The following is a 112,577-nucleotide window of genomic DNA, read 5'->3' as shown; positions in this document are numbered from 1 at the left end:
CCCCAGCCCGCCGACCGCGCCCTGGACGAGGGGACGACGGACGCGCCCGTCGAGGCGGGGCTCACCTACGACGCCAAAGGCATCGCGGACCGGGTGGAACGGGCCCTGCGCAGAACCGCCGCCACCGGAACGAAGAAGCCGTCATGATCACGCCCCGGGCCACCCCCCACCGGTACCGCGCCGCCGCCCTCGCCGCCGGCGCCTGCCTCGCGCTCCTGCTGCCCGCCGCCCCCGCCCACGCGGACGTCATCCGGGACCGCCAGTGGGAGCTGGCCGCCATGCACACCCCGCAGGCGTGGCGGACCACCAAGGGCAAGGGCATCACCGTCGCCGTGCTCGACACCGGCGTCGACGCCACCCACCCCGACCTCGCGGGGCAGGTCCTCCCCGGCAAGGACCTCGTCGGCTTCGGGGCCGGCCGCGGCAGCCGCGACTGGGCCCGGCACGGCACCGCCATGGCCGGGATCATCGCGGGCCACGGACACGGACCCGGCCGCGGGGACGGCGTCCTCGGCATCGCCCCCGAGGCCAAGGTCCTGCCGGTCCGGGTGATCCTGGAGTCCACCGACCCGGCGCGCAAGAAGGCGCGCGAGTCACGCGGCGGCGCGCTCGCCGAGGGTATCCGCTGGGCCGCCGACCACGGCGCCGACGTCATCAACCTCTCCCTCGGCGACGACAGCGCCTCCGCGCACCCCGAGCCCTCCGAGGACGCCGCCGTCCAGTACGCCCTCTCCCGGGGCTCCGTCGTCGTCGCCTCCGCGGGCAACGGCGGCGAGCAGGGCGACCACGTCTCCTACCCGGCCGCCTACCCGGGCGTCATCGCCGTCGCCGCCGTCGACCGCTACGGCACGCACGCCGCCTTCTCCACCCGCCGCTGGTACGCCACCGTCTCCGCCCCCGGCGTGGACGTGGTGATAGCGGATCCGGACCGCAAGTACTACGAGGGCTGGGGCACCAGCGCGGCCTCCGCCTTCGTCTCCGGCGCCGTCGCCCTGGTCCGCTCGGCCCACCCCGGCCTCTCCCCGGCCCAGATCAAGACGCTCCTCACGGACACCGCCCGCAACGCGCCCCGGGGCGGCCGCGACGACGCCCGCGGCTACGGCAGCGTCGACCCGGCCGCGGCCCTCGCTGGGGCGGCGCGCCTCCGGCCGGAGGCGCGCGCGAACACGGCGCCCGGCCGCGCCCGCGCCTACTTCGGCACCGGCCCCGACAAGGAGAAGAAGAGCGGCCACCGCGCCGACTGGCTCGCCGCCCTCGCGGCCGCCGCCGGGGCCCTGCTGCTCGCCGCGTCCTTCACCCTGTGGCGCGGCAGCCGCACGACCGCCCGGACCTGAACCGGCCCCGGCCTGGTGCCGAGGCGGCGGCGGGCCCCGGTTAGGCTCGTGCCGTGGCGCTCAAGAACATCCCGGACCCCGGTTTCTCCGACGACGACGGCACCGCCGACCCCGAACTCGCGGCGGCGCTCGCGGCCTGGGCTCAGGACAGGGACAGCGCGGCGGCCCGCTCGCGCGTGCTGGCCGCGCTCAAGGGCGCCCGGCTGCTCGTCCCCGTCGTCGCCGTGCTCGGTGAGGTGGAGACGGACGAGAACGGCCTGCGCCGCGAGAAGACCAGCGACATGGCGGTGCCCACGCTCACCGCCGGCGACCGCAAGGCGCTGCCCGCCTTCACCTCGCTCGCCTCGCTGGCGCTGTGGGACCCCGAGGCCAGGCCCGTCGCCGTCCCCCTGCACCAGGCGCTCCAGGCCGCCGCCCACGAGCGCGCCGACACGGTCGTGCTCGACCTGGCGGGACCCGTGGCGTACGAACTGACGGGCGGCGCGCTGCTCGCCCTGGCGGAGGGGCGCACCAGCGCGGACCCGCTCGACGACCCGGCGGTCGTCGAGGCCGTGCGCACGGCCGTCGCCGCCGAGCCCGCCGTGCTCCGCGCCCACCTCGGCCCCGGCACCGCCGACGGCACGCTCGCCCTGGTCCTCGCCGAGGACGCGGCGCCCGCGGACGCCGCGCGCCGGGTCGCCGGGCTGCTCGCCGCCGACGAGGTGCTCCGCGCCCGCCTGGTGCGCGGCCTCGACCTCGCCCTGCTCCCGGCCGCCGCCCCGCAGCCCAACGAGCCGCTGTTCACGCGCTGAGCGTCGCCCGCACACAAAAGGAGCGCCCCCGGTTCTCCGGGGACGCTCCCTTCCGTACGGACGTGAGGGGCCGGGGACTAGCCGTAGACCGGGCCCGTGTACTTCTCGCCCGGGCCCTGGCCCGGCTCGTCCGGGACGAGCGAGGCCTCGCGGAAGGCGAGCTGGAGCGACTTCAGGCCGTCGCGCAGCGGGGCGGCGTGGAAGGAGCTGATCTCGGTGGTGCTGGCGTCCAGCAGACCGGCCAGCGCGTGCACGAGCTTGCGGGCCTCGTCCAGGTCCTTGTGCTCGTCGCCCTCCTCCGTCAGGCCGAGCTTCACCGCGGCGGCGCTCATCAGGTTCACGGCGACCGTGACGATCACCTCGACGGCCGGGACCTCGGCGATGTCGCGGGTCATGGTGTCGAAGTCGGTGGTCTCGGGGGACTGGGGGGAGGTCTCACTCATGCCCCACACGATAGGCGCTGCGGCGGTGTGCGCACGATTGGCCCCTGTGCCGGTGTCCTGCTAACCTGGTGTAACGACCGGCCAGGCACTCCCATGTGCCCGGCCCACAAGTGGAGGCTCCGATCTCCCACCCGACCACCCTCCGGGGCGGCGGGTCATCCGGTCAGACGGTAGCCATCGTTCCGTACGGACGATGGAGCCGTCCGATGTGCGCCCCGCGGTTGACCGCGGCGGTGCTCCGGTAGTTCATGGAGCCCCGCCTGTGTCCCGTCCGGGGCATTTTTCATGTGCCGAGATGGTTGGTCCCGAGTGAAAGTACGCGCTTGTCTGCCAGGCAGGCGTGTGGTGCTACCGAGGAGGATCCATCAGCGCCGAGCCCCGCATCAACGACCGGATTCGCGTTCCCGAAGTGCGTCTGGTCGGTCCCAGCGGCGAGCAGGTCGGGATTGTTCCGCTTGCCAAGGCCCTGGAGCTCGCACAGGAGTACGACCTGGACCTGGTCGAGGTCGCGGCGACCGCCCGTCCGCCCGTGTGCAAGCTCATGGACTACGGGAAGTTCAAGTACGAGTCGGCCATGAAGGCCCGTGAGGCGCGCAAGAACCAGGCGCACACGGTCATCAAGGAGATGAAGCTCCGGCCGAAGATCGACCCGCACGACTATGACACCAAGAAGGGTCACGTCGTCCGGTTCCTCAAGCAGGGCGACAAGGTCAAGATCACGATCATGTTCCGTGGTCGCGAGCAGTCCCGGCCGGAGCTCGGCTACCGACTGCTGCAGCGTCTCGCGGAGGACGTCCAGGACCTCGGCTTCGTCGAGTCGAGTCCGAAGCAGGACGGCCGAAACATGATCATGGTGCTCGGTCCGCACAAGAAGAAGACCGAGGCGATGGCCGAAGCCCGCGAGGCGCAGGCCGCCCGCAAGGCGGAGCGCCAGGGCCACCCGGCCGACGGCGAGGACTCCCCCGAGGAGCCCGTCGCCGAGGCGCCGGCCGAGGAACCCGCCGAGGCCTGATCCCGGGCAGCCCGCCCAGGACTACCGATACACATGACGCTCCCGCGCGCCGGTCTCCGGACCGGCTGGGAGCGCCACTGACGAGGAGATAACGGCGCTATGCCGAAGAACAAGTCGCACAGCGGTGCCAGCAAGCGCTTCAAGATCACCGGCTCCGGCAAGGTGCTCCGTGAGCGTGCCGGCAAGCGCCACCTGCTCGAGCACAAGTCGTCCAAGCTGACGCGTCGCCTCACCGGCAACGCCGAGATGGCCCCGGGCGACGCCAAGAAGATCAAGAAGCTTCTCGGCAAGTGACGTTTCTCCGCCCCCGGTGACCGGGGGCGGAACGTCAAGACCGGGACCTATTCGAATTCGGGCCGTGTGATCACCGACCACGGCCCCGCTACAAGGAGTTAACAAGTGGCACGCGTCAAGCGGGCAGTCAACGCCCACAAGAAGCGCCGGGCGATCCTCGAGGCGGCCTCCGGCTACCGCGGTCAGCGTTCGCGCCTGTACCGCAAGGCCAAGGAGCAGGTCACCCACTCGCTGGTCTACAACTACAACGACCGCAAGAAGCGCAAGGGCGACTTCCGTCAGCTGTGGATCCAGCGCATCAACGCCGCTGCCCGCCAGAACGGCATGACGTACAACCGCCTCATCCAGGGTCTGAAGGCCGCCAACATCGAGGTGGACCGCAAGATCCTGGCCGAGCTCGCGGTCAACGACGCCAACGCGTTCGCCGCGCTCGTCGAGGTCGCGCAGAAGGCGCTTCCGAGCGACGTCAACGCCCCGAAGGCCGCGTAAGCGCCTGACGGCTCGTTGAGCCGGACCGGACCCGCAGGCCATCGGCCTGCGGGTCCGGTGCGTTGAGACCCGGACCCCTGTTCGTCCGCAGGCGGTCTGTGGCTGGTCGCGCAGTTCCCCGCGCCCCTTGAATGCCCCTGCGCGGCAATCCCCTGGGCGCGCCGCAGGGGCGCATCCCAGGGGCGCGGGGAACTGCGCGAGCAACCACCCACCACCCGCAGACAAAGACCGGGCCCAGGCCCCCGCCCCCTCGTAGAGAGAACCCCGCGACCAGATGCCCACGCCCGAGCTGATCTCCCCCCGCTCCCCCCGTGTCGCCGCCGCCAAGCGGCTCGCGCGGCGTAACTTCCGGGGGAAGGAGCGGCGGTTCATCGCCGAGGGACCGCAGGCCGTGCGGGAGGCCGTGGAGCACCGCAGCGGCGGTGAGGCGACGCTGACCGAGCTGTTCACCACCGTCGAGGCGGCCGAGCGGTACGCGGACATCGTGGCCGCCGCCCGCGACGCCGGGGCCCGGGTGCACTACGCCGACGACGAGGTGCTCGCCGAGGTCTCCCAGACCGTCACCCCGCAGGGCCTGGTCGGTGTCTGCCGCTTCCTGGACTCGCCCTTCGAGGACATCCTCGCCGCGCGCCCCAAGCTCGTCGCCGTCCTCGCGCACGTCCGCGACCCCGGCAACGCCGGCACCGTACTGCGCTGCGCGGACGCCGCCGGCGCCGACGCGGTCGTCCTCACCGACGCCTCCGTGGACCTGTACAACCCCAAGTCGGTCCGCGCCTCGGTCGGTTCGCTCTTCCATCTGCCGGTCGCCGTCGGCGTACCCGTGGAGCAGGCCGTACGCGGGCTGCGGGACGCCGGTGTGCGCATCCTCGCCGCCGACGGCGCGGGCGAGGACGACCTCGACGACGAGCTCGACGCGGGCACCATGGGCGGCCCCACCGCCTGGATCTTCGGCAACGAGGCCTGGGGCCTGCCCGAGGAGACCCGCGCGCTCGCGGACGCCGTGGTGCGCGTCCCGATCCACGGCCGGGCCGAGAGCCTCAACCTGGCGACCGCCGCCGCGGTGTGCCTGTACGCCTCGGCGCGGGCCCAGCGCACCCGCACTCCTCGCTGAGGGGGTCCGCACCGTCACCTCCAGCTAGTAGTGTGACGGGCTCGGGCGCCCACTGTGTGCTTCGGAGAGGTGGGATACGGGGATGGCTGTCGGCGTGAGGACCATCGGCGAGAACGCCCTGGTACGCCCTGCTGCCCAAGGAGCCCCGGGGATAGACCCCGAGGACCTGCCCGACGGTCTCGTCGTCGCCGACGAGAAGGGCCGGGTCGTCTGCTTCAACACGGCCGCCGCCCGGATCACCGCGGTCTCCCCGCGCGACGCGCTCGGCCTGGAGCTGGAGCGCGCGCTGCCGCTGGAGGACCTCAAGGGCCGCCGCTGGTGGCAGCTGACCGATCCGTACGGCGGACTCGCCATCCGCGTCGGCCAGCCCGAGCGCAACCTGCTGCTGCCCGGCGGCCGCGAGGTGCTCGTCTCCGCGCGGTACGTGCGCGAGCACCCCACCGGCCCGGTGCGCCAGGTGGTGGTGAGCCTGCGCTCGACCGAGGCGCGCAGACGCACCGAGCGCTCGCACGCCGAGCTGATCGCCACCGTGGCCCATGAGCTGCGCTCGCCGCTGACCTCCGTCAAGGGGTTCACCGCGACGCTGCTCGCGAAGTGGGAGCGGTTCACCGACGACCAGAAGCGGCTGATGCTGGAGACCGTCGACGCCGACGCCAACCGCGTCACCCGGCTGATCGCCGAGCTTCTCGACATCTCCCGGATCGACTCCGGCCGGCTGGAGGTGCGCCGCCAGCCCGTGGACATAGCGGCCGCCGTCGGCCGGCACATCCAGGCCCATGTGGCCTCCGGCCAGGTCCCCGACCGCTTCCTGGTGCGCATCCAGCGTCCGCTGCCCGATCTGTGGGCCGATCCCGACAAGATCGACCAGGTCCTGGGCAACCTGCTGGAAAACGCGGTGCGCCACGGCGAGGGAACCGTCACCATCGAGGTGGCACCCGCGCCCGTCCGTATCGACGAGCACGACGAGAAGGGAACGGCCGTCACCGTGAGCGACGAAGGCCCCGGCATCCCCGAGGAGTCGATGGGCCGCGTCTTCACCCGCTTCTGGCGGGGCAGCAAACGCGGTGGCACCGGCCTCGGGCTCTACATCGTCAAGGGCATCGTGGAGGCCCACGGCGGCACCATCGCGGTGGGCCGCGGCTCCGGCGGCGGCGCCGAGTTCCGCTTTATCCTGCCCGTCGGCGCCCCGGCCTACCTCCAGTAGGGACCGCCGGGCCGCCCACGGGCGCATCCGCACGCACCCACCCCGTTAGACTCGACCTTTGGCGCGTTCGTGTCCGTGCTGTCGCGCGGCCCAGTCGCGGTCGCGGTGGCGGGACCCCCAGCCCGGGGGCACCTCCCAGCGTCAGCTGGGGGACAATCGGAAGTACGGGAAGAGATGTCAGCACCCAATAAGTCGTACGACCCTGTTGAGGTCGAGGCGCTGAAACCGGAAGAGATCGAGCGCATGCGGGACGAGGCGCTCGCCGCCTTCGCCGCGGCCGGTGATCTCGACGCCCTCGCACACGCGAAGACCGCGCACGCCGGTGGCACCTCGCCCCTGTCGCTCGCCAACCGTGAGATCGGCGCCCTGCCGCCGCAGGCCAAGGCCGCGGCCGGCAAGCTCGTGGGCATGGCCCGCGGCGCCGTGAACAAGGCCCTGGCCGCCCGCCAGGCCGAGCTGGAGGCCGAGCGCGACGCGCGCGTCCTGGTCGAGGAGGCGGTGGACGTCTCGTTGCCGTACGACCGTGTACCGGCCGGCGCCCGCCACCCCCTGACCACGCTCTCCGAGCGCATCGAGGACATCTTCGTGGCCATGGGCTACGAGGTCGCCGAGGGCCCGCAGGTCGAGGCCGAGTGGTTCAACTTCGACGCGCTCAACATCGGCCCGGACCACCCGGCCCGCGGTGAGCAGGACACCTTCTTCGTCGAGGGCCCGGACGGCTCAGCCGACTCCGGCGTCGTGCTGCGCACGCACACTTCCCCGGTGCAGATCCGCTCGCTGATCGACCGCGAGCCGCCGGTCTACGTGATCTGCCCCGGCCGGGTCTTCCGCACGGACGAGCTGGACGCCACGCACACCCCCGTCTTCAACCAGGTCGAGCTCCTCGCCGTCGACGAGGGCCTGACCATGGCGGACCTCAAGGGCACCCTGGACCACATGGTCCAGTCGCTCTTCGGCCAGGACATGAAGACCCGGCTGCGGCCGAACTTCTTCCCGTTCACCGAGCCGTCCGCCGAGATGGACATGGTCTGCTACGTCTGCCGCGGCGAGTCCGTCGGCAACCCCGACCGCCCCTGCCGCACCTGCTCCAGCGAGGGCTGGATCGAGCTCGGCGGCTGCGGCATGGTCAACCCGAAGGTGCTCACCGCCTGCGGTGTCGACCCCGGGAAGTACAGCGGCTTCGCCTTCGGCTTCGGCATCGAACGCCTGCTGATGTTCCGCCACAACGTCGAAGACATGCGAGACATGGTCGAGGGTGACGTCCGGTTCACCCGGCCGTTCGGGATGGAGATCTGATGCGGGTCCCGCTTTCTTGGCTGCGGGAGTACGTCGACCTGCCGGCGACGGAGACCGGCCGGGACGTCCAGGCCAAGCTCGTCTCCGCCGGTCTCGAGGTCGAGACCGTCGAGCAGCTCGGCGCCGGGCTCAAGGGCCCGCTGGTCGTCGGCCAGGTGCTGACCATCGAGGAGCTGGAGGGCTTCAAGAAGCCCATCCGCTTCTGCACGGTCGACGTCGGCACGGCCAACGGCACCGGTGAGCCGCAGGAGATCGTCTGCGGCGCGCGCAACTTCCAGGTCGGCGACAAGGTCGTCGTGGTGCTGCCCGGCGCCGTGCTGCCCGGCGACTTCGCCATCGCCGCGCGCCAGACGTACGGCAAGACCTCGCACGGCATGATCTGCTCCGGCGACGAGCTGGGCATGGGCGACGACGGCAGCGGTGGCATCATCGTCCTGCCGCCCGAGCACGAGGCCGGCACCGACGCCATCGAGCTCCTGGAGCTCGTCGACGAGGTCCTGGACATCGCCGTCACCGCCAACCGCGGCGACTGCCTGTCGCTGCGCGGCGTGGCCCGCGAGACCGCCATCGCCTACGGCCTGCCGCTGCGTGACCCGGCGCTCCTCGACGTGCCCGCGCCCAACTCGTACGGCTACCCGGTGAAGATCGCCGACCCGATCGGCTGCGACCGCTTCACCGCGCGCACCGTCGTCGGCCTCGACCCCGAGGCGCGCTCCCCGATCTGGCTCCAGCGCCGGCTCCAGAAGGCCGGGATGCGCCCCATCTCGCTCGCCGTCGACGTCACGAACTACGTGATGATCGAGCTGGGCCAGCCGCTGCACGCCTACGACCGCACCCTGGTCGACGGGCCGATCGGCGTCCGCCGCGCCGAGCCCGGCGAGGTGCTCACCACCCTCGACGGCGCCAAGCGCAAGCTGGACGCCGCCGACCTGGTCATCACCGACAACCGGGGTCCCATCGGCCTCGCCGGTGTGATGGGCGGCGCCAACACCGAGATCGCGGACTCGGTCACCGATCCCGAGACCGGACAGGTCCGGGGCACCACCGAGGTGGTCATCGAGGCCGCGCACTTCGACCCGGTCGCCATCGCGCGCACCGCGCGCCGCCACAAGCTGTCCTCGGAGGCCTCCAAGCGCTTCGAGCGCGGCGTCGACCCGCAGGCCGCCTCCGCGGCCGCCCAGCGGACCGTCGACCTGCTGGTGCTGCTCGCGGGCGGCACCGCCGAGGCCGGCGTCACCGAGGTCCTCGCGCCCTCCGCGCCGCGCACCGTCTCCCTGCCCGCCGACCACCCGGACCGGGTGGCGGGCGTGGAGTACGGCCGCGAGACCGTCGTGCGCCGCCTCCAGGAGATCGGCTGCGACGTCTACGGGCAGGACGAACTCGTCGTCACCGTGCCCTCGTGGCGCCCCGACCTCACCGAGCCGAACGACCTCGCCGAGGAGGTCATCCGGCTGGAGGGGTACGAGAACCTGCCCTCGACCCTGCCGAAGCCGCCCGCCGGCCGCGGTCTCACCGAGCGCCAGCGGCTGCACCGCCGGGCGGGCCGCGCGCTCGCCGGCGCCGGCTACGTGGAGGCTCCGAACTACCCGTTCGTCTCCGAGCAGGTCTTCGACCAGCTCGGCCTGGAGGCGGACGACCCCGCCCGCCGCGTCGTGAAGCTGGTCAACCCGCTCAACGACGAGGAGCCGGCGCTGCGCACCACGCTGCTGCCGGGGCTCCTCACCGCGCTGCGCCGCAACGCCGGCCGCGGCGGGCACGACCTGGCGCTCTTCGAGACGGGTCTGGTGTTCCAGCCCGCCGAGCGGCAGGGCGTCGCCGTCCGGCTTCCCGTCGACCGCCGCCCCACCGACGAGGAGATCGCCGCGCTCGACGCCGTGCTGCCCGCGCAGCCCCGGCACGCGGCCGTGGTCCTCGCCGGGGCGCGCGAGCAGGCCGGCTGGTGGGGCAGGGGCCGTCCGGCGGACTGGGCCGACGCGGTCGAGGCCGCCCGGACCCTGGCCCGCGAGGCCGGCGCGGAGCTCATCGTCCAGCAGGGCCAGTACGGGCCGTGGCACCCGGGCCGCTGTGCCGAGCTGTCCGTCGTCATCGACGGGGAGATCGTCGCGATCGGCCACGCGGGCGAGCTGCACCCGCGCGTGGTCAAGGCGCTGGGCCTGCCCGAGCGCACCTGCGCCATGGAGCTCGACCTGGACCTGCTGGCGAAGGCGGGGGAGGGCGCCCTGCGGGCGCCGCGGATCTCCACCTTCCCGGTGGCCACCCAGGACGTGGCGCTGGTCGTCGACACCGAGGTCCCCTCGGCGGTCGTCGAGTACTTCCTGCGCGGCGGCGCCGGTGAACTCCTGGAGTCCATCCGGCTGTTCGACGTCTACACCGGTGAGCAGATCGGCGAGGGCAAGAAGTCGCTGGCGTACGCGCTGCGCTTCCGCGCCCCCGACCGCACGCTGACCGTCGAGGAGGCCACGGCGGCCCGCGACGCGGCGGTGGCCCTGGCCGCCGAGCGCACGGGAGCGGTGCTCCGCGGGGCGTGACTCCCGCACAGCAGTGAGGAAGGGCGCGTCCGGATCCCGGGCGCGCCCTTCCGGCATCCGCGCCCCTCCCCGCGCGCCGCTCTCCCGGAATCCCTCCCTTCTCACTCGTTCGGGTGAGAACGGGGAGCGATGTACGCAAACAGGGGCGGCTCCTGGACAGAATCGACCCGGCCGTGAAGGCCGGGGCAGGGGCGAGCGGCGCAGAGGCCAGGGGGGCCGACGGCATGATCCGTACCGGGAGTCGGACCGCCGCGTGCGCGCGAGCCCTCGGCACGGGGCGTGGCCTCGCGCTGGCGCTGCCCGTCCTGTGGCTGGTCCTGGTCGTCGTCTGGCAGCTGACCTGCCCGCTGGTCACCGACGACTCCCTGGGCCTGCGGATCGCCACCTGTGCCGCCTTCCTGATCGCCGTGGTCTGCCTGGTGCACGGGGTACGGCTGGGCGCGGCCCGGGAGTTGCGGCTCGTACGGGAGGTCGCGGACGCCGCCCAGCGGGTGCTGCTGCGCCCGCCGCCGCCCCGCGTGGCCGGGCTCGCGGTGGCCGCGGGCCAGCTCTGCGCGGGCCGCGGCGCGGTGGTCGGCGGCGATCTGTACGAGGTGATGGCCACGCCGTACGGGGTGCGGGTCGTCATGGGGGACGTGCGCGGCCACGGCCTGGGCGCGCTCGGCGCGGTCGCGGCGGTGCTCGGCAGCTTCCGCGAGGCCGCCCACGACGAAGCGGAGCTGGCGGGCGTGCTGCGGCGCCTGGAGCGGGCCCTGCAACGGCACCTGCGCGAGCGCGCCCGTACCGAGCACCCGGCGTCCCGCACCGGAGAGCCGGAGAGCCCGCTCGCCGAGGAGTTCGTGACCGTACTGCTCCTGGAGATCCGCGCCGACGGCCTGGTGGTCGGCCTCAACTGCGGCCACCCCTGGCCCTATCGGCTGTGCGGCGGCGCCGAGGCGCTGCTGCCCGGCGACCCGCTGCCGCCGCTCGGCTCCTTCCCCCTCCCCGCCGACCTGCCGCTGCACCACTGCACCCGGCTGCTGCCGGGGGAGGCGCTGTGCCTGCACACGGACGGCGCCGAGGATGCCCGGGACCGCGCCGGGCGGTTCTTCCGGCTGCAGGAAGTACTCGCCCGGGCGGCCCTGGACACCCCGCTCTCGCCCGCCGCGGTGGTCCACCGCGTACAGCGGGAGCTGCTGCGGCACACCGGCGGCCGGCTCGCCGACGACGTGGCGCTGATGGTGCTGCGCAACGACCGGGTGCGCGTGCCCGCGCAGCCCGCTGCCGTTCCCCCCGCGCGGGCCCGGCACTGAACCGGGCGGGCGTGCGCCGTCGGCCCTGCCGCGGAGTGACGGGCAGTTCGGCAGGACCGGCGGCGCCGGGAGCGGGCCGCCGCACTGTACGAGGGGGAGCCGGCGGCCCGGCACGCCTCTGTGGAGAGGCAGTTCAGTCAATCGGGAGCCCCACCACGGCGGCAGAGTGCGCGGCGCATAAATGCGAGCACTCCCATCACACCCCGTGTGAACGCGCCTCCTCTACGCTGGGTCCACCGAGCCAACGGAGGGCCTGATGCAGCCCAATACCCTGCTCGACGCGCTGGTCGACGAGGCGGGCATCTCGAACGCCGGGCTGGCGGCCCACGTGAACCAGGCCGGTCGCGCCCGGGGTCTCGCACTCAAATACGAACACACCGCGGTGGCCCGGTGGTTGAAGGGCCAGCGGCCGCGCGGACAGGTGCCCGACCTGATCTGCGAGGTGCTCGCGGCCCGGCTGCACCGGCCGGTCACCCTCGACGACATCGGGCTCGGCGTGCCGGGGGAACCGGCCACGGCCGTGGGTTCGCCGCTCGCCGGGTTCGTGGAGCGGGCCACCGCCCTGTGGCGCTCCGACGAGCAGCAGCGCCCGCACATACTGGGCGCGCCCGCGGTCACCGGCACCCCGGCCGTGATGCCGGTGTGGGAGTGGGAGAACCCGCCGGAGGACACCGACGTGTCCCGGCACGGGCAGACCGCGGTGGGGGAGAGCGACATCGAGATGCTGCGGGCCGCCCGCGCGCACTACGAGCTGATGTACCGCAAGGCCGGGGGCATCGCCACCCGCTCGCGCATCGTGGGCTTCCTCAACGCCGAGACCGCGCCGCTGCTGCGCGGCTGCTACACCGACGCGACCGGCCGCCAGCTGCACCGGGCGACCGGCGGACTGGTCGCGATCGCCGGGATCTGCGCGTACGACTCCAACGCCCAGGGCCTGGCGCAGCGCTACTTCCACCAGGCGCTCAGGCTGGCGAAGGCGAGCGGGGACCGGGGGCTCGGCGCGTATGTGATCGCCCTGCTGGTCAACCAGTCGCTGTTCATGCGCGACTACCGCCAGGCGGTCGCCTTCGCGGAGGCGGCGCTGCGGGCGGCGGGCCACCAGCTCACCGCGGCGCTGGCCGCGGATCTGCACGCGATGCAGGCCAAGGCGTACGCCCACCTCGGCGACGGGCGCAGCGCGCTCGACGCGATCCGCGGCGCCGAGCGGGCCGCCGAGCGCATCCGGCCGAAGAACGAACCCGCCGAGACCGGCTACGTCCAGCCGGGCCTGGTCAACGTCCAGGTGGCGGAGGCGCTGCTGCTGCTCGGCGATCTGCCGGCCGCGCGCGAGCAGGCGGGACTGGCGGCGCACGCCCCCTCGCACGACCGGGGCAGAGTGCACCGCCTGGCGGTGCTCGCGCAGATCGAGCTCCGGCAGGGCGAGGCGGACCGGGCCGTCGCGACGGCGGTCGAGATGGCCGAGCGGGCCCGGGGGATGGAGTCGCAGCGCCTTCGCGACCGGTTGCGCGTCGTACGCGAGCACCTGGTCGAGAGCGGTTGCGCCGGCGCCGAGGAAGCCGCCGAGCTGATCGACGGGGCACTGCGCGTTCCCCTGTGAGCGCGTGCCTGCTGCGATATTGCCATCCTCTTGTCGGAAGGTGGCAAAAACGTGCAGTGGACGAACCTGAGTGAGCAAACTGTCTATGAGAACCGCTGGTTCCGCGTCAATCTCGCCGATGTCGCTCTCCCGGACGGGCGGCACCTCGACCACTTCCTGATCCGGCTCCGCCCGGTCGCCGTGGCGACCGCGGTCAACGAGGCGAACGAGGTGCTGCTGCTGTGGCGGCACCGGTTCATCACCGACAGCTGGGGCTGGGAGCTGGCCGCGGGGGTCGTCGAGGACGGCGAGGACATCGCGGCCGCGGCCGCCCGGGAGATGGAGGAGGAGACGGGGTGGCGGCCGGGCCCGCTGCGCCATCTCCTCACCGTCGAGCCCGCCAACGGGCTCATCGACGCCCGCCACCACCTCTACTGGTCGGAGACGGCCGAGTACATCGGCCACCCCGAGGACGACTTCGAGTCGTCGCGGCGCGAGTGGGTCCCGCTCAAACTGGTACCCGACATGATCGCCCGCGGCGAGGTCCCGGCCGCCAACATGGCGGCCGGACTCCTGCTCCTGCACCATCTGCGGCTCGGCGACGGCTGACCGCCGCCGTCCGCCGGTGTTCACCGCCCCAGCGCCTGCCAGACGGCGACGGCCAGCGCGCCGAGGGCGGTGACCGCCGTGAGCGCGGGCAGCGGCCACCTCGTGTGCTCCAGGGACGACAGCCGCGTGCCCAGCTCGGCCAGTTCGCGTTCGCTCTGGTCGTCGCGGTGGGTGAGCAGCGTCAACTGCCCGTCGATGCGGGCCAGGCCCACTTCCAGGGAACGGCGTAACTCGAACAGTTCGTCGACGGCCATCGGTAGGCCGGGGTCGCTCGGCACGGCGAGGCTCCTTCGTCGTTGTGGCGGAATGCCATTGACTTTTCGCCAAGGAGTCAACTCGCCCTGCTCCCGGGGCGGGAGAGTGTGCGAAGAGCATATGCGTGCTCGCGCCGCACACCGGGTGTGAACGCGGCGGGCCCGGCCCTCACGCAGAGGAGCCGGGCCCGGCGTCAGCCGTCTCGCGGTGCTCAGGCGTACGTGTAGAAACCGGAGCCGGTCTTACGCCCCAGGCGTCCCGCGTCCACCATGCGCTGCAGCAGCGGAGGCGCCGCGTACAGCGGCTCCTTGAACTCGTCGTACATCGAGTCCGCCACCGAGGCGACCGTGTCCAGACCGATGAGATCGGACAGCTTGAGCGGACCCATCGGGTGGGCGCAGCCCAGCTCCATGCCGTTGTCGATGTCCTCACGGCTGGCGATGCCCGACTCGAACATCCGGATCGCGGAGAGCAGATACGGGATGAGGAGCGCGTTGACCACGAAGCCCGAGCGGTCCTGGGCGCGGATCGCGTGCTTGCCGAGGACCTTCTCCACCATGGCCTGGGCCCGGCTGAGGGTGCCCTCGGAGGTGGTGAGCGCGGGGATCAGCTCGACGAGCTTCTGCACCGGCGCCGGGTTGAAGAAGTGGATGCCGATGACCTGGTCGGGCCGCGAGGTGGCGACCGCGAGCCTCACCAGCGGGATGGAGGAGGTGTTGGAGGCCAGGATAGCGTCCGGGCGGGTGACCACCTGGTCGAGGACCTGGAAGATCTCGGTCTTGACCTGCTCGTTCTCCACCACGGCCTCGATGACCAGGTCACGGTCGGCGAACTCGCCCAGGTCGGTGGTGAAGCTCAGCCGGGCGAGCGTCGCGTCGCGCTCCTCCTCGGTGATCTTGCCGCGTTCGGCGGCCTTCGACAGGGAGTTGTGCAGCCGGGTACGGCCGATCTCCAGGGCTTCGCCGGTGGTCTCGGCGACCTTCACGTCCAGGCCGCTACGGGCGCAGACCTCGGCGATGCCGGCCCCCATCTGGCCGCAGCCCACCACTCCGACGCGTGCAATATCTGCCGTAGGGTCCGTCACTTCGTGCCTTTCGCTTCTGACAGAAAAGTCCCGGCGGGTCCCCCGTATGAGTCCGGCGCCCGACCCGGCCCCACGACGTTACTCCGCGCCTGCGTGGGATCAGGGGGTGGGGCGGGCATGCTGTGCGCAACACCGGACATTCTCGGCGACGAGGGGGGCACCAAGTGGGACGGATCACTCGGCGGGGACTGCTGGCGGCGACGCTCGCGGCCGGTACGGCGGGCGCGGTGAACGCCCTGGTCACAGCGGACGCGGCCGCCGCGCAGGGCGGGCCCGGCCCCCTCGCGGCCGCCGGTTCCGGCCGCCCCTGGCACGCGCCGCGCCCCCGGGAGTTCCGGGGGGTGTGGCTGGCGACGGTGTCCAACCTCGACTGGCCCTCGCAACCGGGTCTGCCCCCGGAGCGGCAGGAGGCCGAGCTCATCGCGCACCTGGATTGGGCCGCCGCCCTGCGGCTGAACGTGGTGGCGCTCCAGGTCCGCCCCACCGCCGACGCCCTGTGGCCCTCTCCGTACGAGCCGTGGAGCCAGTACCTCAGCGGTGTCCAGGGTCAGGACCCGGGCTGGGACCCGCTGGGCACGGCCGTCCGCGAGGCCCACCGGCGCGGCCTGGAGCTGCACGCCTGGTTCAACCCGTACCGGGTGGCCAACCACACCGACCCCTCCAGACTCGTGCCGACCCACCCCGCGCGCGTGCACCCCGACTGGGTCGTCGCCTACGGCGGGAAGCTCTACTACAACCCCGGCCTGCCGGAGGTCCGCCGCTTCGTGCAGGACGCCATGCTGGACGCGGTCGCGCGCTACGACGTGGACGCGGTGCACTGGGACGACTACTTCTATCCGTACCCGGTCGCCGGGCAGACCTTCGCGGACGACGACGCCTACGAGCGCTACGGCGCGGACTTCCCCGACCGGGCCGCCTGGCGCCGCGACAACATCGACCGGCTCGTCCGGGAGACGGCGGAGCGGATCAAGCGGATCCGGGGCCGGGTGAAGTTCGGGATCAGCCCCTTCGCGGTCTGGCGCAACGCGGCCACCGACCCGCTGGGCTCGCCCACCACGGCCGGGGTGCAGACCTATGACGACCTGCACGCCGACACCCGGAAGTGGGTGCGCGAGCACTGGATCGACTACATCTGCCCGCAGGTGTACTGGAACATCGGCTTCCAGGCCGCCGACTACGCGGCCCTGGTGCCCTGGTGGGACGCGGTCGCCCGGGGCAGCGGCACCCAGCTGATCATCGGCGAGGCCCTGTACAAGGCGGGCAACCCGGCGCAGCCGCCCGCCTGGCAGGACCCGGCCGAGCTCTCCCGTCACCTCACCCTCGCCCGGCGGTACCCCTCGGTGCGGGGCCACTGCTTCTTCTCGGGGAAGGACGTGGCGGAGGACCGCATCGGCGCGATGGCGCGCGTGGTCGCGGACCACTATCCCGGCCGGGTGCGGCCATGACCGCGCCGCCCGGCCGTCCTGGTCCCAGCCGCCCAGCCGCCCGGCCGGCCGGCCGTCTTCGTACTAGTCGTCCGTGAAGGGCCTGACGACGGTGTCGGGACCCGGGGACATTAGGGTCTCGTGCCCGTCCTCGAAGCGCACCCGGTACGGCGGTGACCCGTCGGGGCCCAGGACCTCGATGACTTCCACGCTCCGGTCGTGCTGTCCGACGGTTCTGCCGTGGACCAGCAGCCGGTCGCCCACGCTCGCTCGCATGGCCCCATTCTAGGGCGGCGGGACCGGGGCGTACCCGTGTGAACGGGCCGTGGACGGCGGCGTGTCGGCGGTTTCAGGCCGCCGCGCGCTGGGTCACGGCGATGCAGACCAGCACGCCAGCGGCGGCCAGCGGGGCGGCGGGGGAGAGGTGCTCGCCGAGCAGCAGGACCGCCCAGACCAGGGTCAGCAGCGGCTGCGCCAGCTGGAGCTGGCTGGCCCGGGGCACCCCGATGGCCGCCATGCCCCGGTACCAGACGTACAGCCCGAAGAACTGCGAGCCGGCCGCCACCCACAGCATCCCGAGGACGCCGTGCGCGCCCAGGTGGACCGGCTCGGCGGCGAGGGCCGCGGCCGAGCCGAGGACGGCGAGCGGCAGGGTGAGGATCAGCGCCCAGCCGATCACCTGCCAGCCCGGCATCTCCCGGGCGAGGCGCCCGCCCTCGGTGTACCCGGCGGCGCAGACCAGCAGGGCGGCGAAGAGGTAGAGGTCGCCGGCGGAGAGGGCGCCGCCGCTCTGCTGCACGGTGAAGGCGAGCACCACCCCGGCTCCGGCCAGCGCCGCCGCCCAGAAGGCACGGGAGGGCCGGCGGCCGGTCCGCAGCGCCGAGAGCGCGGCCGTGGTCAGGGGGAGCAGGCCGACGACGACCGCCGCGTGCGAGGTCGTGGACGTCCGCAGGGCCAGGGTGGTCAGCAGGGGGAAGCCGACGACGGTGCCGGCCGCGACCACCGCGAGCCCCGCCCAGTGCCGGCGCGCGGGCAGCGGCACCCGGCCGACCAGCAGGAAGGCGCCCGCGAGCAGACCGGCGAGCAGACTGCGGACGGCGACGAGCGACCACGGCCCGAAGCTCTCCAGCCCCCAGGCGGTGGCGGGGAAGGTGAGGGAGAAGGCGACGACGCCGAGTCCGGCGAGGAGCGCGCCGTGCCGGGCGTCGGGGGAGGGCGTCGGTACGGCGGTCACGGTCGCGGCCGGGGCCGCAGTACGAGCTGGGCGGCTCTCGACCGCTATCGTCGTGCGAGCGGTAGCGCTATCCTGTGCTGTCATGCACGAGCGTAGCAGTGTGGCCGACCTGGCGACCATCCTCAAAGACGACCTCGACCGCTACTCCGTAGGAGGAAAGCTGCCGTCGAGCAGGGCGCTCGTCGAGCAGTACCGGGTCTCGCCGGTGACCGTCTCGCGGGCGCTGGCAAGGCTCGCCGCCGAGGGCCTGGTCGTCACCCGGCCCGGCGCCGGCGTCTTCCGCGCCGAGCCCCGCACGTCCGCGACCCGCCCCGGCGACACCTCCTGGCAGGAGGTCTCGCTCAGCGCGGAGGGCGCCACCGACGCGGTGCCCCGCGCCGTCGACGCCTCCGGGGTCCTGGCCACCCTCGCCGCACCGCCGCCCGGGGTGATCGAGTTCAACGGCGGCTACCTCGCCCCCACCCTCCAGCCGGAGCGCGCGATGGCCGCCGCCCTCGCCCGCGCCGGGCGGCGCCCCGGCGCCTGGGGACGGCCGCCCACCGACGGGCTGACCGAGCTGCGCGACTGGTTCGCCCGCGAGATCGGCGGCACGGTCACCGCCGCCGAGGTACTGATCTGCGCCGGGGGTCAGTCCGCGCTCACCACGGCGCTGCGGGCACTCGCGGCGCCGGGCGCGCCGGTGCTCGTGGAGTCGCCGACCTATCCCGGCATGCTCGCGGTGGCCCGCGCCTCGGGGCTGCGGCCGGTGCCCGTCCCGGTCGACACCGACGGGGTGCGGCCCGACCTGCTCGCCGCCGCCTTCCGGGCCACCGGGGCGCGGGTCCTGGTGAGCCAGCCGCTCTTCCAGAACCCCACGGGCGCGGTGCTCGCTCCCGCCCGGCGGGCCGAAGTGCTGCGGGTGGCGCGGGAGTTCGGGGCGTTCGTCGTCGAGGACGACTTCGCGCGGCTGCTCGTCCACGCGGACGCGGGCCCGCTGCCGGCGCCGCTCGCCGCCGACGACCCCGACGGCGTGGTCGTGCACGTCCGCTCGCTCACCAAGGTGGCCTCGCCGAGCCTGCGCGTGGGCGCGCTCGCGGCCCGGGGCCCGGTCCTGGAGCGGCTGCGCGCGATCCAGGTCGTCGACAGCTTCTTCGTCCCCCGCCCGCTCCAGGAGACGGCCCTCGAACTGGTCGGCTCCCCGGCCTGGCCCCGCCATCTGCGGGCCGTCTCCCAGGAACTGGGTGAGCGCCGCCAGGCCATGGCGACCGCCCTGGCCCGCCATCTGCCCGGCCCCGCCGTGCCCCATCTGCCCTCCGGCGGCTACCACCTGTGGCTGCGGCTGCCGGACGGCACCCCCGAGGCCGCGCTGGCCGCCGCGGCCCTGCGGGCGGGCGTCGCGGTCGCCCCCGGCCGCCCCTACTTCAGCGCCGAACCCCCCGCCGCGCACCTGCGGCTGTGCTTCGCGGGCGTGGCGGGCCGGGCCGAGATCGAGGAGGGGGTACGGCGGCTGCGGACCGCCTACGACGAGGTGGGCGCCGCGACCCCTTGACCGACCGCGCGTCCGGTCGCACGATCACGGCCATGACGGTCCGGCTGACGATGGTCGCGGCGGCGCGCTGCTCGGCGCTGCCGGTCGAACGCTTCGCCGACGACCGCCCGCTCGACGGGGCGGCCCGGCACGAGGTCGCGCTCGCCGCGCCCTCCCTGGTGCCGCTGGGCGCGGCCGAGCTGCGCTACTGCTCGCCGACCACGCGCAGCCGCGCCACCGGGGAGGCCCTGGGGTACGCGCCGATGGTCCAGCCCGCGCTGCGCGACTGCGACATGGGCCGCTGGCGCGGCTACACCCTGGCCGAGGTCGCGTCCCGGGAGCCCGACGCCGTCGACGCCTGGCTCGCGGACCCGCGCGCGGCCCCGCACGGCGGCGAGCCGCTGCTCGGGTTCATCGCCCGGATAGGGGCCTGGCTGGACACCCGGCCCGCCGAGGACGGCGCGATGGTCGCGGTGGCCGAACCCGCCGTCGTGCGGGCGGCGCTGGTGTACACCCTGAACGCGCCCCCGTCGGCGTACTGGAACGTCGACGTCCGCCCCCTGTCCACGGTCACCCTGACCGGCGGCGCCCACCGCTGGCACCTGAGCCTGCTGAGCCTGGCGGGGTAGGAGCGGGCGGGGGCGGGTGAGGGTGCGGCTGCGAGTGCCCGCACGGCGCCCTGGGCCTCCGCGCCGCCCTGAGCCTCCACGGCGCCCCCGAGCCCCCGCGCCGCCGAGCTGCCCCGAGCCCCGGCGCCTGCTCCACCCGAGCGCCCGCCCCGCCCCGAGCGCCCGCGCCGCCGAGCTGCCCCGATCTCCGCTCCTGCTCCGCCCCGAGCCCCCGATCCCCCGCGCCGCCCCGAGCGCGCGCCGCCGGGCTGCCCCCAGCCCCCGCGCGCCGCCGGGCTGCCCCGAACTCCGGCCCTTGCCCCGAGTCCCCGAGCCCCGGCCCCCGCCCCACCAGAGCCCCTGCCCGGCCCCCGATCCCCCGTCCCGCTCAGCCGAGCCGTCGCACCACCCGGGCCGGGTTGCCCACGGCGAGCACCCCGCCGGGCAGGTCGCGGGTGACCACCGACCCCGCGCCCACCACGGTGTCCGCCCCGATGCTCACGCCCGGGCAGACGATCACCCCGCCGCCGAGCCACACGTTGTCCCCGATGGTCACCGGTTCGGCCTTCTCCCACCCCTGGCGGCGCCGCTCGGCGTCCAGCTCGTGCGTGGGGGTGAGGAGCTGGACGTTCGGCCCGATCTGGACGTCCCGGCCCACGGTGATCCGGCCGGTGTCCAGGAAGACCGCGCCGAAGTTCACGAACGTACCGGCGCCGATGGCGATGTTGTAGCCGAAGTCGCAGTGGAACGGCGGCCGTATCCGTACGTCCTCGCCGACCTCGCCCAGCAACGCGGCGAGCAGCCGGTGCCGTTCGGCGGGCGGGGCGCCGCCCGCCGCGTTGTAGGCGGCGCACCGCGCGATCCGGCGCTCGGTGTCGGCGGCCAGTTCGGGGTCGTCGGGCAGATACCACTCACCGGCCAGCATGCGCCGCTTGCTCTCACCCACGGGAGCCCTCCTCGTCTCGTCCACCAGGATCACCCCTGTCCACCCATGGGGCACCGTACCCGGCCCGCCGTCCCGCGCGAGGTGGGTCACACCTCCACCGGGAGGCGAGGGCGGCGGTCGCGCACGCCACCGCCTCCGCCAGAACTTCGCGCGCGGGCGCGCCCCTCGATCGGGTGACCGGGCGCCGGGCCGGGGCTCCGGGGCCTCCCCGCCGTCGTAGCGTCCTCGGGTATGACGACGAACCATCCCCGTTCCCGGCACCGAGTGTCCACACTCCTGGCCGCAGCGGTCGCGCTGACGGCCGGGGGCGTGGCGGCGCCCCTGACGCCGGCCGCTGCCGCGGCCGCCGTGAACACCTGCGTGAGCGGCACCACGTTCCACACCCCGGGAGCGGTCTCCTGCGAGCTCCCGAAAGGCGGCCTCACGGTCACGGTGACCGTCATCGGCGCGGGTGGCGGTGGAGGTGGTGGCGGCTACGGCACCGGGGGCGGTGGTGGCGGTGGTGGCGGCGGCGGGCGCATGGAGTGCCACTTCTTCGTCACGCACCCCGATGACGTGCGCCTCACCGTGGGCAGGGGCGGGCTGGTCGGGTCCCGTGGCACCAGCCCGGCACGAGGCGGTTCGGGCCACGGCGGGAAGGGCGGGGACGGCGGCGCCACCTCTGTCGTCCTCGGCGGACGCACCGAGACCATGCCCGGCGGTACCGGTGGCGGCGGCGGACTCCGCTACGTCAGTTTCGGCGGCAACACCGGCGGCGCCGGCGGCCCGAGCCCCAGCACGGGTCCGTGCGGGTACAGCCGTGGGGGCGCCGGCGTCGGCGGCACCAAGGGCCCCGGCAACGACATCGACGGAGGCAAAGGCGGTACCGGCGGAAGCTCCGCCTCCCCGGTGCCCCCCTCCTGCCGCGGCGCGGGCCGGGGCGGCGCCGGTGGCGACGCCGGCGGCAAGCGTGCGAGCGAAGGCGAGTACGGCGAAGTCGGGCACGCCGCGTGCGTCGTCGTCAGGTTCCACTGACGGCACCCGTACAACCCGACCCCGCGCCTCCGCCCGGACCCGGCCGCCGACCTTTGCATAAAACTGCATTGCTGCGTATAGTCATGCCTCGTTGACGAGGAGGCTTCGATGGCGGTACGAGCGGCAGTGGCCGGGGCGAGCGGGTACGCGGGCGGGGAACTGCTGCGGCTGCTCCTCGCGCACCCGGACGTCGAGATCGGTGCCCTGACCGGCAACACCAACGCCGGGCAGCGGCTCGGCGCGCTCCAGCCGCAGCTGCTCCCGCTGGCCGGGCGCGTCCTGGAGCCCACCACCGTCGAGGTGCTGGCGCGCGGCCACGACGTGGTCTTCCTCGCGCTGCCGCACGGCCAGTCGGCCGCCGTCGCCGAACAACTCGGCGCGGACGTCCTCGTCGTGGACATGGGCGCGGACTTCCGGCTGAGGGACGCCGCCGACTGGGAGGCGTTCTACGGCTCGCCGCACGCCGGGACCTGGCCGTACGGGCTGCCCGAACTGCCGGGCGGGCGGGCCGCGCTGGAGGGGTCCCGGCGCATCGCGGTCCCCGGCTGCTACCCGACCGCCGTGTCGCTGGCGCTCTTCCCCGCGTACCAGAGCGGCATCGCCGAGCCCGAGGCCGTGATCGTCGCGGCCTCCGGCACCTCCGGCGCGGGCAAGGCGGCCAAGCCGCACCTGCTCGGCAGCGAGGTCATGGGCTCGATGTCGCCGTACGGCGTCGGCGGCGGGCACCGGCACACCCCCGAGATGGTCCAGAACCTGAGCGCGGTGGCCGGTGAGCGCGTCACCGTCTCCTTCACGCCGACCCTCGCCCCCATGCCCCGCGGCATCCTCGCCACCTGCTCCGCCAGGGTGAAGCCGGGCGTCACCGGGGAAGCGGTACGGGCGGCGTACCGGAAGGCCTTCGCCGACGAGCCGTTCGTCCATCTGCTCCCCGAGGGGCAGTGGCCCGCCACCGCGTCCGTGTACGGCTCCAACGCCGCGCAGCTCCAGGTGGCGTACGACGAGGGCGCCCACCGGATCGTGGTGGTCGCCGCCATCGACAACCTGACCAAGGGCACCGCGGGCGCCGCGGTGCAGAGCATGAACATCGCCCTGGGGCTTGACGAGACCACGGGCCTGACGACGACAGGAGTCGCGCCGTGAGCGACGCGCGCGCGGCCACCGGTCCGCAGTCGACGACGAAAGCCGCAGCGGCGCGCCGCGCGGGCGGAGAAGCGAACGAGGAGAAGCAGTGAGCGTGACGGCAGCCAAGGGGTTCACGGCGGCGGGCATCGCCGCCGGGATCAAGGAGAACGGCAACCCGGACCTGGCCCTCGTGGTCAACCACGGGCCGCGCCGCGCCGCCGCGGGCGTCTTCACCTCCAACCGCGTCAAGGCCGCCCCCGTCCTGTGGTCCGAGCAGGTCCTCAAGGGCGGCGCGGTCACCGCGGTCGTCCTCAACTCCGGTGGCGCCAACGCCTGTACGGGCCCGCGGGGCTTCCAGGACACCCACGCCACCGCCGAGAAGGTCGCCGAGGTCCTCGACGGGCACAGCGCGGGCGAGGTCGCCGTCGCCTCCACGGGGCTCATCGGGGTGACCCTTCCCATGGACAAGCTGCTGCCCGGCATCGAGAAGGCCGCGGCCGAGCTCTCCGCGCACGGCGGCGAGAAGGCCGCCATCGCCATCAAGACCACCGACACCGTCCACAAGACGTCCGTCGTGACGAAGGACGGCTGGACGGTGGGCGGCATGGCCAAGGGCGCCGGCATGCTCGCCCCGGGCCTCGCCACCATGCTCGTCGTCCTCACCACCGACGCCGACCTGGACACCCCGGTCCTGGACCGCGCCCTGCGCGACGCCACCCGGACCACCTTCGACCGGGTCGACTCCGACGGCTGCATGTCCACCAACGACACCGTGCTGCTGCTGGCCTCCGGCGCCTCGGGAACCGCCCCGGAGTACGCGGAGTTCGCCGAGGCCGTCCGTACCGTCTGCGACGACCTCGCCCGGCAGCTCATCGGGGACGCCGAGGGCGCCAGCAAGGACATCCGCATCGAGGTCGTGAACGCGGCCGACGAGGACGACGCCGTCGAGGTCGGCCGCTCCATCGCCCGCAACAACCTCCTCAAGTGCGCCATCCACGGCGAGGACCCCAACTGGGGCCGGGTGCTCTCCGCCATCGGCACCACCAGGGCCGCCTTCGACCCGGACCGCCTCAACGTCGCCATCAACGGCGTCTGGGTCTGCAAGAACGGCTCGGTGGGCGAGGACCGCGACCTCGTCGACATGCGCTACCGGGAGGTCCGCATCACCGCCGACCTCGCCGCCGGCTCCGCCGAGCCCGTCGTCATCTGGGCCAACGACCTCACCGCCGACTACGTCCACGAGAACAGCGCGTACAGCTCATGAGTACGCGGAAGCACACCGCGCTCCCCAAGGCGCGCATCCTCATCGAGGCGCTGCCGTGGCTGACCCGCCACCACGGCAGGACCGTCGTGATCAAGTTCGGCGGCAACGCCATGGTCGACGAGGCGCTCAAGGCCGCCTTCGCCCAGGACGTCGTCTTCCTGCGGCACGCCGGGCTCAAGCCCGTCGTGGTGCACGGCGGCGGCCCCCAGATCAGCGCCCAGCTCGACCGGCACGGCCTGGTCAGCGAGTTCAAGGCGGGCCTGCGCGTCACCACGCCGGAGGCCATGGACGTCGTACGGATGGTGCTCGCCGGGCAGGTCCAGCGCGAGCTCGTCGGGCTGCTCAACCAGCACGGCCCGCTCGCCGTCGGGATGACCGGCGAGGACGCGCACACCATCACCGCCACCCAGCACCGGCCCGAGATCGACGGCGAGCTCGTCGACATCGGACGGGTCGGTGAGATCACCGCGATCGACACCGGCGCCATCGAGGCGCTGCTGGAGGACGGCCGGATCCCGGTCATCTCCTCGATCGCCCGCTCCCAGGACGACGGACATGTCTACAACGTCAATGCTGATACGGCGGCTGCGGCTCTTGCGGCTGCGCTGGGCGCCGAGACCCTGATGGTCCTGACCGACGTCGAGGGGCTGTACGAGGACTGGCCGCACAGCGACGAGGTCATCAGCAGGCTCACCGCGAGCCAGCTGGAGAGGCTGCTGCCCGACCTCTCCAGCGGCATGGTCCCCAAGATGGAGGGCTGTCTGTTCGCCGTGCGCAACGGCGTCACCACCGCGCGCGTGATCGACGGACGCGTCCCGCACTCCATCCTTCTCGAGATCTTCACCGACGAGGGCATCGGCACGATGGTCGTGCCCGACGACCAGCAGGGGGAAGCACAGTGACCGGTCAGGAGCTGGCCCAGCGCTGGCAGCGGGTCATGACGGACAACTACGGCACCCCGAGGCTGACGCTGGTGCGCGGCGCGGGCGCCACGGTGTGGGACGCGGACGGCAGCGCGTACACCGACTTCGTCGGCGGCATCGCGGTCAACGCCCTCGGCCACGGCCACCCGGCCGTCGTCGAGGCGGTCTCCCGCCAGATCGCCACCCTCGGCCATGTCTCCAACCTGTTCGCCTCCGAGCCGCCGGTGGCGCTCGCCGAGCGGCTGATCGAGCTGTCCGGACGGCCGGGCCGGGTCTTCTTCTGCAACTCCGGCGCCGAGGCCAACGAGGCCGCCTTCAAGATCGGGCGGCTGACCGGCCGCGGCCACATGGTCGCCACCGAGGGCGGCTTCCACGGCCGGACGATGGGCGCGCTCGCCCTCACCGGCCAGCCCGGCAAGCAGGAGCCCTTCCGCCCGCTGCCCGGCGACGTCACACACGTGCCGTACGGGGACGCCGAGGCGCTGCGGGCCGCGGTCACCGAGGAGACCGCGCTGGTTGTCATCGAGCCCATCCAGGGCGAGAACGGCGTGGTCGTCCCGCCCCGGGGCTATCTGCGGGCGGCCCGTGAGATCACCGCGGCCACCGGCACCCTGCTGGTCCTGGACGAGGTGCAGACCGGTATCGGCCGTACCGGCACCTGGTTCGAGTACCAGCAGCACGAGGGCGTCCTGCCCGACCTCGTCACCCTCGCCAAGGGCCTCGGCGGCGGTCTGCCCATCGGCGCCACCGTCGCCTTCGGCCCGGCCGCCGAGCTGCTGACGCCCGGTCAGCACGGCACCACCTTCGGCGGGAACCCGGTGGCGTGCGCGGCCGGACTCGCCGTTCTGGACACGCTCGCCGCCGAAGGGACCCTCGACCGTGTGAAGCTGCTGGGCGAGCGGCTGCGGGGCGGAATCGAGGCGCTGGCACACCCGCTGGTCTCCCACGTCCGTGGCGCGGGGCTGCTGCTGGGTATCGTGCTCACCGAGGCCGTCGCCGCCAAGGTGCAGCGGGCGGCCCAGGATGCCGGCTTCCTGGTCAACGCGCCCGCCCCCGATGTCGTACGGCTCATGCCGCCGCTGATCATCGGTGACGCGGAGGTGGACGCGTTCCTCCAGTCGCTGCCCGGTGTCCTCGACGCGAGTGTCAACGGGGACGGACGATCCGGAGAATGAGACGACGATGACCGACGAGGCGCAGGACCAAGAGCTCGGCGGCCCCGCCGTACCGCAGACCCGCACCGCCCGCCACCGCCGGATCGTGGACATCCTCAACCGGCAGCCGGTGCGGTCCCAGAGCCAGCTCGCCAAGCTGCTCGCGGACGACGGACTGAGCGTCACCCAGGCGACGCTCTCGCGCGACCTCGACGAGCTGGGCGCGGTGAAGATCCGCAACACCGGCGGCGAGCTGATCTACGCGGTGCCCAGCGAGGGCGGCTTCCGCACCCCCAAGGCCCCGCTCGGCGAGTCGGCCAAGGAGGAGCGGATGCGCCGGCTCTCCGCGGAGCTGCTGATCTCCGCGGAGGCCTCCGCCAACCTGGTGGTGCTGCGGACGCCGCCGGGCGCCGCCCAGTTCCTCGCCTCGGCCATCGACCAGGCCGAACTGCACGACATCCTCGGCACGATCGCGGGCGACGACACCCTGATGCTGATCAGCCGGGACCCGGCCGGCGGCCAGGCCCTGGCGGACCATCTGCTGCGCCTGGCGCAGAACGACCGCTAGGCCGTCCCCGGCGGGGGCGGTCAGTACCGCGTGATCGCGGTCGGCCCGGACGCCGTGCCGATCGCGATGTGGGGGTGCTTGGCCGGGTCGGCCCAGGCCAGGATGGCGGCCATCGCGTCCGCCGGGACCGAGACGCAACCGGCCGTCGCCCCCTTCCCGTTGACGTGCAGGAAGATCCCCGCACCCCGCCCGCGCACCGGCTGGTCGTAGTTGAACCCGACCACCAGGGCGCGGGCGTACTGCGTGGGGTAGGCGGTGATCTGCTCGGACTCGCTCGCCCGGCAGTCGGCCGGCAGGCCCTCCACCCAGCGGTTGTACGCCTGGGACGCGGTGTCCTCGCACCACCAGGACTTCGTCGTGGCACGCCGGTAGGCGAACTTCGTCCCCTGGGGCGCGGCCGTGGTGCCGAACGCGTACGGCAGGTCGTACAGGCCGGTCGGGGTGGTGTTGGTGCCCTGGGTGCGGGTGGTCCCCTCGACCAGGCCCTTGGCGCCGAACCTGGCATCGGCCCGGCCCACCGCCACCCACAGCGGCCCGCGCCGGTCCCACCAGGTCACCCGGCCGGTGGTGGAGCTGGGGGAGGGGGCCTCGGCGGTGATCAGCTGGGTGCCGCCGCCGGTGTCGGACATCCGGTTGGGCAGGTTCGGCGAGTGGAAGGGCCGGGACTCGGCCGTCGCGGCCGGGGCCGCGAGCGCGAGCAGGGCCGCGCCGAGTGCGAGAGCGGTACGCATCATGCCCGTGACCGTACGCGGCCCGGCCGTTGACGTCCTGCCGGGGGGCCGAACCGTTACCCCGGTCGCGTGGCGCGCGTTCTCCTTCTGCCTCCCCCGGTCCCTCTCCCCACCCTCGTTGACAAAACATACGGTCCACTGCATAGTTATACCCATCACCGAATGCACCGTAAGGAGAAACCCGTGACCGAGCGCGTCGTACTCGCCTACTCGGGCGGTCTGGACACCTCCGTCGCCATCGGCTGGATCGCCGAGGAGACGGGCGCCGAGGTCATCGCCGTTGCCGTGGACGTCGGCCAGGGCGGCGAGGACCTGGACGTCATCCGCAAGCGCGCGCTCGCCTGCGGTGCCGTCGAGGCCGAGGTCGCGGACGCCCGTGACGAGTTCGCCGACGAGTACTGCCTCCCGGCGATCAAGGCCAACGCCCTGTACATGGACCGCTATCCGCTGGTCTCGGCGCTCTCCCGGCCCACCATCGTCAAGCACCTGGTGGCCGCGGCCAGGAAGCACGGCGCCACCACGGTCGCCCACGGCTGCACCGGCAAGGGCAACGACCAGGTGCGGTTCGAGGCCGGGATCGCGGCCCTCGGCCCGGACCTGAAGTGCATCGCCCCGGTCCGCGACTACGCGATGACCCGGGACAAGGCGATCGCCTTCTGCGAGGCCAAGAACCTCCCCATCGCCACCACCAAGAAGTCGCCGTACTCGATCGACCAGAACGTCTTCGGGCGCGCGGTCGAGACCGGCTTCCTGGAGGACATCTGGAACGCGCCGATCGAGGACATCTACGAGTACACCTCGAACCCGGCCGAGCCCCGCGAGGCCGACGAGGTCGTCATCTCCTTCAAGGAGGGCGTCCCCGTAGCCATCGACGGCAGGCCCGTCACCGTCCTCCAGGCGATCCAGCAGCTCAACGAGCGGGCCGGCGCCCAGGGCATCGGCCGGATCGACATGGTCGAGGACCGGCTCGTCGGCATCAAGTCCCGTGAGGTGTACGAGGCGCCGGGCGCGATCGCGCTGATCACCGCCCACCAGGAGCTGGAGAACGTCACCGTCGAGCGCGAACTGGCCCGCTACAAGCGGCAGGTCGAGCAGCGCTGGGGCGAGATGGTCTACGACGGCCTGTGGTTCTCCCCGCTCAAGCGCGCCCTGGACGGCTTCATCAACGAGGCCAACCAGCACGTCACCGGCGACATCCGGATGACCCTGCACGGCGGTCGCGCGGTCGTCACCGGACGGAAGTCCGAGGAGTCGCTCTACGACTTCAACCTCGCCACCTACGACTCGGGCGACACCTTCGACCAGTCCAAGGCGCAGGGCTTCATCGAGATCTTCGGCCTCTCCTCGAAGATCGCCGCCAAGCGCGACCTGGCGTAACCGCGACGCGTTGTCCATGCCGCCTCCCCGTCTCCGCGGCGGGGAGGCGGCGGCATATCCACCCCTTGTGAGGAGCAGCAGCTGTGAGCAGCAACAACGGTGACGTCCGGCTCTGGGGCGGCCGGTTCGCCGACGGACCCGCCGAGGCGCTGGCGAAGCTGTCCGCGTCGGTCCACTTCGACTGGCGCCTCGCGCCGTACGACATCGCCGGCTCCCGCGCCCACGCGCGCGTGCTGCACAAGGCGGGCCTGCTCACGGCCGACGAGTTCCAGCGGATGCTCGCGGGCCTGGACCGGCTGGAGGCGGACGTCGCGAGCGGCTCCTTCACCGGGACCATCGCCGACGAGGACGTGCACACCGCCCTGGAGCGGGGCCTGCTGGAGCGGCTCGGCCCCGACCTCGGCGGCAAGCTGCGGGCCGGCCGCTCCCGCAACGACCAGGTCGCCACCCTCTTCCGGATGTACCTGCGCGACCACGCCCGGATCATCGGCGGTCTGGTCGCGGAGCTCCAGGACGCGCTGGTGGGCCTCGCCGAGGCGCACGCGGACGTGGCGATGCCCGGCCGCACCCACCTCCAGCACGCCCAGCCGGTCCTCTTCGCCCACCACGTCCTGGCCCATGTGCAGTCCCTGTCCCGGGACGCCGAGCGGCTGCGGCAGTGGGACGAGCGCACCGCGGTCTCGCCCTACGGCTCGGGCGCGCTCGCGGGCAGCAGCCTCGGCCTCGACCCGGAGGCGGTCGCCGCCGACCTCGGCTTCGAGCGCGGCAGCGTGGCCAACTCCATCGACGGCACGGCCTCCCGCGACTTCGTGGCGGAGTTCGCCTTCATCACCGCGATGATCGGCGTCAACCTCTCCCGGATCGCCGAGGAGGTCATCATCTGGAACACGAAGGAGTTCTCCTTCGTCACCCTGCACGACGCCTTCTCCACCGGCTCCTCGATCATGCCGCAGAAGAAGAACCCGGACATCGCGGAGCTGGCACGCGGCAAGTCCGGGCGGCTGATCGGCAATCTGACCGGGCTGATGGCGACCCTGAAGGCGCTGCCGCTCGCGTACAACCGGGACCTCCAGGAGGACAAGGAGCCGGTCTTCGACTCCTGCGACCAACTGGAGGTGCTGCTGCCCGCGTTCACCGGGATGATGGCGACCCTCACGGTCAACCGGGAGCGCATGGAGGAGCTGGCGCCCGCGGGCTTCTCGCTCGCCACCGACATCGCGGAGTGGCTGGTCAGGCAGGGCGTGCCGTTCCGGGTGGCGCACGAGGTCGCGGGGGAGTGCGTCAAGGTCTGCGAGGCGCGGGGCATCGAGCTCGACGAGCTCACGGACGCGCAGTTCGCCGAGATCTCCGAGCATCTGACGCCCGAGGTGCGGACCGTCCTGAACGTCGCGGGCGCCCTCGCCTCCCGCGACGGCCGCGGCGGCACCGCGCCCTCGGCCGTCGCCGTCCAACTCGCCGAGGTCAAGGCCGACCTGGCGGTCCAGCACGCCTGGGCCGACGCCAGGAAATGACATACCGGTACGGGGTGTGCGCGCCGCGCATGCCCCGTACGGATGGAGTGCGCCGCCGATGTCGATCAGCGGCGCCCTTTTCGTGCGACCATGGTCCCTTCGGCGGTGAGGGAGTGGGACGTGGGGGACGTGGCGGTCGGCGCGCAAGAAGGACACGGGGACGCCGAGCGGCCCCAGGGGCCCGAAGGGACGACGGCTCCCCAGGTGGCCAACCAGGCGGCTCCCCAGGTGACCCCCGAGGCGGCGCCCGACGAGACGGCCGACGCCGGCACCGGCGGCGAGCCGACCGGGCCCAAGCCCCGGCAGCGCTCCTTCTGGAAGGAGCTGCCGCTGCTCGTCGGTATCGCGCTGATCCTCGCCCTGCTGATCAAGACGTTCCTGGTGCAGGCGTTCTCGATCCCCTCGGACTCGATGCAGAACACCCTCCAGCGCGGTGACCGCGTCCTGGTGGACAAGCTGACCCCGTGGTTCGGCTCCGAGCCGGCGCGCGGCGAGGTCGTCGTCTTCCACGACCCGGGCAACTGGCTCGAGGGCGAGCCCACCCCGCAGCCCAACGCCGTCCAGAAGGTGCTGAGCTTCGTCGGGCTGATGCCGTCGGCGGAGGAGAAGGACCTGATCAAGCGGGTCGTCGCGGTCGGCGGGGACACCGTGGAGTGCAAGGGCACCGGCCCCCTCAAGGTCAACGGCAAGGCGCTGGACGAGCCGTACGTCTTCGCCGGGAACACGCCGTGCAGCGCCGACCAGGAGAGCCAGTTCAAGCTCACCGTCCCCAAGGGCCGCATCTGGGTGATGGGTGACCACCGGCAGAACTCGGCGGACTCCCGCTACCACCGGGACCAGCCGGGCGGCGGCTCGGTGCCGGTCGACAAGGTCGTGGGGCGCGCCCTCGTCGTCGCCTGGCCCGTCAACCGCTGGGACAGCCTGCCGGTGCCGAGCACCTTCGAGCAGCCGGGCATCGGCACGGCCGCCTCGGCGGCGCCCGCCGCGCTGGGCCTGCTGGGCGCGGCCCCGGTCGTGCTGCTGCGCAGGCGCCGGCGCGCGAGGCGCTGAGGCGCGTGGCCCGCTGAAGGGCCGGGCCGTCCGAGGGGACGGGCCGGCCCTTCGCCGTGCGGGCCCTAGGCCCCGACGGTCCCGTCGATCCCCTCGCGCAGGAGGTCGGCGTGGCCGTTGTGGCGCGCGTACTCCAGCAGGACGTGCACCATCACGAGCCGCAGCGAGACGTCCGTGCCCCAGCGGGGGTTGTGCGCGACCACGTCCAGCGACGCCGCCTCCCGCTCGATACGGCGGGAGTGCTCGACCTCGGCCTGCCAGCGGGTGAAGGCGTCCGCGCGGGTGGCGCCGCTCGCGTCGTAGGCCACCTGGTAGTCGTTCACGTCCGAGTAGACCAGCGTGATGTCCTCGGCGCCCACGACCCTGCGGAACCAGGTCCGCTCCACCTCGGCCATATGCCGGACGAGGCCGAGCAGCGAGAGCGTCGACGGCGGCATGGACGTGGTGCGCAGCTCCTCGTCGGTCAGGCCCTCGCACTTCATGGCGAGCGTGGCGCGGTGGTAGTCGAGGAAGCCGCGCAGCGTCTCGCGCTCGTCGGCGAGGAGAGGCGGCGCGGGGCGGTCGTCGGTCACGACGGGGTCCTTCCGTGGGCATGGGCGGGCGGGCGCGGGCAGGGCGACCGCCACGTTAGTGATCGGGAAGGCGGGGGTCGACAGGATTTCGAATGAGACGTCGATGTCTCATTCGGGTTATGGTTGTCTCATGACTGTGGACCGTGACCAGGTGCTGCGTACGGCGGCCGCCCTGCTCTCCCGCAAGGCGACCGCCACGATGGACGAGGTGGCCCGCGCCGCCGGCATCGGGCGCGCCACCCTGCACCGTCACTTCGCCGGGCGCGACGCGCTGGTCAGGGCGCTGGAGAGCTTCGGCATCGAGCAGTTCGAGGACGCCCTGGACAGGGCCCGGCTGGACGAGGGGCCCGCGCCCGAGGCGCTGCGGCGTCTGATCGCCGAGGTGGAGCCCGCCGCCGGCCTGCTCGCCTTCCTGGTCACCGAGAACCAGCTCTTCGAGGGCGACCAGATGAACGAGGGCTGGGCCCGGCTCGACGCGCGGGTCTGCGCGCTCTTCCGGCGCGGCCAGGAGCAGGGCGACTTCCGGATCGACCTGACCCCGGCGTGGCTCACCGAGGCCCTCTACGGCCTGATCGGCACCTGCGCCTGGGCGGTCCAGGTCGGCCGGGTCGCCGGCAACGACTTCCAGCACATGATCGTCGAGTTGCTGCTCGGCGGAGCGCGACGGAGCGTGGAGAAATGACCAGTACCACTTCCCGGGCCGAGTCCGTGCACGAGGCACGCCAGCCGGGCCGCTGGCTGGCCCTGGCCGTACTCGTCCTGGCGGTGCTCCTCGTCGCCGTCGACGCGACGGTGCTGGGCCTGGCCACCCCGTTCCTCAGCGAGGACCTCAAGCCCTCGGGGACGCAGCTGCTGTGGATCGGCGACGTCTACTCGTTCGTCATCGCGGGCCTGCTCGTCTCCATGGGAAGCCTTGGCGACCGCATCGGCCGCAAGCGGCTGCTGCTGTGCGGCGCGGTGGCCTTCGGCGCGGTCTCGGTCCTCAACGCCTACGCCTCCAGCCCCGAGATGATGATCGTGGCGCGGGCGCTGCTCGGTGTGGCGGGCGCGACGCTGATGCCGTCCACGCTGGCGCTGATCCGGAACATCTTCCACGACCCGCGCGAGCGCAGCCTCGCCGTCGGCATCTGGGGCGCGGCGGCCTCGGCGGGCGCCGCCGTCGGACCCGTCGTCGGCGGCTTCCTGCTGGAGAACTTCTGGTGGGGCTCGGTCTTCCTGATCAACCTGCCCGTCATGGCGGTGCTGGTGCTGGTCGGCATCAAGCTGCTGCCCGAGTCGCGCGACCCCAGCCCGGGCCCCTGGGACCTCGGGAGCGTGCTGCTGTCCCTGGTGGGCATGGTCGCGGTGGTGTACGCGGTGAAGGAGGCGGCGGTCAACGGCCTCGGCTGGGAGATCGCGGGGGCGGGCGCGGTGGGGGTGCTGGCCCTGGTCTGGTTCGTACGCCGCCAGCTCACCCTGGAGTCGCCGCTGCTGGACATGCGGCTCTTCCACCACCGGGGTTTCTCCGGCGCGGTCCTGGCCGACCTGCTGACCATCCTGGGCCTGTCCGGGCTGGTCTTCTTCCTCTCCCAATTCCTCCAACTGGTCCAGGTCCGCTCGCCGCTCCAGGCCGGGCTGATCGAACTGCCCGCGGCCGTCGGCGCGGTGGGCGCCGGGCTCGCGGCGGGTTACGTGGCGCGCCGGGCCGCGGTGCGCAGCGCGGTGGCCGGGGGACTGGCGGCGGTGGGCGCGGCGCTGGCGGCCTGTATGGCGGTCTCGGCCGACACCGGGGTCGTGGCGCTCGGCATCGCCCTGTTCGTGGGCGGTCTCGGCGCGGGGCTCGCCTTCACCGTCACCGCCGACGTCATCCTCTCCAGCGTGCCGAAGGAGCAGGCGGGGGCGGCCTCCGCGGTCTCCGAGACGGCGTACGAGCTGGGCGCGGCGCTCGGCATCGCGCTGCTCGGGTCGGTGGTGACGGGGATCTACCGGGGTTTCACGGCTCCGGCGGACCTGCCCGCGGGGGTGTCCGACGCGGCCCACGACTCGCTCGGCGGCGCGGTCGACGCGGCGGCCCGGCTCCCCGCCGAACAGGCGGCCCCCATGCTGGCCGCCGCCCGGGACGCGTTCACGGACGGCTTCCAGACGGCGGCGGCCCTGGGGAGTGCGGTGCTGTTCGCCACGGCGGTGGCGGCGTGGTTCCTGCTGCGGGGGCAGCGCCTGGAGGAGGGGTTGGAGCACCCGTAGCCCGTCCCGGACGCGGGGTCCGATCGCCTCGGCCCCTGCTCCCCCCGGCGCGGGGGTGAGGCTCGGCCCCGTGTTTGCCCAGGGGCGCGGGGAACTGCGCTCAGGCCAGGACGGCCCGCAGCCGATGGACTGCGTGAGTCCCGGCTGCGGGCCGTCTGTGGCTGGTCGCGCAGTTCCCCGCGCCCCTGAAGGCTCGGCCGCCGCGCGGCCCTCGCCCCGCGCCCCTGAAGGGCTCGACCGCGCCCCTGAAGGGCTCGGCGGCTACGCCGCCTTCGCCTTCGTGGCGTACATGTCGACGTACTCCTGGCCGGACAGCCGCATGACCTCCGCCATCACCGAGTCCGTGACGGCCCGCAGCACATAGCGGTCCCGGTCCATGCCCTCGTACCGCGAGAACTCCATCGGCTCACCGAAGCGGACCGTCACCTTGCCGGGCCGCGGCAGCCCCGCCCCGCCCGGCTGGATCTTGTCCGTGCCGATCATCGCGAACGGCACGACCGGCGCGCCGGTCATCAGCGTCAGCCGGGCGATACCGGTGCGGCCCCGGTAGAGACGGCCGTCGGGGGAGCGGGTGCCCTCCGGGTAGATGCTGAAGACCTTGCCCTCCTCCAGCACCTGGCGCCCCGTCATCAGCGCCGCGACACCGCCGTGGCCGCCGTCGCGGTTGACCGGGATCATCCCGACGCCGCTGAAGAACCACGCCATCAGGCGGCCCTTCAGACCCTTGCCCGTGACGTACTCGTCCTTGCCGATGAAGTACACCGGACGGTCCAGGCACACCGGCATGATCATCGAGTCGATGAAGGTCAGATGGTTGCCCGCGAGGATGACCGGACCGGTCCCCGGGATGTTCTCGACGCCCTCCACCTGCGGACGGAACATCAGGCGCATGATCGGTCCGAGCACTGCCTTGATGAGCGCGAGTCGGGACAACGCTTTCCTCCGGTGCCGTGGGCTGACGGGTCCGCGCGGACGAGGTCCGCGCAGGTGAGGACGATACTCGCGGGCCGCGTCTGATCGCACACCGGGTCACGGAACGGATACACGATGTTGACACGTGTTCGCGCCACGTTCCGCCCCGATTGGCCGAGGGGGCTCCCCCGATTAAGGGGGATACGCCTACGCTCGTCCCCTCCCGTTGACAGGTGCGGGACAGACAACAGGCGTGGCACACACCACTTCACAAGGAGCGTTCATGACACAGGGTGAGCGGATCGGCCCCGGGCGGCGCACCGTGCTCGGCGCGGCGGTTCTGGGCACGGCGGCCACCGGGCTGCCCCCCGCGGCCGCGAGCGCGCGGCCCCGGGGGAGCGGCGGGGAGCGCCGCCACGGCTCGTACAAGGACCTGCCGGTCCCGTACGTGATCGGCCACCGCGGCACCGCCGGATACCGTCCCGAGCACACCCTCGGCTCCTACCAGCACGCGCTGGACCTCGGCGCCCACGTGATCGAACAGGACCTGGTCCCCACCAGGGACGGGCATCTGGTCTGCCGTCACGAGAACGACATCACCGCCACGACCGATGTCGCCGACCGCCGCGAGTTCGCCGGGCGCAAGGCCACCAAGACCATCGACGGCACCGCCGTCACCGGCTGGTTCACCGAGGACTTCACCCTCGCCGAGCTGAGGACCCTGCGGGCCAAGGAGCGCCTGCCCGCCGTGCGGCAGCGCAACACGCTCTACGACGGCCGCTGGTCCGTCCCCACCTTCGAGGAGGTCCTCCAGTGGGCCGAGCGCGAGGAGCGCCGCCTCGGCCGCCGGATCTGGCTGCACACCGAGACCAAGCACCCCACGTACTTCCGCGGCATCGGCCTGCCCCTGGAGGACCGGGTCGCCCGGCTGCTGCGCCGCTACGGGCGCCACCGCGCCGACTCCCCGCAGTTCCTCCAGTCGTTCGAGCCCAGCAGTATCCAGCGGCTGAGCCGGCTGGTGGACACCCCGTCGGTGGTCCTGCTGTCCGGCACCGGCACCCGGCCGTGGGACTTCGTGGCGAGCGGCGACCCGCGCACCACCGACGACCTCGTCACGCCCGAGGGCCTGACGTGGATCGCCTCGTTCGCGCAGGGCATCGGCCCGACCCTGGACCTGATCATCCCCAAGGACAAGGCGGGCCGGCTCACCGAACCGACGACGCTGGTCGCCGACGCCCACGCGCGGGGCCTCGTCCTGCACCCGTACACGATGCGCAACGAGAGCACCTTCCTTCCCGCCGACTTCCGGCGCGGCACCGACCCCAACGCCTACGGGGACGTGTTCGGGGCCCTCAAGACCTACTTCGCCACCGGGATCGACGCGGTGTTCTCCGACAACGCGGACACGGCGCTGCTGGCCGCGGCCGACTTCCGGGGCGGGCGCCCGCCCCGCGGCTAGCACGGACGTACGAGAAGCCACGTACGGGTGACATGGGGCCGCCGTCGAAACCGCCCCCGACGGCGGCCGCGTCCCGCCCGGCATGGACCTCGTCAAAGAGCTGAGCCCGCTGCTGGCCGCCGAGGCCGCCGCGGAGGCGCCGGGTGCCGGAGTCGACCCCGCCGACCTCGAACAGGACGTCTGGGTGCGGCTCCTCGAAATCCGTCCGGCGGATCCCGTGCCCTGGGTGCGCTGGGCCGTCCGGGCGGAAGTCAGAAGGGCTCGCCGCCGGGCCCGGCGCGAGCTGCCGTTCGCCGCGGAACCGGCCACCGACCCGGAATCAGGCCCGGAACGCACGGCTTTGAGCGAGGAGCTGAGCCGTGCTCTGCGTACGGCCGTGGCCAGGACTCCGGGGAACTGCCCCCGTCTGCTGACCGCACTTCTGTCGCCCAGCGACCCCACCTACCGAGAAATCGCAGGGGAGTTGGATATCTCACAGGGGAGTCTGGGGCCGATGCGTTCCCGTTGCCTGGGATGCCTGCGCAGAATGCTCGCGGCGGAGGTTGCGGCTCCAGGCCCGCGGGGAATGGAGCGTTAGACAACCGGTGGACGGGTGAGCGGAAGGCATGCACACATGGGCATGAGCGTGACCATCTCTGCGGCGCGTGAGGGTGACTGCGAGCAGATCCTCAAGCTTCAGTACCTCTGCTACCAGAGCGAGGCGGAGCTCTACGGCGACTACTCCATCGAACCGCTCACCCAGACGCTCGACGGCCTGCGCAGCGAGCTCGGCGGAGGATACGCGCTGGTGGCGCGGCTCGGGGACGAGGTGGTCGCCTCGGTCAGAGGGAGCGTGGACGCCTCGGGCACCGGCCGGATCGGCAAGCTGATCGTGCACCCGAGGATGCAGGGGCACGGACTGGGCAGCCGGCTCCTGAGCGCCATAGAGGAGCACTTCGCCGGGCAGCTGTCGGCCAAGCGGTTCCGGCTCTTCACCGGCCACCGCAGCGAGTCCAACCTGCGCCTCTACCGCAAGCACGGCTACGCGCCGGTCTCCACCGAGACGGTCGGCCCCAAGCTGTCGGTGATCACCCTGGAGAAGGAAGCGGCCGCCCGGCAGTTCGTCGCGAGCGCCTAGGCGGTGGCGGCCGTCTCCCGGTTCCGGCGCAGCCAGAGCATGCCGAGCACCGGCAGGATCACCGGGATGAAGACGTAGCCGGCACCGTAGTCCGACCAGACCGTGGCATCGGGGAACGCGGACGGGTCCGCGAGCGTCCAGGTGCCCACGGTCAGGACGAAGACCAGCTCGGCGGCGCAGCACACCAGTGCCGTGCGCCGCAGCCGCTCGCCGCCGCGCACCAGCGAGAAGGTGATGAACCCGTACACCACGGCGGCCACCGCCGACAGGACGTACGCCAGTGGTGCCTTGCCGAAGTCCTGGACGATCTGGACGATCGAGCGGGAGGCGGCGGCGACGGTGAACACCCCGTAGAACCAGACAAGGACGCGGCCGGGTCCGCTGCCCAGCCTCCTGCGGCCGGACGCGTCCCGCTCGGCGGAACCGGTGGTCGGCTCGGCCACGGTCACCCTCCCCAGATGTCGTAGAGACGCACTTCGAGCACCGCGAGCACCACCGCGCCGGCCGAGACCGTCACCGAGCCCCACTTGGTCCGCTCGCTCAGCGACAGCAGACCGGCCGCCGGGACGGCCGCGAACGAGCCGACCAGATAGGCGATGAAGATCGCCATGCCCTGCTCGGGCCGCTCGCCGCGCCCCAGCTGCACCAGGCCGACCACCAGCTGCGCGAGGGCCAGTACGGAGACCACGGCCATGCCGATGAAGTGCCAGTCCTTGGTGGGCTGGTCCCGGTAGGCGGCGAAGCCGCACCAGGCGGCGAGGGCGAGCGCGGCGGCGGCGACCGCGACCGTCAGGGCGTCAAGCATGGGAACGAGCGTATTACGGGCCGAAGCGCCCTTCGCGCCCGCCCCGGGCGCCACCGGCCGGCCCGGACGCGCCACCGTGGCCTTGACCACAGGAGACCCGGGGGAGGAGGCGCGACGAGGGTGTCTCCGCCGTACCGCCGCCCCGGGCATCGGCCCAGGCCAGAGGGGGAGGAGCGGCTTCGGTCCGGGGGTCCGCGCCGCCTCCCGGACGCCGCGACGGCGTCCGGATGCCGGGCGATTGCTGTCCGCTATACGGACAGCCTTGATCGGGCGTTCGCTCCTTCTGCTTTACTTCACGCATGACCACGACGAGCAGCCGCACCCTTGCGACCGAGGCGATGAACGCGCCCGGTGCTCGTTGTCTGTGTCGAATGTGCGCCTTCTGAGGGCCCCCGCCTGAGCCTCGCGCCCCGAAGCGAGACCCATGAGCCATGCCCGCGCACGCCATGCCTCCCGGTTACCACCGATGTGGCTGTGACGCGTCCCGAACACGATTGCCCCGTGCCCGGCGGACACCGCGCCGCGCACTCGACAGTGACGGAAATCCTGTGATCACCACTACGGGCCTCACCAAGGTCTACCAGTCGCGCGGCCGTGAGGTCACCGCCCTGGACGGCGTAGACCTCCATGTCCGCGAGGGCGAGGTCTTCGGCGTCATCGGCCAGAGCGGCGCCGGCAAGTCCTCCCTCATCCGCTGCGTCAACCTCCTGGAGCGGCCGACCACCGGCACGGTGACCGTCGACGGCGTCGACCTCACCGCCCTCGCCGGGCGCGGCAGGCGCGCCGGCAAGGAGCTGCGCCGGGCGCGCAGCCGCATCGGCATGGTCTTCCAGCACTTCAACCTGCTCTCCGCGCGGACCGTGCAGGGCAACATCGAGCTGCCCCTGGAGATCCTCGGCGTCTCCGGCAAGGAGCGCTCCCGCAAGGCCCTGGAACTCCTCGACCTGGTCGGCCTCGCCGACAAGGCCAGGGCCTATCCCGCCCAGCTCTCCGGCGGCCAGAAGCAGCGCGTGGGCATCGCCCGGGCGCTGGCCGGCGACCCCAAGGTGCTGCTCTCCGACGAGGCGACCAGCGCCCTCGACCCGGAGACCACCCGCTCCATCCTCCAGCTGCTGCGCGACCTCAACCAGCAGCTCGGCCTCACCGTCCTGCTCATCACCCACGAGATGGACGTCGTCAAGACGGTCTGCGACTCGGCCGCGCTGATGAAGCGGGGCCGGATCGTGGAGTCCGGCACCGTCGGCGAACTCCTCGCCACCCCCGGCTCCGAGCTCGCCGCCGAGCTGTTCCCCGTCACCGGCGAGGCCACCGGCCCCGAGCGGACCGTCGTCGACGTGACCTTCCACGGCGAGGCAGCGACCCGGCCGGTCATCTCGCAGCTGTCGCGCACGTACAACGTCGACATCTCGATCCTCGGCGCCGCGATGGACACCGTCGGCGGCCGGCAGATCGGCCGGATGCGCATCGAGCTGCCCGGACGGTACGAGGAGAACGTCGTCCCGGTCGGCTTCCTGCGCGAACAGGGCCTCCAGGTCGACGTGGTCGAGCAGGCCGACGCGGTCGAGGCCGGCGAAGCGGCCGAAGCGGACATCCCGGTGCAGGCGCAGGCCGCCGCCCTGGTCAAGGAAGGTGCCAAGTGAGCTGGTCCGAGATGCAGCCCCTGCTGTCCCAGGGAACCATCGACACCCTCTACATGGTGCTCTGGTCCAGCCTGGTCACCGTCGCGGGCGGACTGCCGCTGGGTGTGCTGCTCGTCCTCACCGACAAGGGCGGGCTCCTCCAGAACCGCCCGGTGAACAAGGTCATCGGCGTGATCGTGAACATCGGCCGCTCGATGCCGTTCATCATCCTGCTGATCGCCCTGATCCCCTTCACCACCTGGGTGGTCGGCACCTTCATCGGCCCCACCGCGATGATCGTGCCGCTCGCCGTCGGCGCCATCCCCTTCTTCGCCCGGCTCGTGGAGACCGCGATCCGCGAGGTCGACCACGGCCTGGTCGAGGCCGTCCAGTCGATGGGCGGCTCCATCCCGACCATCGTGCGCAAGGTGCTGCTCCCGCAGGCCCTGCCCTCGCTGATCGCCGCGCTCACCACCACCGTGATCACCCTCGTCGGCTACTCGGCGATGGCCGGCGCGGTCGGCGGCGAGGGCCTCGGCTCCAAGGCCATCACCTACGGCTTCCAGCGCTTCGAGACCCCGTTCATGCTCGTCACCGTCGGTGTGCTCATCGCCGTCGTCACGGTGGTCCAGCTGATCGGCGACGGCGCCGTGCGCCTGCTGGCCCGCCGGGGCCGCACCACCTGACCTCCTCTCCACCAGAGCCCGCACTCCTTGTCCGGGCGACCCACCGCACCACCAGAAAGAGGCACTTTTCGTGCGTAAGAACATCAAGCTCACCGCGGCCGCCGCCGCCACCGCCGCGCTCGCCCTCGGCCTGACCGCCTGCGGCACCTCCTCGGACCCGAAGTCCTCGTCCGCCAAGGGCGCTTCGGCCGACCCGGCCCAGGCGCTCGTCGTCGCGGCCTCCCCGACCCCGCACGCCGACATCCTGGACTTCGTCAAGAAGAACCTGGCGCAGAAGGCCGGACTCAAGCTGGAGGTGAAGGAGTTCACGGACTACGTCCTGCCGAACACCGCCACCCAGCAGGGCCAGGTCGACGCCAACTTCTTCCAGCACAAGCCCTACCTCGACGACTTCAACCAGAAGAACCACACCACCATCGTGCCGGTGGTGAACGTGGAACTGGAGCCGCTCGGCCTCTACTCCAAGAAGGTCAAGTCCGCGAAGGAGATCGCCTCCGGCCAGACGGTCGCGGTGCCCAACGACACCACCAACGAGGGCCGCGCGCTCCAGCTGCTGGCGGGCAACGGCCTGATCACCCTCAAGGACGGCGTCGGCACCTCCGCCAAGCTCTCCGACATCAAGGACAGCAAGGGCCTGAAGTTCAAGGAGATCGAGGCCGCCACGCTGCCCCGCGCCCTGAACGACGTGGACGCCGCGGTCATCAACGGCAACTACGCCATCGAGGCCAAGCTCAGCCCGGCCAAGGACGCGCTCGTCCTGGAGAAGGCCGAGGGCAACCCGTACGCCAACTTCCTCGCCGTCAAGAAGGGCAACGAGGCCGACCCGCGGATCAAGAAGCTCGCCGAGCTCCTCAACTCCCCCGAGGTCAAGAAGTTCATCCAGGACAAGTACCAGGGCTCGGTCGTCCCGGCCTTCGGCGCCGTCAAGTCCTGACCCCCGCCGGTCAGTTCCGGCCACCGGCCCGGGGCCCCGCACACCGCCCGGTGTGCGGGGCCCCGGCACGCCCGCCCACCCCGCGGGCACGGCCCCGGCCATGCACATCCCCGCGCCGATGCTGCATGCTGTGCCTTTACGGCCTGACGACCGTCCCCCGGCATGGAGCGGCACATGACTACCCCGACCCCGGTGTTCCCGGACATCTCCATCAGCACCGACCGGCTGGTGCTGCGCGCCTTCGACGAGGACGACATCCCGGCGCACATCGAGATGATGAACGACGAGCACGTCATCGCCTGGACCTCCGTGCCCCACCCCTACACCGCCCGCGACGCCCTGGAGTTCGTCCGCCTGCACGCCCCCGCCGAGCGCACCTCGGGGCGCGGCATCGTCTTCGCCGTCACCGAGTTCCTCACCCAGCGCCTCGTCGGCGTCATCCACCTCCAGAACACCAACTGGCGCACCCTGGCCACCGAGGTCGGCTACGTCATCGCCCCCTGGGCGCGCGGCGAGGGCTATGCCACCGAGGCCGTGCTCGCCGCCGCGCAGTGGCTCTTCCGCGACCAGCGGTTCGAACGCATCGAGCTGCGCACCGCCGCCGACAACACCGCCTCCCAGCAGGTCGCCCAGAAGATTGGCTGCATCAGCGAGGGCGTGCTGCGCAACGCCTGGATAGCGCGTACCCAGACGGAGGACGGCGGCTGGACGGACATCCGCACCGACCTGATCGTGTGGAGTCTGCTCCCCGAGGACCTCGACGGCGTCGCCGACCAGCTCGCGGACGCCGGATACGCCTCGTTCGCCGACTGGAACTGAACCGGCCACCGCCCCCGCACGCCCCGCCCCCACCCGCCCCGCACCAGGTACCCTCACCCTGGCCGGGCCCACCGCGGCCGCCCCGACCTGCGACGACTCCAGGAGACTGACGACGATGGCCGACCGCGTCACGGTGATCGGCTGGGACGGCTCGCCGCTCACCTCGGCGGCCACGTCCGCGCTGTCCGCCGCCACCCTGGTGGCCGGCGCCGCCCACCACCTGGCGCTGCCCGAGGTGCCCCCGCGCGCCGAGCGGATCCGGCTCGGCAGCGTCGACCTCGCCGCCCGCCGGATCGCCGGCCACCGCGGCAGCGCGGTCGTCCTGGCCGACGGGGACCCCGGGTTCTTCGGCGTGGTCCGCGCCCTGCGCGCCCCCGAACACGGCCTGGAGGTCGAGGTGGTGCCCGCCGTCTCGGCCGTGGCCGCCGCCTTCGCCCGGGCCGGGATGCCCTGGGACGACGCCCAGATCGTCGTCGCCCACCCCCGCACCCTGCGCCGCGCCGTCAACGTCTGCCGGGCGCACACCAAGGTCGCCGTCCTCACCTCGCCGGGCGCCGGACCGGCCGAACTCGCCCTGCTCCTCGAAGGCGTCCACCGCACCTTCGTCATCTGCGAGGAGCTCGGCAGCGAGCGCGAACAGGTCACCGTCCTCACCTCCGACAAGGTCGCCGACCACGCCTGGCGCGACCCCAACCTGGTCATAGTGATCGGCGGCGCCCAGGGCGCGGCGCCGGGCCCCGGCTGGATCGCCGGACGCGACCTCGGCCACCCGCCGCAGGTCCGCGGCTGGGCGCTGCCCGCGCACGCGTACGGGGAGGGGCTCGGCCCCGGCGAGTCCGCCGGCCTGCGCGCCGCCCAGCTCGCCCGGCTCGGCCCGCGCACCGGCGACCTCGTCTGGGACATCGGCTGCGGCAGCGGGGCGCTGTCCGCCGAGGCCGCCCGGTTCGGGGCCGCCGTCATCGCCGTCGACGCCGACCCGGACGCCTGCGCCCGTACCGAGGCCGCGGGCCGCCGCTTCGGCGTCCAGCTCCAGGTCGTGGCGGGCCGCGCCCCGCACGTCCTGGAGTCGCTGCCCGAGCCCGACGTCGTCCGCGTCGGCGGCGGGGGAGCCCAGGTCGTCGCCGCCTGCGCCGACCGCCGCCCGGAGCGGATCGTCGCGCACGCCGCCACCCGCGACGGCGCCGAGGCGATCGACGCCGCCCTCGAAGCCGGCGGATACGACGTGGAGTGCGCCCTCCTCCAGTCCGTGGAACTGGACACGAGCGCCTGGTCGGAACGCGAACGCTCGGTCGCTTTCCTGCTCTCCGGAAGGCGCCGGGAAAGGTCCCCGTGATCTCTCCGGCGTGTCGTCCGGGGTAGGCTGGCCGACTGTTGTACCGCACCGGGCCGTTCGGCGCTACGTTCGTCAATGTCCGGAATGGGGAACCCGTTTGGGACCCTGTCGCGGTACGTCGGATCCCGGTGGAGCGCAACGTGGCGCACCCCACACGTTCCGTGGCCGAGACGGGGCGCCAGGTCGGCGATCTCCCGCGAGAATGCTGTGTGTCCGCGGGCCGTTCGCACCGCGCGGCGGGCCCGCTCGTTGTTGTCGACGGGGGCGGGGCGTGCTGTGCGGGGGCGTCCCCGGGCGCAGGCCGAAGAAGCACTACAGATGGACGAGGGGTACGCATGACTGACACCGGCCAGGTCCCGGGCGAGGGACTGCCGGAGGACGCAGGCATGGTGGAGCAGCCGGGCGTCCCCGCTCCCGGCGCGTACACCTTCCTCGACCCCTCCGACGGTTCGGCGCTCGGCGCGGACGACGACGACCTCCTGCTGATGCCCGGCGCCCAGGGCGCCTGGATCGACCCGCAGTCCGCGCCCGCCCCGCTCGCCGCCGCCGTGCCGGTGCCGTCCCCGGCGCACGCCGCCCCCGCCGCCCCGGAGCAGGCCGCCGGACCCGGCGCCCACGAGGCCGGTGGCCGCGACTCCGGCTCGGTGGATCTCGGCGCCGTCCGCACCCCGGCCGCCGCCCCGTCCACGGTGCCCCCGACCGCCCGTCGCCCGCTGCACATGGGCCCGCCGGTACCGGACGCCTCCGGCGGTGTCGTCCGGTCGCTGGCCGACCGGGGTCCGGCCGCGGGCGCCCCCGTGAACCCGGCGCCGGTGCGCACCCCCGGCCCGCCGACCACCGGCCCCGAGTACCTCGACGTGCCCCGGGAGGAGACGGCGGCCCCGGCGCCCGCGCCCCAGCTGAGCGAGCTTCCCCCGCAGGGAGCGACGCCGTGGGAGTCCGCGCCGCCGCAGGAGGCCGCCCGGGCGGCCGCCCCGCCGGCCGCCCCCGCTCCGGAGCCCCAGCCCGCCGCGCAGCCGCTCCCGCTGCCCGAGCCGGTGGCGGCCGAGCCGACGGCGTCCGAGCCCGTGGCGGCAGAGCCGGTGGCCGCCGAGTCCACGACCGCGGAGCCCGTGGTGGCCGAGCCCGCCCAGCCGCAGCCCGCGCAGCCCCAGCAGCCTCTCGCGCAGCCGGAGCCGCAGCAGCCGCAGCAGTCCCAGGCGTCCCAGGCGTCCCAGGCGTCCCAGGCGTCCCAGGACTCCCAGGCGTCCCAGGACTCCCAGGCGTCCCAGAACGGCCTGGTCAGCGGCGCAGAAACGGTCGTCCCGGAGGAGTTCGCGCCGGTCGGCGCACCCGCCCCCGCCCACGCCGCTGCCGCCGAGCAGCAGGCGCCCGCCGAGGCGGCGGCGCCGACGCCGATGCCGCAGGGCCCGCCCGCGGCGGCCGTGCAGCCGCCCGCCGACGGTCCGTTCCCGCCGGTGGAGGGCTCGGTCCCGGCCCAGCCCGTTCCCCCGGCCGAGCCGGTGGCGGCCCCGGCCGCCGAGCCCGTATCCGTACCGGAGGCCGTATCGGAGGCCGTTCCGGCACCCGCCGCGGAGCCGGTCGCCGAGCCCGTTGCCGAGGCGGCCCCCGCGTCGGCCGAGCCGGAGGCGCCCCAGCCGCAGCCCGTGCCGTCCCCCGAGCCCGAAGCCGTCCCGGCACAGTCGGCGCCCCAGCCGGTGGCCGTGCCGGTCGCCGAGCCCGTGGCGCCGGTCTCGGTGCTGCCGGAAGAGGCACCGGGGGAGGTGGCCGAGCCCGTCGCCGTGATGGCCGCGAGCGCGCCGCAGCCCCTCGCCGTCACGCCGGAGGCCACCGCGCCCTCGCCCGCGTCCGCCGCCGAGGCCCAGGGCCAGGCCCCGTCGCCGCTTCCCGAGCAGGACGCGGCGGAGCCGCGGACCGTGGCCGCCGCGGTGCCCGTCGTGCCCGTGCCCCGCGCCGAGGCCGTCCTCGAGGCGCAGCCCGAGACGGTCCCGGCCGCCCCCGAGGCGGCGGCGCGGGAGCGGGTCCCCGCCCCCGTGTTCATCGAGGACGACGAGGACGCGGCCGAGGAGCTCGTCCCGGACGCCGCGCCCGGCGCCGGGCAGGGTGAACTCCCGGCCGACGCCGTCATGGACGCCGGACCCGGCGCCCACGACGAGGACGTCCACGCCGACGCCGGCGCCCCGGCGCCCGGTTACGCGGACGCCGAGCGCGAGGCCGTGCTGCGGGTGATGCGCGAGCGCCGCGACATCCGCAACGGCTTCCGCGGCGACCCGATCCCGCACGAGGTGCTGCTGCGCGTCCTGGAGGCCGCGCACACCGCCCCGAGCGTGGGCCACTCGCAGCCCTGGGACTTCGTGGTCATCCGGTCCGCCGAGACCCGCCGCACCATGCACGAGCTCGCCCAGCGCCAGCGCGACGCGTACGCGAAGTCGCTGCCCAAGGGCCGGGCCAAGCAGTTCAAGGAACTGAAGATCGAGGCCATCCTCGACACCCCGGTGAACATCGTGGTCACCGCCGACCCCACCCGCGGCGGCAGGCACACCCTGGGCCGCTACACCCAGCCGCAGATGGCCCCGTACTCCTCGGCGCTCGCCGTCGAGAACCTGTGGCTCGCCGCCCGCGCCGAAGGGCTGGGCGTCGGCTGGGTCTCGTTCTTCGACGAGCGCGAGATGGTCCGCGCGCTGGGCCTGCCGGAGCACCTGGAGGTCGTCGCCTACCTGTGCGTGGGGTACGTGGACGAGTTCCCGGAGGAGCCCGAGCTGATGCAGGCGGGCTGGTCCAAGCGGCGCCCGCTGTCCTGGGTGGTCCACGAGGAGACGTACGGCCGCCGCGCGCTGCCCGGCGAGGACCCGCACGACCTGCTCCAGGAGACCGTCGCCGGGATCCGCCCGCTGGACGCCAAGGCGCTCGGCGAGGCGTGGGAGCGGCAGAAGCGGATGACCAAGCCGGCCGGTGCGCTCGGCATGCTGGAGATCATCTCCGCGCAGCTCAGCGGGCTGTCCCGCAAGTGCCCGCCGCCGATCCCGGAGCCCGCGGCCGTCGCCATCTTCGCGGGCGACCACGGGGTGCACGCCCAGGGCGTGACCCCCTGGCCGCAGGAGGTCACCGGCCAGATGGTCGCCAACTTCCTGGGCGGCGGCGCGGTCTGCAACGCGTTCGCCAACCAGGTCGGCGCCGAGGTCTGCGTCATCGACGTCGGCGTGGCCGGCGAACTCCCCGCCACCCCGGGGCTGCTGCCCCGCAAGGTGCGCCCCGGCACCGGTGACATGACCACCGGGCCCGCCATGACCCGCGAGGAGGTCGTCGCGGCCGTCGAGGTGGGCATCGAGACCGCCCGCGACCTGGTGGCGGCGGGCAACAAGGCGCTGCTGACGGGTGAGATGGGCATCGCCAACACCACCGTGTCGGCCGCCCTGATCTCCCTCTACACGGGCGTCGACCCGGCCGAGGTCACCGGCCGCGGCACCGGCATCAACGACGAGACGCACGCCCGCAAGGTCGATGTGGTCCGCCGCGCCCTGGAGCTGCACAGCCCCGACCCCGCCGACCCGATCGGCGTCCTCGCCGGGATCGGCGGCCTGGAGCACGCGGCCATGGTCGGCTTCATCCTCGGCGGCGCCTCGCTGCGTACGCCGGTGATCCTGGACGGGGTGAGCGCGGGCGCCGCGGCGCTGGTGGCCCGGGCCATCGCGCCGGAGTCCCTGGCGGCGTGCATCGCGGGTCACCGCAGCGCCGAGCCCGGCCATGTGGCGGCCCTGAACAAGCTGGGCCTGCGTCCGCTCGTCGACCTGGACCTGCGTCTGGGCGAAGGCACCGGCGCGCTGCTGGCCCTGCCGCTGGTCCAGAGCGCGGCGCGGGCGATGCACGAGGTCGCGACCTTCGACTCGGCCGGAGTCACCGAGAAGTAGCCACGGTCGTACCCGGTGTGCCCGCCCGTCCCGCAGTGCGGAACGGGCGGGCACACCGGGCGACGGTCCGCAGACAATGGGGTCCGGGGCGACGCCCCGGCCTTCGACGATGCCCGCCGACGCCGCACCAGGAGCCACCCGTCATGGCAGAACACCCCGCGTACCCCGTAGGCCTGCGCCTCACCGGCCGCCGCGTCGTCGTCGTCGGCGGCGGTCAGGTCGCCCAGCGCCGCCTCCCCGCCCTGATCGCGGCCGGTGCCGACGTCGTCCTGGTCTCCCCGGGCGCCACCCCCTCCGTGGAGGCCATGGCGGACACCGGCGAGATCACCTGGCACCGCCGCGGCTACCAGGACGGCGACCTCGCTGACGCCTGGTACGCCCTGGTCGCCAGCAGCGACGCCGAGGCCAACCGGCGCGCCTCCGCCGAGGCCGAGCACCGCCGCGTCTGGTGCGTGCGCTCCGACGACGCCACCCAGGCCACCGCCTGGACCCCGGCCACCGGCCGCACCGAGGGCGTCACCGTCGCCGTGCTCACCGGCGGCGCCCCCGACCCCCGCCGCACCGCCGCCGTCCGCGACGCGGTGGTGGAGGGGCTGCGCGACGGCACCCTGGTCGCCCCGCACCACCGCGACCGGACCCCGGGCGTCGCCCTCGTCGGCGGCGGCCCCGGCGACCCCGACCTGATCACCGTGCGCGGCCGCCGGCTGCTCGCCGAGGCCGATGTGGTCATCGCCGACCGGCTCGGTCCGCGCGACCTGCTCGACGAACTCCCGCCGCACGTCGAGGTGATCGACGCGGCGAAGATCCCGTACGGCCGGTTCATGGCCCAGGAGGCCATCAACAACGCGCTGATCGAGCACGCCAAGGCGGGCAAGGCCGTCGTCCGGCTCAAGGGCGGCGACCCGTACGTCTTCGGCCGCGGCATGGAGGAGCTGCACGCGCTCGCCGAGGCGGGCATCGCCTGCACGGTCGTCCCCGGCATCTCCAGCTCGATCTCGGTGCCGGGCGCGGCCGGGATCCCGGTCACCCACCGGGGCGTGGCGCATGAGTTCACGGTGGTCAGCGGCCATGTGGCGCCCGACGACCCGCGCTCGCTCGTCGACTGGGAGGCGCTCGCCCGGCTGACCGGCACGCTGGTGATCCTCATGGGCGTCGACAAGATCGGCGCGATCGCCCGGACGCTGATCGCCCACGGCAAGAGCCCCGAGACGCCCGTGGCCCTCGTCCAGGAGGGCACCACCGCCGCCCAGCGCCGCGTCGACGCGACGCTGGCCACCGTGGGGGAGACTGTGACCACGCGGGACGTACGGCCGCCGGCCGTCATCGTGATCGGTGACGTGGTCGCCGTGGGTCCCGCGCTCCCGACCATGTAACCGGCGGTAACGGATCTCGGTCCGCGCCGTTGGCACCACACCCAGGACAAGGCAGTATCACCCTGTGGCTGATCTCATCACCATCGACGACCCCGACGACCCGCGCCTGCGCGACTACACGGGCCTGACCGACGTCGAGCTGCGGCGCAGGCGCGAGCCCGCCGAGGGCCTGTTCATCGCCGAGGGCGAGAAGGTCATCAGACGGGCCAAGGACGCCGGTTACGAGATGCGGTCCATGCTGCTCTCCGCCAAGTGGGTCGACGTCATGCGCGACGTCATCGACGAGCTTCCCGCGCCCGTCTACGCGGTCAGCCCCGACCTCGCCGAGCGTGTCACCGGCTACCACGTGCACCGCGGCGCCCTCGCCTCGATGCAGCGCAAGCCGCTGCCGGCGGCCGAGGAGATCCTCGCCACCAGCCGCCGGGTCGCCGTGATGGAAGCCGTCAACGACCACACCAACATCGGCGCGATCTTCCGCAGCGCCGCCGCCCTCGGCATGGACGCCGTCCTGCTCTCCCCGGACTGCGCCGACCCGCTCTACCGCCGCTCGGTGAAGGTCTCCATGGGCGCCGTCTTCTCCGTCCCGTACGCGCGCCTGGAGTCCTGGCCCAAGAGCCTGGCGACGGTACGGGAGGCGGGCTTCCGGCTGCTCGCCCTCACCCCGGACGAGAAGGCCTCCGCCATCGACGAGGCCGCGCCCCACCGGCTCGACAAGGTGGCCCTGATGCTGGGCGCCGAGGGTGACGGGCTCTCCACCCAGGCCCTGGTCGCCGCCGACGAATGGGTCCGCATCCCGATGGCCCACGGCGTCGACTCGCTCAACGTGGGCGCGGCGGCCGCCGTCGCCTTCTACGCGGTGGCGACGGGCCGCCCCGCGTAGGGCCCCGCCTACAACTGCTGCGCCGCCGCGATCCCCAGCGCCACGATCAGCGTGACCACGAAGAACACGATCAGCCGCTGGCGCAGCAGCCGCGGGTTGGCCGGGCGCAGCCGGCCCGTGCCGGTCCGGGAGCCCGGACGCGTGCCGGGACGGCCGCCCGTGCCGTTGGTGCCGTTCGTCCGGCTGCCGGAGCGGCCCGCGCCCCGGGGCGCGGGCGGGCGCGTGCCGCCGGTGCGCGGCGCGGAGCCGCGCGGAGCGCGCTCCGGCCGGCCCGCGCCGGTACCCCGGCCGCTCTCCGTGTAGCGCTGGGTGCGCTCGTCGTGCTCGTACCGCTCGGTGCGCTCGTTCAGACGGCCGGTGGCGCGCTCCGCCTCGGAGCGGTCGCGCTGGGCGGGCGGGCGCGCGTCCAGCGAGCCGCCCTGCGCCTCCCGCGCCGCGATCTCCTTGAGCCGCATCGAGAGCTGGAGCGTGCTGGGCCGCTCCTCGGGGTCCTTGGCCAGACAGGCCCGCACCAGCGGCGCCAGCGCGTCCGGCACCCCGTGCAGCTGCGGCTCCTCGTGCACCACCCGGTAGAGCATGACCTCCGAACTGCCGTGCCCGAAGGGCGAGTCGCCCATCGCCGCGTACGCCAGCGTCGCGCCCAGCGAGAAGACGTCCGTGGCGGGCGTGACCGCCGCGCCGCGCACCTGCTCGGGCGCGAGGAAGCCGGGCGAGCCCACCGCCGTGCCGACGTGCGTCAGCGTGGAGGCGCCGGTCGCCCAGGCGATGCCGAAGTCGATGATCCTGGGGCCCTTGGGGGAGAGCAGGATGTTGGAGGGTTTCAGGTCCCGGTGCACCACCCCGGCCTCGTGCACCGCCACCAGGCCCTCGGAGAGCGCGGCGCCGATCGCGGCGGCCTCGGCCGCGGCCAGCGGGCCCTCCTCGGCGACCTTGTCGTGCAGTGAGGGGCCCGGTACGTACTGCGTCGCGAACCAGGGGCGCTCCGCCTCCAGGTCGGCCGCGACGAGGCGGGCCGTGCAGCCGCCGCGGATGCGCCGGGCAGCCGACACCTCGCGCGCGAAGCGCGAGCGGAACTCCTGGTCCTCGGCGAGGTCGGGACGGATCACCTTCAGCGCGACCCGCTGGCCGCGCCGGTCGGAGCCGAGGTAGACGACACCCATGCCACCCGCGCCCAGGCGCCGGTGGAGCCGGAACGAGCCGACGACACGCGGGTCCTCGCGCCGGAGCCGCATCATCGCCATGTTCATCCCCGCTGCCCGGTCCTGTTGACGTGGCACAGCTTACGTACCCCCGGGCCGGTGTGCTCATAGGCCGCGCCCTCACGCCCCGATCGATTGTCAGTGCCCGGTGGGAAACTTGAAGAGTGGTCAGCAGCCGCCCGTGCCGGGCGCGCTGACGCGAGCGCGATCTCAACGGTCCGTCGCAGAAGGGGGATTGGTTCGGTGAAGGGTGACCGCGTGGAGATAGTCGTGGACGCGGGTGACACGACTCGGACGTACGAAGTGGTGGCAAGCCGGGCGGGTCGCCGGGTGGAGACGGCGGTCCGCAGGGGGGTGGTGGAAGTGAGCGAAGTCACCCGTAGCGGAACCGTGGTGCGCACCGCGCGCTTCATGGCCAACCGGGTCCTGGCCCTGGTCGAGCAGCCGGTCCCCCGGGAGGACGCGTCGGAGGACCGGGCCCGTCCCCTCCGGGAAGACCCCAAGTCCTAGACCCCCGTCTCCACCCAGGGGAGTACGGGAGTGGGGACCCACTCATCCCCTGGGAGGCCCGGCAATCGGTACGAGGGCATGACGACCGGCGCCCGCCGTTTCCCTAATGTTGAGGTCAAGCGGCGGGCGTAGCACTCGTCCCCCGAGGTCAGACGCCCGCCGCTCTCCATACGAACAGGAGAGGGACCATGGCGGACACGGCAACGCGGACGGTTTTCCGCACGCGAGGACGCAGGGCTTACGCCGCGGCGTTCGGCGCCCGCCGGTCCGGTCCGCGCCACCCCCTGGTGGCGACGGCCATGGCCCTTCCCCTGGCGGCCCTGCTGACAGTCGTCTTCGGCGGCTGGGAAGCGGTGGTCACACAAGCGTCGTCCGTGGGCGTGATGCTGGGGCGCTGAGCGGCGCCCCGGACCCGGTAGAGCGGACCGGGTCGGGGACATCCGGCCATTTCAGCCCCGTGGGGACGGGGGTGCGGCGGACGGCAGTAAAAAGGCGTTGCCCGGACGGCTGGGGAGCCGTCCGGGCAACGCCTTTTGCATGCCCGGTGGTGGGGCGGCGGGCCGTCCGTGGCCGGTCGCGCCCACGCGGCGAAGCCGCACATGTCACAGGCCCGCGCCCCCTCCGGGGCGAGCTGCCGCGCCGGACGTCCGGCTACCGGGTCCCAGGAGGGTCCTCCCGGCCGGCGCGGGCCGAGCCGTACGCTGGGGGACCCATGTCTCCCTCACTCGTCGCCACCCTGGCCGAGGCCGCCCGCACGGCGGCCCACCGCCCGCCCCGCCACCCGTGCGGTGCGTGCGCGGCGGCCGGCCGGGAGCCGGGGGACGGGCTCCGCGCCCCGGGTGCCGAGGTCCTCGCGGACCGGCCGGACGGGACCGTCGTGCGGCACGGCCGCGTCGTGGCCAAGGCGCATGCCCCTGACACGGACCGTGCCGCGCTCGACGTCCGCCTGGCCGTCGCCGCCCACCCCCTCCTGCACGGCGTACTGCTGGCACCCCTGACGCACGCCCCGGTCGGGGCTTTTGTCCCGTCCGGCCCCAGCGCCCCGAGGAGCGCGGGGAACCGCGCGTCCGGCCTCCACCGGCCCGCGGAGGACCGCGCGGCCCTGCCGTCCCGCCCCGTCACCCTCTGGCCCCACGGCGCCCCCGTGGACCCCACCGACCCCGACAGCGCCCCCTGGGCCGAGGCCGGGCGGCTGCTGGCACGCCTGCACCGGGTGCCGACGGACGCGCTGCCCGGGCCGCTGCCCGCCATGCGGGGGCCCCTCAAGGCTGCCCGGGCCGTGGCGCGGATGCGGGCCGCCGGGGTCCGGGGCGCGGCGGGGGAGGCCGTGCTGCGGGCCTGGGACCAACTCCCCGCATGGGTCCGGGCCGAGCTCCCGCGTCCCGGCCCGGCCGAGGACACCGCCCGGCTCTGCCACGGCGACCTCCACCTCGGCCAGCTCGTGCGCCACCCCGCCGGCACCGGCGACTGGCTGCTCATCGACGTGGACGACCTGGGACTGGGCGCACCGGCCTGGGACTTGGCCCGCCCCGCCGCCTGGTACGCGGCGGGCCTGCTCGACCCCGCCGACTGGTCCCGCTTCCTCGCCGCGTACCGGGAGGCGGGCGGCCCCGCCGTGCCCCCGGACGGCGACCCGTGGCCCCAACTCGACGTGCCTGCCCGCGCCCTGACCGTACAGACGGCGGCCCTGGCCCTCGCCAAGTGCGCCGGTGAGCGCCGTGCGCCGGACGAGGCGGAGCTGGCCGTCGTCGAGAGCTGTACCCGAATCGCAGCACTCCCGCCCGGGCTGCCGTGACGGGGGTCCACGTAGGGTGCTGCTTGCCCATCGGAAGTAACGGCGAGGAGTTGAGCCGGTCATGCAGTGTCCCAAGTGCCACGCGCCCATGCACACGTACAACCGCAACGGTGTCCAGATCGAGCAGTGCAGCGGTTGCCGGGGGATCTTCCTCGACTACGGGGAGCTGGAGTCGCTGACCCAGTTGGAGGCGCAGTGGGTGCAGCAGGCCCCGCCCGCCCCGCAGGCCTACCCCGCGCCCCCGGCCCCACAGGGCTACCCGGCCCAGGCCCCGCACGCCCCCGCCTGGGGCGCCCCGCAGCACGGCGGCCACGGTGGTCACTACGGCCACAAGCGCCACAAGGGCTTCGGCCACATGCTCTTCTCGTCCTGACCCGCCCTCGGCGGAACGACGAAGCCCCCGGCCTTCGAGAAGGCCGGGGGCTCCGGGCTGTGCGCGATACTGGGATTGAACCAGTGACCTCTTCCGTGTCAGGGAAGCGCTCTCCCGCTGAGCTAATCGCGCGGGATCGGTCGAAACCATACAGGACGGCTGCGAACCGGGTCGTACTGCGTGCTGCGTGCGCGATACTGGGATTGAACCAGTGACCTCTTCCGTGTCAGGGAAGCGCTCTCCCGCTGAGCTAATCGCGCGGGTACGGATCTTCGAGAAGATCCAGTGGACGATACTGGGATTGAACCAGTGACCTCTTCCGTGTCAGGGAAGCGCTCTCCCGCTGAGCTAATCGTCCTTGGAGGTGGAGACGGGATTTGAACCCGTGTAGACGGCTTTGCAGGCCGTTGCCTCGCCTCTCGGCCACTCCACCAGGAGTGAGAGCGGGGGTTCGGGAAGATCCCCCACATCGAGCGGACGACGAGATTCGAACTCGCGACCCTCACCTTGGCAAGGTGATGCTCTACCAACTGAGCCACGTCCGCTTGTCGGTTCCGTTCCGCTTGCGCGTCCCGGCGACGTGTTGAACTCTAGCGGATTCCCGGGCCAGTACAAAAACGCGTTTGTGCAGCGTGCTGCGGTGTGCCCGCCCCGGCCCCGCCGTCCGAGCCGTCCCGCACCCGCCGCCCGGCCCGCCCCGCGCCCGGTGTCGTCCCAGGTCCGCGCCCGGTCCGGGGCGGCCGCGCGGCGGCGCCCCTAGACTCGCAACCGTGCATGACCTCGCTCCTCTGGCCCGTTTCGGCGGGCTCCTCGCCACCGATCTCCGCGATGTGACCGCCGACCCGGAGGCGCTGGACTCCTCCGGCTTCTGGGCGGTCGCGGCCGACTTCGAGGGCCGGCTCGTCTGTGCCCGCTTCGCGGACGTCCGGGCCGCCCCCGTGCCCGCCCCGGTCCCGGGCGCCTGGCGCGGGCCCGCCGCCGGTGACTGGACGTCCTCGCTCGACCGCGCCGCGTACACCGCGGGCGTGCGCAGGATCCGCGAGCACATCGCGGCCGGCGAGGTCTACCAGGCCAACCTCTGCCGCGTTCTGAGCGCGCCGCTGCCCGACCCGGCCCGCGCCGACGTCGACGCGCTCACCGCGCTGCTCGCCCGGGGCAACCCGGCCCCGTACGCGGGAACGATCCGGCTGCCGGCGCACGGCGTGGAGATCGCCACCGCCTCGCCCGAGCTCTTCCTGCGGCGTACGGAACGGGTCGTCGAGTCCGGGCCCATCAAGGGGACCGGCCGCACGGCCGAGGACCTCCTGGAGAAGGACCACGCCGAGAACGTGATGATCGTCGACCTGGTCCGCAACGACCTGGGCCGGGTCTGCGCCACCGGCTCGGTGACCGTCCCCGAGCTCTGCGCGGTCGAGCCGCATCCGGGCCTGGTCCACCTCGTCTCGACCGTCCGCGGCGAGCTGCGCGAGGGAGCGGGCTGGCGGGAGCTCCTGGACGCCGCCTTCCCGCCCGGGTCGGTCACCGGCGCGCCCAAGTCCAGCGCGCTGCGGATCATCGAGGCGCTGGAGACCGCCCCGCGCGGGCCCTACTGCGGCGGCATCGGCTGGGTCGACGCCGACCGGCGCCGCGGCGAGCTCGCCGTGGGCATACGCACCTTCTGGATCGACCGTCCGCACGGCGTCCTGCGCTTCGGCACCGGCGCGGGCATCACCTGGGGCTCGGACCCCGAGCGCGAGTGGGCGGAGACCGAGCTGAAGGCGGAGCGGCTCCTCGCGGTAGCGTCGGGCGCCCGTACGCCGAGTGGAAGGACCGCGTAGATGCAGATATGGGTGAACGGCGGACTGCGGGACGCCGACGCCGCACAGGTGTCCGTCCTGGACCACGGGATGACCGTGGGCGACGGCGTCTTCGAGACGGTGAAGGCGCGGGAGGGCACGCTGTTCGCGCTGACCCGCCATCTCGCCCGGCTGACCCGTTCGGCCCGGGGCCTCGGGCTGCCCGACCCCGACCCGGACGAGGTGCGCCGCGCCTGCGCCGCCGTCCTCGCGGCCAACCCGGTCGCGCTCGGCCGGCTGCGGATCACCTACACCGGCGGTCTCTCGCCGCTCGGCTCCGACCGCGGCGACGCGGGCCCCACCCTGGTGGTGGCCCTCGGCGAGAGCACCCGGCGCCCCGACACCACCGCCGTGATCACCGTCCCCTGGACGCGCAACGAGCGCGGTGCCGTCGCCGGCCTGAAGACCACCTCGTACGCCGAGAACGTCGTCGCGCTGGCCCGTGCCCATGAGCGGGGCGCCAGTGAGGCCCTCTTCGGCAACACCGTCGGCGCGCTCTGCGAGGGGACCGGCTCCAACGTCTTCGTCGTCCTCGACGGGCAGCTGCACACCCCGCCGCTCGCCTCCGGCTGCCTCGCCGGGATCACCCGCGAGCTGGTCGTGGAGTGGACCGGCGCCCAGGAGACCGAGCTGCCCCTGGCGGTGCTGGAGAGCGCCGAGGAGGTCTTCCTGACCTCCACGCTCCGGGACGTCCAGGCCGTGCACCGCGTCGACGGCCGCGAGCTGACCGGCGCGCCGGGCCCGGTGACCGCCAAGGCGATGCGCGTCTTCGACGAGCGGGCCGCCTCCGACCTCGACCCGTAACGGCCCCCGGGAGCCCGCATCCCGGCAAATCCGGTGACGGACGGGCGGCCCGGCAGGTACAACGGCCTTGATGACCACCACCATCCGGCCGACCGGGCCGCTCCAGCAGGGCGCCGACGGCGCCGCCTTCCGTCGTTACGACGTCTGCGTCAACAGCAGACGCGTCGGCACGATCACCCTCGCCACCGACCCCGCGTTCGGCCCCGCCATGGGAGTGATCCGGGGGCTGCGCGTCGAGGAGCCCGACCGGGGCCGCGGCCGGGGCACCGTCGCGCTGCTCGCCGCCGAGGAGGTGCTGCGGGGCTGGGGCTGCACCCAGGTGCGCGCGGCGGTGCCCGCGGACGCCGTGGCCGCCCTGCGGCTGGCCGACGCGCTCGGCTACACCGAACGCAGCCGGGTCATGGCCAAGCGGCTGCCCGCCGAGCCGCCCGCGCTGCCCGCCTCGGTCGCGGGGCGGCCGATGACCGAGGCCGAGTTCACCGTCTGGCACCACGACGAGCAGGAGAACTACGCCCGGAGCTGGATCGCCCGGGGCGTCCCCGCCGACCAGGCCCGCGCGAAGGCCGAGGCCGACCACCGCGCACTGCTCCCCGAGGGCCTGGCGACGCCCGGCACCCATCTGGAGGTGCTGGTGAGCGACGGCGCCGTGGTCGGGCACGTCTGGGTGGCCCGGCGGCGGCCGGACGAGGAGCCGGGCGCGTACGTGTACGACGTGGCCGTCGCCGAGGAGCACCGGGGCCGGGGCCACGGCCGGTCCCTGATGCTGCTGGCCGAGCGGGCGGCGCTGGCCGACGGGATGTCCACAGTGGCCCTGCACGTCTTCACCGACAACATCCCGGCCCTGCGGCTCTACGAGTCGCTGGGGTACGAGCCGGTCGAGTACAACCGGGCGAAGGCGCTGATCTGAACCCCGCGCGGGCAGGGGGAACCGCGTGTCCTGCCCGGCACGGGCCGCGGCCGGACGAACCCCGCGTCGCCCGGGGGAGCGCTACGCGCCCAGCAGCCGGTCCGCGATCTCCTGGACGCGGGCGCGCAGGCCCTCCTGGCTCTTGCCGCCGTCCAGGCGCTCGCCGTCGATGACGTACGTGGGGGTGCCGGTGACGCCGATCGCCTTGCCCTCCGCCTGGTCGGCGTCGACGATCAGCAGGTGCCGGCCGTCGATGAGCGCGGTGTCGAACTCCTCGGCGTCCAGGCCCAGTTCCCGCGCGGTGTCGAGCAGAACGCGCTCGCCCCGCTCGCCGAGCTCCCCGGTACGGGCGAGCACCGCCTCCACGTACGGCCAGCCCCGGCCCTGCTCGAACGCCTCCTCGGCGGCCTGGGCGGCGGCGTAGGCGTGCTTGTGCTTCTCCAGCGGGAAGTGCCGCAGCCGGATGTCGAGCCGGTCGCCGTACTGGTCCCGCAGGGCGCGGACGTCGTCGAGGGCGGCGTGGCAGTCGGGGCACTGGAGCTCGCACCACACGTCGAGGACGACGGGGGCGGAGCCGGTTTCGGGGGTGGTCTCGCTCATGGGACCAGTCTTCCAGCCCGGCCCGAGGGGCCCCAACCGGGACCTGGGGAGGATCCGCCCCCCGAGATCTCCCTGATGTCCCGGCCCACCGTGGCCCGGACGGGCCGCGGCGGTGCAGGATGGAAGGGCCACACCCCCCATGTCTGGAGGAACCGGATGCTTGCCGAGACCGTCTGCTCCGCCGCGTCCGCCGCCGGACTGGGCATCGCCGCCGTCACGGCGTACCGCAAGCGCTTCCTGGCGGCCACCCGGATCGCCGCCTACGCGCTGGTGCCCGTGGCCCTGGTCATGACGGGCGTCGTGGGGTGGGTGTCCGACATCGTCTTCAAGCCGACCGTCTGGGCGGGCTTCGGCCTGCTCGGCATCGCCTGGCTGCTCTTCTCCGCCACCCGGTTCGTGGAGCGCCGCTCCGAGGGCGGCACCCGCAAGGAGCGCAGGGCGGCCGCGGCGGCGCAAGGAGAGGCGGTCGCCCCGACCGCCTCCGCGCCCTCCCTGGGCGCCGGACGCGGGTCCGCGCCCCGGCCCGCCCCCAAGGCGAAGGGCGCCTCGGGCGGGGACGACTTCAGCGACATCGAGGCGATCCTGAAGAAGCACGGGATCTGAGCCCGGCGGGCCGCCCGCCCCGCGCGGAATCTGAAACCCCGTCGGAATCTGACGCTCCGTAATGTGCCGTGAGCGGGCCCGGTCGCGGAATTCCCATGGTCGCTCATTCCCTTATACGGAATTTCAGTTGGACTGAATTCCGGCCAGGCGCCGGGAGCGCTCCCATGAACGATGCGAGGGCGTTTTCCGGGCCCTGCCGGGCCCGGCCGGCAATTGCCCGCCCGTGCGGGCGCGACGCGGGCGCCACGCCGACGAGGGCGATCCCGGACCGGGCGGCGCTGGAACACTTGCCCGTCAACATCGAAGTAACTCCCTCTCCGAGTGGGCGTGTTGGCGCACGGCGGTGCCGCCGCTGGTCCATCATCACCCCGAGATGCTGGACACTTCCCCGGGGCACGTCCCCGCGCCGCCCGAAGACCCGCGCCCCGCGACCCTGGCCGACGAGCCGCGCGGCTGCCTCTTCGCCCTTTCGCAGCCACCCCTGATGATCTTCCTCGGGGTAATCGGCTTTCTGCTGCTCATGGCGGCCGTGCACGACCTGTACCTCTTGTGACCGGCCGTGCGGAAGGGCGCCCGGGATCAGCCCGCGGCTTCCTTGCGCCGGGCCCGGTAGGCGGCGACGTGCAGCCGGTTCCCGCAGGTGCGGCTGTCGCAGTAGCGGCGAGAGCGGTTGCGCGAGAGGTCCACGAAGGCCCGCCCGCAGTCCGGCGCCTCGCACCGGCGCAGCCGCTCCTGCTCGCCGGTGACCACGATGAACGCCAGCGCCATCCCGCCGTCGGCGGCCAGGTGGTCGGCGATCGAGGCGCCGGGCGCGAAGTAGTGCACATGCCAGTCGTAGCCGTCGTGGTCGGTCAGCTGGGGGGTGGTGCCCGCCTCGGCCACGATCTCGTTGACCAGGCCGGCGGCCGCCCGGGCGTCCGGCGCCTCGAAGACGGCCGAGAACCGGTCGCGCACGGTCCGTACACCGGAGAGGTCCCGCGCGGTCAGGCTGTCCACGCCGCTGACGTCGTGCTCCCGCGCGAAGTCGTACAGCGCCTCGATGTCGGCGAGCCGGTCGGGCTCCTCGCCCTCCGGCGCGGTGTTCACCAGATCGACCACGATGTCGAGGGCGATCCGGGTGTCGTGAGGGATCAGCACGATTCGCTCCCTGGCCTGCTGCGGGCCGGTGCCCGCCGATGCTGGCCGACTCTACTGGCTTCCGCGCGCGGCGCACCGGCGCCCGTCCCGCGAGGGTGCTCGCGGGACGGGCGCCGGTGCGATGCCTAGGAGGGGGGCGTGCCTATGCGGGTGTCCGTGCGCCGTCTCCCCGAGTCGGACGGCGCCGTGCGGCTCTCGGGCTGGCTCAGTTCTCCGCCAGGATGTGCGAGAGCTCCGTGTCGAGATCGAAGTGACGGTGCTCGGTGCCCGGTGGCACCGCGGCGTCGGTCCGCTTCAGGAACGACTCCAGCGCCCGCGCCGGGGCTTCGAGCAGGGCTTCTCCTTCCGGGGAGCTGAGGGCGATGCAGACGACGCCCTGACCGTGGCTGCGCGACGGCCAGACTCTGACGTCTCCGGTACCGGTGGGCCGGTGCAGGCCCTCGGCGAGGAGGTCGCGGGCGAACACCCACTCGACGGTCTCCTCGGCTCCGGTGTGGAAGGTGGCGTGCACGGCGTAGGGATCGGCCGTGTCATACCGCAGGCCCGCCGGTACAGGCAGTGAGGACTCGCTCGACACAACGAGGCGCAGGTGCAGCTCGCAGCTGACCGTGGTGTTCATAAGCGCCAGGGCCTTTCGCTCAGTGTGCGCTCGGGGATTCGCACGTCGGCGAAATCGACATGCCACCTACGGTGCCGTTGTAAACCCCTCTGGCCGTTTTGCGGGTGTTCAGGTAGCTCGTACGGCGGAGTATTACTTTGGGTTATGCGGCCATTCTGGTGAGCATCCGCGTCGGGTAGGTTGGAGCGCATGAATACGGGGAGTGACGAGCAGGCCGGGGCGCCGGACGCGGCGCTGGGATCGCGGGCACCGGCCTTCATCAAGGCGTCCAGGACGCTCCACCTGAGCTGGCAGGTCGGCGTCTTCGTGGTGGGTCTCGCGGTGGTCGTGGCGGGCGTCATCATGCTTCCGCTCCCGGGGCCCGGCTGGCTGGTGATCTTCGGCGGCATGGCGATCTGGGCGACCGAGTTCGTCTGGGCCCAGCTGGTGCTGCGCTGGACCAAGCGGAAGGTCACCGAGGCCGCGCAGCGCGCCCTCGATCCCAAGGTGCGGCGGCGGAACATCATCCTGACGACGGTGGCTCTGGTGATCATGGCGGTGCTCGCCGGGATCTACCTCTGGAAGTTCGGCCTCGTCATGCCGTGGAAGATCAACGACTGACCGGCGGACCCCGCCACCCTGGTCAAACGCCCCGCTGACATGCGGTAATGTTTGCGGTGCGCCCGGGCGATTAGCTCAGTGGGAGAGCGCTTCGTTCACACCGAAGAGGTCACTGGTTCGAACCCAGTATCGCCCACCCGGACCGAAGGCCCGGAGATCCACCACGGATCTCCGGGCCTTCGGCGTTCGGGGAACGCGCCACCCGGGACCGGTGTACTTTCCGCTCCCCGGCGCAGACTTCCCTCATGAGGCCGACGACCGCGCGATGGAGCCACTACCGGTTCCGCAGCGTCTGGCACCTGCCCGCCCCGCCCGCCGCCGTCTTCGCGGTCCTGGCCCGCCCCGAGGAGTACCCCCGCTGGTGGCCGCAGGTCCGCGAGGTCGTCGCCGACGGCGGTGACGGCCGCGCGGGCAGCGTCAGGTTCCGCTCGCTCCTGCCGTACGACCTGGTCGTCACCGCCCGCGAGTCGCGCCGCGACGAGGCGGACGGTGTCCTGGAGACCGCCATGAGCGGCGACCTGGACGGCTGGGCCCGCTGGACGCTCGGCGCGCTGGGCGGCGGCACGCGCGCGCTGTACGAGCAGGAGGTCGAGGTGCGCAAGCCGCTGATGCGGCGCCTCGCGCTTCCCGGGCGGCCCGTCTTCGTCGCCAACCACGCCCTGATGATGCGCTCGGGACGGCGGGGGCTGACCGCCCTGCTGAACGGAGTTTGAACCCGGGCCGTCCGGGCCTGTATGGTTCAGTCCGTTCCCGGGCGATTAGCTCAGTGGGAGAGCGCTTCGTTCACACCGAAGAGGTCACTGGTTCGAACCCAGTATCGCCCACCGGGAGAAGGCCGGTCCGTCATCGACGGACCGGCCTTCTGCTTTGTCCCGCCCAGGCCGCCGTCCGGACGGCGGCGCTCAGGCCGCGGCCGGAAGCTCCGGGCGCACCGGCCACGCCGGATCGACCGCCTCCGGCGTCCCGTTGCGGGTGAACCACGCCTGCAAGCCCCGCGCCTGGGCCGCGTGCCAGCCCGTCTGGAGCGTGTGGATCTCCGCCGGCGTCAGCCGTTCGAGCCGCGCCGCGAACCGCCGGCCCACCGCCCGTACGACCTCCAGCGCGGCCAGCGCGTCCGCCGCCGCCTCATGGGCGCCCTCCAGTGCCACCCCGTAGTGCTCGCACAGATCGGAGAGCGTGCGCCGGCCCTTGCGGTACCGGTCCAGATGCTTGTCCAGGACCCGCGGGTCGAGCACCCGCAGCGGCGCGCCGTCCAGATAGCGCGCCAGCGACGAGGCGCGGTGCCGCCTCAACTCCCTATCCAGCAGCGTCAGATCGAACGGCGCGTTCATCACCACCAGCGGGCGGCCCGCCGCGCACTCCTCGGCCAGCGCCCTGGCCACCTCGTCCATCACCGGCGCGGGCCACCGCCCGTTCAGCTGGAGGTGCTCGTCGGTGAGCCCGTGCACGGCGGTCGCGGCGGCCGGCACCGGTATGCCCGGATTCACCAGCCAGCGCGTCGACCGCGGGCGCGAACCCGGGCCGTCCTGCACCACCAGCGCGGCCGAGACCAGCCGGTCCCGCTCGACGTCCACCCCCGTCGTCTCGGTGTCGAAAGCGGCCAGGGGGCCTTCATACCAGCACGTCATGGTTCAACTCCCTTTGCGCCCTTGGCAGATGGCGTGCGTCCCCTGCCCGATCCGGTGATACCCGGGCCGTTTGCGGCGTACGCCCATCGGCAACAACACAGGTGACGGGCCCGCGAGTTGACGGAAGGCGTACGACGGCCATGGCGATCGCGCAGCCCGAGCCGAGCGGGCTCCTGTCCGGGCCGACCGGACCGCCGCGCGGCTCACTCGCCACCACCGCCTGCATGGAGACCCTCCAGGTGGGCTATCTCCACGCCGTGGCGGCAGCCGCCGGCTGCTCGCTCTCACAGCCCTTTCCGGACAACGGGATCGACTGGCACGTGAGCCACAGCGCCCCCGGCCACACCGTCGACGACGAAGTCACGATCAAGGTGCAGCTCAAGTCCACGTACCAGATCCCCCCGCACCCCCCGGGCGGGGCCTTCTCCTTCACCCTCGACAACGAGCACCTGGTGAAGCTGGCCCGCACCCCCGTCTCGGTGCACAAGATCCTGGTCGTGATGCTCGTGCCCAGGAGTCGGGACGAGTGGCTGCGCGCGGGCCACGACCGGCTCGCGCTGCGGCACTGCTGCTACTGGACCAACCTGGCCGGCCACGCGGTGACCGGACGGCGCAGGACCACGGTGCGGATACCGACCTCGCGGATCTTCGACGATCGCGCGCTCTGCGAGATCATGACCCGGGTCGGGGTGGGAGGGAGGCCCTGATGCGTCTGTCGAGCGGGGAGCCGGGCGGGCCCGGGGCGGTGGAACCCGTCCCGGCACAGGTGGACCCGGCCGTGCTGGGCGTGCTGCTGCGCCGCCACGGCTGGCAACGGCGCGGCGGGGCGGCGGGACGGTACGCGCGCTGGACCCCTCCCGCGGGCGCCGGACCGGGGACGAGCCTGCTGGTGCCCGAGAGCCGCGCGTACCCCGACAGCGAGGACCTGATCGGCGAGGCGCTCACCGCGCTGGCCCGCTCGGCCGAGCCCTCCGCGCGCGAGGTGCTGGTCTCCCTCGCCGTCCCCAGCGACGAGGTCCGCTGGTGGCGCGGCGCCCCGCCCGGCCCCTCCGGCGCCACTCCTTGGGCCGAGCAGGAGCGGCTGCGCGGCGCCGCCCACCGCATGCTCCTGGCCGCGGCGCTCGCCGTGCGCGGCCGCGCCGGGTACTACGGCGCCCGCCACCGGCGGCAGGCGCTCGCCGCCCTGGAGCGCGTCCTGGTGGCCCAGGCGCCCGGCGGACGGCTCACCGCGTTCGTCCCCGTGGAACAGGCCCGCCCGGTCGTGGTGCGGCTCTACGAGGCGCTGTACGCGGTCCGCGAGGCCGTCGACTACCGCCGGACCACCGGCGGCCTTGAGGCCTTCGACACGGCCGTCGCCGCCGGGGCCAGCCGCGAGCTGACCGAGGCGGTCGTCGCCCTGGTCGCGGGCTCGGAGGGCGTCCGCGTGGCCCTGGAGTGGGCCCCGGCGGCGGGCGTCCCGGCCGGCTGCGCGCCGCGTCCCGAACCCGTCGAGTTCTCGCCCGGCGACCTGCCCGCCCTGCGCGAGGCCGGGGTGCGCTACCTCCGGGACGAGCCCGCGCTGCCGGTCCGGGTCACCGGCGCGGTGGTCCGGCTGCGGCGCTCGGGGCCGCGCGGACCGGGGACCGTACGGCTGCGGGTGCTGGCGGGCGCGGAGATCCCGTACGTACGGATGGAGCTGGACGAGGAGGCCTACCGGATCGCCGGCCACGCCCACCTCGTCGGGCTGCCCATCCGGGTGGCGGGCCGGCTGGAGAGCCGGGGCGGCTTCCGCCGGCTCGCCGGGGCGACCGGCGTGGCCCCGGTCCAGGTGGACGACGCCGAGCGGGACCGGCTGATGAAGTCGATCCAGGGGACCATGGAGAGCGTGGCCTTCTTCGAGGAGGCGTGCGCGGGGGAGGAGTGAGGGGGCGCGGGGCAGCGGGAACTGTTTCGCGGGGGAGGCCACCGGCTCGGTAGGATTCCCTCGCGTACGCGGTACGAGCGTGCGTACCCCTTCAGTCAGGAGAGACCGGTGTCAGACGTCCGTGTGATCATCCATCGCGATTCCGAGCGGGAAGAGCGCGTGGTGACGACGGGCACTACGGCTGCCGAGCTCTTCGCCGGTGAGCGCACCATCGTGGCGGCCCGCGTGGCCGGTGAGCTGAAGGACCTCGCCCACGTGGTGAAGGACGGCGAGGAGGTCGAGCCCGTCGAGATCTCCTCCGAGGACGGCCTCAACATCCTGCGCCACTCCACCGCCCATGTGATGGCCCAGGCCGTCCAGGAGCTCTTCCCCGAGGCCAAGCTGGGCATCGGCCCGCCGGTCCGGGACGGCTTCTACTACGACTTCGACGTCGAGCGGCCCTTCACCCCCGAGGACCTGAAGGCCATCGAGAAGAAGATGCAGGAGATCCAGAAGCGGGGGCAGCGCTTCTCGCGCCGCGTCGTCACCGACGAGGCCGCCCGCGAGGAGCTCGCGGACGAGCCCTACAAGCTGGAGCTCATCGGCATCAAGGGCTCGGCCTCCTCCGACGACGGCGCGGACGTCGAGGTGGGCGGCGGCGAGCTGACCATCTACGACAACCTGGACGCCAAGACCGGCGAGCTGTGCTGGAAGGACCTCTGCCGCGGTCCGCACCTGCCGACCACCCGGAACATCCCGGCGTTCAAGCTGATGCGCAACGCCGCCGCGTACTGGCGCGGCAGCGAGAAGAACCCGATGCTCCAGCGCATCTACGGCACCGCGTGGCCGTCCAAGGACGAGCTGAAGGCGCACCTCGACTTCCTCGCCGAGGCCGAGAAGCGCGACCACCGCAAGCTCGGCGCCGAGCTCGACCTGTTCTCCATCCCGGAGCAGATCGGCTCCGGCCTCGCCGTCTTCCACCCCAAGGGCGGCATCATCCGCCGGGTCATGGAGGACTACAGCCGCAAGCGGCACGAGGAGGAGGGCTACGAGTTCGTCTACACCCCCCACGCGACCAAGGGGAAGCTCTTCGAGCAGTCGGGCCACCTGGACTGGTACGCCGACGGCATGTACCCGCCCATGCAGCTCGACGAGGGCGTGGACTACTACCTCAAGCCCATGAACTGCCCGATGCACAACCTGATCTTCGACGCGCGGGGCCGGTCCTACCGTGAGCTGCCGCTGCGCCTGTTCGAGTTCGGGACGGTGTACCGGTACGAGAAGTCGGGCGTCGTGCACGGCCTGACCCGGGCCCGCGGCTTCACCCAGGACGACGCGCACATCTACTGCACCAGGGAGCAGATGGCGGAGGAGCTCGACAAGACGCTCACCTTCGTCCTGAACCTGCTGCGCGACTACGGTCTGACCGACTTCTACCTGGAGCTGTCCACCAAGGACCCGGAGAAGTTCGTCGGCTCGGACGAGGTCTGGGAGGAGGCCACCGAGACCCTGCGGCAGGTCGCCGAGAAGCAGGGCCTCCCGCTGGTCCCGGACCCGGGCGGCGCCGCGTTCTACGGCCCGAAGATCTCCGTGCAGTGCAAGGACGCCATCGGCCGCACCTGGCAGATGTCGACCGTGCAGCTCGACTTCAACCTGCCGGAGCGCTTCGACCTGGAGTACACCGGTCCGGACGGGTCCAAGCAGCGCCCGGTCATGATCCACCGCGCGCTGTTCGGCTCGATCGAGCGCTTCTTCGCGGTGCTCCTGGAGCACTACGCGGGCGTCATGCCGCCGTGGCTGGCCCCGGTCCAGGCGGTCGGCATCCCGATCGGCGACGCCCACATCCCGTACCTCCAGGAGTTCGCGGCCGCGGCGAAGAAGAAGGGCCTGCGGGTCGAGGTGGACGCGTCCTCGGACCGGATGCAGAAGAAGATCCGCAACCACCAGAAGGCCAAGGTCCCGTTCATGGTCATCGCGGGTGACGAGGACATGGCCGCCGGCGCCGTCTCGTTCCGCTACCGCGACGGCTCGCAGGAGAACGGCATCCCGGTCGACGAGGCCATCGCCAAGCTGCTGAAGGTCGTCGAGGAGCGGGCGCAGGTCTGACGCGCCCCACCAGCTCGACGCGGCCCCCGGGAAGCCCCGCTCCCCGGGGGCCGCTCCTCGTCGCCGACCGCGAAGTCATATGCTGCACAGCATGACGAGTGAGCCGGAGCAGCAGATCGGAGTGGGGGTCCAGGACGCCTTCCAGCGCCTGTGGACGCCCCACCGGATGGCGTACATCCAGGGCGAGAACAAGCCGACCGGCCCGGACGCCGGCGACGGCTGCCCCTTCTGCTCGATCCCGGCCAAGTCGGACGAGGACGGGCTCGTGGTGGCCCGGGGCGAGCACGTGTACGCGGTGCTGAACCTCTACCCGTACAACGGCGGCCACCTCATGGTCGTGCCCTACCGGCACGTCGCCGACTACACCGGTCTGGACGCCGCCGAGACCCTGGAACTCGCCGAGCTCACCAAGCAGGCCATGACGGCGCTGCGGACCGCCTCCGGGGCGCACGGCTTCAACATCGGCATGAACCAGGGCTCGGTCGCGGGCGCCGGTATCGCCGCGCATCTGCACCAGCACATCGTGCCCCGCTGGGGCGGCGACACCAACTTCATGCCGGTCGTCGGCCACACCAAGATCCTGCCCCAACTCCTGGGCGACACCCGCGAGATGCTCGCGCGGGCGTGGCCCAGGAGCTGACGCTCAGGCGTCGTACAGGTCGGCCTTGCGCGGCGCCGGGTCCTGCACCATGCCGCTCAGGACCATCGAGCGGTTGGTGAAGCGCTCGGTGTCCACGCCGTTCTCGTCCAGCACCTTCATCGCGGCGGCGTGCACCACGCGCAGGACCGGGGTGGCCGCCCGCATCGCGTCGTCGGCCATGAAGCGGTGGCGCCAGGGCTTGTCGGCCCAGGCGTGCCGCAGACCGAACGGCTCGGGCAGCACGAGCTTGCCCCCGAGGTGGTCCAGGAGCGGCGGGTACCAGGTGAGCGGGGCGCGGGCGGCGAGGCGGACGACCTCGCGCGGCTCGACCAGCGGAAGCTGTATCTCCTTCTTCTCCCAGAACTTGAACGTCTTGTCGACCGACTTGGTCTTGGGGCTGGGCTTGGTGGTGAACAGGGCGTGCACCGGGCCCAGCGCGTGGCCGGTGACCTCGATGCGCAGGGTCTCGTGGAGCACGGTCACGGTGATCATCATGGTGATCACCAGCTGGCCGTCCCAGAGGGTGAACTGCACGCCCAGGTAGTGGCGGTTGCCGCTGGAGAACTGCTGCTCGTTGCAGATCCGCTGGACCTCGTGCTGGCGGACCTGGAAGCTGTCGACGTCCTGGCCGGTGGGCCGGGCGACCTCCTTGGCGTTCTCGCCGACGGGGGAGACCACCCAGTTGGTGACCGAGGGCCGGGGGAAGCCGCCGGTGTGCAGCGGGCCGCGTTCGAGGAGCTGGAGGCGGTCCTGGATGGACTTGATGACGTCCCAGCTGCGGAAGCCGTGGATCTCCTTGCCGGGCTCCTTGGAGACGAGCTCCTCGGCCAGCTGCCAGCTGCCCCAGCGGGTGCCCATGCCGAGTATGCCCTTGGGCCCGGCGTAGAAGACGGCGTTGCTCTGCTGTTCGGCGGTGAGCTTGGCCAGGCTCTGGCGCAGCCTTTCGGCGGCGGTCTCGTGGGGGTTCTTCGGTACGGCCTCGGGGATCTTGGCGCCGACGCCGCCCCCGGAGAGCAGGCCGTTCCAGCGGGCCCGCAGGTCCCTGGCGGTGGCCTCGCAGATCTGCTTGGCCCAGAACCAGCCGAGGACGGGCATGACCAGCATGGCGCGCAGGTAGATCGCCAGGAAGCCGCCGAAGGGCAGCTTGACCAGGGCGATCACCGCGAGCACGCCGAAGGCCAGCAGGAGCAGGTTGCCGAGGGCGCCGACGCGGCGGTCCTTGGCGCCGGCGAGGGTGCGGCGCAGTTGGAAGAGGCCGAGCCAGAGCAGCAGCCCGGGCAGGAAGAGCACCCCGAAGACAGCGGTGACCAGGGTGAGCCTGGTGTCGCGCTCCTTGCGGATGCGGATCGCGGCGAGGCAGTGCTCGACGACGGTCTGGGGCTCGGTGCCGAAGGACTGGATGAGCGCCTTGCGGGTGGCGCCGAGCATGCGGGACTGCACGGCGCGGGAGAAGGCCTCACCGAGGTTGGGTTCGAAGAGCGAGAGCCGGGGCTTGGTGACGACCGACTCGTGCCACTCGTTGTTGGCCTTGAGGATGTCGGTGACCGGGCTGTCGCGGTAGGCGGCCGAGGCGAGTGCCTGGGTCGCCGCCGTCTGGCCCGCCGCACCCTGGAGCGGGACCTGGGCCCCGGGTGAGAAGTCGAATGGTTGGTCCGCCACTGCCGCCCCCATCGCCGCACATCGTCGCTGTGCGGCCTCTTCCCGACTGCCGTTCCCCGCACACCTGCTGAGCAGGGACCCAGCGTATCGGGGTCCGCGCCCCAGCGACACGGGACGTCGGAATGCCGTCCACCGCAAGGGGGTTGGGCGGACGGCGCTTCCGACGAGCCGTCAGTTTCCGTGTCTAACCGGTCTTTTCCATCGATTCCCGGATCTTCTCCGTCAGTTGCGGCGGCATCGGCTCGTGCCGGGCGTACGCGCGGTCGAACCGGCCGGTGCCGTGCGAGACGGAGCGCAGGTCGATCGCGTACCGCCCGATCTCGATCTCCGGCACCTCGGCCCGTACCAGGGTGCGCCCCGGGCCCGCCTGCTCGGTGCCGACGACGCGGCCCCGGCGCCCGGACAGATCGCTCATGACCGGGCCGACGTAGTCGTCGGGCACCAGGACCTGGAGCTCGGCGACGGGTTCCAGCAGATGGACGCGGGCGCCGGCGGCCGCCTCGCGCAGGGCGAGCGCCCCGGCGGTCTGGAAGGCGGCGTCGGAGGAGTCCACCGAGTGGGCCTTGCCGTCCAGCAGCGTGATCCGTACGTCGACGAGCGGGTAGCCGGCGGCCACGCCCCTGGCCGCCTGGGCGCGTACGCCCTTCTCGACGGACGGGATGAACTGGCGCGGCACGGCCCCGCCCACCACCTTGTCGACGAACTCGATGCCGGAACCGGGCGGCAGCGGCGCTACCTCGATCTCGCAGATCGCGTACTGGCCGTGGCCGCCGGACTGCTTGACGTGGCGCCCGCGCCCGGTGACGGTGTCGCCGAAGGTCTCGCGCAGGGAGACCTTGTGCGGGACGACGTCGACCTGGACGCCGTAGCGGCTGCGCAGCCGCTCCAGGGCCACGTCCCGGTGGGCCTCGCCCAGGCACCACAGGACCAGCTGGTGGGTGTGCGGGTTCTGCTCCAGGCGCATGGTCGGGTCCTCGGCGACGAGCCGGGAGAGCCCCTGCGAGAGCTTGTCCTCGTCGGCCTTGCTGTGGGCCTGGATGGCGAGGGGGAGCAGCGGGTCGGGCATGTCCCAGGGCGCCATGAGCAGCGGGTCGTCCTTGTCCGAGAGGGTGTCCCCGGTCTCGGCGCGGGTCAGCTTGGCCACGCACGCGATGTCCCCCGCGATGCAGGAGGCCAGGGTGCGCTGCTGCTTGCCGAAGGGGGAGGAGAGGGCACCGATCCGCTCGTCGAGATCGTGGTCCTCGTGGCCCCGGTCGGTCATCCCGTGCCCGGAGACATGGACGGTCTCGTCGGGGTGGAGGGTGCCGGAGAAGACCCGGACCAGGCTGACGCGGCCGACGTACGGGTCGGACGAGGTCTTGATCACCTCGGCGACCAGCGGGCCGTCGGGAGCGCAGACCGGGGTGGGGCGCGCGGCGCCCTCCGGGGTGGTGACCTCGGGCGCCGTGCGCTCCAGCGGGGTCGGGAAGCCGCCGGTGATCAGCTCCAGGAGCTCCACGGTGCCGATGCCCTGGCGGGCGCCGCCGGCGGCGGGCGCGGCGGCGAGGACGGGGTGGAAGGTGCCGCGCGCGACCGCCCGCTCCAGGTCGTCGACCAGCGTCTTGACGTCGATCTCCGCGCCACCGAGATAGCGGTCCATGAGGGTCTCGTCCTCGCTCTCGGCGATGATCCCCTCGATCAGCCGGTTGCGGGCCTCCTCGATGAGCGGGAGGTGCTCGGGACCGGGCTCGGCCTCCTTGCGCTCGCCGGAGGCGTAGTCGTACACACGCTGCGAGAGGAGCCCGATCAGGCCGGTGACCGGCGCGTGGCCGTCCGGTCCCTCGGGTCCGTGCAGCGGCAGGTAGAGCGGCAGTACGGCGTCGGGGTCGTCGCCGCCGAAGGCCTCGGCGCACACCCGGGTCATCTCGGTGAAGTCGGCGCGGGCCGCCTCCAGGTGGGTGACCACGATCGCCCGGGGCATGCCCACGGCCGCGCACTCGTCCCACACCATGCGGGTGGCGCCGTCCACGCCGTCCGAGGCGGAGACGACGAAGAGGGCCGCGTCCGCCGCTCGCAGACCGGCCCTGAGTTCTCCGACGAAGTCGGCGTATCCCGGGGTGTCCAGGATATTGATCTTGCAGCCGCCCCATTCCACCGGGACCAGCGAGAGCTGGACCGAGCGCTGCTGCCGGTGTTCGATCTCGTCGTAGTCGGAGACGGTCCCGCCGTCCTCGACCCGGCCCGCGCGGTTGACGGCCCCGGCCGTCAGCGCGAGCGCTTCCACCAATGTCGTCTTCCCGGATCCGCTGTGGCCGACCAGCACCACGTTCCGTACGGATGAGGGGTGGTCGGCCGTAGCTGCCCTGCCGGCGGCTCCGGGATGTGCACTCGCCTTGTCGCCCATGCCGTTCCTCCCGTATGGCTTTTCGTGTCTTGCACGGTGAGGTGGTGAGAGGGCGCGGCCGCGCGGATTCCTCCCCCGGCCCCGGCCAGGGAGAACCCCGGCGAGGGCGGCTTCGCGTGCCCGCGGTCTTTCCAGCGTTCCACTCCCGTCACGGTGCGTCCATACGTCGTACGGGAACGCGGGCGGTGAGGGTGCGCGGCGGTGGAGGTGCGCGGGCCTGGCTACGATGGGCCAGCCGGTGGCCAGCAGGGCCGCGCGGCCACACCGACCGTCGGGAAGGCCATGCTGAACAAGTACGCGCGTGCATTCTTCACGCGTGTCCTCACGCCGTTCGCCGCGTTTCTGCTCCGCCGGGGGGTGAGCCCCGACGCCGTCACCCTGCTGGGCACGGCCGGAGTGATGGCGGGGGCGCTGGTCTTCTTCCCCCGCGGGGAGCTCTTCTGGGGCACGATCGTCATCACCCTGTTCGTCTTCTCCGACCTGGTCGACGGCAACATGGCCCGCCAGGCGGGGATCTCCAGCCGCTGGGGCGCGTTCCTCGACTCCACGCTGGACCGCGTCGCGGACGGGGCGATCTTCGGCGGCTTCGCCCTCTGGTACGCGGGCCGCGGTGACGACAACGTGCTGTGCGCGGTCGCGATCTTCTGCCTGGCCAGCGGCCAGGTCGTCTCGTACACCAAGGCGCGCGGCGAGTCGATCGGGCTGCCGGTCGCCGTCAACGGCCTGATCGAGCGGGCCGAACGCCTGGTCATCTCGCTGGTCGCGGCGGGCCTCGCGGGACTGCACAAATTCGGGGTGCCGGGCATCCAGGTCCTGCTGCCGATCGCGCTGTGGATCGTGGCCGTGGGCAGTCTGGTCACGCTCATCCAGCGGGTGGTGACGGTGCGCCGCGAGGCCGCGGAGGCCGACGCCGCCGCCGCGAGCGAGGCCGCCTGATGCGGGAACGGCTGACGGACACGCTCTACGGACTGGGCTGGGCCACCGTCAAGAAGCTCCCCGAGCCGGTGGCCACGGGCCTGGGCCGGCGGATCGCGGACACGGTGTGGAAGCGGCGCGGCAAGAGCGTGCTGCGGCTGGAGTCCAACCTCGCGCGCGTGGTGCCCGACGCCTCCCCGCAGCGCCTGGCCGAGCTGTCGCGGGCCGGAATGCGCTCCTACATGCGGTACTGGATGGAGTCCTTCCGGCTGCCGGCCTGGAGCAAGGACCGGATGAAGACCGGTTTCGAGCCCCGCGACCTGCACCACCTCACCGACGGCCTCGCCGCCGGGCGGGGCGTGGTCCTGGCGCTGCCGCACATGGGCAACTACGACCTGGCGGGCGCCTGGGTCACCACCAAGCTCCGGACGCCGTTCACCACGGTCGCCGAGCGGCTCAAGCCCGAGACGCTCTACGACCGGTTCGTCGCCTACCGCGAGAGCCTCGGCATGGAGGTCCTGCCGCACACCGGCGGCGCGGCCTTCGGCACGCTGGCCAGGCGGCTGCGGGCGGGCGGCCTGGTCTGCCTGGTCGCGGACCGCGATCTGTCCGCCTCCGGCGTCGAGGTGAAGTTCTTCGGGGAGGCGGCGCGGATGCCCGCAGGGCCCGCGATGCTGGCCCAGCAGACGGGCGCGCTGCTGCTGCCCGTGACGCTCTGGTACGACGGCTCGCCCGTCATGCGGGGCAGGGTGCATCCGCCGATCGACGTGCCCGAGACGGGCACGCGCGCGGAGAAGACCTCCGTGATGACCCAGGCGCTGGCCGACGCCTTCGCCACCGGAATCGCCGAACACCCGGAGGACTGGCACATGCTGCAGCGGCTGTGGCTCGCCGACCTTGAGGAGCGCCGGGCGTGAGGATCGGCATCGTCTGCCCGTACTCCTGGGACGTACCGGGCGGCGTCCAGTTCCACATCAGGGACCTGGCCGAGCATCTGATCCGGCTCGGCCACGAGGTCTCCGTCCTCGCCCCCGCCGACGACGAGACGCCGCTGCCGCCGTACGTGGTCTCGGCGGGCCGGGCGGTCCCGGTCCCGTACAACGGCTCGGTGGCCCGGCTGAACTTCGGGTTCCTGTCCGCGGCCCGGGTGCGGCGGTGGCTGCACGAGGGCACGTTCGACGTCATCCACATCCACGAGCCCGCCTCGCCCTCGCTGGGCCTGCTGAGCTGCTGGGCGGCGCAGGGCCCGATCGTGGCGACCTTCCACACCTCCAACCCGCGCTCGCGGGCGATGATCGCGGCGTACCCCATCCTCCAGCCCGCCCTGGAGAAGATCAGCGCGCGGATCGCGGTGAGCGAGTACGCGCGGCGCACGCTGGTCGAGCACCTCGGCGGCGACGCGGTCGTCATCCCCAACGGCGTGGACGTCGACTTCTTCGCCAAGGCCGAGCCCCGGCCCGAGTGGCAGGGCGACACCCTCGGCTTCATAGGCCGCATCGACGAGCCAAGAAAGGGCCTGCCAGTCCTGATCAGGGCGCTGCCGAGGATCCTCGCGGAACGTCCGCGCACCCGGCTGCTGGTCGCGGGGCGCGGCGACGAGCAGGAGGCGGTGGCGTCCCTGCCGGCGGAACTGCGCTCGCGCGTGGAGTTCCTGGGCATGGTCAGCGACGAGGACAAGGCGCGCTTTCTGAGCAGTGTCGACGTGTACGTGGCGCCCAACACCGGCGGCGAGAGCTTCGGCATCATCCTCGTCGAGGCGCTCTCCGCCGGGGCGGCGGTGCTGGCGAGCGACCTGGACGCGTTCGCGCAGGTCCTGGACCAGGGCAGCGCGGGCGAACTGTTCGCCAACGAGGACGCGGACGCCCTGGCGACCTCGGCCCTGCGCCTCCTGGCCGACCCGGCCCGCCGGGCCGAACTCAGCGCCCGGGGCTCGGCGCATGTGCGGCGCTTCGACTGGTCGACGGTCGGGGCGGACATCCTGGCGGTGTACGAGACGGTGACGGACGGGGCGGCGTCGGTGGCGGCGGACGAACGCCCGGGGTTCATGGCGCGCTTCGGCCTGGCCCGCGACTGACCGAGGGGCCGGGGCCGCATCCCCCGACGGCTACGCCCCCCCGAGCGGGGCCTGCGGCCCCGGCACCCCGCCCTTCGTCTGCGGACCGCGCTGGGGCACCCGCGCAGTTCCCCGCGCCCCTGGGCACCTCGGGGGCGCCGCCTGCGGCCTCCGCACCCCCTCCCCGGGCTCCGCCCCAGGGCTTCTCGTCCGTCTGCGGACCGTGCTGGGGCACCCGCGCAGTTCCCCGCGCCCCTGGGCATCTGGGGTACGGCCCGTGCGTGATCGGCCCCGCACCTGGGGGCGCCCAGGGATACGGGCATCGCGCTCCCGACCCCGCGTGCGCGGGCACCCCCAGGGGCGCGGGGAACTGCGCGGTCAGCCCGGCACGGTCCGCAGACGAACAAGGGGCTCGGGGCGGAGCCCGGGGGCGGGCTTTGCGTCACCAACCCCGCGTGCGCGGGCACCCCCAGGGGCGCGGGGAACTGCGCGACCAGCCCGGCACGGTCCGCAGACGAAGGGCGCGGGGTGCGGGGGCCGCAGGCCCCGTCCGGGGGGACGGGGGCGTAGCCCCGGGAAGCCACCCCAGCCCTGCCCAGCCCTGCCCAGCCCCTCCCACCCCGGTGGGTTCGGGGAAGGGGCCGGGCAGGGGCCCGGTAGCCTTGCCGCCCGTGACCGTAACCCTCATCTGGATCGCCGTGGCCCTCGTGGCCACCGGCCTCTACCTCAGCTGGACCGCCGGTCGCCTCGACCGCCTGCACGCCCGTATCGACGCCGCCCGCGCCGCCCTCGACGCCCAGCTGCTGCGCCGCGCCTCGGTCACCCAGGAACTGGCCACCTCCGGCGTCCTGGACCCGGCAGCCTCCATCGTGCTGTACGAGGCCGCCCACGCGGCCCGCCAGGCCGAGGAGGAGCAGCGGGAGGTCGCCGAGAGCGAGCTGAGCCAGGCGCTGCGGGCCGTCTTCGGCGAGCCCGCCCAGGTCGACGCGGTCCGCGAGGCCCCCGGCGGGGTGGAGGCGGCGGAGGAGCTGGCCCAGGCCGTACGCCGCGTCCCCATGGCCCGCCGCTTCCACAACGACGCCGTACGCGCCGCCCGCGCCCTGCGCAGGCACCGCAAGGTCCGCTGGTTCCGGCTGGCCGGCCACGCCCCGTTCCCGCTGGCGTTCGAGATGGACGACGAGCCCCCGGCCGCGCTCGCGGACCGCCCGGGCTCGTAGCCGTACCCGGGACACCGTGGCCGCGAGCGCGACTGCGGCCCGGCACCGACCGCGGCCCGGCACCGACCGCGACCGGCCCGCGCCCCTCCCCCCACCAGGCCAAAACGATCCACCGCCTCCCCATTGGCCCTTGCAGTGGACTGGTCCGGCGGGCGACCCTCTGGGGCAGTAGGAAACCCCCTTCTCCACCCCAGCGAGGTCCCGTGTCCAGCACCCTCCCCACCACCGCCCAGAACCCCGAGACCGGCACCGCGCGCGTGAAGCGCGGCATGGCCGAGCAGCTCAAGGGCGGTGTGATCATGGACGTGGTCAACGCCGAGCAGGCGAAGATCGCCGAGGACGCGGGCGCCGTGGCTGTCATGGCCCTGGAGCGGGTCCCGGCCGACATCCGCAAGGACGGCGGCGTCGCCCGGATGTCCGACCCCAACATGATCGAGGAGATCATCGAGGCGGTCTCCATCCCGGTCATGGCCAAGTCGCGCATCGGCCACTTCGTCGAGGCCCAGGTCCTGCAGTCCCTCGGCGTCGACTACATCGACGAGTCCGAGGTCCTCACCCCGGCCGACGAGGTCAACCACTCCGACAAGTGGGCCTTCACCACCCCCTTCGTCTGTGGCGCCACCAACCTGGGCGAGGCCCTGCGCCGTATCGCCGAGGGCGCGGCCATGATCCGCTCCAAGGGCGAGGCCGGCACCGGCAACGTCGTCGAGGCCGTCCGCCACCTGCGCCAGATCAAGAACGAGATCGCCCGCCTGCGCGGCTTCGACAACAACGAGCTGTTCGCCGCCGCCAAGGACCTGCGCGCCCCGTACGAGCTGGTCAAGGAGGTCGCCGAGCTCGGCAAGCTCCCGGTCGTGCTGTTCTCCGCCGGTGGCGTCGCCACCCCGGCCGACGCCGCGCTGATGCGCCAGCTGGGCGCCGAGGGCGTCTTCGTCGGCTCCGGCATCTTCAAGTCGGGCGACCCGGCCAAGCGCGCCGCCGCCATCGTGAAGGCCACCACCTTCTACGACGACCCGAAGATCATCGCGGACGCCTCCCGCAACCTGGGCGAGGCCATGGTCGGCATCAACTGCGACACCCTCCCCGAGGCCGAGCGCTACGCCAACCGCGGCTGGTAAGGCACAGGTACCGAAGGACATGAGCAACACACCCGTCATTGGCGTCCTGGCCCTCCAGGGCGACGTACGGGAGCACCTGATCGCCCTGGCCTCGGCGGACGCCGTGGCCAGGCCGGTCCGGCGCCCCGAGGAGCTCGCCGAGGTGGACGGCCTCGTCATCCCCGGCGGCGAGTCCACCACCATCTCCAAGCTCGCGGTCCTGTTCGGACTGATGGAGCCGCTGCGCGCGCGCGTGGCCGACGGCATGCCCGTCTACGGCACCTGCGCCGGCCTGATCATGCTCGCCGACAAGATCCTCGACCCGCGCTCGGGCCAGGAGACGATCGGCGGCATCGACATGATCGTGCGCCGCAACGCCTTCGGGCGGCAGAACGAGTCCTTCGAGGCCACCGTCGAGGTCACCGGAGTCGGCCCCGTCGAGGGCGTCTTCATCCGGGCACCCTGGGTGGAGTCGGTGGGCGCGCGGGCCGAGGTCCTCGCCGAGCACGGCGGCCATATCGTCGCGGTCCGCCAGGGCAGCGCCCTCGCCACGTCGTTCCACCCCGAACTCACCGGCGACCACCGGATGCACGCCCTCTTCGTGGACATGGTGCGCGCCGCCCGGTGACCGGCTCCCGGTAGGATCTCTGGCGAACGACGCAGAATTGGTTACGCGAAGGAGACAGGCAGATGTCCGGCCACTCTAAATGGGCTACGACGAAGCACAAGAAGGCCGTGATCGACGCCAAGCGCGGCAAACTCTTCGCGAAGCTGATCAAGAACATCGAGGTCGCGGCCCGCACCGGGGGCGCCGACATCGACGGCAACCCGACCCTCTTCGACGCCGTGCAGAAGGCGAAGAAGCAGTCGGTGCCCAACAAGAACATCGACTCCGCGCTCAAGCGCGGCGCCGGTCTCGAGGCGGGCGGCGCCGACTACGAGACGATCATGTACGAGGGCTACGGTCCCAACGGTGTCGCGGTGCTCATCGAGTGCCTCACCGACAACCGCAACCGGGCCGCCTCCGACGTGCGCGTCGCCATGACCCGCAACGGCGGCTCGATGGCCGACCCGGGCTCCGTGTCGTACCTCTTCAACCGCAAGGGCGTCGTCGTCCTGCCCAAGGGCGAGCTCACCGAGGACGACGTCCTGGGCGCCGTCCTGGACGCGGGCGCCGAGGAGGTCAACGACCTCGGCGACTCCTTCGAGATCATCTCCGAGGCCACCGACCTGGTCGCGGTGCGCACCGCGCTCCAGGAGAACGGCATCGACTACGACTCGGCCGAGGCCAACTTCGTCCCGACCATGCAGGTCGAGCTGGACGAGGAGGGCGCGCGCAAGATCTTCAAGCTGATCGACGCGCTGGAGGACAGCGACGACGTGCAGAACGTCTTCGCCAACTTCGACGTCTCCGACGAGGTCATGGAGAAGGTCGACGCGTGACGCCGTAGTACGCGGGCGATTTCCGTAGCGCGCGGGCGTTTTCCGGCGGGCCGGTGGGACACATCCCACCGGCCCGCCGCCGTTGTCAGTGGCAGCGGATAGCCTGGCAGCAAGTCAAAGATCACCGAGGGGAGGGCGCGTGCGGGTACTGGGCGTGGACCCGGGGCTGACCCGGTGCGGCGTCGGTGTCGTCGAGGGCGTGGCGGGCCGCCCGCTGGCGATGCTCGGCGTCGGGGTGGTCCGCACGCCCGCCGACGCGGAGCTCGGCCACCGCCTGGTCGCCATCGAGCAGGGCATCGAGCGGTGGCTGGATGAGCACCGGCCCGAATTCGTCGCCGTGGAGCGGGTGTTCAGCCAGCACAACGTCCGGACGGTGATGGGCACCGCCCAGGCCAGCGCCGTCGCCATGCTCTGCGCCTCCCGGCGCGGCATCCCCGTCGCCCTGCACACCCCCAGCGAGGTCAAGGCCGCCGTCACCGGCAGCGGCCGGGCCGACAAGGCCCAGGTCGGGGCGATGGTGACCCGCCTGTTGAGGCTGGACTCCCCGCCCAAGCCGGCCGACGCGGCGGACGCGCTGGCCCTCGCCATCTGCCACATCTGGCGCGCCCCCGCCGTCAACCGCCTGCAACAGGCGCACGAGCAGGCCCGCCGTGCCCACCTCTCCGTAAAGAAGGTCCCGCGATGATCGCCTTCGTCAGCGGCCCGGTCGCCGCCCTCGCCCCCGACGCCGCGGTGGTCGAGGTCGGCGGCGTCGGCATGGCCCTGCAGTGCACGCCCAACACCCTGGCCACCCTGCGCGTCGGCCAACAGGCCAAGCTCGCCACGTCGTTGGTCGTCCGCGAGGACTCACTGACGCTGTACGGCTTCGCGGACGACGACGAGAAGCAGGTCTTCGAGCTGCTCCAGACCGCCAACGGAGTGGGCCCCCGCCTCGCCCAGGCGGTCCTGTCGGTGCACACCCCGGACGCGCTGCGCCGGGCCTTCGCCTCCGGCGACGAGAAGGCGCTGACCGCCGTGCCCGGCATCGGCAAGAAAGGCGCCCAGAAGCTCCTCATCGAGCTGAAGGACCGGCTCGGCGCGCCCGTCGGCAGTGCCCCGGCCGTCGGCGCCCCCGTCACGGCGGGCTGGCGCGACCAGCTGCACGCCGCCCTGATCGGCCTCGGGTACGCCACCCGCGAGGCCGACGAGGCGGTCTCCGCCGTCGCCCCCCAGGCGGAGGCAGCCGGGCCGCCGAACATCGGGGCGCTCCTGAAGGCCGCGCTCCAGACCCTCAACCGCGCGCGCTGACCGGCCCGGCCCGGCCCGTCCGACCCCCACCCTGCCCGACGCCTCCCGACCCGACGAGAGAACCGCACTGATGAACTGGGACGACACCGGATCCGAAGCCGACACCACCGACCCGAGGCTGGTCGACTCGGTGGCCGACGGCGAGGACCAGGCCGTCGAGGCCGCCCTGCGCCCCAAGGACCTGGAGGAGTTCGTCGGCCAGGAGAAGGTCCGCGAACAGCTCGACCTGGTGCTGCGGGCCGCCCGAGCGCGCGGCGCCACCGCCGACCACGTGCTGCTCTCCGGCGCCCCCGGCCTCGGCAAGACCACCCTCTCGATGATCATCGCGGCCGAGATGGGCGCCCCCATCCGCATCACCAGCGGCCCGGCCATCCAGCACGCGGGCGACCTCGCCGCGATCCTCTCCTCCCTCCAGGAGGGCGAGGTCCTCTTCCTCGACGAGATCCACCGGATGTCCCGGCCCGCCGAGGAGATGCTCTACATGGCGATGGAGGACTTCCGCGTCGACGTGATCGTCGGCAAGGGCCCCGGCGCCACCGCCATCCCGCTGGAGCTGCCCCCCTTCACCCTGGTCGGCGCCACCACCCGCGCGGGACTGCTGCCGCCCCCGCTGCGCGACCGCTTCGGCTTCACCGGGCACATGGAGTTCTACGAGCCGGCCGAGCTGGAGCGCGTGATCCACCGCTCGGCCCGGCTGCTCGACGTGGAGATCGACCCGGCGGGCGCGGCCGAGATCGCCGGCCGCTCGCGCGGCACGCCCCGTATCGCCAACCGCCTGCTGCGCCGCGTCAGGGACTACGCGCAGGTCAAGGCCGACGGCGTGATCACCCGCGAGATCGCCGCGGCGGCCCTGGGGGTGTACGAGGTGGACGGCCGCGGCCTTGACCGCCTCGACCGGGCGGTGCTCCAGGCCCTGCTGAAACTGTTCGGCGGCGGCCCGGTCGGCCTGTCCACGCTGGCGGTCGCGGTGGGGGAGGAGCGCGAGACCGTCGAGGAGGTGGCCGAGCCCTTCCTCGTACGGGAAGGGCTGCTGGCGCGCACCCCGCGCGGGCGCGTGGCCACCCCCGCGGCCTGGGCCCACCTGGGCCTGGTGCCACCCCAGCAGGGCCAGGGGGGCGGCACGGGAAGCGGACAACAGGGGCTCTTCGGGCCGTGACGGCGCGGGTGGGTGCACGGGGAGGAACCCGGGTGGGATGCTGGGCGTTGTTCCAGCTGTGCGGACTCGCTTAGACTCCGCCGATGCCGCCCTCGTATTTGCCGGTCGGCATACCCACCCCCAGATCAGGCCGCACTCCTTGCGCGGTCGTGCGAAGGAAGTTCGTCCCGTGAATCCCGTGACCCTTCTCCCCTTCATCATCCTCATCGGGGCCATGTTCCTCATGACCCGCTCCGCGAAGAGGAAGCAGCAGCAGGCCGCCGCCATGCGGAACGACATCCAGCCCGGCACCGGCGTCCGCACCATCGGTGGCATGTACGCCACCGTGAAGGAGATCGGCGACGACACGGTCCATCTGGAGGTGGCGCCGGGCGTCCACGCCGTCTACGCGAAGAACGCGATCGGCGCGGTCCTCTCCGACGAGGAGTACAACCGCATCGTGCACGGCGAGACGGAAGAGGTCTCCGACCTCCCGGCCGTGCCCGACGACGCCTCGTCGCTGACCGGGACCGCCGAGCACCCGGCCGCCGAGGCCGACGCGGCCGAGGCCGCCCCGGCGGACAAGATCGACCTGGGCAAGAAGGACGAGGCGGACGACGCCGCCGCGCCCAAGGACGGCAAGGCAGACGGCGGGTCGGACGCGAAGTAGCCGCTCTCGGTGACCGGCGGGCGCCCTCGCGCGCCCGCCGGTCCCGCCGAGGGTGACGACTTCCACGGGGGACGTCCCCACAACACTTCGTGGCCGCCCGGGCGCACACCCGGCGCGGGCGGTTGGACAGGGAGAAACGACAAGGTGGCAGCACCGAAGAAGGGCCGAAGGCCGGCGGGGGCCCAGGGCAGGCCGGGGCGCACCCTGGTCCTGTTCCTGATCGCCATGGTGGCCCTCGCGGGCGGCATGTTCGCCTCCGGGCACAACACGCCCCGCCTGGGCATCGACCTCGCCGGCGGTACGAGCATCACGCTCAAGGCGAAGGCCGAGCCCGGCCAGGAAAAGGCGATCAACAAGAAAAACATGGACACCGCGGTCTCGATCATGAACCGCCGTGTCAACGGTCTGGGTGTCTCCGAGGCCGAGGTCCAGACCCAGGGCGATCGCAACATCATCGTCAACATCCCCAAGGGGACGAACTCGGAGCAGGCCCGTCAGCAGGTCGGCACCACCGCCAAGCTGTACTTCCGGCCCGTCCTGACGGTCGCCGCCGGCACCCCCGCCAAGCCCCAGCCCAGCGGCTCGCCGAGCCCCTCGGCCAGCAAGGGCGCGGACAAGGCCGACAAGAACGCCGACAAGAACGGCGACAAGAACAAGCCGTCCTCGACGCCGTCGGCCAAGCCGAGCGCGAAGTCGACGCCGCAGGGCCGCGCCCTCACCGACGCCCTCAAGGCGGACGGCAAGCCCTCCCCGAAGATCACGCCGGGCATCCCGTCGACCCCTCCCAAGCCGGGTACGACGCCGGGTGCGACCCCGCCCGTGCCGCCCACGGGCGACGCGGCGGCCGTGGCCAAGCTCCAGAAGCAGTTCGAGGCACTCGACTGCTCCACCAAGGAGTCGCGTGCCAAGGCAACCACCGGTACCAAGCCTGGTGACACGATCGTGTCGTGCAGTCAGGAGGGTGACGCCAAGTACATCCTTGGCCCGGCCGAGGTCGACGGCACCGACGTCAAGAAGGCCAAGGCGGTCATTGAGCAGCAGACCGGCCAGTGGATCGTGCAGATGGACTTCACCGGTGGCGGCTCCAAGAAGTTCCAGAAGATCACCGGCAGGCTCTCGAAGCAGCAGTCCCCGCAGAACCAGTTCGCCATCGTTCTCGATGGCCAGACCGTCTCAGCCCCGTCTGTTCGGGTCGTCCTGAGCGGCAGCGCCGAGATCTCCGGCAGCTTCAACCAGCGCTCCGCCAACGACCTGGCGAACGTGCTCTCCTACGGCGCCCTGCCGCTCTCCTTCGAGGAGCAGAGCGTCACCACCGTCACCGCCGCGCTCGGCGCCGACCAGCTGCACGCCGGTCTGATCGCCGGCGCCATCGGCCTGGCGCTGGTCATCATCTACCTGGTGCTCTACTACCGGGGTCTGGCGCTGGTCGCGATCCTGAGCCTCGTGGTCTCCGCGGTGCTCACGTACGTGATCATGGCGCTGCTCGGTCCGGCCATCAACTTCGCGCTGAACCTGCCCGCGGTCTGCGGCGCCATCGTCGCCATCGGCATCACGGCGGACTCGTTCATCGTGTACTTCGAACGGATCCGGGACGAGATCCGCGAGGGCCGGACCCTGCGCCCGGCCGTCGAGCGGGCCTGGCCCCGCGCCCGGCGCACGATCATGGTCTCCGACTTCGTGTCGTTCCTCGCCGCCGCGGTGCTCTTCATCGTGACCGTCGGCAAGGTCCAGGGCTTCGCGTTCACGCTGGGCCTGACCACCCTGCTCGACATCGTCGTGGTGTTCCTCTTCACCAAGCCGGTGATGACGCTCCTCGCGCGCAAGCAGTTCTTCGCCGGCGGCCACCCGTGGTCCGGTCTGGATCCGCAGCGTCTGGGCGCCAGGCCGCCACTGCGCCGCTCCCGCCGCACCCCCGCCGCCCCCACCGACCCGAAGGAGGCGTGAGATGTCGCGACTCGGTCATCTCGGCGCCCGGCTCTACCGCGGTGAGGTCGGCTACGACTTCGTCGGCAAGCGGAAGATCTGGTACGGCATCTCGATCCTGATCACCATCACGGCCATCCTGGGCCTGGCGGTGCGGGGTCTGACGATGGGTATCGAGTTCGAGGGCGGCGCGGTCTTCACCACCCCGAAGACCTCCGCCTCGGTCGCCCAGGCGGAGGAGGTCGCGGAGCGCGCCTCCGGCCACGACGCGATCGTGCAGAAGCTCGGCAACAAGGGCCTGCGCATCCAGATCAGCGGTATCGACACCGCGAAGTCGGACACGATCAAGAACCAGCTCTCCAAGGAGCTCAAGGTCCCCGCCGAGGACATCAACGCCGACCTCGTCGGTCCCAGCTGGGGCGACCAGATCGCCAACAAGGCGTGGACCGGTCTGATCGTGTTCATGATCCTCGTGGTGATCTATCTGGCGATCGCCTTCGAGTGGCGCATGGCGCTCGCGGCCCTGGTCGCGCTGATCCACGACATCACGATCACCGTCGGTATCTACGCGCTGGTCGGCTTCGAGGTCACGCCGGGCACCGTGATCGGTCTGCTCACCATCCTCGGTTACTCGCTCTACGACACCGTCGTCGTCTTCGACGGTCTCAAGGAGGGCCAGCGGGGCATCACCAAGCAGACCAGGCTCACCTACAGCGAGATGGCCAACAAGAGCCTCAACGGCACCCTGGTGCGTTCCATCAACACCACGGTCGTCGCGCTGCTCCCGGTGGCGGGCCTGCTGTTCATCGGTGGCGGCGTCCTCGGCGCCGGCATGCTGAACGACATCTCGCTGTCGCTCTTCGTCGGCCTCGCGGCCGGCGCGTACTCGTCGATCTTCATCGCCACCCCGCTGGTCGCGGACCTCAAGGAGCGCGACCCGCAGATGAAGGCCCTCAAGAAGCGGGTGCTCGCCAAGCGGGCCGCCGCCGCGGCCAAGGGCGAGACCGCCGACGAGCCCCGTGACGCCGAGCCGCACGACGGCGAGGACGCGCAGGACGCGACCGCGACCGCCGGCGCGGTCGTCGGCCAGCGCCGCCAGCCCTCCCGCAACAACCGGGGGAAGCGCCGATGACGGTCTCCACCCAGGAGCTGCTGCTCAGCCGCATCCGTGACGTACCGGACTACCCGAAGCCGGGCGTGCTGTTCAAGGACATCACGCCGCTGCTCGCGGACCCGGCCGCGTTCACGGCCCTGACCGACGCCCTCGCCGAGCTGTGCGTACGCCACGGCGCGACGAAGATCGTCGGCCTGGAGGCGCGCGGCTTCATCCTGGCGGCCCCGGTCGCGGTCCGCGCCGGGATCGGCTTCATCCCCGTACGCAAGGCGGGCAAGCTCCCCGGAGCCACGCTCTCCCAGCGTTACGAGCTGGAGTACGGCACGGCGGAGATCGAGGTGCACGCCGAAGACCTGGCCGCGGGGGACCGCGTCATGGTCATCGACGACGTCCTGGCGACCGGTGGCACGGCCGAGGCCTCACTGGAGCTCATCCGGCGGGCCGGGGCCGAGGTGGCCGGAGTGGCCGTCCTGATGGAGCTCGGCTTCCTGGCCGGGCGCGAGCGGCTGGAACCCGCCTTGCGCGGGGCCCCGCTGGAGGCTCTCATCACGCTCTGACAACCTCACAGAAACACGGCGATGGGTGCCCCGGGGATTCTCCCCGGGGCACCCATCGCATTCTCGTCATACCCATGCCGTAAGAGGATCCAGGAATGGCTCTAAAGCATTTGTTTGATGGAGCGCTCGCTTGATTGGATCTTCTTGGTGTCACTGACCAGACACCTCAACAGGAGGTATTCATGTCGATCTCACGCACGCTTGCCACGTGGGCTGTCTCACTTCTCTCACTCGGTGCCGTGGCTGTCGGCGCTGCGCCGGCCGGCGCGAGCCCTGCCGTATCGGAGACGGCCTCAAGCCCCGTAGCCGCCGCAGCCTGCACCGGCTGGAAGAACGCGGGCAGTGTGCCCCTCAAGTGGACGTCGATCAGTGACGGCTGCGGCCACTTCGGCGCCCGGGGCATGAAGATGGGCTACGGGTGGACGGTGACCAAGGGCGGCAGCGTCTGCGTAAAGGTCAAGGGCTTCAACGCTCAGGGCCAGAAGACTTGGTACGACGCCGGTTGCGGCAAGAGTGGCTCGCTCAAGGTGTCGTGGGGAAACGTTGCAGGCGAGAAGGAGATCATGTTCAAGGGCGGCCCCTCCCTCGTTCGCTGGAACTGAGGTATGGCTTGGGCCGCTGAGGTTCTGATCACCGCCTGACCCGGGAGGGCCTGGGCAGATACAAGGGGCAACGAACGCCAGGAGGCGGGCGCCGGGGGAATCCGGGGCCCGCCTTCCGCGTTGACGCCGATGTGCCCGGTGAGGGCCGGTCGGGCAAGCCGAACCGGCCGCCCGCCCCGCCCCGGGACCGGAGGTCCTCCCCAAGGGCGCGGCGGCCCGGCTACAGCCGGTCACACCCGCCCGACACGAACCGGCCGCCCAGGATCGATACCATGGGGTTCCGGGCCTGACCGGGGGACCCGGACCCTCCCCCAGACCCCGTCCGGGGGGACCCCAGAGGAGCGCTCTTGCCAGACGAGGCCCAGCCACTCTCCGCCGAGCGGCCCGACCAGCAGGCCGAGCAGCCCACGGCGGCCCCCGCCGCGCCCCAGCAGCCCGCGGCGGAGCCCGAGCCGGCCACCCCGCAGACGCCCCAGCGGCCCCGCGCGGCGGCCCCGGCGCCCAAGGCCACGCCCCCCGCGAGCCCCCCGGCCCGCTCCGGCGGCGGCTCCTCCAACCGCGTCCGCGCCCGGCTCGCCCGCCTCGGTGTGCAGCGCACCTCCACGTACAACCCGGTCCTCGAACCGCTGCTGCGGATAGTGCGCGGCAACGACCCGAAGATCGAGAGCGCCACGCTGCGCCAGGTCGAGACGGCCTACCAGGTCGCCGAGCGCTGGCACCGCGGCCAGAAGCGCAAGAGCGGCGACCCGTACATCACGCACCCGCTCGCCGTCACCACCATCCTGGCCGAGCTGGGCATGGACCCGGCGACCCTGATGGCCGGGCTGCTCCACGACACGGTCGAGGACACCGAGTACGGCCTGGACACCCTGCGCCGCGACTTCGGCGACCAGGTGGCCCTGCTCGTCGACGGCGTCACCAAGCTCGACCGGGTCCAGTTCGGCGACGCGGCGCAGGCCGAGACCGTACGCAAGATGGTCGTCGCCATGGCCAAGGACCCGCGCGTCCTGGTCATCAAGCTCGCCGACCGCCTGCACAACATGCGCACCATGCGCTACCTCAAGCGGGAGAAGCAGGAGAAGAAGGCCCGCGAGACCCTGGAGATCTACGCTCCGCTCGCCCACCGCCTGGGCATGAACACCATCAAGTGGGAGCTGGAGGACCTCGCCTTCGCGATCCTCTACCCCAAGATGTACGACGAGATCGTCCGGCTGGTGGCCGAGCGGGCGCCCAAGCGCGACGAGTACCTCGCCATAGTGACCGACGAGGTCCAGTCCGACCTGCGCGCCGCCCGCATCAAGGCGACCGTCACCGGCCGCCCCAAGCACTACTACAGCGTCTACCAGAAGATGATCGTCCGCGGCCGTGACTTCGCGGAGATCTACGACCTGGTGGGCATCCGCGTCCTGGTGGACACCGTCCGCGACTGCTACGCGGCGCTGGGCACGGTCCACGCCCGCTGGAACCCGGTTCCGGGGCGGTTCAAGGACTACATCGCGATGCCCAAGTTCAACATGTACCAGTCGCTGCACACCACGGTCATCGGCCCCAACGGCAAGCCCGTCGAGCTCCAGATCCGCACGTTCGACATGCACCGCCGCGCCGAGTACGGCATCGCCGCGCACTGGAAGTACAAGCAGGAGGCCGTCGCCGGCGCCTCCAAGGTGCGCACCGACGTGCCGAAGAAGGCCGGCAAGGACGACCACATCAACGACATGGCTTGGCTGCGCCAGCTGCTCGACTGGCAGAAGGAGACCGAGGACCCCAGCGAGTTCCTGGAGTCCCTGCGCTTCGACCTGTCGCGCAACGAGGTCTTCGTCTTCACCCCCAAGGGCGATGTCATAGCGCTCCCGGCGGGTGCCACGCCCGTCGACTTCGCGTACGCGGTCCACACCGAGGTCGGCCACCGGACCATAGGCGCACGCGTCAACGGCCGGCTCGTACCGCTGGAATCGACGCTGGACAACGGCGACCTGGTGGAGGTCTTCACCTCCAAGGCGGCCGGCGCCGGGCCCTCGCGCGACTGGCTGGGCTTCGTCAAGTCGCCGCGCGCCCGCAACAAGATCCGCGGCTGGTTCTCCAAGGAGCGCCGCGACGAGGCGATCGAGCAGGGCAAGGACGCCATCGCGCGCGCCATGCGCAAGCAGAACCTGCCGATCCAGCGGATCCTCACCGGCGACTCGCTGGTCACCCTCGCCCACGAGATGCGCTACCCCGACATCTCCTCGCTGTACGCGGCGATCGGCGAGGGCCATGTGGCGGCCCAGGGCGTCGTCCAGAAACTGGTGCAGGCGCTCGGCGGCGAGGAAGCGGCCAACGAGGACATCGCCGAGTCGGCGCCGCCCTCGCGCGGACGCAGCAAGCGCCGGGCCAACGCCGACCCGGGCGTGGTGGTCAAGGGCGTCGACGATGTGTGGGTCAAGCTGGCCCGCTGCTGTACGCCCGTCCCCGGCGACCCGATCATCGGCTTCGTCACCCGCGGCAGCGGTGTCTCGGTGCACCGGGCGGACTGCGTCAACGTCGACTCGCTCTCGCAGCAGCCGGAGCGGATCCTCGAAGTCGAGTGGGCGCCCACCCAGTCGTCGGTCTTCCTGGTCGCCATCCAGGTCGAGGCGCTGGACCGCTCCCGGCTCCTGTCGGACGTCACCCGCGTCCTGTCCGACCAGCACGTCAACATCCTGTCAGCGGCCGTCCAGACGTCCCGCGACCGGGTGGCCACCTCACGCTTCACCTTCGAGATGGGCGACCCCAAGCACCTCGGCCACGTCCTGAAGGCCGTGCGAGGGGTGGAGGGCGTGTACGACGTGTACCGGGTGACGTCGGCCCGCCGGCCGTAACCCCCCGGAGCACAACGCCGAGGGCCCGGCCGTGTCACCACGGCCGGGCCCTCGTTCGTGCGTGCCGGAGGCCGCGCGGCGCGTCAGCCGCCGAACTCCTCCAGACCCTTCAGGGCCTGGTCGAGCAGGGCCTGGCGGCCCTCCAGCTCCTTGGCGAGCTTGTCGGCCCTGGCGTTGTTGCCGGCCGCGCGCGCCGCGTCGATCTGGCCGCGCAGCTTGTCGACGGCGGCCTGGAGCTGGCCCGTCAGACCCGCGGCACGCGCGCGTGCCTCCGGGTTGGTGCGGCGCCACTCGGACTCCTCCGCCTCCTTGAGGGCCCGCTCCACCGCGTGCATCCGGCCCTCGACCTTGGGACGCGCGTCGCGCGGCACGTGGCCGATGGCCTCCCAGCGCTCGTTGATGCCGCGGAAGGCCGCGCGGGCCGCCTTCAGATCGGTCACCGGGACGAGCTTCTCGGCCTCGACGGCCAGCTCCTCCTTGAGCTTGAGGTTCTCGGTCTGCTCGGCGTCACGCTCCGCGAAGACCTCGCCGCGCGCGGCGAAGAAGACGTCCTGGGCGCCGCGGAAGCGGTTCCACAGCTCATCCTCGGCCTCGCGCTGGGCGCGGCCCGCCGCCTTCCAGTCCGCCATCAGCTCGCGGTAGCGGGCCGCCGTGGTGGCCCAGTCCGTGGACGAGGAGAGCGACTCGGCCTCGACGACCAGCTTCTCCTTGGCCTTGCGGGCCTCCTCGCGCTGGGCGTCCAGCGAGGCGAAGTGCGCCTTGCGGCGCTTGGAGAACGCCGAGCGCGCGTGCGAGAAGCGGTGCCACAGCTCGTCGTCGGACTTCCGGTCGAGCCGGGGCAGGCCCTTCCAGGTGTCCACGAGCGCCCGCAGCCGCTCACCGGCCGAGCGCCACTGCTCGCTCTGCGCCAGCTCCTCGGCCTCGGCGACCAGCGCCTCCTTGGCGTGCTTGGCCTCGTCGGTCTGCTTGGCCTTCTGGGCCTTGCGCTCCTCGCGCCGCGACTCGACGGTCTCGACCAGCTTGTCGAGCCGCTTGCGCAGCGCGTCGAGGTCACCCACCGCGTGGTGCTCGTCCACCTGCGTGCGCAGGTGGTCGATCGCCGCCTGGGCGTCCTTCGCCGACAGGTCGGTGGTCCTCACCCGCCGCTCGAGGAGGCCGATCTCGACAACCAGGCCCTCGTATTTGCGCTCGAAGTAGGCCAGGGCCTCCTCGGGAGTCCCCGCCTGCCACGATCCGACGACGACTTCGCCCTCGGCTGTACGCACATACACGGTGCCCGTCTCATCGACGCGGCCCCACGGGTCGCTGCTCACAGCGCCTCCTCCACATGATGCCCACACGAGGGGTCCGGCCCTCACGGCATCGTCCACAGTTTCCGGGACGGGCCTCGCCCGTCCTCCACAGCGCGTTCGTCACCGCGCTGCACAACGCCAATCTAGGCGACCGGCCGCCCGGCTGTCCGCACTCAGCGCGGCCGAATTCCGCGGGTCAGTCCTTGTTGACGGCGGCCTTCGTGATGGTGACGGCCGTCTTGGGCGCACCGTCCCCGGCACCTCCCGCCACACCCGCCTTCGCGACCTCCTGGACGGCCTTGAGCCCGGCGGCGTCCATCGTGCCGAACGGCGTGTAGGTGGGCGGCAGTTTGGTCTCCTTGTAGACCAGGAAGAACTGGCTGCCGCCGGTGTGCGGCTGGCCGGTGTTGGCCATCGCGACGGTGCCCGCCGGGTAGGTGACCGTCCCCTCCGCGCCCGCCTTGCCCAGGGCCGTCAGGTTCTCGTCCGGAAGCGTGTAGCCGGGGCCGCCGGTGCCGTCGCCCTTGGGGTCGCCGCACTGGAGGACGAAGATCCCCTGCGTGGTCAGCCGGTGACACTTCGTGTTGTCGAAGTAACCCTTGTCGGCGAGGGACTTGAACGAGTTGACCGTGTGCGGCGTCTTCGCCGCCGCCATCGTGAACGCGATGTCGCCCGCGCTGGTCTTCAGCGACATCGTGTACGAGGCCTTCTGGTCGATCGCCATCTTCGGCTCCGGGGCCGAGTCCTTGCTCGCCGGGGGCGTCGGCGTCGCGGAGGGGGAGGCGGCGTCCGACTTCTTGTCGTCGTCGCCGTCGAAGGCTCCCGTGGCGAAGGCCGCCCCGCCCGCCGCGACGACCACCGCGAGGGTGGCCGCGATGACGGTGTTGCGGCGCTTGGCCTTGCGCCGGGCCTCCTCACGGCGACGCTGCTGACGCTCGAACTTCTCCCGGGCGAGCTGGCGCCGGCGCTGATCGCTGCTGACCACCGGTGGTCTCCTTGTGCGGTGTAGTGGCGTACGGACGCGTGTACGCGCGGACTGTGCCCGTACCGTATATGGGTTCGCTGTGACAGGAGCAGCGCCGGTAGGCTCTGAACAGCCGCAATCACCCGCCGTACGAGAAACTGAGGACGATCGTGCTCATTGCCGGGTTCCCCGCCGGGGCCTGGGGGACCAACTGCTACCTGGTCGCCCCCGCCGCCGGCGAGGAGTGCGTGATCATCGACCCGGGCCACCAGGCCGCCCAGGGAGTCGAGGACGCACTGAGGAAGCATCGGCTCAGGCCCGTCGCCGTCGTCCTCACCCACGGCCACATCGACCACTGCGCCTCGGTCGTCCCGGTCTGCGGCGCCCATGACGTTCCCGCCTGGATCCACCCCTCGGACCGGTACATGATGAGCGACCCGGAGAAGGCCCTCGGCCGCTCCTTCGGCGCGCAGATCATGGGCGAGCTGACCATCGGCGAACCGGACGACGTCAAGGAGCTGACGGACGGCGCCAAGCTGGAGCTCGCCGGGATGGAGCTCACCGTGTCGCACGCGCCCGGCCATACCAAGGGGTCGGTGACGTTCGGGCTGCCCGAGGCGGAGGACATCCCTCCGATCCTGTTCTCGGGCGACCTGCTCTTCGCCGGCTCCGTCGGACGCACCGACCTGCCCGGCGGCAGCCACGCCGAGCTCCTCGAGTCGCTGGGCCGCGTGTGCCTGCCGCTCGACGACTCGACCGTGGTGCTGTCCGGCCACGGCTCCCAGACCACCATCGGCCAGGAGCGCGCCACCAACCCGTATCTGCGGCAGGTGGCCGCCGGCCCGGGAGAGGGCATCGCCTCTCCCCGACGAGGAATGTGACGAGAAGCTTCCCCATGAGTACCTTCCAGGCTCCCAAGGGCACCTACGACCTGCTCCCGCCCGACTCGGCCCGCTTCCTCGCGGTGCGCGAGGCCATCGCGGCGCCCCTGAAGCGGTCGGGCTACGGCTACATCGAGACCCCCGGCTTCGAGAACGTCGAGCTGTTCGCGCGCGGTGTCGGTGAGTCCACCGACATCGTGACCAAGGAGATGTACGCCTTCGAGACCAAGGGCGGCGACCGCCTCGCCCTGCGCCCCGAGGGCACCGCCTCCGTGCTGCGCGCGGCCCTTGAGGCCAATCTGCACAAGGCCGGAAATCTGCCCGTCAAGCTCTGGTACTCGGGCTCGTACTACCGCTACGAGCGCCCCCAGAAGGGCCGCTACCGCCACTTCTCGCAGGTCGGCGCCGAGGCGATCGGCGCGGAGGACCCGGCGCTCGACGCCGAGCTGATCATCCTGGCGAACGACGCCTACCGCTCGCTCGGCCTGCGCCACTTCCGCATCCTGCTGAACTCGCTGGGCGACCAGGAGTGCCGTCCCGTCTACCGGGCCGCCCTCCAGGACTTCCTGCGCGGCCTCGACCTCGACGAGGACACCCTGCGCCGGGCCGAGATCAACCCGCTGCGCGTCCTCGACGACAAGCGGGACGCGGTCCAGAAGCAGCTGGCGGGGGCGCCGCTGCTGCGCGACTACCTGTGCGACGCGTGCAAGGCGTACCACGAGGAGGTCCGCGAGCTCCTGACCGCCGAGGGCGTGGCGTACGAGGACGACGCCCGGCTGGTGCGCGGCCTCGACTACTACACCCGCACCACCTTCGAGTTCGTCCACGACGGTCTGGGCTCGCAGTCCGCGGTCGGCGGCGGCGGCCGCTACGACGGCCTCTCCGAGATGATCGGCGGCCCCGCGCTGCCGTCGGTGGGCTGGGCGCTGGGCGTGGACCGCACGGTCCTGGCCCTGGAGGCCGAGGGCGTCACCCTCGACATCCCCTCCGCCACCAGCGTGTTCGCGGTGCCGCTCGGCGAGGAGGCACGGCGGGTGCTGTTCCGGGTGGTCACCGAGCTGCGCAGGTCCGGGGTGGCGGCCGACTTCAGCTTCGGCGGCAAGGGCCTCAAGGGCGCCATGAAGAACGCCAACCGCTCCGGTGCCCGCCTCACCCTGGTCGCGGGCGAGCGGGACCTGGCCGAGGGCGTGGTCCAGCTCAAGGACATGGAGTCCGGCGACCAGGTGGCGGTCCCTCTCGCGGACGCCGTCGAGGCCGTGCGCGCGCGCCTGGTCTGACGGCCGCGTCAACTCGGTACGTACGGCGTCGTCCTGATGGATGACGCCGGTGGCGAAGTGCCAAGTCCGGTCCCCGCGGGCCGGACTCGGCACCGCCGCCGCCGTCGTCCTTATCCGCATCGAACGGTGGCCGGGCCATGGATTGCGGCACAATGGCCCTGCCCAGCAGCCACGGAATGACGGAACGGCGATATGACCACAACAGTTGACGACGTCTCCTTTGGCCAGGAGCAGGTGAGCACCGAGGGCACCGTCGGGGCCGGCCGCGCGTTCGCGTGGCTCCTGGTGATCACGGGCGCCGCCGGACTGCTCGCGGCCTGGGTCATTACGCTCGACAAGTTCAAGCTGCTGGAGGACCCGAACTTCACCCCGGGATGCAGCCTCAACCCGGTGGTCTCCTGCGGCAACATCATGAAGAGCGACCAGGCCTCGGCGTTCGGCTTCCCGAACCCGATGCTGGGGCTCGTGGCGTACGGGATCGTCATCGCGGTCGGCATGAGCCTGCTGGCGGGCGCCCGCTTCCGGCGCTGGTACTGGCTGACCCTCAACGCCGGCACGCTCTTCGGCGTCGGATTCTGCGCCTGGCTGCAGTTCCAGTCGCTGTACCGGATCAACGCGCTGTGCCTGTGGTGCTGCCTGGCCTGGGTCGCCACGATCCTCATGTTCTGGTACGTGACCTCGCACAACATCCGCCGCGGCCTGCTGCCGGCGCCGGGCTGGTTGAAGTCGTTCCTGTCGGAGTTCACCTGGGTGCTGCCGGTGGTGCACGTCGGGATCATCGGCATGCTGATCCTGACCCGCTGGTGGGACTTCTGGACCAGCTGACGCGACGGGCTTGGGTGGCCCCTGTTCACGGCCCTACAGGGCCTGAGCAGGGGTTTTCGCCGTCCTGACGGCATTGTCAGTGGGGTGGCATAGGGTTCTTGACGTGGAGCCCGACCTGTTCACCGCAGCCGCAGAGGACCGCCAGGAGAAAGACCCGGCGGGCAGCCCTCTGGCCGTCCGGATGCGCCCGCGCGTCCTCGACGAAGTCGTGGGCCAGCAGCATCTGCTGAAGCCCGGCTCACCGCTGCGCCGCCTGGTGGGGGAGGGGAGCGGCGGTCCCGCCGGGCCCTCCTCCGTGATCCTCTGGGGCCCGCCCGGCACCGGCAAGACGACCCTGGCGTACGTGGTGTCGAAGGCGACCAACAAGCGGTTCGTCGAGCTCTCCGCGATCACCGCGGGCGTCAAGGAAGTGCGGGCCGTGATCGACGGGGCCCGCCGGGCCATCGGCGGCTTCGGCAAGGAGACCGTCCTCTTCCTCGACGAGATCCACCGCTTCTCCAAGGCCCAGCAGGACTCGCTGCTCCCGGCGGTGGAGAACCGCTGGGTCACGCTGATCGCGGCCACCACCGAGAACCCGTACTTCTCGGTGATCTCCCCGCTGCTCTCCCGCTCCCTGCTGCTCACCCTGGAGCCGCTCACCGACGACGACCTGCGCGCCCTGCTGCGCCGGGCGGTCGCGGAGGAGCGCGGTCTCGGGGGCGCGGTGACGCTGGCCGAGGACGCGGAGGCGCATCTGCTGCGGATCGCGGGCGGTGACGCGCGGCGCGCGCTGACCGCCCTGGAGGCGGCGGCGGGTTCGGCCCTGGCCCAGGAGGAGCGGGAGGTCACGCTCCGGACGGTCGAGGAGACGGTCGACCGGGCGGCCGTGAAGTACGACAAGGACGGCGACCAGCACTACGACGTGGCGAGCGCCCTGATCAAGTCGATCCGCGGCTCGGACGTGGACGCGGCGCTGCACTACCTGGCGCGGATGATCGAGGCCGGCGAGGACCCGCGGTTCATCGCCCGACGGCTGATGATCTCCGCGAGCGAGGACATCGGCCTCGCGGACCCGACGGCGCTGCCGACGGCCGTCGCCGCCGCCCAGGCGGTCGCCATGATCGGCTTCCCCGAGGCGGCCCTCACCCTCAGCCACGCCACCATCGCCCTGGCCCTGGCCCCCAAGTCGAACGCGGCGACGACCGCGATCGCCGCCGCGATGGAGGACGTGCGCAAGGGCCTGGCCGGTCCGGTCCCGCCGCATCTGCGCGACGGCCACTACAAGGGCGCGGCCAAGCTCGGCCACGCCCAGGGGTACGTGTACCCGCACGACGTGCCGGGCGCGATCGCCGCCCAGCAGTACGCACCGGACGCGGTCGCCGACAAGCGCTACTACGAGCCCACGCGCTACGGCGCGGAGGCGCGGTACGCGGACGTGGTGGAGAAGGTCCGCGAGCGGCTGGGCCGGAGCGAGTAGGACCCCGCCCGCCCTGGCACCCCGCCCCGGGCGCTCCCGCCTCGGCACCCCGCCCCGGGCGCTCCCGCACTCGGCGCCCCGCTCCCGGCGCCCCTCGGCCGGCCGGTCCGAGGCCGTGGCCCCTCAGTCCGCCGCCGCCTCGAAGAGCCGTCGCATGGCCCGGCGCAGCTGGCCGAGGCCGGTCACCGGCTCCGGGAACTCGAACCGCGCGTCGAAGCAGCGCCCGTCGGTGTCCCGGAACCGCACCCGCAGCCCGAACCGGTCGAGCGCCAGCGGCGTGACCGAGGCCGTGCCCCGGTCCCCGCCGGGTCCGAGCCGGGCCACCAGACCGCACAGCGAGCGCACCTGCTCGCCGTGGTGGGCGTGGAGGTGCTGGAGCAGCTCGCTCTCGTCCCGGACCAGCGGATCGGGCTCGGCGGCGGCGAACGCCTCGGGCTCCACCGCGCTCGCGCCCCACAGATCGTCCACGTACGCCTCGTTCACCTCCAGGCGCAGCGTCATGCTGCCGGGCGGCGCGAGGCCGGGGACGCGGGTGAGCCAGCCGGTGATCCAGGCGCGTCCCCGGATACGGTGGGGGACGGAGACCGGCGCCACATCGGTGATCTCCAGCACGGCGGACAGCTCGTCGTCCTGGGCGTGCGTCGCGGCCCGTACGGCGGGGGAGTCGGCGGGGAAGAGCAGGAACAGATCGCCCTCGGGACCGACGTTGCGCAGCCGGGGCATCAGCTGCTCCGGGCGGGCCGCTTCGAGGCCGGTCGGGAGGAGCACCGACGAGCAGGTACTATGTACGAGAGTTCGTGTGCGCTCGGCTGCTGACGGCATCCGCGCGATTTCATGTCCGCTGGGACGCGGCTGACCACGATCTGATCGGACCTCCGTCACGTGACCGGTGGCATGCTGCGCACCGGTACCGGCCCCGTTCTGCGGGCCGGTGGAGCCGGCCCCTTCTGCGGGTGCGGCCTTCTTCGTGCTGTCCGTGACGTGACTGGTGTTCCCCGGACGAGACATACGATCTCCTTGAGTAAGGTGAGCCTAACCTAACCCAACCATGGAGGTTTGGAGAACGTGCCTAACCAGTCGCGTCCCAAGGTCAAGAAGTCCCGTGCGCTCGGTATCGCGCTGACGCCGAAGGCCGTCAAGTACTTCGAGGCCCGTCCGTACCCGCCGGGCGAGCACGGCCGTGGCCGCAAGCAGAACTCGGACTACAAGGTCCGTCTGCTCGAGAAGCAGCGTCTGCGCGCCCAGTACGACATCTCTGAGCGTCAGATGGCGCGTGCCTACGACCGCGCCAAGAAGGCCGAGGGCAAGACGGGCGAGGCGCTGGTCGTCGAGCTCGAGCGCCGCCTCGACGCCCTGGTCCTGCGTTCGGGCATCGCCCGCACCATCTACCAGGCCCGCCAGATGGTCGTTCACGGCCACATCGAGGTCAACGGTGGCAAGGTCGACAAGCCGTCGTTCCGTGTCCGTCCGGACGACGTCATCACCGTGCGCGAGCGCAGCCGTGAGAAGCACCCCTTCCAGGTGGCCCGCGAGGGTGGCTACGCCGGCGAGGGCGAGACCCCGCGCTACCTCCAGGTGAACCTGAAGGCCCTGGCCTTCCGCCTGGACCGTGACCCGAACCGCAAGGAAATCCCGGTCATCTGCGACGAGCAGCTCGTCGTCGAGTACTACGCCCGCTGATCCGGGTGCGGTAGTCAGCGCTCCGCGCTGCGGCCCGCCGTCTCCCCGCTCCGTACGGAGCGAGGGGCGGCGGGCTCTCGCGTTCTCGGGGCCGCCTGCTCGCGGGCCGCGGGCACCTCGGGGGCGCTCCCGTCCGCGCCCGCCAGCGCCCGGGCCACCGCCGCGTCCGGACCGAGCCCGCGGCCCCGGCGCCGGAACGTCTCGTACGCCGCCCCGCCCAGGCGCTCCCGGGCCCGCCGCTCGCACAGCACATGGGCCGCGTTGAAGCACTCCGAGCCGAACAGCGGCAGCCCCACCGACGGCCAGATCCCCTCGGCCGCCCCCTGGAGCACGGCCGCCTCCGCCGGATCGCCGCCGTCCACCGCGACCAGCGCCATCAGCTCCAGCGCCAGCACCGTCCCCAGCAGGTCGTGGAAGGCGTGGTCGATCTCCAGGCACTCGGCCAGCAGGGTCCGCGCCCGCTCCAGGTCCTCGCCGTGCCAGGCCGCGTACCCGAGGACGTACAGCGCGTACGCCCTGGCCCAGCGCTCCCCGTGGTTCTCGCAGACCTCCACCACCTGCTCGCACATCACCACGGCCTCGCGCAGCTGCCCGCGGAAGGCCACCGCCATCGCCAGCTCGACCCGCGCCATCAGGACGTTGCTGTTGAGCTCGCCGATCTCCTCGTACTGCGCGAGCGCCGCCCGCAGCAGCTCCTCCGCCCTCGGCATGTCGTCCGAGACCAGCGCCAGACAGCCCGTGCGGTGCACCGCGTACGCGCGCGCCACCAGGTCGCCGGTGCGCTCGGCCTCCTCGCGGCACTCGTGCAGGGCCGCGATCGCCGCCGCCGTGTCGCCGCGCAGCACCGAGACGTAGCCGAACACCCACAGCGCCTTGAGCCGGGCGCCGTCGTGGTCGCCGCCCTCGGCTTCCAGGACCAGTGCCAGCCAGTGCGCGCCCTCCGCCAGCCGCCCGCAGCCCACCCAGCAGAACCAGAGCGTGGCCGCCAGGTACTGGGCCAGCCGGGTGTCCCGCCCGCAGTCGAGCGAGTGGTCCATCGCGGCCCGCAGATTGGGCAGATCCGCCTCCACCCGCACCGCGACCTCCGCCTGGCGCGGGCTGAACCAGTCCAGCTCGCACCAGGTGGCGAGCCCCAGGTACCAGTCGCGGTGACGCCGGCGCAGCCGCTCGGCGTCCCCGGTCGCCGCCAGCCAGTCGGCGCCGTACTCCCGTACGGTGTCGAGCATCCGGTAGCGCACCCCCGCCGGGCCGTCCTCGCGCACCACCAGCGAGTGCTCCAGGAGGTCCTGGAGCACGTCGAGCACGGACTCGGGCGGCAGGTCCGGGCCGACGCAGATGTACTCGACGGCCTCCAGGTCGAACGGCCCCGCGAACACCGAGAGCCGCGCCCACAGCAGCCGCTGCGCCGGGGTGCACAGCTCATGGCTCCAGCCGATCGTGGTGCGCAGGGTCTGGTGGCGCGCGGGCACCCCGCGCCCGCCGCCGGTCAGCAGCCGGAACCGGTCGTCCAGGCGGCGCAGCACCTGCTCCACCGAGAGCGCGCCCAGCCGTCCGGCCGCCAGCTCCAGCGCCAGCGGGATGCCGTCGAGCCTGCGGCACAGCTCCAGGGCGGTCGCGGCCGGCCCGTCGGCGAGGGTGAAGCCGGGGCGGACTGCGGCGGCCCGGTCGGCGAAGAGCTCCACCGCGTCCTCGTCGTCCAGCGGCGCCAGTGGCAGCAGCCGTTCCCCGGCCAGCCGCAGCGGCAGCCGCCCGGCGGCGAGCACCCGCAGCCCGGGGCAGTCCCGCAGCAGCGCGCCGACCAGCTCCGCGCAGGCCTCCACGACCTGCTCGAAACCGTCCAGGACCAGCAGCAGGGTGCGCTCGGCGAGGTGGTCGAGGAGGATGCGGCGCGGCGGGCGGCTGGTGTGGTCGGTGAGGCCGAGCGCCTCCACCACCGCGTGGTCGAGCAGGTCCGGGTCGGTGAGCGTGGACAGGTCCGCGGGCCGGACCCCGTCGCAGTAGCGTTCCTGCGCGGCCGCGGTGGACGCGGCGCGCAGCGCCAGCCGGGTCTTGCCGACACCGCCGACCCCGACCACGGTGACCAGCCGCGCCTCGGCCAGCAGCCCGTGCAGCGCGGCCAGTTCACGTTCTCGCCCGACGAAGCGGTTCAGCTCTGAGGGCACAGGGGAGCGCATGGGACACGCAGAGTACTCAAGGGTGAGCGCTGCGTACAAGCGGGTGATGGGACTCCGCTCGCGCGCGCTCCGAATGCGGTAGGGGGCAAGACCCTCGGCGCGATAGGGTCGGGAGACAACTTTTCTTGTCCGACGGTCGATGCGCAGGGAGCGGTGCGAAGTGTCCGGTGGAGAGGTGGCCGGGATCCTGGTGGCCGTCTTCTGGGCGATCCTGGTGTCCTTCCTCGCCGTAGTCCTCGTACGGCTGGCCCAGACGCTGAAGGCGACGACCAAGCTGGTGGCCGAGGTGACCGAGCAGGCCGTCCCGCTGCTCGCGGACGCCTCGACGGCCGTGCGCTCGGCGCAGACCCAGCTGGACCGGGTCGACGCGATCGCCTCGGACGTCCAGGAGGTCACCTCCAACGCCTCGGCGCTCTCCACCACGGTCGCCTCGACGTTCGGCGGCCCGCTGGTGAAGGTCGCGGCCTTCGGCTACGGGGTGCGCCGGGCCATCGGACGGAAAACCGGGCCCGCCGAGCCGCCTCGTACGGTGATCGTCGGGCGGACTCTGCCGTCCGCGCGGCGGAGGAAGCGAAAGGGCTGAGGCTGCGATGTTCCGCCGTACGTTCTGGTTCACCGCGGGCGCCGCGGCCGGTGTGTGGGCCACCACCAAGGTCAACCGGAAGCTGAAGCAGCTGACCCCCGAGTCGCTGGCCGCGCGCACCGCCGACAAGGCGATCGAGGCGGGCCACCGGCTCAAGGACTTCGCGCTCGACGTGAAGGCGGGCATGGCGCAGCGCGAGTCCGAACTCAACGACGCGCTGGGCCTGAACGCCTCCAACGTGCGCGAACTCCCGGCGCAGCGCCGCCTCGCGGCCATCGACCAACCCAACCAGCAGAACCCGAAGATCTCCTACAAGAAGATCTCGTACAACCGGAATGAGGACCACTGATGGAGTCGGCTGAAATCCGCCGCCGCTGGCTGAGCTTCTTCGAGGAGCGCGGTCACACCGTCGTCCCTTCGGCGTCGCTCATCGCGGACGACCCGACTCTGCTCCTGGTCAACGCGGGCATGGTGCCGTTCAAGCCGTACTTCCTGGGTGAGACCAAGCCGCCCGCCCCGCGCGCCACCAGCGTGCAGAAGTGCGTGCGTACGCCGGACATCGAAGAGGTCGGCAAGACCACCCGGCACGGCACGTTCTTCCAGATGTGCGGCAACTTCTCCTTCGGCGACTACTTCAAGGAAGGCGCCATCCAGTACGCCTGGGAGCTGCTCACCAGCCCCGTGGCCGACGGCGGTTTCGGCCTGGAGCCGGAGAAGCTCTGGATCACGGTCTACCTCGACGACGACGAGGCCGAGCAGATCTGGCGCGAGAAGATCGGCGTCCCGGCCGAGCGCATCCAGCGCCTGGGCAAGAAGGACAACTTCTGGTCCATGGGCGTCCCCGGCCCCTGCGGTCCCTGCTCCGAGATCAACTACGACCGCGGCCCCGAGTTCGGCGTCGAGGGCGGCCCGGCCGTCAACGACGAGCGGTACGTGGAGATCTGGAACCTGGTCTTCATGCAGTACGAGCGGGGCGCCGGCGAGGGCAAGGAGGACTTCCCGATCCTCGGCGACCTGCCGTCGAAGAACATCGACACGGGTCTCGGCCTCGAACGCCTCGCCATGATCCTCCAGGGCGTACAGAACATGTACGAGACCGACACCCTGCGCGTGGTCATGGACAAGGCCACCGAGCTGACCGGTGTGCGCTACGGCGACCAGCACACCACCGACGTCTCCATGCGAGTGGTGGCCGACCACATCCGTACGTCCGTGATGCTCATCGGCGACGGGGTCACCCCCGGCAACGAGGGCCGCGGCTATGTGCTGCGCCGCATCATGCGCCGCGCCATCCGCAACATGCGCCTGATGGGCGCCACCGGCCCGGTCGTCCAGGAGCTCATCGACGTCGTGATCGACACGATGGGGCAGCAGTACCCGGAGCTGATCACCGACCGCAAGCGCATCGAGACGGTCGCGCTCGCCGAGGAGGCCGCCTTCCTCAAGGCCCTCAAGGGCGGCACCAACATCCTGGACACCGCCGTCACCGAGACCAAGGCCGGCGGCGGCACGGTCCTCGCCGGTGAGAAGGCGTTCCTGCTCCACGACACGTGGGGCTTCCCGATCGACCTCACCCTGGAGATGGCCGCCGAGCAGGGTCTCTCGGTGGACGAGGACGGCTTCCGCCGTCTGATGAAGGAGCAGCGCGAGCGGGCCAAGGCCGACGCCAGGGCCAAGAAGACCGGCCACGCCGACCTGTCCGCCTACCGTGAGGTGGCCGACGGCTCCGGCGAGACCGACTTCACCGGCTACACGCTCACCGAGAACGAGTCGAGGATCGTCGGCCTGCTCGTCGACGGCGTGCCCTCGCCCGCCGCCTCCGAGGGCGACGAGGTCGAGGTCGTCCTCGACCGCACCCCCTTCTACGCCGAGGGCGGCGGCCAGCAGGCCGACCAGGGCCGCATCAGGCTCGACAGCGGCGCGGTCATCGAGGTCCGCGACGTGCAGAAGCCGGTCCCCGGCGTCCACGTCCACAAGGGCGTCGTCCAGGTCGGCGAGGTCACCGTCGGCGCCTCGGCCTACGCCGTCATCGACACCCGGCGTCGGCGCGCCATCGCCCGCGCCCACTCCGCCACGCACCTCACCCACCAGGCCCTGCGCGACGCGCTCGGCCCGACGGCCGCCCAGGCCGGCTCGGAGAACTCCCCGGGCCGCTTCCGCTTCGACTTCGGCTCGCCCAACGCCGTCCCCGGCACGGTCATGACCGACGTCGAGCAGAAGATCAACGAGGTGCTCGCCCGCGAGCTGGACGTCCAGGCCGAGGTCATGTCGATCGACGAGGCCAAGAAGCAGGGCGCCATCGCCGAGTTCGGCGAGAAGTACGGCGAACGCGTCCGCGTCGTCACCATCGGGGACTTCTCCAAGGAGCTCTGCGGCGGCACGCACGTCCACAACACCGCCCAGCTGGGCCTGGTGAAGCTGCTCGGCGAGTCGTCCATCGGCTCCGGCGTGCGCCGTATCGAGGCTCTGGTCGGCGTGGACGCCTACCACTTCCTCGCCCGCGAGCACACGGTCGTCGCCCAGCTCCAGGAGCTGGTCAAGGGCCGTCCCGAGGAGCTTCCCGAGAAGATCTCCGCCATGCTCGGCAAGCTGAAGGACGCCGAGAAGGAGATCGAGAAGTTCCGCGCGGAGAAGGTGCTCCAGGCCGCCGCCGGGCTCGCCGAGAGCGCCAAGGACGTCCGGGGTGTCGCCCTGGTCACCGGCCGGGTGCCGGACGGCACCTCCGCCGACGACCTGCGCAAGCTCGTCCTCGACGTGCGCGGCCGCATCCCCGGCGACCGCCCGGCGGTCGTGGCCCTGTTCACCACGGCCAACGGCCGTCCCGTGACGGTCATCGCCACCAACGAGGCCGCCCGTGAGCGCGGTCTCAAGGCCGGTGAGCTGGTGCGTACCGCCGCCAAGACCCTCGGTGGCGGCGGTGGCGGCAAGCCGGACGTCGCCCAGGGCGGCGGCCAGAACCCGGACGCGGTCGGCGACGCCATCGACGCCGTCGAGCGCCAGGTCGGCGAGACCGTCTGATGCGACGCGGACGACGTCTCGCGATCGACGTCGGGGACGCCCGGATCGGGGTCGCCTCGTGCGACCCCGACGGGGTCCTCGCCACGCCGGTGGAGACCGTGCCGGGACGTGATGTCCCGGCCGCCCACCGGCGGTTGCGTCAACTCGTCGAGGAGTACGAGCCCATCGAGGTCGTCATGGGGCTGCCTCGCTCCCTCAGCGGGGGCGAGGGGCCGGCGGCCGTCAAGGTGCGCAAGTTCGCCCAGGAACTGGCGAAGGGCATCGCTCCGGTGCCGGTCCGGCTGGTCGACGAGCGTATGACGACGGTCACCGCCACCCAGGGGCTGCGCGCCTCCGGGGTGAAGGCCAAAAAGGGCAGGTCGGTCATCGACCAGGCCGCCGCGGTGATCATTCTCCAGACCGCGCTTGAGGCCGAACGGGTGTCAGGACGCCCGCCGGGCGAGGGCGTCGAAGTGGTTATCTGATCGCGATACGGTAACGTTCCGCGCGATGCGGCGACATTCGAACAGCAGCCGCACAGCAAAAGAGGCGGACCGTCCGGATGCCTCGCGGCTCTAGGGGACCGATGACTGAGTATGGCCGGGGCGCAGGCTCCGAACCGTGGCATCCCGAGGATCCCCTCTACGGGGACCAGGGGTGGGGCGCGCAGCAGACCGCGCCCGGTCAGACTCCGTACGGCGACCAGCAGGGTGGGCAGCAGTACGCCCAGCAGCAGCACGAGCAGCAGCATCCGGAGCAGCAACAGCACCAGCAGCACCAGCAGCATCCTCAGCACGACCAGCACCAGCAGCACCCTCACCAGCAGTACGCGCAGCAGCCGCAGGAGTCCTACGGGCAGCAGCCGCAGTACGGCGAGCAGCCCCAGCAGGGCTACCCGCAGGAGCAGCAGTACGCCCAGCAGGCGCAGTACCACGCGGGATGGGACACCGGCCAGCAGGCCGCCATGCCCTACGCGGGCCAGCAGCCCGAGGGCTACCCCGCCTACGGCACCGAGACCCAGGACTACTACGGCACGCCCGAGGCGTACCCGCCGCCGCAGCCCCCGGGCCGGCGGCGGACGGTGCCCGAGCAGGCGCCCGAGTGGAACCCCGAGGAGCAGGAGCCGGAGGAGGAGAACCACCCCTTCTTCAGTGACGGCGACGGCGACGGCGGCCGGCGCGGGTCAGAATCCGACGAGGACGACGACGAGCCGCGCTCCCGGCGCGGCGGCGCGGGCCGTGACCGCCGGGGCAAGAGCAAGAAGAAGAAGGGCAAGAGCGGGCGCGCCTGCCTGGTGCTCGTGGTCGTCTTCTCGCTCGGCGTGGGCGGCGCGGGCTACTTCGGCTACCAGTTCTGGCAGAAGAAGTTCGGCGCGGCCCCCGACTACGTGGGAACCGGCTCCACCCCCGTCCAGGTGGAGATCCCGCCGGGCGCCGGCGGGTACGAGATCGGCAGCATCCTGGCCAAGGCCGGCGTGGTCAAGAGCCAGGGCGCATTCGTCTCCGCGCAGAACGAGAACCCCAAGGGCAAGACCCTCCAGGCCGGCGTCTACACCCTGAACAAGGGGATGTCGGCGGCCAACGCGGTCGCGGCCATGCTCAACCCGGCCAGCCGCAACAACCTCATCATTCCCGAGGGCAAACGCAACGCCTGGGTCTACGAGCAGATCGACAAGCGCCTCGAACTCAAGGCGGGCACGACCAAGGACGTCGCCAAGAGCCAGGCGAAGAAGCTCGGCCTGCCCGACTGGGCGAACGACAACAAGGACATCCAGGACCCGCTGGAGGGCTTCCTCTACCCGGCCAGCTACCCGGTCGCCAAGGGCACCAAGCCCGAGGACGTGCTGCGCAAGATGGTCGCGCGCGCCAACACCGAGTACGGCAAGGTCGACCTGAAGGGCATGGCGTCCAAGCTCGGCCTGAAGTCGCCGCTCCAGCTCATCACGGTCGCCAGCCTCGTCCAGGCGGAAGGCAAGTACAAGCACGACTTCGACAAGGTCGCGCGGGTCGTCTACAACCGCCTCAAGCCCAACAACACCGAGACCTACGGCCTGCTCGACTTCGACTCCACGGTCAACTACGCCAAGAGCCAGTCGACCCTGGACATCGGCGCCGTCAAGCACCTGCGGGACTTCAAGCACCCCTACAACACGTACTACATCCACGGCCTGCCGCCCGGCCCCATCGGCAACCCCGGTGAGTCCGCGCTGCACTCGGCGCTCAACCCGACGCCCGGCCCGTGGTACTACTTCGTCTCCGTCACCGAGAACAACACGCTGTTCGCGGTCACCAACGAAGAGCACGAGCAGAACCGCAGGAAGTACGAAGAGGAGAAATCCGGCCAGTGAGCTCCACGAGCCAGGAGAGCGGTGCGCGACGGGCGGCCGTACTGGGATCGCCCATCGCGCACTCGCTCTCCCCGGTGCTGCACCGTGCCGCCTACCGGGAACTCGGCCTCACCCACTGGTCCTACGACCGCTTCGAGGTGGACGAGGCCGCCCTGCCCGGCTTCCTCGCCGGACTCGACCGGTCCTGGGCCGGGTTCTCGCTCACCATGCCGCTGAAGCGGGCCGTCATCCCGCTGCTCGACGGCATCAGCGCCACCGCCTCCTCGGTGGAGGCGGTCAACACCGTCGTCCTCACCGCCGACGGGCGCCGCTACGGCGACAACACCGACATCCCGGGCATGCTGGCCGCCCTGCGCGAGCGCGGGGTCGAGCGGGTCGGCTCGGCCGCCGTGCTCGGCGCGGGCGCCACCGCGTCCTCCGCGCTCGCCGCCCTCGCCCGCATCTGTACGGGGGAGGTCACCGCGTACGTGCGCAGCGCCGCCCGGGCCGAGGAGATGCGGGGCTGGGGCGAGCGGCTCGGGGTGGCCGTGCGCACCGCCGACTGGGCGGACGCGGCCGGGGCCTTCGAGGCGCCGCTGGTCGTCGCCACCACCCCGGCGGGCACCACCGACGCGCTCGCGGCGGCCGTGCCCGAGCGGCCCGGCACCCTCTTCGACGTCCTCTACGACCCCTGGCCCACCCCGCTGGCGGCCGCCTGGACCGGACGTGGGGGAGCGGTCGTGGGCGGTCTCGACCTCCTGGTGCACCAGGCGGTGCTCCAGGTGGAGCAGATGACCGGTGTGGTGAAGGCCCCCCTGGCGGTCATGCGCGAGGCGGGCGAGCGGGCCCTGGCGGCCCGCTGAGCCGTGCCCCCCGGGGGCCGCGGGGGTCCGCCGGGCCGGTCCTGGACGGCCCGTACCCCGGCCGGAGGGCCGTCCGCAGGCTGGACCGGTCCCGGCCCACCCTCGCGGACGTGGGAGGATCAGGGGTGGCGGGCCAGGGCCGCGCACCCGGCCGCGCTCGTATGACCAGGACGCGCGAGCAACGAGGAGCACCGTTGAGCAGGTTGCGCTGGCTGACCGCGGGGGAGTCGCACGGCCCCGCACTGGTGGCGACGCTGGAGGGCCTTCCGGCCGGCGTCCCGATCACCACGGAGATGGTGGCGGACCACCTGGCCCGGCGCCGCCTCGGCTATGGACGCGGCGCGCGGATGAAGTTCGAGCGCGACGAGGTCACCTTCCTCGGCGGCGTCCGCCACGGCCTGTCGATGGGCTCGCCCGTCGCGATCATGGTGGGGAACACCGAGTGGCCCAAGTGGGAGCAGGTCATGTCGGCCGATCCCGTGGACCCGCAGATCCTCGCCGACCTCGCCCGCAACGCGCCGCTGACGCGCCCCCGGCCGGGCCACGCGGACCTGGCGGGCATGCAGAAGTACGGCTTCGACGAGGCGCGTCCGATCCTGGAGCGCGCCAGCGCCCGGGAGACGGCGGCCCGGGTCGCCCTCGGCGCGGTCGCCCGCTCCTACCTGAAGGAGACGGCCGGTATCGAGGTCGTCTCGCACGTGGTCGAACTTGCGTCCGCGAAGGCTCCGTACGGCGTCTACCCGACCCCGGCCGACGTCGAGAAGCTGGACGCCGACCCGGTGCGCTGCCTGGACGAGGGCGCGTCGAAGGCGATGGTCGCGGAGATCGACCAGGCCCACAAGGACGGCGACACCCTCGGCGGCGTGGTCGAGGTCCTGGCGTACGGCGTGCCGGTGGGCCTCGGCTCGCACGTGCACTGGGACCGGCGGCTGGACGCCCGCCTCGCCGCCGCCCTGATGGGCATCCAGGCGATCAAGGGCGTCGAGGTCGGTGACGGCTTCGACCTGGCCCGCGTCCCCGGCTCCCAGGCGCACGACGAGATCGTGCGCACCGCCGACGGCGTCAGGCGCACCTCGGGCCGCGCGGGCGGCACGGAGGGCGGTCTGACCACCGGCGAGCTGCTGCGCGTCCGCGCCGCCATGAAGCCGATCGCGACCGTGCCCCGCGCCCTGGCCACCATCGACGTGGCGACCGGCGAGGCCGCCAAGGCGCACCACCAGCGCTCGGACGTGTGCGCCGTGCCCGCCGCCGGCATCGTGGCCGAGGCCATGGTCGCGCTCGTCCTCGCGGACGCGGTGGCGGAGAAGTTCGGCGGCGACTCGGTCCCCGAGACCCGCCGCAACGTCCGGTCCTACCTCGACAACCTCCAGATCCGGTGAGCACCGGTCCGCTGGTCGTCCTGGTCGGACCGATGGGCTCCGGCAAGTCCACCGTGGGCACGCTGCTCGCCGGGCGGCTCGGCGCGCCCTACCGGGACACCGACGCCGACATCGTGGCCGCCCAGGGCCGCCCGATCGCCGACATCTTCGTCGACGAGGGCGAGCCGCACTTCCGCGAGCTGGAGCGGGAGGCGGTGCGCGCCGCCCTCGCCGAGCACACCGGTGTGCTCGCCCTCGGCGGCGGCGCCGTTTTGGACGCGTCCACGCGCGCGCTGCTGACCGGTCTGCCGGTCGTCTATCTGTCGATGGACGTCGAGGAGGCGGTGAAGCGGGTCGGCCTCAACACCGCCCGCCCGCTCCTCGCCGTCAACCCGCGCCGCCAGTGGCGCGAGCTGATGGAGGCCCGCCGCCATCTGTACACCGAAGTCGCCCGGGTTGTCGTCGAGACCGACGCCCGTACCCCCGAAGAGGTCGCCCAGGCGGTCCTCGACGCACTGGAGCTGAAATCCGCATGAGCGAGCAGGCACCCACCCGGATCCACGTCGGCGCCACCGCCGGGACGGACCCGTACGACGTGCTCGTCGGCCGCAACCTCCTCGCCGAACTGGGCGCGCTGATCGGCCCCGCGGCCCGCAAGGTCGCCGTCATCCACCCGGAGGCGCTGGCCGGCACCGGCGACGCCATCCGCGAGGACCTGGCCGCGCAGGGCTACGAGGCCATCGCCATCCAGGTGCCCAACGCCGAGGAGGCCAAGACCTACGAGGTCGCCGCCTACTGCTGGAAGGCGCTCGGCCAGTCCGGCTTCACCCGGACCGACGCCGTCGTCGGCGTCGGCGGCGGCGCCACCACCGACCTCGCCGGCTTCGTCGCGGCGACCTGGCTGCGCGGGGTGCGCTGGATCTCGGTCCCGACCACCGTGCTCGGCATGGTCGACGCCGCCGTGGGCGGCAAGACCGGCATCAACACCGCCGAGGGCAAGAACCTGGTGGGCGCGTTCCACCCGCCCGTGGGCGTCCTGTGCGACCTCGCCGCGCTCGACTCGCTGCCGGTCCACGACTTCGTCTCCGGCATGGCCGAGGTCATCAAGGCCGGGTTCATCTCCGACCCGGTCATCCTCGACCTGATCGAGGCCGACCCGGCGGGGGCCCGCACCCCCGAGGGCCCCCACACGGCCGAGCTGATCGAGCGCGCGATCCGGGTGAAGGCCGCGGTCGTCTCCAGCGACCTCAAGGAGTCGGGGCTGCGCGAGATCCTCAACTACGGGCACACCCTCGCGCACGCCATCGAGAAGAACGAGCGCTACAAGTGGCGCCACGGCGCCGCCGTCTCCGTCGGCATGGTCTTCGCGGCCGAGCTGGGCCGGCTCGCCGGGCGACTCGACGACGCCACCGCCGACCGGCACCGCTCCATCCTGGAGTCGGTGGGCCTGCCGCTCACCTACCGCGGCGACCAGTGGCCCAAGCTGGTCGAGAACATGAAGCTGGACAAGAAGTCCCGGGGCAACCTGCTGCGCTTCATCGTCCTGGACGGCCTCGCCAAGCCGACCGTCCTGGAGGGCCCCGACCCGGCGGTGCTGCTCGCCGCCTACGGCGAGGTGTCCTCGTGAGCCGCCGCGTCCTGGTGCTGAACGGCCCTAACCTGGGCCGCCTCGGCTCGCGCGAGCCGGACGTGTACGGGGCGACGACGTACGCGGGTCTCGTCGAGGTCTGCGAGAGCCTCGGCCAGGAGCTCGGGCTCGACGTGGAGGTCCGCGAGACCAACGACGAGGGCGACATGATCCGCTGGCTGCACGAGGCGGCCGACGGAAAGATTCCGGTCGTTCTCAACCCGGGCGCGTTCACCCACTATTCGTACGGAATGCGGGACGCGGCCGCCCAGCGCACCGCCCCGCTCATCGAGGTGCACATCTCGAACCCGTACACCCGTGAGGAGTTCCGCCACACCTCCGTGGTGGCGGCCGTGGCCAGCGGCACCGTCGCGGGCTTCGGGATCGGCTCCTACCGTCTGGCGCTGCGCGCGCTCGCCGACGAACTCTCCGGCGAACTCGGCGGCTGACCGGGCACCTTCGCCACGCCCCGGCCGTTCACACTGCGACGGCCGGGGAAGGTACGGTTCTGGACCGGACGCCCGACGGGCGTCGGACCAGCGCCAGTTGCCTTGTACGAGACGGAGTGGCACCGGATGCAGCACGAAGCGGGAGCGCCGCTTCCGCCGCCCCACGCCCCGGGGCACGGCCCCGGGGCGAGCTGGGCCTTCGCCGCCCATCAGTCCGCGGCCCCCCAGGGCGGTCCCGCGGCCCCGGGTGCCCCCCAGCCCCTCGCCCCCGGCGCCCCGCCGCCGCCCGTCCCCGGCCCGCCGCCCCCACCGGCCCCGGGCTGGCACGCTCCGGCGCCCCCGCCGTCCCCGGCGCCCCAGCAGGCCCCCGCCCCGTCCCGGGACACCACCGGGCACGTGGCGCTGCCGCCGGGCGGCCCCGTCCCGCTGCCGCAGGCCCCCGAGGGCACCGGCGTCACCACGCTCGCGGTGCTGCTGATAGGCCCGGCGGGCGCGGGCAAGACCACGGTCGCCCGCTACTGGGCCCAGCACCGCCGCGTCCCCACCGCCCACATCAGCCTCGACGACGTGCGCGAATGGGTCTGCGCGGGCTTCGCCGACCCGCAGGCCGGCTGGAACGACCACTCCGAGGCGCAGTACCGCCTGGCCCGCCGCACCTGCGGCTTCGCCGCGCGGAACTTCCTGGCCAACGGCATCTCCTGCATCCTCGACGACGCGGTCTTCCCCGACCGCCCGGTCGTCGGCCTCGGCGGCTGGAAGCGCCACGTCGGCCCCGGTCTGCTGCCGGTGGTCCTGCTCCCCGGCCTGGACATCGTCCTGGAGCGCAACGCCGAGCGCTCCGGCAACCGCCGCCTCTCCGACGAAGAGGTGGCGGGCATCCACGGCCGCATGGCGGGCTGGTACGGCTCGGGCCTGCCCATCATCGACAACTCCCAGTACGACGTCCCCACCACGGCCCGCCTCCTGGACGACGTCCTGGCCCGGGCGATCGCGAGCCCGCCGAGCTGGTGAGGACGGGGCCGCCGGGGCCGCCGCGACCGGCCCCGGCGGCCTGCGGACGGCGAGCCCCCCCGGTCGGACGCGCACATCCGGCACGGCCGCAGGCCCCCTCATACGCTCGACGCATGTCAGAGGTGTATGGGCTCCGCCGAGGCTGGCTGCGCGACCGCTGCGCCGCCGCCGGCAGCGCGGCCGCACTGGTCTCGCGCCCCGCGAACGTCCGCTATCTCGCGGGCGGCGCCCCGCCCGGCGCCGTCCTGCTGCTCGGCCCCGCCGAGGACGTCCTGCTCTGCCCCCGCACGCCCACCGGCGACCTCGTGGAGGGGCGGCTCGACGAGCTGCTGCGGGTCACCGTGCTGCCCACGCCCTCGGGCGACCCGGCGGTGGCCGCCGCCGACCTCGCCCAGGCCAGCGGGGCCGACTCGCTCAGCGTCGAGGAGCACGACCTCACCGTGGCCCGGCACCGGGCGATCGGCTCCGTCGCGCCCCGGCTGCTCCTCGGCGACCTCGGGGGAGCGGTCGAGCAGAAGCGGCTCGTCAAGGACGAGGAGGAGATCGCGTGCCTGCGCATCGCGGCCGAGATCGCCGACCAGGCGCTCGGTGAACTCCTGGAGTCGATCCTGGTCGGCCGCACCGAGCGCCACCTCGCCCTGGAGCTGGAGCGCCGTCTGGTCGACCACGGCGCCGACGGGCCCGCCTTCACCACCTCCGTGGGGACCGGCCCCAACTCCGGCCGAGGCGGCCACCGGCCCTCGGATCGACGGGTCGAGGAAGGCGATTTCCTCTCCGTCTGCCTGGGCGCCACCTACCGCGGCTACCGCTGCGAGATCGGGCGTACGTTCGTCATCGGGACGACTCCCGCGGACTGGCAGATCGAGCTCTACGACGTCGTCTTCGCCGCTCAGCGGGCCGGGAGGGAGGCGCTGGCCCCCGGCGCCGAGTACCGCGCGGTGGACCGCGCGGCGCGCCAGGTACTGGACGCGGCGGGCCACGCGGAGGGTCCGGGAGCGAGCACCGGACACGGTGTCGGCCTCGAAATCAGTGAGGACCCGCAGCTCGCACCTGGAGCCATGGGTAAACTGGACGCTTGCGTGCCGGTCACCGTCGAACCGGGGGTCCACCTCCCGGGCCGGGGTGGTGTCCGAATCGATGACACGCTCGTCGTCCGCCCCGAGGCGGACGGCGGGCCAGAGCTACTCACCATCACGACCAAGGAACTGCTCGCGCTCTAGCCCCGCTGTGCCGCGCACCCTCGGTCCCACCAGCTTCAGTCCAGGAGATTCCGCAACCGTGGCTTCCACGAACGACCTCAAGAACGGCATGGTGCTCAAGCTCGACGGGGGCCAGCTCTGGTCCGTCGTCGAGTTCCAGCACGTCAAGCCCGGCAAGGGCCCGGCCTTCGTGCGCACCAAGCTCAAGCACGTGCTCTCCGGCAAGGTCGTCGACAAGACCTTCAACGCCGGCACGAAGGTCGAGACCGCCACCATCGACCGCCGTGACATGCAGTTCTCGTACATGGACGGCGAGTACTTCGTCTTCATGGACATGGACACCTACGACCAGCTGATGGTCGACCGCAAGTCCGTCGGCGACGCCGCCAACTTCCTGATCGAGGGCTTCACCGCCTCCGTGGCGCAGCACGAGGGCGAGGTGCTCTACGTGGAGCTGCCGGCCGCCGTCGAGCTCGTCATCCAGGAGACCGAGCCGGGTGTCCAGGGCGACCGCTCCACCGGTGGCACCAAGCCCGCCACCCTGGAGACCGGCTACCAGATCCAGGTCCCGCTCTTCATCACCACCGGTGAGAAGGTCAAGGTCGACACCCGCACCAGCGACTACCTCGGCCGGGTGAACAGCTAACCGTGGCTGCCCGGAACAAGGCGCGCAAGCGCGCCTTCCAGATCCTCTTCGAGGCCGACCAGCGCGGTGAGTCCGTGCAGACGGTCCTCGCGGACTGGGTGCGCCACTCGCGGTCGGACGATCGTCAGCCGCCGGTCAACGAGTACACGATGCAGCTCGTCGAGGGGTACGCGCAGTACGTCGCGCGCATCGACGACCTCATCTCCACGTACTCCGTCGACTGGACGCTCGACCGGATGCCGGTCGTCGACCGGAACATCATCCGGCTCGGGACGTACGAGCTGGTCTGGGAGGACGAGACGCCGGACGCCGTCGTCATCGACGAGGCGGTGCAGCTGGCCAAGGAGTTCTCCACGGACGACTCCCCGGCCTTCGTCAACGGGCTGCTGGCCCGCTTCAAGGACCTCAAGCCGAGCCTTCGCCGGGACGCCTAGTCCCCGGGACCGCC

110 protein-coding genes and 7 tRNA genes (1 of these 117 only partly in view) are annotated in these 112,577 nt (G+C 72.7%); 90 read left to right on the top strand and 27 right to left on the bottom strand.

Translation table 11 applies throughout. The features are described 5' to 3' along the window. The 3 genes in view from ABZ404_RS22580 to ABZ404_RS22570 are tightly spaced (at most 53 nt apart) and all read left to right on the top strand, a layout consistent with a single transcriptional unit that may run on beyond the window. On the top strand, positions 1-147 hold the 3' portion of the coding sequence (locus tag ABZ404_RS22580; RefSeq protein WP_358990731.1) for a hypothetical protein. 981 nt of this gene lie to the left of the window's left edge; only the last 147 of its 1,128 coding nucleotides appear in the window; the start codon falls outside the window, past its left edge; the stop codon is at positions 145-147. Continuing rightward, the gene (gene mycP / locus ABZ404_RS22575; RefSeq protein ID WP_358837758.1) at positions 144-1,334 is read left to right on the top strand and encodes a type VII secretion-associated serine protease mycosin; all 1,191 of its coding nucleotides are present in this window, start codon (positions 144-146) and stop codon (positions 1,332-1,334) included. Before ABZ404_RS22580 ends, mycP begins: the two co-directional genes overlap by 4 nt. Before the next feature lie 53 nt (positions 1,335-1,387). After that, positions 1,388-2,125 carry an SseB family protein gene (locus ABZ404_RS22570; RefSeq protein WP_358990728.1) on the top strand — a complete coding sequence of 246 codons (738 nt, stop codon included), beginning with the start codon at positions 1,388-1,390 and terminating at the stop codon, positions 2,123-2,125. Positions 2,126-2,202: 77 nt separating this feature from the next. Here the strand turns inward: ABZ404_RS22570 and ABZ404_RS22565 are convergent, their stop codons facing one another. Next, the gene (locus ABZ404_RS22565) at positions 2,203-2,568 is read right to left on the bottom strand and encodes a DUF1844 domain-containing protein (RefSeq protein WP_358837796.1); all 366 of its coding nucleotides are present in this window, start codon (positions 2,566-2,568) and stop codon (positions 2,203-2,205) included. A 340-nt stretch (positions 2,569-2,908) separates the two neighbouring features. Between ABZ404_RS22565 and infC the strand changes: the two genes are divergently transcribed. The 10 genes from infC to ABZ404_RS22515 all read left to right on the top strand — a co-directional run bounded on the left by infC (position 2,909) and on the right by ABZ404_RS22515 (position 13,979). Then, entirely contained in the window at positions 2,909-3,580 is a 672-nt protein-coding gene (gene infC / locus ABZ404_RS22560; protein ID WP_358837797.1) for a translation initiation factor IF-3, read from the top strand. A 99-nt stretch (positions 3,581-3,679) separates the two neighbouring features. After that, a complete protein-coding gene (gene rpmI, locus ABZ404_RS22555; protein ID WP_030754426.1) occupies positions 3,680-3,874 on the top strand; it encodes a 50S ribosomal protein L35 in 195 nt (64 codons plus the stop codon). A gap of 105 nt (positions 3,875-3,979) precedes the next feature. Continuing rightward, positions 3,980-4,363, top strand: coding sequence for a 50S ribosomal protein L20 (rplT, locus tag ABZ404_RS22550; protein ID WP_003970214.1), 384 nt, complete (start codon positions 3,980-3,982; stop codon positions 4,361-4,363). Positions 4,364-4,637: 274 nt separating this feature from the next. Further along, positions 4,638-5,474, top strand: coding sequence for an RNA methyltransferase (locus ABZ404_RS22545; RefSeq protein WP_358835219.1), 837 nt, complete (start codon positions 4,638-4,640; stop codon positions 5,472-5,474). Between the two features lie 82 nt (positions 5,475-5,556). Beyond that, entirely contained in the window at positions 5,557-6,678 is a 1,122-nt protein-coding gene (locus tag ABZ404_RS22540; RefSeq protein WP_358835220.1) for an ATP-binding protein, read from the top strand. A gap of 174 nt (positions 6,679-6,852) precedes the next feature. Next, a complete protein-coding gene (gene pheS / locus ABZ404_RS22535) occupies positions 6,853-7,974 on the top strand; it encodes a phenylalanine--tRNA ligase subunit alpha (RefSeq protein ID WP_358835221.1) in 1,122 nt (373 codons plus the stop codon). Then, a complete protein-coding gene (gene pheT, locus ABZ404_RS22530) occupies positions 7,974-10,502 on the top strand; it encodes a phenylalanine--tRNA ligase subunit beta (RefSeq protein WP_358835222.1) in 2,529 nt (842 codons plus the stop codon). The genes pheS and pheT overlap by 1 nt, the downstream gene beginning before the upstream one ends. Positions 10,503-10,726: 224 nt before the next feature. Next, entirely contained in the window at positions 10,727-11,794 is a 1,068-nt protein-coding gene (locus ABZ404_RS22525; RefSeq protein ID WP_358835223.1) for a PP2C family protein-serine/threonine phosphatase, read from the top strand. A gap of 256 nt (positions 11,795-12,050) precedes the next feature. Continuing rightward, complete coding sequence (locus ABZ404_RS22520; RefSeq protein ID WP_358990725.1) at positions 12,051-13,391, top strand: transcriptional regulator; 1,341 nt, start codon at positions 12,051-12,053, stop codon at positions 13,389-13,391. A gap of 51 nt (positions 13,392-13,442) precedes the next feature. After that, positions 13,443-13,979 carry an NUDIX domain-containing protein gene (locus tag ABZ404_RS22515; protein ID WP_358835225.1) on the top strand — a complete coding sequence of 179 codons (537 nt, stop codon included), beginning with the start codon at positions 13,443-13,445 and terminating at the stop codon, positions 13,977-13,979. A 20-nt stretch (positions 13,980-13,999) separates the two neighbouring features. Here ABZ404_RS22515 and ABZ404_RS22510 read toward each other — a convergent pair whose 3' ends face one another. Together ABZ404_RS22510 and ABZ404_RS22505 are read right to left on the bottom strand one after the other, a co-directional pair. Next, positions 14,000-14,257, bottom strand: a complete 258-nt coding sequence (locus ABZ404_RS22510; protein WP_358835226.1) for a hypothetical protein — start codon at positions 14,255-14,257, stop codon at positions 14,000-14,002. A gap of 188 nt (positions 14,258-14,445) precedes the next feature. After that, positions 14,446-15,318 (bottom strand): 3-hydroxybutyryl-CoA dehydrogenase, encoded by an 873-nt coding sequence (locus tag ABZ404_RS22505; protein ID WP_358835227.1) that lies wholly within the window; start codon positions 15,316-15,318, stop codon positions 14,446-14,448. A 164-nt stretch (positions 15,319-15,482) separates the two neighbouring features. Between ABZ404_RS22505 and ABZ404_RS22500 the strand changes: the two genes are divergently transcribed. Next, positions 15,483-16,763: a family 10 glycosylhydrolase gene (locus ABZ404_RS22500; RefSeq protein WP_358835228.1), complete on the top strand. Its 1,281-nt coding sequence runs from the start codon at positions 15,483-15,485 to the stop codon at positions 16,761-16,763. Between the two features lie 63 nt (positions 16,764-16,826). Here ABZ404_RS22500 and ABZ404_RS22495 read toward each other — a convergent pair whose 3' ends face one another. Next, a complete protein-coding gene (locus ABZ404_RS22495; protein WP_358835229.1) occupies positions 16,827-17,018 on the bottom strand; it encodes a DUF1918 domain-containing protein in 192 nt (63 codons plus the stop codon). Between the two features lie 73 nt (positions 17,019-17,091). Further along, complete coding sequence (locus tag ABZ404_RS22490; protein ID WP_358835230.1) at positions 17,092-18,060, bottom strand: DMT family transporter; 969 nt, start codon at positions 18,058-18,060, stop codon at positions 17,092-17,094. Here ABZ404_RS22490 and ABZ404_RS22485 point away from each other — a divergent pair. After that, entirely contained in the window at positions 18,059-19,504 is a 1,446-nt protein-coding gene (locus tag ABZ404_RS22485; RefSeq protein ID WP_358835231.1) for a PLP-dependent aminotransferase family protein, read from the top strand. The genes ABZ404_RS22490 and ABZ404_RS22485 overlap by 2 nt on opposite strands. 32 nt (positions 19,505-19,536) lie before the next feature. Next, entirely contained in the window at positions 19,537-20,112 is a 576-nt protein-coding gene (locus ABZ404_RS22480; protein WP_358835232.1) for a histidine phosphatase family protein, read from the top strand. Positions 20,113-20,479: 367 nt separating this feature from the next. Here the strand turns inward: ABZ404_RS22480 and ABZ404_RS22475 are convergent, their stop codons facing one another. Continuing rightward, entirely contained in the window at positions 20,480-21,037 is a 558-nt protein-coding gene (locus ABZ404_RS22475; protein WP_358835577.1) for a sugar O-acetyltransferase, read from the bottom strand. Positions 21,038-21,268: 231 nt separating this feature from the next. Between ABZ404_RS22475 and ABZ404_RS22470 the strand changes: the two genes are divergently transcribed. The 6 genes from ABZ404_RS22470 to ABZ404_RS22445 all read left to right on the top strand — a co-directional run bounded on the left by ABZ404_RS22470 (position 21,269) and on the right by ABZ404_RS22445 (position 27,082). Further along, positions 21,269-22,051 carry a hypothetical protein gene (locus ABZ404_RS22470; RefSeq protein WP_358835576.1) on the top strand — a complete coding sequence of 261 codons (783 nt, stop codon included), beginning with the start codon at positions 21,269-21,271 and terminating at the stop codon, positions 22,049-22,051. A 108-nt stretch (positions 22,052-22,159) separates the two neighbouring features. After that, positions 22,160-23,191 (top strand): N-acetyl-gamma-glutamyl-phosphate reductase, encoded by a 1,032-nt coding sequence (gene argC / locus ABZ404_RS22465; protein WP_358835575.1) that lies wholly within the window; start codon positions 22,160-22,162, stop codon positions 23,189-23,191. Between the two features lie 88 nt (positions 23,192-23,279). Then, on the top strand, positions 23,280-24,437 hold the full coding sequence (gene argJ, locus ABZ404_RS22460) for a bifunctional glutamate N-acetyltransferase/amino-acid acetyltransferase ArgJ (protein ID WP_358835574.1): 1,158 nt from the start codon (positions 23,280-23,282) through the stop codon (positions 24,435-24,437). After that, positions 24,434-25,339: an acetylglutamate kinase gene (gene argB, locus ABZ404_RS22455; RefSeq protein WP_358835573.1), complete on the top strand. Its 906-nt coding sequence runs from the start codon at positions 24,434-24,436 to the stop codon at positions 25,337-25,339. Before argJ ends, argB begins: the two co-directional genes overlap by 4 nt. Continuing rightward, on the top strand, positions 25,336-26,535 hold the full coding sequence (locus ABZ404_RS22450; RefSeq protein WP_358835572.1) for an acetylornithine transaminase: 1,200 nt from the start codon (positions 25,336-25,338) through the stop codon (positions 26,533-26,535). The genes argB and ABZ404_RS22450 overlap by 4 nt, the downstream gene beginning before the upstream one ends. A gap of 7 nt (positions 26,536-26,542) precedes the next feature. Further along, positions 26,543-27,082 (top strand): arginine repressor, encoded by a 540-nt coding sequence (locus ABZ404_RS22445; RefSeq protein ID WP_190089598.1) that lies wholly within the window; start codon positions 26,543-26,545, stop codon positions 27,080-27,082. A 20-nt stretch (positions 27,083-27,102) separates the two neighbouring features. Here the strand turns inward: ABZ404_RS22445 and ABZ404_RS22440 are convergent, their stop codons facing one another. Beyond that, positions 27,103-27,813, bottom strand: a complete 711-nt coding sequence (locus tag ABZ404_RS22440) for a L,D-transpeptidase family protein (protein WP_358835578.1) — start codon at positions 27,811-27,813, stop codon at positions 27,103-27,105. 183 nt (positions 27,814-27,996) lie between these two features. Between ABZ404_RS22440 and ABZ404_RS22435 the strand changes: the two genes are divergently transcribed. From ABZ404_RS22435 to lepB, 3 genes are all read left to right on the top strand, one after another. After that, positions 27,997-29,190, top strand: a complete 1,194-nt coding sequence (locus ABZ404_RS22435) for an argininosuccinate synthase (protein WP_358835571.1) — start codon at positions 27,997-27,999, stop codon at positions 29,188-29,190. Between the two features lie 83 nt (positions 29,191-29,273). Beyond that, positions 29,274-30,701, top strand: coding sequence for an argininosuccinate lyase (gene argH, locus ABZ404_RS22430; protein WP_358835570.1), 1,428 nt, complete (start codon positions 29,274-29,276; stop codon positions 30,699-30,701). Positions 30,702-30,791: 90 nt separating this feature from the next. Next, on the top strand, positions 30,792-31,751 hold the full coding sequence (gene lepB, locus ABZ404_RS22425; RefSeq protein ID WP_358835569.1) for a signal peptidase I: 960 nt from the start codon (positions 30,792-30,794) through the stop codon (positions 31,749-31,751). A 65-nt stretch (positions 31,752-31,816) separates the two neighbouring features. Here lepB and ABZ404_RS22420 read toward each other — a convergent pair whose 3' ends face one another. Then, positions 31,817-32,323 (bottom strand): DinB family protein, encoded by a 507-nt coding sequence (locus ABZ404_RS22420; RefSeq protein WP_358835568.1) that lies wholly within the window; start codon positions 32,321-32,323, stop codon positions 31,817-31,819. A gap of 130 nt (positions 32,324-32,453) precedes the next feature. On the opposite strand from ABZ404_RS22420, the gene ABZ404_RS22415 reads away from it, so the two are divergent. Together ABZ404_RS22415 and ABZ404_RS22410 are read left to right on the top strand one after the other, a co-directional pair. Next, positions 32,454-33,005 (top strand): TetR/AcrR family transcriptional regulator, encoded by a 552-nt coding sequence (locus ABZ404_RS22415; RefSeq protein ID WP_358835567.1) that lies wholly within the window; start codon positions 32,454-32,456, stop codon positions 33,003-33,005. Continuing rightward, positions 33,002-34,546 carry an MFS transporter gene (locus tag ABZ404_RS22410; protein ID WP_358990722.1) on the top strand — a complete coding sequence of 515 codons (1,545 nt, stop codon included), beginning with the start codon at positions 33,002-33,004 and terminating at the stop codon, positions 34,544-34,546. Before ABZ404_RS22415 ends, ABZ404_RS22410 begins: the two co-directional genes overlap by 4 nt. Before the next feature lie 261 nt (positions 34,547-34,807). Here ABZ404_RS22410 and ABZ404_RS22405 read toward each other — a convergent pair whose 3' ends face one another. Next, positions 34,808-35,479, bottom strand: a complete 672-nt coding sequence (locus ABZ404_RS22405; protein ID WP_358836723.1) for a lysophospholipid acyltransferase family protein — start codon at positions 35,477-35,479, stop codon at positions 34,808-34,810. A 262-nt stretch (positions 35,480-35,741) separates the two neighbouring features. Here ABZ404_RS22405 and ABZ404_RS22400 point away from each other — a divergent pair, with 262 nt between their 5' ends. From ABZ404_RS22400 to ABZ404_RS22390, 3 genes are all read left to right on the top strand, one after another. Beyond that, positions 35,742-36,917, top strand: a complete 1,176-nt coding sequence (locus tag ABZ404_RS22400) for a glycerophosphodiester phosphodiesterase (protein WP_358836722.1) — start codon at positions 35,742-35,744, stop codon at positions 36,915-36,917. Between the two features lie 82 nt (positions 36,918-36,999). Then, entirely contained in the window at positions 37,000-37,494 is a 495-nt protein-coding gene (locus ABZ404_RS22395; protein ID WP_358836721.1) for a sigma-70 family RNA polymerase sigma factor, read from the top strand. A gap of 36 nt (positions 37,495-37,530) precedes the next feature. Beyond that, positions 37,531-38,034 carry a GNAT family N-acetyltransferase gene (locus tag ABZ404_RS22390; protein ID WP_358836720.1) on the top strand — a complete coding sequence of 168 codons (504 nt, stop codon included), beginning with the start codon at positions 37,531-37,533 and terminating at the stop codon, positions 38,032-38,034. Here the strand turns inward: ABZ404_RS22390 and ABZ404_RS22385 are convergent. Both ABZ404_RS22385 and ABZ404_RS22380 read right to left on the bottom strand, forming a co-directional pair. Continuing rightward, on the bottom strand, positions 38,031-38,477 hold the full coding sequence (locus tag ABZ404_RS22385) for a hypothetical protein (protein WP_358836719.1): 447 nt from the start codon (positions 38,475-38,477) through the stop codon (positions 38,031-38,033). The two genes, ABZ404_RS22390 and ABZ404_RS22385, sit on opposite strands and share 4 nt — an antisense overlap. A 2-nt stretch (positions 38,478-38,479) precedes the next feature. After that, positions 38,480-38,839: a hypothetical protein gene (locus ABZ404_RS22380; protein ID WP_358836718.1), complete on the bottom strand. Its 360-nt coding sequence runs from the start codon at positions 38,837-38,839 to the stop codon at positions 38,480-38,482. Positions 38,840-39,387: 548 nt separating this feature from the next. Between ABZ404_RS22380 and ABZ404_RS22375 the strand changes: the two genes are divergently transcribed. The 8 genes from ABZ404_RS22375 (at position 39,388) to ABZ404_RS22340 (ending at position 50,391) form a co-directional block, all read left to right on the top strand. Beyond that, positions 39,388-40,479 carry an ATP-binding cassette domain-containing protein gene (locus ABZ404_RS22375; RefSeq protein ID WP_358836717.1) on the top strand — a complete coding sequence of 364 codons (1,092 nt, stop codon included), beginning with the start codon at positions 39,388-39,390 and terminating at the stop codon, positions 40,477-40,479. After that, positions 40,476-41,144, top strand: a complete 669-nt coding sequence (locus ABZ404_RS22370) for a methionine ABC transporter permease (RefSeq protein WP_358836716.1) — start codon at positions 40,476-40,478, stop codon at positions 41,142-41,144. Before ABZ404_RS22375 ends, ABZ404_RS22370 begins: the two co-directional genes overlap by 4 nt. Positions 41,145-41,214: 70 nt before the next feature. Next, positions 41,215-42,078, top strand: coding sequence for a MetQ/NlpA family ABC transporter substrate-binding protein (locus tag ABZ404_RS22365; protein ID WP_358836715.1), 864 nt, complete (start codon positions 41,215-41,217; stop codon positions 42,076-42,078). 162 nt (positions 42,079-42,240) lie between these two features. Next, a complete protein-coding gene (locus ABZ404_RS22360; protein WP_358836714.1) occupies positions 42,241-42,897 on the top strand; it encodes a GNAT family N-acetyltransferase in 657 nt (218 codons plus the stop codon). 115 nt (positions 42,898-43,012) lie between these two features. Next, positions 43,013-44,230, top strand: a complete 1,218-nt coding sequence (cbiE, locus tag ABZ404_RS22355) for a precorrin-6y C5,15-methyltransferase (decarboxylating) subunit CbiE (RefSeq protein WP_358990719.1) — start codon at positions 43,013-43,015, stop codon at positions 44,228-44,230. A gap of 335 nt (positions 44,231-44,565) precedes the next feature. Next, complete coding sequence (gene cobT / locus ABZ404_RS22350) at positions 44,566-48,138, top strand: nicotinate-nucleotide--dimethylbenzimidazole phosphoribosyltransferase (RefSeq protein ID WP_358990716.1); 3,573 nt, start codon at positions 44,566-44,568, stop codon at positions 48,136-48,138. A gap of 143 nt (positions 48,139-48,281) precedes the next feature. Continuing rightward, positions 48,282-49,511 (top strand): uroporphyrinogen-III C-methyltransferase, encoded by a 1,230-nt coding sequence (gene cobA, locus ABZ404_RS22345; protein ID WP_358837465.1) that lies wholly within the window; start codon positions 48,282-48,284, stop codon positions 49,509-49,511. A gap of 64 nt (positions 49,512-49,575) precedes the next feature. Further along, positions 49,576-50,391, top strand: a complete 816-nt coding sequence (locus ABZ404_RS22340; RefSeq protein WP_358837464.1) for an RNA methyltransferase — start codon at positions 49,576-49,578, stop codon at positions 50,389-50,391. Between the two features lie 8 nt (positions 50,392-50,399). On the opposite strand, the gene ABZ404_RS22335 is transcribed toward ABZ404_RS22340, so the two are convergent. Next, entirely contained in the window at positions 50,400-51,632 is a 1,233-nt protein-coding gene (locus ABZ404_RS22335) for a serine/threonine-protein kinase (protein WP_358837466.1), read from the bottom strand. A gap of 201 nt (positions 51,633-51,833) precedes the next feature. Between ABZ404_RS22335 and ABZ404_RS22330 the strand changes: the two genes are divergently transcribed. The 4 genes from ABZ404_RS22330 (at position 51,834) to ABZ404_RS22315 (ending at position 54,268) form a co-directional block, all read left to right on the top strand. Further along, a complete protein-coding gene (locus ABZ404_RS22330) occupies positions 51,834-52,100 on the top strand; it encodes a hypothetical protein (RefSeq protein ID WP_358837463.1) in 267 nt (88 codons plus the stop codon). 188 nt (positions 52,101-52,288) lie between these two features. Further along, positions 52,289-52,498, top strand: coding sequence for a hypothetical protein (locus ABZ404_RS22325; RefSeq protein ID WP_358837462.1), 210 nt, complete (start codon positions 52,289-52,291; stop codon positions 52,496-52,498). Between the two features lie 314 nt (positions 52,499-52,812). Further along, complete coding sequence (locus ABZ404_RS22320; RefSeq protein WP_358836926.1) at positions 52,813-53,895, top strand: aminoglycoside phosphotransferase family protein; 1,083 nt, start codon at positions 52,813-52,815, stop codon at positions 53,893-53,895. A gap of 61 nt (positions 53,896-53,956) precedes the next feature. Next, positions 53,957-54,268, top strand: a complete 312-nt coding sequence (locus tag ABZ404_RS22315; protein ID WP_358836925.1) for a zf-TFIIB domain-containing protein — start codon at positions 53,957-53,959, stop codon at positions 54,266-54,268. Positions 54,269-54,328: 60 nt separating this feature from the next. Here ABZ404_RS22315 and ABZ404_RS22310 read toward each other — a convergent pair. The 5 genes from ABZ404_RS22310 to ABZ404_RS22290 form a co-directional block, all read right to left on the bottom strand. Beyond that, positions 54,329-54,400 (bottom strand) — tRNA-Val (locus ABZ404_RS22310). A gap of 56 nt (positions 54,401-54,456) precedes the next feature. Next, positions 54,457-54,528: transfer RNA gene (locus ABZ404_RS22305), tRNA-Val, on the bottom strand. 26 nt (positions 54,529-54,554) lie between these two features. Beyond that, positions 54,555-54,626 (bottom strand) — tRNA-Val (locus tag ABZ404_RS22300). Between the two features lies 1 nt (position 54,627). Beyond that, positions 54,628-54,701: transfer RNA gene (locus tag ABZ404_RS22295), tRNA-Cys, on the bottom strand. Positions 54,702-54,740: 39 nt separating this feature from the next. Further along, positions 54,741-54,813 (bottom strand) — tRNA-Gly (locus ABZ404_RS22290). 225 nt (positions 54,814-55,038) lie between these two features. Here ABZ404_RS22290 and ABZ404_RS22285 point away from each other — a divergent pair. From ABZ404_RS22285 to ABZ404_RS22275, 3 genes are all read left to right on the top strand, one after another. Then, positions 55,039-56,085 carry a chorismate-binding protein gene (locus tag ABZ404_RS22285; protein ID WP_358836924.1) on the top strand — a complete coding sequence of 349 codons (1,047 nt, stop codon included), beginning with the start codon at positions 55,039-55,041 and terminating at the stop codon, positions 56,083-56,085. Further along, complete coding sequence (locus tag ABZ404_RS22280) at positions 56,086-56,907, top strand: aminodeoxychorismate lyase (RefSeq protein WP_358836923.1); 822 nt, start codon at positions 56,086-56,088, stop codon at positions 56,905-56,907. Positions 56,908-56,977: 70 nt separating this feature from the next. Then, entirely contained in the window at positions 56,978-57,814 is an 837-nt protein-coding gene (locus ABZ404_RS22275; protein ID WP_358836922.1) for a GNAT family N-acetyltransferase, read from the top strand. An 81-nt stretch (positions 57,815-57,895) separates the two neighbouring features. On the opposite strand, the gene ABZ404_RS22270 is transcribed toward ABZ404_RS22275, so the two are convergent. Further along, on the bottom strand, positions 57,896-58,414 hold the full coding sequence (locus ABZ404_RS22270) for a DsbA family protein (RefSeq protein WP_358836921.1): 519 nt from the start codon (positions 58,412-58,414) through the stop codon (positions 57,896-57,898). A 156-nt stretch (positions 58,415-58,570) separates the two neighbouring features. Here ABZ404_RS22270 and ABZ404_RS22265 point away from each other — a divergent pair, with 156 nt between their 5' ends. Then, entirely contained in the window at positions 58,571-59,017 is a 447-nt protein-coding gene (locus ABZ404_RS22265; RefSeq protein ID WP_358836920.1) for a hypothetical protein, read from the top strand. Between the two features lie 373 nt (positions 59,018-59,390). After that, the gene (locus ABZ404_RS22260) at positions 59,391-59,570 is read left to right on the top strand and encodes a hypothetical protein (protein ID WP_358836919.1); all 180 of its coding nucleotides are present in this window, start codon (positions 59,391-59,393) and stop codon (positions 59,568-59,570) included. Between the two features lie 26 nt (positions 59,571-59,596). Here ABZ404_RS22260 and ABZ404_RS22255 read toward each other — a convergent pair whose 3' ends face one another. Both ABZ404_RS22255 and ABZ404_RS22250 read right to left on the bottom strand, forming a co-directional pair. Next, positions 59,597-60,154, bottom strand: coding sequence for a CGNR zinc finger domain-containing protein (locus ABZ404_RS22255; protein WP_358836918.1), 558 nt, complete (start codon positions 60,152-60,154; stop codon positions 59,597-59,599). A gap of 205 nt (positions 60,155-60,359) precedes the next feature. Beyond that, the gene (locus ABZ404_RS22250; protein ID WP_003987206.1) at positions 60,360-60,773 is read right to left on the bottom strand and encodes an SsgA family sporulation/cell division regulator; all 414 of its coding nucleotides are present in this window, start codon (positions 60,771-60,773) and stop codon (positions 60,360-60,362) included. Positions 60,774-60,962: 189 nt separating this feature from the next. On the opposite strand from ABZ404_RS22250, the gene ABZ404_RS22245 reads away from it, so the two are divergent. The 4 genes from ABZ404_RS22245 (at position 60,963) to ABZ404_RS22230 (ending at position 62,197) form a co-directional block, all read left to right on the top strand. Beyond that, positions 60,963-61,373: a TIGR02611 family protein gene (locus ABZ404_RS22245; RefSeq protein WP_358837833.1), complete on the top strand. Its 411-nt coding sequence runs from the start codon at positions 60,963-60,965 to the stop codon at positions 61,371-61,373. Between the two features lie 64 nt (positions 61,374-61,437). Continuing rightward, a tRNA-Val gene (locus ABZ404_RS22240) sits at positions 61,438-61,509 on the top strand. Between the two features lie 109 nt (positions 61,510-61,618). Next, positions 61,619-62,086: an SRPBCC family protein gene (locus ABZ404_RS22235; protein WP_358837834.1), complete on the top strand. Its 468-nt coding sequence runs from the start codon at positions 61,619-61,621 to the stop codon at positions 62,084-62,086. Between the two features lie 39 nt (positions 62,087-62,125). Continuing rightward, positions 62,126-62,197: transfer RNA gene (locus ABZ404_RS22230), tRNA-Val, on the top strand. Between the two features lie 78 nt (positions 62,198-62,275). Here ABZ404_RS22230 and ABZ404_RS22225 read toward each other — a convergent pair. Next, positions 62,276-63,001, bottom strand: coding sequence for a 3'-5' exonuclease (locus ABZ404_RS22225; protein ID WP_358835929.1), 726 nt, complete (start codon positions 62,999-63,001; stop codon positions 62,276-62,278). A gap of 140 nt (positions 63,002-63,141) precedes the next feature. Between ABZ404_RS22225 and ABZ404_RS22220 the strand changes: the two genes are divergently transcribed. The 4 genes from ABZ404_RS22220 (at position 63,142) to ABZ404_RS22205 (ending at position 67,629) form a co-directional block, all read left to right on the top strand. After that, entirely contained in the window at positions 63,142-63,708 is a 567-nt protein-coding gene (locus ABZ404_RS22220) for a DUF4365 domain-containing protein (protein WP_358835930.1), read from the top strand. After that, positions 63,708-64,904, top strand: a complete 1,197-nt coding sequence (locus tag ABZ404_RS22215) for a hypothetical protein (RefSeq protein WP_358835931.1) — start codon at positions 63,708-63,710, stop codon at positions 64,902-64,904. Before ABZ404_RS22220 ends, ABZ404_RS22215 begins: the two co-directional genes overlap by 1 nt. 108 nt (positions 64,905-65,012) lie before the next feature. Further along, positions 65,013-66,989 carry a threonine--tRNA ligase gene (gene thrS / locus ABZ404_RS22210; RefSeq protein WP_358835932.1) on the top strand — a complete coding sequence of 659 codons (1,977 nt, stop codon included), beginning with the start codon at positions 65,013-65,015 and terminating at the stop codon, positions 66,987-66,989. A gap of 79 nt (positions 66,990-67,068) precedes the next feature. Then, positions 67,069-67,629 (top strand): HIT domain-containing protein, encoded by a 561-nt coding sequence (locus tag ABZ404_RS22205; protein WP_358835933.1) that lies wholly within the window; start codon positions 67,069-67,071, stop codon positions 67,627-67,629. A gap of 3 nt (positions 67,630-67,632) precedes the next feature. Here the strand turns inward: ABZ404_RS22205 and ABZ404_RS22200 are convergent, their stop codons facing one another. Further along, positions 67,633-69,288 carry a hypothetical protein gene (locus ABZ404_RS22200; protein ID WP_358835934.1) on the bottom strand — a complete coding sequence of 552 codons (1,656 nt, stop codon included), beginning with the start codon at positions 69,286-69,288 and terminating at the stop codon, positions 67,633-67,635. 184 nt (positions 69,289-69,472) lie between these two features. Next, positions 69,473-71,671, bottom strand: a complete 2,199-nt coding sequence (locus ABZ404_RS22195) for an elongation factor G-like protein EF-G2 (protein ID WP_358835935.1) — start codon at positions 71,669-71,671, stop codon at positions 69,473-69,475. Between the two features lie 282 nt (positions 71,672-71,953). Between ABZ404_RS22195 and pgsA the strand changes: the two genes are divergently transcribed. The 16 genes from pgsA to ABZ404_RS22115 all read left to right on the top strand — a co-directional run bounded on the left by pgsA (position 71,954) and on the right by ABZ404_RS22115 (position 88,521). Next, positions 71,954-72,607 carry a phosphatidylinositol phosphate synthase gene (gene pgsA, locus ABZ404_RS22190; RefSeq protein WP_358835936.1) on the top strand — a complete coding sequence of 218 codons (654 nt, stop codon included), beginning with the start codon at positions 71,954-71,956 and terminating at the stop codon, positions 72,605-72,607. Next, the gene (locus tag ABZ404_RS22185) at positions 72,607-73,503 is read left to right on the top strand and encodes a phosphatidylinositol mannoside acyltransferase (protein WP_358835937.1); all 897 of its coding nucleotides are present in this window, start codon (positions 72,607-72,609) and stop codon (positions 73,501-73,503) included. Before pgsA ends, ABZ404_RS22185 begins: the two co-directional genes overlap by 1 nt. Further along, entirely contained in the window at positions 73,500-74,660 is a 1,161-nt protein-coding gene (locus ABZ404_RS22180) for a glycosyltransferase family 4 protein (protein WP_358835938.1), read from the top strand. The genes ABZ404_RS22185 and ABZ404_RS22180 overlap by 4 nt, the downstream gene beginning before the upstream one ends. A 650-nt stretch (positions 74,661-75,310) precedes the next feature. Beyond that, positions 75,311-75,856, top strand: coding sequence for a hypothetical protein (locus ABZ404_RS22175; protein ID WP_358837582.1), 546 nt, complete (start codon positions 75,311-75,313; stop codon positions 75,854-75,856). A 203-nt stretch (positions 75,857-76,059) separates the two neighbouring features. Beyond that, positions 76,060-76,974, top strand: a complete 915-nt coding sequence (gene pdxS / locus ABZ404_RS22170; protein ID WP_358837583.1) for a pyridoxal 5'-phosphate synthase lyase subunit PdxS — start codon at positions 76,060-76,062, stop codon at positions 76,972-76,974. Positions 76,975-76,993: 19 nt separating this feature from the next. Beyond that, complete coding sequence (gene pdxT, locus ABZ404_RS22165; protein WP_358837584.1) at positions 76,994-77,581, top strand: pyridoxal 5'-phosphate synthase glutaminase subunit PdxT; 588 nt, start codon at positions 76,994-76,996, stop codon at positions 77,579-77,581. A gap of 62 nt (positions 77,582-77,643) precedes the next feature. Continuing rightward, positions 77,644-78,396 (top strand): YebC/PmpR family DNA-binding transcriptional regulator, encoded by a 753-nt coding sequence (locus ABZ404_RS22160; protein ID WP_358837585.1) that lies wholly within the window; start codon positions 77,644-77,646, stop codon positions 78,394-78,396. Between the two features lie 139 nt (positions 78,397-78,535). Beyond that, positions 78,536-79,081 carry a crossover junction endodeoxyribonuclease RuvC gene (gene ruvC / locus ABZ404_RS22155; RefSeq protein ID WP_358831877.1) on the top strand — a complete coding sequence of 182 codons (546 nt, stop codon included), beginning with the start codon at positions 78,536-78,538 and terminating at the stop codon, positions 79,079-79,081. Continuing rightward, the gene (ruvA, locus tag ABZ404_RS22150) at positions 79,078-79,683 is read left to right on the top strand and encodes a Holliday junction branch migration protein RuvA (protein WP_358831878.1); all 606 of its coding nucleotides are present in this window, start codon (positions 79,078-79,080) and stop codon (positions 79,681-79,683) included. The genes ruvC and ruvA overlap by 4 nt, the downstream gene beginning before the upstream one ends. Positions 79,684-79,753: 70 nt before the next feature. Beyond that, entirely contained in the window at positions 79,754-80,839 is a 1,086-nt protein-coding gene (ruvB, locus tag ABZ404_RS22145) for a Holliday junction branch migration DNA helicase RuvB (protein ID WP_358831879.1), read from the top strand. Positions 80,840-81,008: 169 nt separating this feature from the next. Beyond that, on the top strand, positions 81,009-81,488 hold the full coding sequence (gene yajC / locus ABZ404_RS22140) for a preprotein translocase subunit YajC (RefSeq protein ID WP_358831880.1): 480 nt from the start codon (positions 81,009-81,011) through the stop codon (positions 81,486-81,488). A 144-nt stretch (positions 81,489-81,632) separates the two neighbouring features. Next, positions 81,633-83,432: a protein translocase subunit SecD gene (gene secD / locus ABZ404_RS22135; protein ID WP_358831881.1), complete on the top strand. Its 1,800-nt coding sequence runs from the start codon at positions 81,633-81,635 to the stop codon at positions 83,430-83,432. Position 83,433: 1 nt separating this feature from the next. After that, positions 83,434-84,543, top strand: a complete 1,110-nt coding sequence (secF, locus tag ABZ404_RS22130; protein ID WP_358831882.1) for a protein translocase subunit SecF — start codon at positions 83,434-83,436, stop codon at positions 84,541-84,543. Then, on the top strand, positions 84,540-85,082 hold the full coding sequence (locus ABZ404_RS22125) for an adenine phosphoribosyltransferase (RefSeq protein WP_358831883.1): 543 nt from the start codon (positions 84,540-84,542) through the stop codon (positions 85,080-85,082). Before secF ends, ABZ404_RS22125 begins: the two co-directional genes overlap by 4 nt. Positions 85,083-85,264: 182 nt before the next feature. Continuing rightward, on the top strand, positions 85,265-85,684 hold the full coding sequence (locus ABZ404_RS22120) for a hypothetical protein (RefSeq protein ID WP_358831884.1): 420 nt from the start codon (positions 85,265-85,267) through the stop codon (positions 85,682-85,684). A gap of 347 nt (positions 85,685-86,031) precedes the next feature. Next, entirely contained in the window at positions 86,032-88,521 is a 2,490-nt protein-coding gene (locus ABZ404_RS22115; protein ID WP_358831885.1) for a bifunctional (p)ppGpp synthetase/guanosine-3',5'-bis(diphosphate) 3'-pyrophosphohydrolase, read from the top strand. Between the two features lie 83 nt (positions 88,522-88,604). On the opposite strand, the gene ABZ404_RS22110 is transcribed toward ABZ404_RS22115, so the two are convergent. Continuing rightward, positions 88,605-89,834 carry a DUF349 domain-containing protein gene (locus ABZ404_RS22110; protein WP_358831886.1) on the bottom strand — a complete coding sequence of 410 codons (1,230 nt, stop codon included), beginning with the start codon at positions 89,832-89,834 and terminating at the stop codon, positions 88,605-88,607. Between the two features lie 175 nt (positions 89,835-90,009). Beyond that, the gene (locus tag ABZ404_RS22105) at positions 90,010-90,798 is read right to left on the bottom strand and encodes a peptidylprolyl isomerase (protein ID WP_358831887.1); all 789 of its coding nucleotides are present in this window, start codon (positions 90,796-90,798) and stop codon (positions 90,010-90,012) included. Positions 90,799-90,947: 149 nt separating this feature from the next. On the opposite strand from ABZ404_RS22105, the gene ABZ404_RS22100 reads away from it, so the two are divergent. The 4 genes from ABZ404_RS22100 to ABZ404_RS22085 all read left to right on the top strand — a co-directional run bounded on the left by ABZ404_RS22100 (position 90,948) and on the right by ABZ404_RS22085 (position 95,216). Next, entirely contained in the window at positions 90,948-91,658 is a 711-nt protein-coding gene (locus tag ABZ404_RS22100) for an MBL fold metallo-hydrolase (RefSeq protein WP_358831888.1), read from the top strand. A gap of 14 nt (positions 91,659-91,672) precedes the next feature. Further along, a complete protein-coding gene (gene hisS / locus ABZ404_RS22095; protein ID WP_358831889.1) occupies positions 91,673-92,935 on the top strand; it encodes a histidine--tRNA ligase in 1,263 nt (420 codons plus the stop codon). Positions 92,936-93,127: 192 nt separating this feature from the next. Further along, positions 93,128-93,760, top strand: coding sequence for a vitamin K epoxide reductase family protein (locus tag ABZ404_RS22090; protein ID WP_358831890.1), 633 nt, complete (start codon positions 93,128-93,130; stop codon positions 93,758-93,760). Positions 93,761-93,863: 103 nt separating this feature from the next. Then, on the top strand, positions 93,864-95,216 hold the full coding sequence (locus ABZ404_RS22085) for a replication-associated recombination protein A (RefSeq protein ID WP_358831891.1): 1,353 nt from the start codon (positions 93,864-93,866) through the stop codon (positions 95,214-95,216). Between the two features lie 123 nt (positions 95,217-95,339). Here ABZ404_RS22085 and ABZ404_RS22080 read toward each other — a convergent pair whose 3' ends face one another. Next, positions 95,340-96,038 (bottom strand): DUF2470 domain-containing protein, encoded by a 699-nt coding sequence (locus ABZ404_RS22080; protein ID WP_358831916.1) that lies wholly within the window; start codon positions 96,036-96,038, stop codon positions 95,340-95,342. 243 nt (positions 96,039-96,281) lie between these two features. On the opposite strand from ABZ404_RS22080, the gene rpsD reads away from it, so the two are divergent. Beyond that, the gene (gene rpsD / locus ABZ404_RS22075; RefSeq protein WP_101392271.1) at positions 96,282-96,896 is read left to right on the top strand and encodes a 30S ribosomal protein S4; all 615 of its coding nucleotides are present in this window, start codon (positions 96,282-96,284) and stop codon (positions 96,894-96,896) included. A gap of 14 nt (positions 96,897-96,910) precedes the next feature. Here the strand turns inward: rpsD and ABZ404_RS22070 are convergent, their stop codons facing one another. Continuing rightward, positions 96,911-99,070 carry an AAA family ATPase gene (locus tag ABZ404_RS22070; protein ID WP_358831892.1) on the bottom strand — a complete coding sequence of 720 codons (2,160 nt, stop codon included), beginning with the start codon at positions 99,068-99,070 and terminating at the stop codon, positions 96,911-96,913. A gap of 160 nt (positions 99,071-99,230) precedes the next feature. Between ABZ404_RS22070 and ABZ404_RS22065 the strand changes: the two genes are divergently transcribed. The 14 genes from ABZ404_RS22065 to nusB all read left to right on the top strand — a co-directional run bounded on the left by ABZ404_RS22065 (position 99,231) and on the right by nusB (position 112,563). Further along, positions 99,231-99,653 (top strand): DUF948 domain-containing protein, encoded by a 423-nt coding sequence (locus ABZ404_RS22065; protein ID WP_358831893.1) that lies wholly within the window; start codon positions 99,231-99,233, stop codon positions 99,651-99,653. Positions 99,654-99,660: 7 nt separating this feature from the next. Beyond that, entirely contained in the window at positions 99,661-100,002 is a 342-nt protein-coding gene (locus tag ABZ404_RS22060; RefSeq protein ID WP_358831894.1) for a DUF6167 family protein, read from the top strand. After that, positions 100,002-102,671, top strand: coding sequence for an alanine--tRNA ligase (alaS, locus tag ABZ404_RS22055; protein WP_358831895.1), 2,670 nt, complete (start codon positions 100,002-100,004; stop codon positions 102,669-102,671). Before ABZ404_RS22060 ends, alaS begins: the two co-directional genes overlap by 1 nt. After that, positions 102,671-103,135 (top strand): Holliday junction resolvase RuvX, encoded by a 465-nt coding sequence (ruvX, locus tag ABZ404_RS22050; protein WP_358831896.1) that lies wholly within the window; start codon positions 102,671-102,673, stop codon positions 103,133-103,135. Before alaS ends, ruvX begins: the two co-directional genes overlap by 1 nt. A gap of 101 nt (positions 103,136-103,236) precedes the next feature. Further along, positions 103,237-104,997 (top strand): endolytic transglycosylase MltG, encoded by a 1,761-nt coding sequence (gene mltG / locus ABZ404_RS22045; protein WP_358831897.1) that lies wholly within the window; start codon positions 103,237-103,239, stop codon positions 104,995-104,997. Then, positions 104,994-105,839: a shikimate dehydrogenase gene (locus ABZ404_RS22040; protein WP_358990712.1), complete on the top strand. Its 846-nt coding sequence runs from the start codon at positions 104,994-104,996 to the stop codon at positions 105,837-105,839. Before mltG ends, ABZ404_RS22040 begins: the two co-directional genes overlap by 4 nt. 194 nt (positions 105,840-106,033) lie before the next feature. Beyond that, complete coding sequence (gene aroC, locus ABZ404_RS22035) at positions 106,034-107,218, top strand: chorismate synthase (RefSeq protein ID WP_358837612.1); 1,185 nt, start codon at positions 106,034-106,036, stop codon at positions 107,216-107,218. Beyond that, a complete protein-coding gene (locus tag ABZ404_RS22030) occupies positions 107,215-107,733 on the top strand; it encodes a shikimate kinase (RefSeq protein ID WP_358837611.1) in 519 nt (172 codons plus the stop codon). The genes aroC and ABZ404_RS22030 overlap by 4 nt, the downstream gene beginning before the upstream one ends. Further along, a complete protein-coding gene (gene aroB, locus ABZ404_RS22025) occupies positions 107,730-108,824 on the top strand; it encodes a 3-dehydroquinate synthase (protein WP_358837610.1) in 1,095 nt (364 codons plus the stop codon). Before ABZ404_RS22030 ends, aroB begins: the two co-directional genes overlap by 4 nt. Further along, positions 108,821-109,273: a type II 3-dehydroquinate dehydratase gene (gene aroQ, locus ABZ404_RS22020; RefSeq protein WP_358837609.1), complete on the top strand. Its 453-nt coding sequence runs from the start codon at positions 108,821-108,823 to the stop codon at positions 109,271-109,273. The genes aroB and aroQ overlap by 4 nt, the downstream gene beginning before the upstream one ends. A 126-nt stretch (positions 109,274-109,399) precedes the next feature. Next, complete coding sequence (locus ABZ404_RS22015; protein WP_358990709.1) at positions 109,400-110,284, top strand: Pro-rich N-terminal domain-containing protein; 885 nt, start codon at positions 109,400-109,402, stop codon at positions 110,282-110,284. Positions 110,285-110,397: 113 nt separating this feature from the next. Next, complete coding sequence (locus tag ABZ404_RS22010) at positions 110,398-111,504, top strand: aminopeptidase P family protein (RefSeq protein WP_358837682.1); 1,107 nt, start codon at positions 110,398-110,400, stop codon at positions 111,502-111,504. A gap of 58 nt (positions 111,505-111,562) precedes the next feature. Next, the gene (gene efp, locus ABZ404_RS22005) at positions 111,563-112,129 is read left to right on the top strand and encodes an elongation factor P (RefSeq protein ID WP_329397139.1); all 567 of its coding nucleotides are present in this window, start codon (positions 111,563-111,565) and stop codon (positions 112,127-112,129) included. A 2-nt stretch (positions 112,130-112,131) separates the two neighbouring features. Then, positions 112,132-112,563, top strand: coding sequence for a transcription antitermination factor NusB (nusB, locus tag ABZ404_RS22000; RefSeq protein ID WP_358837683.1), 432 nt, complete (start codon positions 112,132-112,134; stop codon positions 112,561-112,563). Positions 112,564-112,577: the final 14 nt, after the last annotated feature.

It is taken from the genome of Streptomyces sp. NPDC005878 (genome assembly GCF_040629815.1).
Classification (GTDB): Bacteria; Actinomycetota; Actinomycetes; order Streptomycetales; family Streptomycetaceae; genus Streptomyces.
This window is presented reverse-complemented; position numbering and strand designations above follow the sequence as displayed.

Coding starts and splice junctions, on each gene's coding strand:
- pheT (WP_358835222.1), top strand. CDS start 7,974: ATGCGGGTCCCGCTTTCTTGGCTGCGGGAGTACGTCGACCTGCCGGCG.
- ABZ404_RS22390 (WP_358836720.1), top strand. CDS start 37,531: ATGGGCATGAGCGTGACCATCTCTGCGGCGCGTGAGGGTGACTGCGAG.
- ABZ404_RS22480 (WP_358835232.1), top strand. CDS start 19,537: ATGACGGTCCGGCTGACGATGGTCGCGGCGGCGCGCTGCTCGGCGCTG.
- ABZ404_RS22185 (WP_358835937.1), top strand. CDS start 72,607: ATGCGGGAACGGCTGACGGACACGCTCTACGGACTGGGCTGGGCCACC.
- ABZ404_RS22060 (WP_358831894.1), top strand. CDS start 99,661: ATGTTCCGCCGTACGTTCTGGTTCACCGCGGGCGCCGCGGCCGGTGTG.
- ruvX (WP_358831896.1), top strand. CDS start 102,671: ATGCGACGCGGACGACGTCTCGCGATCGACGTCGGGGACGCCCGGATC.
- aroB (WP_358837610.1), top strand. CDS start 107,730: ATGAGCGAGCAGGCACCCACCCGGATCCACGTCGGCGCCACCGCCGGG.
- ruvB (WP_358831879.1), top strand. CDS start 79,754: ATGAACTGGGACGACACCGGATCCGAAGCCGACACCACCGACCCGAGG.
- cobA (WP_358837465.1), top strand. CDS start 48,282: ATGGCAGAACACCCCGCGTACCCCGTAGGCCTGCGCCTCACCGGCCGC.
- ABZ404_RS22540 (WP_358835220.1), top strand. CDS start 5,557: ATGGCTGTCGGCGTGAGGACCATCGGCGAGAACGCCCTGGTACGCCCT.
- ABZ404_RS22410 (WP_358990722.1), top strand. CDS start 33,002: ATGACCAGTACCACTTCCCGGGCCGAGTCCGTGCACGAGGCACGCCAG.
- ABZ404_RS22525 (WP_358835223.1), top strand. CDS start 10,727: ATGATCCGTACCGGGAGTCGGACCGCCGCGTGCGCGCGAGCCCTCGGC.
- ABZ404_RS22220 (WP_358835930.1), top strand. CDS start 63,142: ATGGCGATCGCGCAGCCCGAGCCGAGCGGGCTCCTGTCCGGGCCGACC.
- ABZ404_RS22495 (WP_358835229.1), bottom strand. CDS start 17,018: ATGCGAGCGAGCGTGGGCGACCGGCTGCTGGTCCACGGCAGAACCGTC.
- ABZ404_RS22315 (WP_358836925.1), top strand. CDS start 53,957: ATGCAGTGTCCCAAGTGCCACGCGCCCATGCACACGTACAACCGCAAC.
- ABZ404_RS22250 (WP_003987206.1), bottom strand. CDS start 60,773: ATGAACACCACGGTCAGCTGCGAGCTGCACCTGCGCCTCGTTGTGTCG.
- ABZ404_RS22485 (WP_358835231.1), top strand. CDS start 18,059: ATGCACGAGCGTAGCAGTGTGGCCGACCTGGCGACCATCCTCAAAGAC.
- ABZ404_RS22440 (WP_358835578.1), bottom strand. CDS start 27,813: ATGCGTACCGCTCTCGCACTCGGCGCGGCCCTGCTCGCGCTCGCGGCC.
- ABZ404_RS22545 (WP_358835219.1), top strand. CDS start 4,638: ATGCCCACGCCCGAGCTGATCTCCCCCCGCTCCCCCCGTGTCGCCGCC.
- ABZ404_RS22070 (WP_358831892.1), bottom strand. CDS start 99,070: ATGCGCTCCCCTGTGCCCTCAGAGCTGAACCGCTTCGTCGGGCGAGAA.
- pgsA (WP_358835936.1), top strand. CDS start 71,954: ATGCTGAACAAGTACGCGCGTGCATTCTTCACGCGTGTCCTCACGCCG.
- ABZ404_RS22470 (WP_358835576.1), top strand. CDS start 21,269: ATGACGACGAACCATCCCCGTTCCCGGCACCGAGTGTCCACACTCCTG.
- ABZ404_RS22010 (WP_358837682.1), top strand. CDS start 110,398: ATGTCAGAGGTGTATGGGCTCCGCCGAGGCTGGCTGCGCGACCGCTGC.
- ABZ404_RS22120 (WP_358831884.1), top strand. CDS start 85,265: ATGTCGATCTCACGCACGCTTGCCACGTGGGCTGTCTCACTTCTCTCA.
- argB (WP_358835573.1), top strand. CDS start 24,434: ATGAGTACGCGGAAGCACACCGCGCTCCCCAAGGCGCGCATCCTCATC.
- rpmI (WP_030754426.1), top strand. CDS start 3,680: ATGCCGAAGAACAAGTCGCACAGCGGTGCCAGCAAGCGCTTCAAGATC.
- ABZ404_RS22260 (WP_358836919.1), top strand. CDS start 59,391: ATGCTGGACACTTCCCCGGGGCACGTCCCCGCGCCGCCCGAAGACCCG.
- secF (WP_358831882.1), top strand. CDS start 83,434: ATGTCGCGACTCGGTCATCTCGGCGCCCGGCTCTACCGCGGTGAGGTC.
- ABZ404_RS22245 (WP_358837833.1), top strand. CDS start 60,963: ATGAATACGGGGAGTGACGAGCAGGCCGGGGCGCCGGACGCGGCGCTG.
- ABZ404_RS22490 (WP_358835230.1), bottom strand. CDS start 18,060: ATGACAGCACAGGATAGCGCTACCGCTCGCACGACGATAGCGGTCGAG.
- ABZ404_RS22270 (WP_358836921.1), bottom strand. CDS start 58,414: ATGAGCGAGACCACCCCCGAAACCGGCTCCGCCCCCGTCGTCCTCGAC.
- pdxT (WP_358837584.1), top strand. CDS start 76,994: ATGAGCAACACACCCGTCATTGGCGTCCTGGCCCTCCAGGGCGACGTA.
- ABZ404_RS22080 (WP_358831916.1), bottom strand. CDS start 96,038: ATGCCGTCAGCAGCCGAGCGCACACGAACTCTCGTACATAGTACCTGC.
- ABZ404_RS22520 (WP_358990725.1), top strand. CDS start 12,051: ATGCAGCCCAATACCCTGCTCGACGCGCTGGTCGACGAGGCGGGCATC.
- ABZ404_RS22445 (WP_190089598.1), top strand. CDS start 26,543: ATGACCGACGAGGCGCAGGACCAAGAGCTCGGCGGCCCCGCCGTACCG.
- ABZ404_RS22195 (WP_358835935.1), bottom strand. CDS start 71,671: ATGGGCGACAAGGCGAGTGCACATCCCGGAGCCGCCGGCAGGGCAGCT.
- ABZ404_RS22325 (WP_358837462.1), top strand. CDS start 52,289: ATGGCGGACACGGCAACGCGGACGGTTTTCCGCACGCGAGGACGCAGG.
- hisS (WP_358831889.1), top strand. CDS start 91,673: ATGAGTACCTTCCAGGCTCCCAAGGGCACCTACGACCTGCTCCCGCCC.
- pheS (WP_358835221.1), top strand. CDS start 6,853: ATGTCAGCACCCAATAAGTCGTACGACCCTGTTGAGGTCGAGGCGCTG.
- ABZ404_RS22400 (WP_358836722.1), top strand. CDS start 35,742: ATGACACAGGGTGAGCGGATCGGCCCCGGGCGGCGCACCGTGCTCGGC.
- mycP (WP_358837758.1), top strand. CDS start 144: ATGATCACGCCCCGGGCCACCCCCCACCGGTACCGCGCCGCCGCCCTC.
- cbiE (WP_358990719.1), top strand. CDS start 43,013: ATGGCCGACCGCGTCACGGTGATCGGCTGGGACGGCTCGCCGCTCACC.
- ABZ404_RS22335 (WP_358837466.1), bottom strand. CDS start 51,632: ATGGCGATGATGCGGCTCCGGCGCGAGGACCCGCGTGTCGTCGGCTCG.
- ABZ404_RS22380 (WP_358836718.1), bottom strand. CDS start 38,839: ATGCTTGACGCCCTGACGGTCGCGGTCGCCGCCGCCGCGCTCGCCCTC.
- ruvA (WP_358831878.1), top strand. CDS start 79,078: ATGATCGCCTTCGTCAGCGGCCCGGTCGCCGCCCTCGCCCCCGACGCC.
- ABZ404_RS22395 (WP_358836721.1), top strand. CDS start 37,000: ATGGACCTCGTCAAAGAGCTGAGCCCGCTGCTGGCCGCCGAGGCCGCC.
- ABZ404_RS22015 (WP_358990709.1), top strand. CDS start 109,400: ATGCAGCACGAAGCGGGAGCGCCGCTTCCGCCGCCCCACGCCCCGGGG.
- ABZ404_RS22160 (WP_358837585.1), top strand. CDS start 77,644: ATGTCCGGCCACTCTAAATGGGCTACGACGAAGCACAAGAAGGCCGTG.
- lepB (WP_358835569.1), top strand. CDS start 30,792: ATGGTCCCTTCGGCGGTGAGGGAGTGGGACGTGGGGGACGTGGCGGTC.
- ABZ404_RS22415 (WP_358835567.1), top strand. CDS start 32,454: ATGACTGTGGACCGTGACCAGGTGCTGCGTACGGCGGCCGCCCTGCTC.
- ABZ404_RS22215 (WP_358835931.1), top strand. CDS start 63,708: ATGCGTCTGTCGAGCGGGGAGCCGGGCGGGCCCGGGGCGGTGGAACCC.
- argC (WP_358835575.1), top strand. CDS start 22,160: ATGGCGGTACGAGCGGCAGTGGCCGGGGCGAGCGGGTACGCGGGCGGG.
- mltG (WP_358831897.1), top strand. CDS start 103,237: ATGACTGAGTATGGCCGGGGCGCAGGCTCCGAACCGTGGCATCCCGAG.
- ABZ404_RS22125 (WP_358831883.1), top strand. CDS start 84,540: ATGACGGTCTCCACCCAGGAGCTGCTGCTCAGCCGCATCCGTGACGTA.
- ABZ404_RS22235 (WP_358837834.1), top strand. CDS start 61,619: ATGAGGCCGACGACCGCGCGATGGAGCCACTACCGGTTCCGCAGCGTC.
- ABZ404_RS22280 (WP_358836923.1), top strand. CDS start 56,086: ATGCAGATATGGGTGAACGGCGGACTGCGGGACGCCGACGCCGCACAG.
- ABZ404_RS22275 (WP_358836922.1), top strand. CDS start 56,978: ATGACCACCACCATCCGGCCGACCGGGCCGCTCCAGCAGGGCGCCGAC.
- ABZ404_RS22090 (WP_358831890.1), top strand. CDS start 93,128: ATGACCACAACAGTTGACGACGTCTCCTTTGGCCAGGAGCAGGTGAGC.
- ABZ404_RS22205 (WP_358835933.1), top strand. CDS start 67,069: ATGCTGCACAGCATGACGAGTGAGCCGGAGCAGCAGATCGGAGTGGGG.
- ABZ404_RS22320 (WP_358836926.1), top strand. CDS start 52,813: ATGTCTCCCTCACTCGTCGCCACCCTGGCCGAGGCCGCCCGCACGGCG.
- ABZ404_RS22225 (WP_358835929.1), bottom strand. CDS start 63,001: ATGACGTGCTGGTATGAAGGCCCCCTGGCCGCTTTCGACACCGAGACG.
- cobT (WP_358990716.1), top strand. CDS start 44,566: ATGACTGACACCGGCCAGGTCCCGGGCGAGGGACTGCCGGAGGACGCA.
- alaS (WP_358831895.1), top strand. CDS start 100,002: ATGGAGTCGGCTGAAATCCGCCGCCGCTGGCTGAGCTTCTTCGAGGAG.
- ABZ404_RS22360 (WP_358836714.1), top strand. CDS start 42,241: ATGGAGCGGCACATGACTACCCCGACCCCGGTGTTCCCGGACATCTCC.
- ABZ404_RS22265 (WP_358836920.1), top strand. CDS start 58,571: ATGCTTGCCGAGACCGTCTGCTCCGCCGCGTCCGCCGCCGGACTGGGC.
- ABZ404_RS22565 (WP_358837796.1), bottom strand. CDS start 2,568: ATGAGTGAGACCTCCCCCCAGTCCCCCGAGACCACCGACTTCGACACC.